This is a genomic window from Sphingobium sp. DC-2 (assembly GCF_000722555.1).
GTDB classification, from domain to species: Bacteria; Pseudomonadota; Alphaproteobacteria; order Sphingomonadales; family Sphingomonadaceae; genus Sphingobium; species Sphingobium quisquiliarum.
Window position 1 is genome coordinate 1 of sequence record NZ_JNAC01000008.1, and the last position, 86,435, is coordinate 86,435.

Annotated in this window: 80 protein-coding genes, 1 pseudogene and 1 riboswitch; of the genes and pseudogenes, 45 read left to right on the forward strand and 36 right to left on the reverse strand. The window is 64.2% G+C overall.

Annotated elements, in window-relative coordinates; translation table 11 throughout:
- The 6 genes from ET21_RS27490 to nhaA form a co-directional block, all read left to right on the forward strand.
- A partial coding sequence (locus ET21_RS27490) for a hypothetical protein (RefSeq protein WP_237751462.1) occupies window positions 1-443 on the forward strand: 443 nt, incomplete at its 5' end.
- Between the two features lie 358 nt (window positions 444-801).
- Window positions 802-1,548, forward strand: coding sequence for an SDR family NAD(P)-dependent oxidoreductase (locus ET21_RS0101265; protein ID WP_030538261.1), 747 nt, complete (start codon window positions 802-804; stop codon window positions 1,546-1,548).
- A gap of 56 nt (window positions 1,549-1,604) precedes the next feature.
- On the forward strand, window positions 1,605-2,621 hold the full coding sequence (locus ET21_RS0101270) for a zinc-binding alcohol dehydrogenase family protein (RefSeq protein WP_030538262.1): 1,017 nt from the start codon (window positions 1,605-1,607) through the stop codon (window positions 2,619-2,621).
- Window positions 2,622-2,831: 210 nt separating this feature from the next.
- Window positions 2,832-6,221 carry a PAS domain-containing protein gene (locus ET21_RS27495; RefSeq protein WP_051767867.1) on the forward strand — a complete coding sequence of 1,130 codons (3,390 nt, stop codon included), beginning with the start codon at window positions 2,832-2,834 and terminating at the stop codon, window positions 6,219-6,221.
- Window positions 6,222-6,295: 74 nt separating this feature from the next.
- Window positions 6,296-6,928 (forward strand): glutathione S-transferase family protein, encoded by a 633-nt coding sequence (locus tag ET21_RS0101280; RefSeq protein WP_021238134.1) that lies wholly within the window; start codon window positions 6,296-6,298, stop codon window positions 6,926-6,928.
- A 51-nt stretch (window positions 6,929-6,979) separates the two neighbouring features.
- Window positions 6,980-8,170 (forward strand): Na+/H+ antiporter NhaA, encoded by a 1,191-nt coding sequence (nhaA, locus tag ET21_RS0101285; RefSeq protein WP_030538264.1) that lies wholly within the window; start codon window positions 6,980-6,982, stop codon window positions 8,168-8,170.
- A gap of 16 nt (window positions 8,171-8,186) precedes the next feature.
- Here the strand turns inward: nhaA and ET21_RS0101290 are convergent, their stop codons facing one another.
- Window positions 8,187-8,972 carry an SIMPL domain-containing protein gene (locus ET21_RS0101290; protein ID WP_030538265.1) on the reverse strand — a complete coding sequence of 262 codons (786 nt, stop codon included), beginning with the start codon at window positions 8,970-8,972 and terminating at the stop codon, window positions 8,187-8,189.
- Window positions 8,973-9,191: 219 nt separating this feature from the next.
- Entirely contained in the window at window positions 9,192-10,064 is an 873-nt protein-coding gene (locus ET21_RS26340) for a helix-turn-helix transcriptional regulator (RefSeq protein ID WP_030538266.1), read from the reverse strand.
- 118 nt (window positions 10,065-10,182) lie between these two features.
- Here ET21_RS26340 and ET21_RS0101300 point away from each other — a divergent pair, with 118 nt between their 5' ends.
- The 6 genes from ET21_RS0101300 to ET21_RS0101325 all read left to right on the forward strand — a co-directional run bounded on the left by ET21_RS0101300 (window position 10,183) and on the right by ET21_RS0101325 (window position 17,180).
- On the forward strand, window positions 10,183-11,139 hold the full coding sequence (locus ET21_RS0101300; protein ID WP_030538267.1) for an SDR family NAD(P)-dependent oxidoreductase: 957 nt from the start codon (window positions 10,183-10,185) through the stop codon (window positions 11,137-11,139).
- Window positions 11,136-12,857: a methylmalonyl-CoA mutase family protein gene (locus ET21_RS0101305; protein WP_051767870.1), complete on the forward strand. Its 1,722-nt coding sequence runs from the start codon at window positions 11,136-11,138 to the stop codon at window positions 12,855-12,857. The genes ET21_RS0101300 and ET21_RS0101305 overlap by 4 nt, the downstream gene beginning before the upstream one ends.
- 5 nt (window positions 12,858-12,862) lie before the next feature.
- On the forward strand, window positions 12,863-13,291 hold the full coding sequence (locus ET21_RS0101310) for a cobalamin B12-binding domain-containing protein (protein ID WP_030538269.1): 429 nt from the start codon (window positions 12,863-12,865) through the stop codon (window positions 13,289-13,291).
- Window positions 13,292-13,295: 4 nt separating this feature from the next.
- On the forward strand, window positions 13,296-14,252 hold the full coding sequence (meaB, locus tag ET21_RS0101315; RefSeq protein ID WP_030538270.1) for a methylmalonyl Co-A mutase-associated GTPase MeaB: 957 nt from the start codon (window positions 13,296-13,298) through the stop codon (window positions 14,250-14,252).
- The gene (locus ET21_RS25455) at window positions 14,249-14,857 is read left to right on the forward strand and encodes an EthD domain-containing protein (protein ID WP_021238332.1); all 609 of its coding nucleotides are present in this window, start codon (window positions 14,249-14,251) and stop codon (window positions 14,855-14,857) included. The genes meaB and ET21_RS25455 overlap by 4 nt, the downstream gene beginning before the upstream one ends.
- A 103-nt stretch (window positions 14,858-14,960) precedes the next feature.
- Window positions 14,961-17,180 carry a beta-glucosidase gene (locus ET21_RS0101325; RefSeq protein WP_030538271.1) on the forward strand — a complete coding sequence of 740 codons (2,220 nt, stop codon included), beginning with the start codon at window positions 14,961-14,963 and terminating at the stop codon, window positions 17,178-17,180.
- Window positions 17,181-17,237: 57 nt separating this feature from the next.
- On the opposite strand, the gene ET21_RS0101330 is transcribed toward ET21_RS0101325, so the two are convergent.
- A complete protein-coding gene (locus ET21_RS0101330) occupies window positions 17,238-17,999 on the reverse strand; it encodes an SDR family NAD(P)-dependent oxidoreductase (protein ID WP_030538272.1) in 762 nt (253 codons plus the stop codon).
- A 255-nt stretch (window positions 18,000-18,254) separates the two neighbouring features.
- Between ET21_RS0101330 and ET21_RS0101335 the strand changes: the two genes are divergently transcribed.
- The 5 genes from ET21_RS0101335 to ET21_RS0101355 all read left to right on the forward strand — a co-directional run bounded on the left by ET21_RS0101335 (window position 18,255) and on the right by ET21_RS0101355 (window position 23,155).
- Window positions 18,255-18,659 (forward strand): hypothetical protein, encoded by a 405-nt coding sequence (locus ET21_RS0101335; protein WP_030538273.1) that lies wholly within the window; start codon window positions 18,255-18,257, stop codon window positions 18,657-18,659.
- Between the two features lie 179 nt (window positions 18,660-18,838).
- Window positions 18,839-20,959, forward strand: a complete 2,121-nt coding sequence (locus ET21_RS0101340) for a TonB-dependent siderophore receptor (protein WP_030538274.1) — start codon at window positions 18,839-18,841, stop codon at window positions 20,957-20,959.
- Window positions 20,960-20,985: 26 nt separating this feature from the next.
- Window positions 20,986-21,291 (forward strand): hypothetical protein, encoded by a 306-nt coding sequence (locus ET21_RS0101345; RefSeq protein ID WP_037470042.1) that lies wholly within the window; start codon window positions 20,986-20,988, stop codon window positions 21,289-21,291.
- Window positions 21,288-22,874 (forward strand): PepSY-associated TM helix domain-containing protein, encoded by a 1,587-nt coding sequence (locus ET21_RS0101350; RefSeq protein WP_051585466.1) that lies wholly within the window; start codon window positions 21,288-21,290, stop codon window positions 22,872-22,874. Before ET21_RS0101345 ends, ET21_RS0101350 begins: the two co-directional genes overlap by 4 nt.
- Window positions 22,871-23,155: a hypothetical protein gene (locus ET21_RS0101355; protein ID WP_030538277.1), complete on the forward strand. Its 285-nt coding sequence runs from the start codon at window positions 22,871-22,873 to the stop codon at window positions 23,153-23,155. Before ET21_RS0101350 ends, ET21_RS0101355 begins: the two co-directional genes overlap by 4 nt.
- A 19-nt stretch (window positions 23,156-23,174) precedes the next feature.
- Here the strand turns inward: ET21_RS0101355 and ET21_RS0101360 are convergent, their stop codons facing one another.
- Both ET21_RS0101360 and ET21_RS26345 read right to left on the reverse strand, forming a co-directional pair.
- The gene (locus tag ET21_RS0101360) at window positions 23,175-24,782 is read right to left on the reverse strand and encodes a ShlB/FhaC/HecB family hemolysin secretion/activation protein (RefSeq protein WP_030538278.1); all 1,608 of its coding nucleotides are present in this window, start codon (window positions 24,780-24,782) and stop codon (window positions 23,175-23,177) included.
- A 69-nt stretch (window positions 24,783-24,851) separates the two neighbouring features.
- Window positions 24,852-26,051 carry a hypothetical protein gene (locus tag ET21_RS26345; protein ID WP_030538279.1) on the reverse strand — a complete coding sequence of 400 codons (1,200 nt, stop codon included), beginning with the start codon at window positions 26,049-26,051 and terminating at the stop codon, window positions 24,852-24,854.
- A 157-nt stretch (window positions 26,052-26,208) separates the two neighbouring features.
- A riboswitch (cyclic di-GMP riboswitch) is annotated at window positions 26,209-26,286 on the reverse strand.
- 221 nt (window positions 26,287-26,507) lie between these two features.
- On the opposite strand from ET21_RS26345, the gene katG reads away from it, so the two are divergent.
- Window positions 26,508-28,757: a catalase/peroxidase HPI gene (katG, locus tag ET21_RS0101370; protein ID WP_030538280.1), complete on the forward strand. Its 2,250-nt coding sequence runs from the start codon at window positions 26,508-26,510 to the stop codon at window positions 28,755-28,757.
- 75 nt (window positions 28,758-28,832) lie between these two features.
- On the opposite strand, the gene ET21_RS0101375 is transcribed toward katG, so the two are convergent.
- Window positions 28,833-29,447: a hypothetical protein gene (locus tag ET21_RS0101375; RefSeq protein WP_193378955.1), complete on the reverse strand. Its 615-nt coding sequence runs from the start codon at window positions 29,445-29,447 to the stop codon at window positions 28,833-28,835.
- A gap of 188 nt (window positions 29,448-29,635) precedes the next feature.
- Between ET21_RS0101375 and ET21_RS0101380 the strand changes: the two genes are divergently transcribed.
- From ET21_RS0101380 to ET21_RS0101390, 3 genes are all read left to right on the forward strand, one after another.
- Window positions 29,636-30,454: an alpha/beta fold hydrolase gene (locus ET21_RS0101380; RefSeq protein WP_030538282.1), complete on the forward strand. Its 819-nt coding sequence runs from the start codon at window positions 29,636-29,638 to the stop codon at window positions 30,452-30,454.
- A gap of 97 nt (window positions 30,455-30,551) precedes the next feature.
- Window positions 30,552-30,785, forward strand: coding sequence for a hypothetical protein (locus ET21_RS0101385; protein ID WP_237751463.1), 234 nt, complete (start codon window positions 30,552-30,554; stop codon window positions 30,783-30,785).
- A 5-nt stretch (window positions 30,786-30,790) separates the two neighbouring features.
- Window positions 30,791-31,387, forward strand: coding sequence for an alpha-ketoglutarate-dependent dioxygenase AlkB (locus tag ET21_RS0101390; RefSeq protein WP_030538284.1), 597 nt, complete (start codon window positions 30,791-30,793; stop codon window positions 31,385-31,387).
- 233 nt (window positions 31,388-31,620) lie between these two features.
- Here ET21_RS0101390 and ET21_RS0101395 read toward each other — a convergent pair whose 3' ends face one another.
- On the reverse strand, window positions 31,621-31,809 hold the full coding sequence (locus ET21_RS0101395; protein ID WP_030538285.1) for a hypothetical protein: 189 nt from the start codon (window positions 31,807-31,809) through the stop codon (window positions 31,621-31,623).
- A gap of 141 nt (window positions 31,810-31,950) precedes the next feature.
- Between ET21_RS0101395 and ET21_RS0101400 the strand changes: the two genes are divergently transcribed.
- Both ET21_RS0101400 and ET21_RS0101405 read left to right on the forward strand, forming a co-directional pair.
- Window positions 31,951-32,733 carry an exodeoxyribonuclease III gene (locus ET21_RS0101400; RefSeq protein ID WP_030538286.1) on the forward strand — a complete coding sequence of 261 codons (783 nt, stop codon included), beginning with the start codon at window positions 31,951-31,953 and terminating at the stop codon, window positions 32,731-32,733.
- The gene (locus ET21_RS0101405) at window positions 32,733-33,779 is read left to right on the forward strand and encodes an ATP-dependent DNA ligase (RefSeq protein WP_202807104.1); all 1,047 of its coding nucleotides are present in this window, start codon (window positions 32,733-32,735) and stop codon (window positions 33,777-33,779) included. Before ET21_RS0101400 ends, ET21_RS0101405 begins: the two co-directional genes overlap by 1 nt.
- Here the strand turns inward: ET21_RS0101405 and ET21_RS0101410 are convergent.
- The gene (locus ET21_RS0101410; RefSeq protein ID WP_237751464.1) at window positions 33,774-34,691 is read right to left on the reverse strand and encodes an oxygenase MpaB family protein; all 918 of its coding nucleotides are present in this window, start codon (window positions 34,689-34,691) and stop codon (window positions 33,774-33,776) included. The two genes, ET21_RS0101405 and ET21_RS0101410, sit on opposite strands and share 6 nt — an antisense overlap.
- Window positions 34,692-34,856: 165 nt before the next feature.
- Here ET21_RS0101410 and ET21_RS0101415 point away from each other — a divergent pair, with 165 nt between their 5' ends.
- From ET21_RS0101415 to ET21_RS0101425, 3 genes are all read left to right on the forward strand, one after another.
- Window positions 34,857-35,750 carry an iron-containing redox enzyme family protein gene (locus ET21_RS0101415; protein ID WP_030538289.1) on the forward strand — a complete coding sequence of 298 codons (894 nt, stop codon included), beginning with the start codon at window positions 34,857-34,859 and terminating at the stop codon, window positions 35,748-35,750.
- Between the two features lie 2 nt (window positions 35,751-35,752).
- The gene (locus ET21_RS0101420) at window positions 35,753-36,094 is read left to right on the forward strand and encodes a response regulator (protein WP_021236737.1); all 342 of its coding nucleotides are present in this window, start codon (window positions 35,753-35,755) and stop codon (window positions 36,092-36,094) included.
- A gap of 101 nt (window positions 36,095-36,195) precedes the next feature.
- The gene (locus tag ET21_RS0101425; RefSeq protein ID WP_030538290.1) at window positions 36,196-37,416 is read left to right on the forward strand and encodes an MBL fold metallo-hydrolase; all 1,221 of its coding nucleotides are present in this window, start codon (window positions 36,196-36,198) and stop codon (window positions 37,414-37,416) included.
- A 2-nt stretch (window positions 37,417-37,418) separates the two neighbouring features.
- On the opposite strand, the gene ET21_RS0101430 is transcribed toward ET21_RS0101425, so the two are convergent.
- The 4 genes from ET21_RS0101430 to ET21_RS0101445 form a co-directional block, all read right to left on the reverse strand.
- Window positions 37,419-37,889 (reverse strand): hypothetical protein, encoded by a 471-nt coding sequence (locus ET21_RS0101430; protein ID WP_051767873.1) that lies wholly within the window; start codon window positions 37,887-37,889, stop codon window positions 37,419-37,421.
- 80 nt (window positions 37,890-37,969) lie between these two features.
- Entirely contained in the window at window positions 37,970-38,473 is a 504-nt protein-coding gene (locus ET21_RS0101435) for a DUF3617 domain-containing protein (RefSeq protein WP_021236740.1), read from the reverse strand.
- Between the two features lie 85 nt (window positions 38,474-38,558).
- Window positions 38,559-38,870 (reverse strand): HNH endonuclease, encoded by a 312-nt coding sequence (locus ET21_RS0101440; protein ID WP_051767874.1) that lies wholly within the window; start codon window positions 38,868-38,870, stop codon window positions 38,559-38,561.
- Window positions 38,840-39,376 carry a DUF3617 domain-containing protein gene (locus ET21_RS0101445; RefSeq protein ID WP_021236742.1) on the reverse strand — a complete coding sequence of 179 codons (537 nt, stop codon included), beginning with the start codon at window positions 39,374-39,376 and terminating at the stop codon, window positions 38,840-38,842. The genes ET21_RS0101440 and ET21_RS0101445 overlap by 31 nt, the downstream gene beginning before the upstream one ends.
- 52 nt (window positions 39,377-39,428) lie before the next feature.
- Here ET21_RS0101445 and uvrB point away from each other — a divergent pair, with 52 nt between their 5' ends.
- From uvrB to ET21_RS0101460, 3 genes are all read left to right on the forward strand, one after another.
- Window positions 39,429-41,612: an excinuclease ABC subunit UvrB gene (gene uvrB, locus ET21_RS0101450; protein WP_021236743.1), complete on the forward strand. Its 2,184-nt coding sequence runs from the start codon at window positions 39,429-39,431 to the stop codon at window positions 41,610-41,612.
- 130 nt (window positions 41,613-41,742) lie between these two features.
- Window positions 41,743-44,283 carry a TonB-dependent receptor gene (locus ET21_RS0101455; RefSeq protein ID WP_030538293.1) on the forward strand — a complete coding sequence of 847 codons (2,541 nt, stop codon included), beginning with the start codon at window positions 41,743-41,745 and terminating at the stop codon, window positions 44,281-44,283.
- A 65-nt stretch (window positions 44,284-44,348) separates the two neighbouring features.
- Window positions 44,349-44,768 (forward strand): response regulator, encoded by a 420-nt coding sequence (locus tag ET21_RS0101460; RefSeq protein ID WP_030538294.1) that lies wholly within the window; start codon window positions 44,349-44,351, stop codon window positions 44,766-44,768.
- Window positions 44,769-44,921: 153 nt separating this feature from the next.
- Here the strand turns inward: ET21_RS0101460 and ET21_RS0101465 are convergent, their stop codons facing one another.
- Together ET21_RS0101465 and dnaN are read right to left on the reverse strand one after the other, a co-directional pair.
- A complete protein-coding gene (locus tag ET21_RS0101465; RefSeq protein ID WP_237751466.1) occupies window positions 44,922-47,534 on the reverse strand; it encodes an EAL domain-containing protein in 2,613 nt (870 codons plus the stop codon).
- A gap of 66 nt (window positions 47,535-47,600) precedes the next feature.
- Window positions 47,601-48,713, reverse strand: coding sequence for a DNA polymerase III subunit beta (gene dnaN / locus ET21_RS0101470; protein ID WP_021236747.1), 1,113 nt, complete (start codon window positions 48,711-48,713; stop codon window positions 47,601-47,603).
- A gap of 169 nt (window positions 48,714-48,882) precedes the next feature.
- Between dnaN and ET21_RS0101475 the strand changes: the two genes are divergently transcribed.
- Both ET21_RS0101475 and rlmN read left to right on the forward strand, forming a co-directional pair.
- A complete protein-coding gene (locus ET21_RS0101475) occupies window positions 48,883-49,362 on the forward strand; it encodes a hypothetical protein (protein ID WP_021236748.1) in 480 nt (159 codons plus the stop codon).
- Window positions 49,363-49,431: 69 nt separating this feature from the next.
- Window positions 49,432-50,691 (forward strand): 23S rRNA (adenine(2503)-C(2))-methyltransferase RlmN, encoded by a 1,260-nt coding sequence (rlmN, locus tag ET21_RS0101480; protein WP_030538296.1) that lies wholly within the window; start codon window positions 49,432-49,434, stop codon window positions 50,689-50,691.
- A gap of 131 nt (window positions 50,692-50,822) precedes the next feature.
- Here rlmN and ET21_RS0101485 read toward each other — a convergent pair whose 3' ends face one another.
- On the reverse strand, window positions 50,823-51,335 hold the full coding sequence (locus tag ET21_RS0101485; protein ID WP_030538297.1) for an outer membrane protein: 513 nt from the start codon (window positions 51,333-51,335) through the stop codon (window positions 50,823-50,825).
- Window positions 51,336-51,721: 386 nt separating this feature from the next.
- On the opposite strand from ET21_RS0101485, the gene ET21_RS0101495 reads away from it, so the two are divergent.
- The 7 genes from ET21_RS0101495 (at window position 51,722) to ET21_RS0101525 (ending at window position 56,606) form a co-directional block, all read left to right on the forward strand.
- Window positions 51,722-52,456: a cytochrome b/b6 domain-containing protein gene (locus ET21_RS0101495; protein WP_051767877.1), complete on the forward strand. Its 735-nt coding sequence runs from the start codon at window positions 51,722-51,724 to the stop codon at window positions 52,454-52,456.
- The gene (locus ET21_RS0101500; protein WP_030538299.1) at window positions 52,453-53,205 is read left to right on the forward strand and encodes a molybdopterin-binding protein; all 753 of its coding nucleotides are present in this window, start codon (window positions 52,453-52,455) and stop codon (window positions 53,203-53,205) included. The genes ET21_RS0101495 and ET21_RS0101500 overlap by 4 nt, the downstream gene beginning before the upstream one ends.
- Before the next feature lie 32 nt (window positions 53,206-53,237).
- Window positions 53,238-54,479 carry a cyclopropane-fatty-acyl-phospholipid synthase family protein gene (locus tag ET21_RS0101505; RefSeq protein WP_030538300.1) on the forward strand — a complete coding sequence of 414 codons (1,242 nt, stop codon included), beginning with the start codon at window positions 53,238-53,240 and terminating at the stop codon, window positions 54,477-54,479.
- A 112-nt stretch (window positions 54,480-54,591) separates the two neighbouring features.
- Window positions 54,592-54,903 carry a hypothetical protein gene (locus tag ET21_RS0101510; RefSeq protein ID WP_021236755.1) on the forward strand — a complete coding sequence of 104 codons (312 nt, stop codon included), beginning with the start codon at window positions 54,592-54,594 and terminating at the stop codon, window positions 54,901-54,903.
- A 118-nt stretch (window positions 54,904-55,021) separates the two neighbouring features.
- Window positions 55,022-55,444, forward strand: coding sequence for a DUF350 domain-containing protein (locus tag ET21_RS0101515; protein WP_030538301.1), 423 nt, complete (start codon window positions 55,022-55,024; stop codon window positions 55,442-55,444).
- A 2-nt stretch (window positions 55,445-55,446) separates the two neighbouring features.
- Window positions 55,447-56,304 carry a serine protease gene (locus ET21_RS0101520; RefSeq protein WP_021236757.1) on the forward strand — a complete coding sequence of 286 codons (858 nt, stop codon included), beginning with the start codon at window positions 55,447-55,449 and terminating at the stop codon, window positions 56,302-56,304.
- Window positions 56,305-56,336: 32 nt separating this feature from the next.
- Complete coding sequence (locus tag ET21_RS0101525) at window positions 56,337-56,606, forward strand: DUF3297 family protein (protein ID WP_021236758.1); 270 nt, start codon at window positions 56,337-56,339, stop codon at window positions 56,604-56,606.
- A gap of 120 nt (window positions 56,607-56,726) precedes the next feature.
- Here the strand turns inward: ET21_RS0101525 and ET21_RS0101530 are convergent, their stop codons facing one another.
- From ET21_RS0101530 to ET21_RS0101545, 4 genes are all read right to left on the reverse strand, one after another.
- Complete coding sequence (locus tag ET21_RS0101530) at window positions 56,727-57,422, reverse strand: CHAP domain-containing protein (protein ID WP_152522022.1); 696 nt, start codon at window positions 57,420-57,422, stop codon at window positions 56,727-56,729.
- An 89-nt stretch (window positions 57,423-57,511) separates the two neighbouring features.
- Complete coding sequence (locus ET21_RS0101535) at window positions 57,512-58,048, reverse strand: CHAP domain-containing protein (RefSeq protein ID WP_030538304.1); 537 nt, start codon at window positions 58,046-58,048, stop codon at window positions 57,512-57,514.
- Between the two features lie 106 nt (window positions 58,049-58,154).
- Window positions 58,155-59,225: a DNA replication/repair protein RecF gene (recF, locus tag ET21_RS0101540; protein WP_021236761.1), complete on the reverse strand. Its 1,071-nt coding sequence runs from the start codon at window positions 59,223-59,225 to the stop codon at window positions 58,155-58,157.
- A 40-nt stretch (window positions 59,226-59,265) separates the two neighbouring features.
- Window positions 59,266-59,865, reverse strand: coding sequence for a hypothetical protein (locus ET21_RS0101545; protein WP_051767879.1), 600 nt, complete (start codon window positions 59,863-59,865; stop codon window positions 59,266-59,268).
- Window positions 59,866-59,935: 70 nt separating this feature from the next.
- Between ET21_RS0101545 and ET21_RS0101550 the strand changes: the two genes are divergently transcribed.
- On the forward strand, window positions 59,936-60,472 hold the full coding sequence (locus ET21_RS0101550; RefSeq protein WP_030538306.1) for a peroxiredoxin: 537 nt from the start codon (window positions 59,936-59,938) through the stop codon (window positions 60,470-60,472).
- Window positions 60,473-60,483: 11 nt separating this feature from the next.
- On the opposite strand, the gene ET21_RS0101555 is transcribed toward ET21_RS0101550, so the two are convergent.
- The 8 genes from ET21_RS0101555 to ET21_RS0101600 all read right to left on the reverse strand — a co-directional run bounded on the left by ET21_RS0101555 (window position 60,484) and on the right by ET21_RS0101600 (window position 68,384).
- Window positions 60,484-61,404, reverse strand: coding sequence for a dienelactone hydrolase family protein (locus ET21_RS0101555; RefSeq protein WP_021236764.1), 921 nt, complete (start codon window positions 61,402-61,404; stop codon window positions 60,484-60,486).
- Window positions 61,405-61,469: 65 nt separating this feature from the next.
- Window positions 61,470-61,856: a gamma-glutamylcyclotransferase gene (locus tag ET21_RS0101560; RefSeq protein WP_030538307.1), complete on the reverse strand. Its 387-nt coding sequence runs from the start codon at window positions 61,854-61,856 to the stop codon at window positions 61,470-61,472.
- 332 nt (window positions 61,857-62,188) lie between these two features.
- Window positions 62,189-62,929, reverse strand: a complete 741-nt coding sequence (locus ET21_RS0101575) for a DUF72 domain-containing protein (RefSeq protein ID WP_030538308.1) — start codon at window positions 62,927-62,929, stop codon at window positions 62,189-62,191.
- A gap of 78 nt (window positions 62,930-63,007) precedes the next feature.
- Window positions 63,008-63,628, reverse strand: coding sequence for a peptidylprolyl isomerase (locus ET21_RS0101580; RefSeq protein ID WP_051767894.1), 621 nt, complete (start codon window positions 63,626-63,628; stop codon window positions 63,008-63,010).
- A gap of 389 nt (window positions 63,629-64,017) precedes the next feature.
- On the reverse strand, window positions 64,018-64,692 hold the full coding sequence (locus ET21_RS0101585; protein ID WP_030538310.1) for a 4-carboxy-4-hydroxy-2-oxoadipate aldolase/oxaloacetate decarboxylase: 675 nt from the start codon (window positions 64,690-64,692) through the stop codon (window positions 64,018-64,020).
- Between the two features lie 87 nt (window positions 64,693-64,779).
- Window positions 64,780-65,826: a dihydrodipicolinate synthase family protein gene (locus tag ET21_RS0101590; RefSeq protein ID WP_051767880.1), complete on the reverse strand. Its 1,047-nt coding sequence runs from the start codon at window positions 65,824-65,826 to the stop codon at window positions 64,780-64,782.
- A gap of 19 nt (window positions 65,827-65,845) precedes the next feature.
- A complete protein-coding gene (locus ET21_RS0101595) occupies window positions 65,846-67,342 on the reverse strand; it encodes an aldehyde dehydrogenase family protein (RefSeq protein WP_337587937.1) in 1,497 nt (498 codons plus the stop codon).
- Window positions 67,343-67,382: 40 nt separating this feature from the next.
- The gene (locus tag ET21_RS0101600) at window positions 67,383-68,384 is read right to left on the reverse strand and encodes a LacI family DNA-binding transcriptional regulator (RefSeq protein ID WP_051767882.1); all 1,002 of its coding nucleotides are present in this window, start codon (window positions 68,382-68,384) and stop codon (window positions 67,383-67,385) included.
- Between the two features lie 351 nt (window positions 68,385-68,735).
- On the opposite strand from ET21_RS0101600, the gene ET21_RS0101610 reads away from it, so the two are divergent.
- The 3 genes from ET21_RS0101610 to ET21_RS0101620 are packed head-to-tail and all read left to right on the forward strand — an operon-like array spanning window position 68,736 to window position 71,961.
- Complete coding sequence (locus ET21_RS0101610; RefSeq protein WP_030538314.1) at window positions 68,736-69,698, forward strand: C-terminal binding protein; 963 nt, start codon at window positions 68,736-68,738, stop codon at window positions 69,696-69,698.
- Entirely contained in the window at window positions 69,695-70,981 is a 1,287-nt protein-coding gene (gene eno / locus ET21_RS0101615; protein ID WP_030538315.1) for a phosphopyruvate hydratase, read from the forward strand. Before ET21_RS0101610 ends, eno begins: the two co-directional genes overlap by 4 nt.
- Window positions 70,982-70,992: 11 nt before the next feature.
- Window positions 70,993-71,961 (forward strand): phosphotransferase family protein, encoded by a 969-nt coding sequence (locus tag ET21_RS0101620; RefSeq protein ID WP_202807106.1) that lies wholly within the window; start codon window positions 70,993-70,995, stop codon window positions 71,959-71,961.
- A gap of 52 nt (window positions 71,962-72,013) precedes the next feature.
- On the opposite strand, the gene ET21_RS0101625 is transcribed toward ET21_RS0101620, so the two are convergent.
- The 3 genes from ET21_RS0101625 to ET21_RS0101635 all read right to left on the reverse strand — a co-directional run bounded on the left by ET21_RS0101625 (window position 72,014) and on the right by ET21_RS0101635 (window position 75,460).
- Window positions 72,014-73,090 carry an aromatic ring-hydroxylating dioxygenase subunit alpha gene (locus ET21_RS0101625; protein ID WP_051767884.1) on the reverse strand — a complete coding sequence of 359 codons (1,077 nt, stop codon included), beginning with the start codon at window positions 73,088-73,090 and terminating at the stop codon, window positions 72,014-72,016.
- Between the two features lie 115 nt (window positions 73,091-73,205).
- Entirely contained in the window at window positions 73,206-74,225 is a 1,020-nt protein-coding gene (locus tag ET21_RS0101630; RefSeq protein WP_030538318.1) for a dihydrodipicolinate synthase family protein, read from the reverse strand.
- Between the two features lie 140 nt (window positions 74,226-74,365).
- On the reverse strand, window positions 74,366-75,460 hold the full coding sequence (locus tag ET21_RS0101635; protein ID WP_030538319.1) for an aromatic ring-hydroxylating dioxygenase subunit alpha: 1,095 nt from the start codon (window positions 75,458-75,460) through the stop codon (window positions 74,366-74,368).
- Between the two features lie 115 nt (window positions 75,461-75,575).
- On the opposite strand from ET21_RS0101635, the gene ET21_RS0101640 reads away from it, so the two are divergent.
- Window positions 75,576-76,493 carry a LysR family transcriptional regulator gene (locus ET21_RS0101640; protein WP_030538320.1) on the forward strand — a complete coding sequence of 306 codons (918 nt, stop codon included), beginning with the start codon at window positions 75,576-75,578 and terminating at the stop codon, window positions 76,491-76,493.
- Between the two features lie 4 nt (window positions 76,494-76,497).
- Here ET21_RS0101640 and ET21_RS0101645 read toward each other — a convergent pair whose 3' ends face one another.
- A complete protein-coding gene (locus tag ET21_RS0101645) occupies window positions 76,498-77,388 on the reverse strand; it encodes an alpha/beta hydrolase (protein ID WP_030538321.1) in 891 nt (296 codons plus the stop codon).
- 508 nt (window positions 77,389-77,896) lie between these two features.
- Between ET21_RS0101645 and ET21_RS0101650 the strand changes: the two genes are divergently transcribed.
- Complete coding sequence (locus ET21_RS0101650) at window positions 77,897-78,844, forward strand: hypothetical protein (RefSeq protein WP_156028978.1); 948 nt, start codon at window positions 77,897-77,899, stop codon at window positions 78,842-78,844.
- A 160-nt stretch (window positions 78,845-79,004) separates the two neighbouring features.
- Here the strand turns inward: ET21_RS0101650 and ET21_RS0101655 are convergent, their stop codons facing one another.
- The 5 genes and pseudogenes from ET21_RS0101655 to ET21_RS27995 all read right to left on the reverse strand — a co-directional run bounded on the left by ET21_RS0101655 (window position 79,005) and on the right by ET21_RS27995 (window position 85,164).
- Window positions 79,005-80,357, reverse strand: coding sequence for a glycosyltransferase (locus tag ET21_RS0101655; RefSeq protein ID WP_030538323.1), 1,353 nt, complete (start codon window positions 80,355-80,357; stop codon window positions 79,005-79,007).
- Window positions 80,358-80,437: 80 nt separating this feature from the next.
- Window positions 80,438-82,702 carry a tetratricopeptide repeat protein gene (locus ET21_RS0101660; RefSeq protein WP_051767888.1) on the reverse strand — a complete coding sequence of 755 codons (2,265 nt, stop codon included), beginning with the start codon at window positions 82,700-82,702 and terminating at the stop codon, window positions 80,438-80,440.
- A gap of 124 nt (window positions 82,703-82,826) precedes the next feature.
- A pseudogene (locus ET21_RS26350) lies at window positions 82,827-84,079 on the reverse strand (DUF3500 domain-containing protein).
- 45 nt (window positions 84,080-84,124) lie between these two features.
- The gene (locus ET21_RS0101670; RefSeq protein WP_030538325.1) at window positions 84,125-85,024 is read right to left on the reverse strand and encodes an aromatic ring-hydroxylating dioxygenase subunit alpha; all 900 of its coding nucleotides are present in this window, start codon (window positions 85,022-85,024) and stop codon (window positions 84,125-84,127) included.
- Window positions 84,937-85,164: a hypothetical protein gene (locus tag ET21_RS27995; protein ID WP_162180677.1), complete on the reverse strand. Its 228-nt coding sequence runs from the start codon at window positions 85,162-85,164 to the stop codon at window positions 84,937-84,939. Before ET21_RS27995 ends, ET21_RS0101670 begins: the two co-directional genes overlap by 88 nt.
- A 183-nt stretch (window positions 85,165-85,347) precedes the next feature.
- Between ET21_RS27995 and ET21_RS0101675 the strand changes: the two genes are divergently transcribed.
- A complete protein-coding gene (locus ET21_RS0101675; RefSeq protein ID WP_037470054.1) occupies window positions 85,348-86,373 on the forward strand; it encodes an aromatic ring-hydroxylating dioxygenase subunit alpha in 1,026 nt (341 codons plus the stop codon).
- Window positions 86,374-86,435: the final 62 nt, after the last annotated feature.

An 86,435-nucleotide genomic window follows, 5' to 3' on the forward strand; every position in this document is an offset into this window, starting at 1 on the left:
GCTCCACCTTCTCAGGAGTTGGAGCCTCCGACAAACCCGGCGCGGTTCACACCGTTCTATGGGCGGTCTTGAATGTCGATACCTTAGACGAGGCAAAACAGGTGTTAGCCTCTCGAGAAGGGATCTCGCAGACCAACATCAAATACAGCATAGGTTGGTGGACTCCTGCTGGCGCATCTCTTCACCCCGGAGCTGCCGCAGTTGGGGAGTGGGCCGGAGCACGCCAGATAAAGGGTGTGGTGTGGACAGGTCTCAAACCGAAAATCGGTAATGACTATCGCATTCCTACGCGCGATGAGGTCCTTCAACACCTAGTTGGCTTGGAAGGGGTCGAACAGACCGCAGCCGAAGATTACGTCCGTCGTGCCCCACGCCAGATCATGACGCCGTATCGAACGGCAATTGAAAAGGCTCTTGGCTGGACCGCGACTGGGCAATTGTAGATTGCCCAAGCTACCGACCAAATGAGCACCTTTGATGCGACTAAGGCATATTTTGCTCCACCATCCAATCACGGGATGATCCGCCTTCGGAGAAGCGAACTTTTATTTTTGTCACTTACCGCTAGCCCTCAGGCGCCATTTTGGAGGGCTATAGCGTAGGTGTAGTTCTCCGTTTCATCGGCTTCGGCCCGCCATTTACCTGGAAAATCAAGTGCCGGAAACAGTCGGCGGTCCGTGCGCTTGCGAGCAGCGCCGACGCGTTTTCTGGGCTGTTCCTCCCTTGCGAGAGGGCATGGCAGTGACAGAGACGGCTTGGGTGCTTAATGGCTTCAGGCGCAACGGCATAAGGAGATGACGCATGCAAAGGTTCAGCGGCAAGTCCGTCGTTATCACCGGCGGTTCCAGCGGGATTGGCCTCGCGGCGGCCAGGCGGATCGTGGAGGAAGGCGGGTCGGTGCTTGTCACCGGGTCGAACAGCGCCCGGCTGGAAAGCGTCCGCGATCAGATTCCGGGCGTCCACCTTCTGGTAAACGATGCGGCGAAGCCCGAAGCAGCCGAAGCGCTGGCGGAGGAAGCAGCGCGGCTGTTCGGAAAGATTGACGGGCTGTTCCTGAATGCAGGGGTGGGAGCAGGAGCGCCGCTGGGCATGATAAGCGCCGATCTTTACCGCAACCTGATGGACGTCAATGTCGGCGGCCCGCTGTTCGCCACGCAGGCGCTGGCTCCGGTGCTGCGGGATGGCGGGTCCATCCTGGTCACCGCCTCGATCGCGAAGGACAAGGGCATGGAGGCAAGCGCTCTCTATTCAGCGACCAAGGGAGCGGTGCGGTCGATGGTGCGCGGCTTCGCCCGCGAACTCGCGCCACGGCAGATCCGCGTCAACACGCTGAGCCCCGGCCCGATCCGCACCGACTTCTTCAACCGGCTGGGCTTGCCGGAAGAACATGCGGCGACGATCGAGGAGCATATGGCCGCGAGCACGCCGCTGGGACGCATGGGCACGGCCGAGGAAGCCGCCGCCGTCGCCCTGTTCCTGCTGTCGGACGAGGCGAGCTATGTCACGGGGTCGGACTATTTCGTGGATGGTGGCGCGGCGCAACTGTAAGGCGGCAGCGGATGGTGATGGCATAGCCCCGCTGCCGGGCTGACAGGAGAAGTGGCATGAGGGCGATCGGTTTCCGGCAGGGCGGCAGCCTGGACCGTGAGGATGCGCTGCTGGACCTGGAGGTTCCCAAGCCGGTCCCCGGACCGCGCGACCTGTTGGTGCGTGTGCGGGCGGTATCGGTGAATCCGGTGGATACGAAGGTCCGGGCAGGCGCGAAGCCGTCAGGAGAGCCGATGATCCTGGGCTATGACGCGGCTGGCGTGGTGGAGGCGGCCGGGTCCGATGTCACGCTGTTCGCGCCAGGCGACGAGGTGTTCTATGCCGGAACGATCAAGCGGCCGGGGACCAATGCGGAACTGCATGCGGTGGACGAACGCATCGTCGGCCGCAAGCCGCGATCGCTGGATTTTGCCGAGGCGGCCGCGCTGCCGCTGACTGGCCTGACCGCATGGGAACTGCTGTTCGACCGGCTGCGCGTGCCGCGCGGCGGGGGTGAGGGGCAGGCGATCCTGATCGTCAACGGCGCCGGGGGCGTCGGATCGATGCTGGTTCAACTCGCCCGGCAACTCACTGGCCTGCGGGTGATCGCCACCGCATCGCGAAGCGAGACGGTCGCCTGGGCCACGCAGATGGGCGCGCATGATGTCATCGACCATCGCAAGCCGTTGCACGAGGAACTGGCGAGGATCGGCGTCAAGGCGGTCAACTTCGTCGCCAGCCTTGCCGCCAGCGACAAGCATCTGGCGATCTACCCCCGCATCATCGCGCCGCAAGGGAGCCTGGCGGTCATCGACGATGTGAAGGCGTTCGACATTGCTGGCCTGCGGCAGAAGGCGATCACGGTGGCGTGGGAAGGCGTGTTCGTCCGGTCCATCTATGAAACGCCGGACATGATCGAGCAGCATCATATCCTTGGCGAGATCGCTCGCCTGATCGATGAGGGCATGCTGCACGGCACCATGACCCGCGACCTGGGGGAGATGAATGCCGCCACGCTCAAGGAAGCGCATGGGCTGGTCGAAAGCGGCGCGATGGTGGGCAAGCTGGTGTTGCGCGGCATTTCCGCCGGGTAAGGCGGGCAGGTTTCCGCCTGCCCTGAGCTGTTATTCTAATGAGAGAAGTAGAAGGCTTCGAGCAACTGGTTCCGGGGGGCCAGAGGGCCGCAGCGACATCCTTCTTAACCTATGTTCTGCGGGCAAGAAGCGGTTGGCAAAGAGGCGCAAATCGCGTGTATGATGGGACATTCTTCTATATAGTCCTTCTGTAAGAGAGCCCTTCGATCGATGATCCCGCAACAGGAAGAAGGTGACGGAGACGATCTCGACTTTCTGACCGGCGGGGGTGAGATGGGCGCGCGCATCCGGGCCCATGACTGGGCCAGCACGCCGCTCGGCCCGCCCCGGCTATGGCCCCAATCGCTGCGTTCCGCCCTGTCTATCTGCCTGCATTCCAGCTTTCCGACGGCGATCTATTGGGGTCCTGACCTGCGCATCCTCTATAATGATGCGTGGGCGCCGATTCCGGGCGAGCGCCACCCGGCCGCGCTGGGACAGCCCGCACAGCAGGTCTGGTCCGACATATGGGATGTCGTTAGCAGCGAGTTCGAGCTGGTGCGCCGGACGGGCGAGGGCTATTCGACCTACGACCAGATGCTGCCGATGGTGCGGGGCGGCGCGGTCCAGGAAAGCTATTGGGACTATAGCTTCACCCCCATACGCGGCGAGGACGGGTCGGTCGCGGGGGTCTTCAACCAGGGTCATGAAACCACCGGACGGGTGATGAGCGAGCGCCGGGCGGTGGCGGAGCGCGAGCGGCTGCGCCAGATGTTCGACCAGGCGCCGGACTTCATGGCCATGCTGCACGGCCCAGAGCATATAATGGAGCTTGCCAATCCTGCTTATCTCAAGCTGGTCGGCCGCACCGATATCATCGGCAAGCCAGCGCGCGAGGCGCTGCCCGAAGTCGAAGGGCAAGGCTATTTCGAACTGCTGGACAAGGTGTACGAGACCGGCGAATCCTATGTCGGCACGGCGGTTCCCGTCGAACTCAACCGCGCAGGCGGCGAGCCGGTGGAACGGCGCTTCGTGGACGTGGTCTACCAGCCGATCACCGATGCGCAGGGCCAGGTCACCGGCATTTTCGTCGAGGGATCGGACGTCACCGAACGCGTCCATGCCGAAGCGGAACTGCGCAGGAGCGAAAGCCGCCTTCGCTTCCTGAGCGAACTGGACGACAAACTGCGCACGTCGCATGACGCATCGGACGTGATGCGCCGGGCGGCGGAACATCTGGCGCAGCATCTCCACGCATCGCGGACGGCCTATGCGGACGTCGATGCGGACAATGACCGCTTCATCATTCGCGGCGACTATACCGCGCCGGGCGTCGCGAGTTCGGCCGGGACATACAGCCTTGACCTGTTCGGCCCCCGCGCCGCCGAGGGCATGCGCCTTGGCCGCACGCTCGTCATCAACGACATAGCGCGGGAACTGGCGCCGGGCGAAGGGCGCGAAATGTTCCTGTCGACCGGCATCGGCGCGATCATCTGCTGCCCGCTGCTCAAGGATGGGCAGCTCGCCGCAATGATGGCGGTCCATCAGTCGGACGCGCGCGAGTGGCAGCCCGAAGAGGTGTCGCTGGTGGAAGCCGCCGTGGAGCGGTGCTGGGCCTATATCGAGCGGGCCGGGGCGGAAGCGCGGCTGCGCGAACTCAACGAAACGCTGGAGCAGCGGGTCGCCGCGGCGCTCGCCGAACGCAAGGTCTTCGCCGACCTGTTCGAAACCACCAGCGCCCTTGTCCAGATACTGGACCGCGACTTCACATTCCTGGCCATCAATGCCGCTTCGGCGGAGGAATATCAGCGGGTTTTCGGTTTCCGCCCCGCGACGGGCGATAATCTGCTGACGCTGCTGGAAAGCACGCCGCGCCATTATGAGGGCGTCAAGCAGATGTGGAGCCGCGTGCTGGCGGGCGAGGCGTTCGGCCAGATATCGGAATTTACCGACGCGCAGGGCGCGCGCCACTGGTATGACATGAAGTTCGCGCCGGTGCGGTCGGCCGATGGCGAAATCGTGGGCGCGAGCCTGTTCGGATATGACGTCACCGCCCGCGTTCACGAGCAGCAGCAGCTCGCCAGGGCGGAAGCGGCCCGGCGGGAAGCGGACGCGCTGTACCGCGCCTATTTCGAGAATACGGCCGAGGCGCTGTTCGTCATCGGCGTGGCGGAAGATGGCGGCTTTTCCATTCAGGAACTCAATCCCGCGCACGAAGCGCTGACGGGCCTCAATTCGGCGGAACTGCGCGGCAGGCCGCTGGAGGAGCAGATCGGGCGGGAAGCGGCGGCGCAGGTTTCCGCCAATTACCGCCGGGCGGCCGCCGCGCGGGAGCCGGTCAGCTATCGCGAGGTGATCGACCTGCCCGCCGGGCGCAAGCATTGGGATACGGTGCTGGTGCCGGTCAGGGACGCGAGCGGCCGCGTCAGCCGGATCATCGGCAGCTCACGCGATGTCACCGCGCGGGTGCAGGCGGAAGAACAGCTGCGGCAGAGCCAGAAGCTGGAGGCCATGGGCAGCCTGACGGGCGGGGTCAGCCATGATTTCAACAATCTGCTGTCGCCCATCATCGGCGCATTGGACCTGCTCCAGCGCCGGGGCGTCGGAACCGGGAGGGAGCAGCGGCTGATCGACGGCGCGTTGCAATCGGCGGAGCGGGCGCGGGTGCTGGTGCAGCGCCTTCTGGCCTTTGCGCGGCGGCAGCCCTTGCAGGCGATCTCCGTCGATATCCGCGAACTGGTGCAGGGGATGGCGGACCTTATCGCATCGACCACCGGCCCGCAGATCAAGGTCGTGGTCGATGTCGCGCAGGACCTTCCCAGCGCGGTCGCCGATCCCAACCAGTTGGAAATGGCGCTGCTCAACCTGTCGGTGAACGCGCGCGACGCCATGCCCGATGGCGGCGTGCTGCGCATTTCGGCAGTGAAGGAAGAGATTGGATCAGGGCACGCCACCGGCCTGCCGCCCGGCCCCTATGTCCGGCTGTCCGTCGCGGACACGGGCACCGGCATGGACGCCGAAACGCTCAAGCGCGCGATCGAGCCCTTTTATTCGACCAAGGGCGTGGGCAAGGGCACGGGGCTGGGGCTGAGCATGGTCCATGGGCTGGCGGCGCAGCTTGGCGGCGCGCTGACGATCGCCAGCGAACCGGGGATCGGCAGCAACATCGAACTGTGGCTGCCCGCGGGCGGCGAGCCTGTTCCCGCGCAGGCGGAGACTGCCGAACCGGCCGTCCGTCCGGGCCGCAAGGGCACCACCCTGCTGGTGGACGACGAAGCATTCGTCCGGGCGAGCACGGCGGACATGCTGGCCGAACTGGGGTTCGACGTGGTGGAGGCAAGCTCGGCCGAAGAGGCCCTGCACAGGCTGTCGGACGGATTGACCCCGGACCTGATCGTGACCGATCACCTTATGCCGGGCCGTTCAGGGAGCGACCTCGCCATGGAGGTGCGAAGCCGCTGGCCCAGCCTGCCCGTTCTGCTGGTGTCGGGCTATGCCGAAACGGACGGGGTCGCGCCGGACCTGACGCGGCTGGTCAAGCCATTCCGGCAGGCCGACCTTGCCGCCTGCATCGCCGAACTGACGGGAAATGAGGCGGGGTCGGGAACCGGGGAGACATAAGCACCGAATTTCGCTGGGCCTGTGCGGCAAGCACGTATAGGCCATGTCCATCCAACGCCAGAGGGCCCCTATCGATGATCACGCTCCATCATCTCGTCTATTCCCGATCGACCCGCATCATCTGGGCGCTCGAAGAATTCGGGCTGCCCTATGAACTGGTGGTGCATCAAAGATTGCCCAGCTTCCGCGCGCCGCCGGAACTCGCCGCCGTCCACCCGTTGGGCAAGGCCCCGGTCATCGTCGACAACGGGCTGACCATCGCTGAATCGGCGGCCATATTGTCCTACCTCAACGATCGTTATGGCGATGGCCGCCTGGCTCCGCCCGCCGGAAGCGATGCGCGGGTGATCCACGACGAATGGCTCCATTATGTCGAAGGCTCCGCCGCGCTGCCGGTCATGCTGAACCTGATCGGGGGCGTCACTGGCGGCTTGCAGGGAGCGATGGCGGCCTTTGCCGAGTCCGAACTCGCCAAGACCATCGGCTATATCGCGCAGGGCGTGGGGGATGGCCCCTGGCTGATGGGCGATCAGTTCACGATCGCGGACATTCACCTCGCCTATCTGCTCGAACTGGCGGAGAGCGCGGGCCTGCTGGCCGATCATGCGAACCTGCGCGCCTATGTCGAACGGTTCCGGGCCCGCCCTGCCTATCAGAAGGCGATTTCCGCCGGGGGGCCAGTGGTCTATCCGCGTCAGGCGTCATGAACGGCCAGCCGGGCTAGCCCTGCCGGTGCGCGACCGTTACGCCTGCCCCGCATGAGCACCGTCAGACCTCTCGCCCGCCCCTTTTCCATGATGCGCGCCTTCCTGAAGACGGAGGCGTCGGGCGGCATCATCCTGATCATGGCCGCGATCGCGGCCATGGCCGTCGCCAATTCGCCCCTGTCCGAAAGCTATTTTTCGGCGCTCCACCATCATGTCGCGGGGATGAGCCTGCTGCACTGGATCAATGACGGGCTGATGGCGCTGTTCTTTCTGGTGGTGGGGCTGGAGATCAAGCGGGAACTGCTGGACGGCCAGCTTTCGCGATGGCCCGATCGCATCCTGCCCGGCGTCGCGGCGGCGGCGGGCGTCACCGTCCCGGCGATCATCTACATCCTCTTCAACAGCGGCCAGCCCGGCGGCCTGCGCGGCTGGGCGATACCGGCGGCGACGGACATCGCCTTCGCGCTGGGCGTGCTGGCGCTGCTGGGCAGCCGCATTCCTTCCTCGCTCAAGATTTTCCTGACGGCGGTCGCGATCATCGACGACCTGATCGCCGTGATCATCATCGCCCTTTTCTACACGGCCGAATTGAAGCTGCTGCCGCTGGCAGGCGCGGCGCTGGGGCTGGCGGTGCTGGCTTATTGCAACCGGCGGGGCGTCAACAGCCTGATCCCCTATGCAGCCGTGGGAATAGCGGTATGGGCCTGCGTACTGCAATCGGGCGTGCATGCGACGCTGGCGGGGGTGGCCGTCGCCATGACGGTGCCGCTGGCGCGGACGCCGGGGCGTCCCGACGACCAGCTTTCCCCCCTTTCCCGCATGGAACATAAGCTGCACCCGTGGGTCGCCTATGCCATCGTGCCGCTGTTCGGCTTTGCCAATGCGGGCGTGGCCCTTGACGCATTCGCGCTGTCCGACCTGCTGACGCCGGTGCCGGCCGGCGTGGCGCTGGGCCTGTTCCTGGGCAAGCAGTCCGGCATCTTCGCGGTCATCTGGCTGCTGGTCCGGCTGGGCTGGGCGGAACGGCCGCGCGACGCCCGCTGGGCGCAGGTCTATGGCGTGGCCGTGCTGTGCGGCATCGGCTTCACAATGAGCCTCTTCATCGGCGGCCTCGCCTTTGGCGAAGGATCGCACCAGAATGACGCGGCGAAACTGGGCGTGCTGTCCGGCTCCGTCGCGTCCGCCGTCATCGGCTATATCATCCTGCGGATCGTGCCCGCGGTGAAGCCCGCGCCGGGATGAGAGCCAAGGCGGCGCGCTACGGCCGCAGCGCGAACTGCACGGAGACGGTGGTGCCGAGCGTCACTTCGCCGGGAGCGACAGGGCTGGGCGGCGGAGGCGGCGCGGCCGGTCCGGCGAAACGGCCGGTGACCATGACCGGCTGCGGCGGATAATAGCCTCCGCCCTCGCTGATCGACAGGATGCGGCTGATCCTGAGGCCCGCCGCGCGCGCGTAGAGTTCGGCGCGGGAGCGGGCTTCCTTCACGGCTTCGACCCGCGCCTCATCCAGAGCGGCCTTGGAATCATCCAGGGTGAAGGACGGGCCGTCGACCTGATTGGCGCCCGCCGAGACAAGCGTGTCGATGATCGATCCCATGGCGCCCAGCTTGCGCACGCGCACCTGCACATTGTTGCGCGCTTCATAGCCGATGATGCGCGGCGCCTGCGGCTGGGCTGGCGGGACATAGGGCTGGCGGGTGAGACGCGCCTGCATCTGCGCCTCCTGTTCGGGGTTGGAATATTGCGGTTGCAGGGACAGAGCGGACGTCTGGATATCGCGATCCGCTATGCCCGCGCGCTTGAGCGCCTTCACCACCTCATCCATGCGCGCGGCGTTGGCGCTCAGCGCTTCTCCGCCGGTCTTGCCCTGCGTCACCACGCCCGCCGAGAAGAGGGCGACGTCCGGTACGCGGCGGCTCTGCCCTTCCCCGCTGACCACCAGCAATGTCTCCTCCGGCGAAAGCACGGGACTGGCGGCGGGCAACTGGGCCTGGGCGGCCGATGCCGCACCGGCTGCGATCGCCATGAAAGCCAACAATCTCATCGGTAATTCCTCCCTCGTCATCCCGGCCTCATTATGCTGGCGAAACGTTGCGCGGGCCATCGGGTTTCATGGCACGCGCAGGTTGAGGGGCGCTATGGGGACGCCGACTTACCCTTAAGGATTATGTCGGAACCGCAACGAGGCGGACGCGTTCATGCCGCGCAGGTTTTTGCCTGTAGTGCGACCCAAACTTGACCCCGCTTCATGTCTGGAGCGGGGTTATTTGAAAAGCAGGCTGCGATAGGCGGCGGGCGAGTGCCCGACCTGCTGCCGGAAGGCCGCGCAGAAGGCGGGCGCGCCGGAATAGCCGAGTTCGCGCGCAATGTCCGCAAGCGGCCTGCGCTCGTCTCCCGCGAGCAGGGCCTTGGCGCGGCGCATGCGCACCTGTTGCGTGAAAGCGCCGGGACTGATCCCCATGGTGGCGCGGAAGCTGCGCATGAAGTGAAACCGGCTAAGCCCGCAGGATGCCGCGAGGCTGTCGATATCGGGCGGCGGTCCGCTTTCGTCGATGCGCTCCAGCACCCGGCGCAGCATGCGCGGCGTCAGCCCGCCCCGGTGACGATGGATGCGCGCCATAGCCCCGGCCAGATAGCGTTTCAGGTCGATCAGCAGGATCGTTACCAGCGCCTGCGCGACGGCAGCGCTGTCCGTCTGCGGCTGGTCCACCTCGACCGCGAGGCGCAGCATGGCGTCTTCCATCGCCTGCGAGCGAATGTCGAAACAGGCCGCCAGCGCGGCTTCGTCCAGCGGGCCGGGGCCAAGCGCCTGGCGGATGCGCGCCTCTTCGAAACGGCAGCGCAGCGTGTGGAAGGCCCCGCCGGACACATGCATTTCCATCGGCACGCCTGCGGGGCGGAAGCCCAGGGCGCCGAAGCGGACGAAGGGCGCGCGCCCGCTTCCCGCCACCCGCCCGAAGGAGCCCGCCATCAGGCGCGACAGCCCAAGCGACAAGATCGCCTGCTGCTCCTTCACCACCACCGTTTCCGGCTCCACCTCAGGAAAGGCGCACAGTTCCACCACCACGCCCGGCAGGGCGATATGCCCCTGCACCAGATCGTCGCTGCGCTGCGCATCGGCGATGCGAATGGCCATGGCCGCTCCATGTCGAAAAGATGCGCTATGTTGCTGGATCATGCGCCAAACGGCAAGGGCCGGATTGGCCCGCCATGCGCCGCGCGGTAAACTGCCCCGGACAAAAGAAGGAGAGGCAATGCCCACTGACGACAGCGCGGACTTACCCACGGCAGACGATGTGCTGCGCGGCATGGACCTGAGCGGCCGGACCGCCATCGTCACCGGCGCATCGTCGGGCGTGGGAATCGCCATCGCGTCGGCACTCGCCGGGGCGGGAGCGAAGGTCACGCTGGCGGTGCGCGACATGGCGGCCGGAGAGCGCGCCGCCGCCGGAATCGCCGCCGAACGCGGCCTTGCCCAGGCGCCCGGCGTGGAAGCCATCGACCTGCTTTCCATGGCGTCCGTGCGCGATTTCGCGGCCCGCTGGGGCGATCGGCCGCTCGACCTGCTGATCAACAATGCGGGCCTGATGGCGCCGCCCCTCACCCGCACGGCGGACGGGTTCGAAAGCCAGATGGCGGTCAACTATTTCGCGCCTTTCCTGCTGTCCGAACTGCTGCTGCCCCATCTGGCGGCGCGCAAGGGGCGCGTCGTGATCCTGTCTTCCGGCTCGCACCACCTTGCCGAACTTCGGATCGACGACCTGAATTATGAGCGGCGTGCCTATGACAGGTTCGAGGGCTATGGCCATGCCAAGCTCTGCGCCAATCTGCTGGCGGTCGAATATAGCCGCCGCCATGCGGCCGATGGCGTGACCATGAACGCCTGCACGCCCGGCGGCGTCGCCACCAACCTAGGCCGCCACGCGACGTTCGAGGACGCGGTGCGGCTGGGCTGGGTGAATGAGGACGGAACGCTGCCGCAAGGCCGGATGAAGACGGCGGAAGAAGGCGCGGCGACGCCCGTCTGGGCCGGGACAGCGCCGGAGCTGGAGGGCAAGGGCGGGCTCTATCTGGAGGATTGCGCGATCGCGCCGCTCTGGTCCCCGCCCATGCCGCCGGGCTGGGGCGTCAGCGCCGCCTCCCTCGACCCGGATGCCGCGCGGCGGCTCTGGGATGTTGCCGAACCCCTGATCCTGGAGAGATGCGCATGAACCGGCCTGTCAGCGGGTTCGCCCCCGCCAATGACAATATCATCGCGGAAACCGAGCGATGGCAGGCGGAAACGCGCGGCCCGTTTGTCGCCGCCAACCCCGAACGGCGCGACCCCTTCGTCACGCAGGCGCTGAAATGGCCGGTCAAGCCGCTCTACACGCCTGCCGATCTGGACGCGATGGGCTTTGACTATCTGCGCGACCTGGGGTTTCCCGGCGAATATCCCTATACCCGTTCGACCCGGCCCAATGGCCACCGATCCAGCTTCTGGACGATGACGCAGGTCACCGGCTTCGGCAAGGGCGAGGATTGGGCGAAGCGCGCCCGTTTCATGCTGGATCAGGGCCTGTCCGGCCTGATCCTGGAATATGACCTTGCCACCACCAACGGCTATGACAGCGACGATCCGATGGTGGAAGGCGAGGTCGGGCGCGCGGGCATGGCGCTCGACAGTCTGGAGGACCTGGAGAAGGCGTTCGACCTGCCGTTCGACAAGCTCAAATATCTGATGAGCGTGTGCAACGCGCCGCAGCCGGTGAACCTCGCCATGATCATCGCCGCGCTGGAGAAGAAAGGCATCGATCCGCAGGATTTCGTCCTGCACATCGTCAACGGCATATTGATCGAATATATCTGCGTCGGCCGCTACATCTATCCGCCCGAACATGGCCTGCGCATCGCGACCGACGCGATCGAATATATCATCCGCAACCATCCGAACTGGGCGCCGCTGTCGATCATTTCCGCCCAGCTTCAGCCCGCCAAGGCGAACCCGGTGCAGGAAATCGCGTTCAGCCTGGCGATCGCCTGCGCCTATATCGACGCGACGCTGGAGCGCGGGCTGGATATCGACACGGTCGCGCCCTACCTCAACCATTTCGTCGTCAACGTCGACATGGATTTCTTCGAAGGCATCTGCAAGCTGCGCGCCTTCCGCAAATGCTGGGCGCGGCTGATGAAGGAACGTTATGGCGCGACGCGAGCGGAAGCGATGAAAATCCGCCTGATGACGTCGCCCACGACGATTGCGCTGACGCTCCAGCAGCCGCTCAACAATATCGGGCGGCTCGCCATCATGGCGACGGCCTGCGCTCTGGGCGGCGCGGGCGAGAATATGACGACGCCGCTGCATGACGAGGCCCATTCGCTGCCCGCCGAGGAGGCGATCCGCGTCGGCGCGGCGCTCCAGCATATCGTCGCGCATGAAACGGGGGTGGCGGAGACGATCGATCCGCTCGCCGGGTCCTATTATGTCGAAACGCTGACCAAGCAGATGGAGGATGCGGCCTTTGCCGAGATGGAGCGCATCTTCGCCATGGGCGGCGCGGTGAAGGCGATCGAGACCGGCTATTTCCAGCGCGCGCTGGGGCGCGAGCAATATGAGCGGAACAAGGATCTGGAGGAAGGCCGCCGCAAATGGATCGGCGTCAATCACCTTGTCCTGCCGGAGGAAAAGCGGGAAATCGAAATCTTCCGCCTGGACGATGACATGGAGGAGCAGCAGGTGGAGAAGGTCCGCGCCCTGCGCGCCCGGCGGGATCAGGCAGCGGTTGATGCCGCGCTGGAGAAGGTGCGGGAAGCGGCGCGCAACGGCGATAATCTGGTCCCCGCCTGCCTGGAAGCGGTGAAGCTCTACGCCACGCACGGGGAATTATGCAACGCGATGCGGGACGTGTTCGGCGTCCACACGCCCGACAGCCAGCTTGCAGGAGTGTGACCGCCATGCAGGAACAGCCAAACCGCCGCCTGCGCGTGCTGCTCGCGAAGCTGGGCATGGATACGCATACGGTCGGCATCACCATCATCGGCCATGCGCTGCGCGAGGCGGGGATGGAGGTGATCTTCACCGGCCTCAAGCAAACCCCCGAAATGGTAGCCGCCGCCGCCATCCAGGAGGATGTGGACGTGGTCGGCATTTCCACTTTGTCGGCCGGGCACACGCGCAGCCTGCCCAAGCTGGCGCGGCTGCTGCGCGAGCAGGGCGCGGGGGACAAGCTGTTGCTGGCGGGCGGCGTCATCCCCCAGGAGGACCAGCCGCTGCTTGAGGAAGCCGGGGTGCACAAGATCTTCACCATGGGCGCCGACACTCGCGACATCGTCCGCTATCTGGAGGAGTGGTGGGCGCAGAAACAGGCGGCGGAGGCGGCCTGAGGCGATGGAGGATGTCGCCCAAGGGGTGCTGAGCGGCGCGGTCGCGGCGGGGGCGCGCGCCATCCGCTGGCTGGACGACCGCGACCCGCGCGGCGCGGACCTGGTGCGGCGCATCTTTCCAGCCACCGGCCGCGCACAGATCGTCGGCGTCACCGGCCCGCCGGGCGCAGGCAAGTCGACGCTGACCGACATGCTGGTGGCGGAGCTTCGCAGCAGGGACAAGCGCGTCGGGGTGATCGCCATCGACCCGTCCAGCCCCTTCACCGGCGGCGCGATCCTGGGCGACCGGGTGCGCATGGCGCGCCACGCGCTCGATCCCGGCGTGTTCATCCGCTCGCTGGGCACGCGCGGGCAGGCGGGCGGCCTGTCGCGCTCCACCCATGACGCCTGCCTGGTGCTGGACGCGATGGGATTTGATATCGTGATCGTGGAAACCGTGGGCGTCGGCCAGGATGAAATCGATGTCGTCAACCTTGCCCACACCACCATCATCGTCGGCGTTCCGGGGCTGGGCGACGAGGTTCAGGCGGTCAAGGCAGGCCTGATGGAAGCAGGCGAGATCTTCGTCATCAACAAGGCGGATCGCGACGGCTATGAAGCGGCGCATCGGCAATATGAGCTGATGCTGCACCTGCGCGAACAGGCCGCCGGAGCGCGGGACGGCGGCTGGTCCGCCCCGCTGCTGCGCGCCGTCGCCACGGCCGGAGAAGGCGGCAAGGAGATTGCCGACGCCATTTTCGCGCACCGTTCGGCGCTGGAGGCGCGGGACGGCTTCGCCAGACGATCCGGCCTGCGCGAACGCGAGCAGGCGCTCACCATTTTGCGGGAGCGCCTTGCCGCGCGGGCACTCGCCGCGCGCGGGCAAGCCGTGCTGGCGGACGTCGAGGCGCGGCGCATCGACCCCTATACGGCGGCGGACAGGCTGCTGGCCCAGATCGACGGAGAGGACCGCCGGGCATGACGAAAAGCATCTGCGCCCTTGTGCACCGCCCCGATTCCGATCGCGCCGCATTCCAGGCCTATTATGAAGAACATCACGCGCCTTTGGGCGTGCGGCACTTTCCCTTCACGCGCTATGTCCGCAACCATGTCATCGGCGGGGCGCCTGTGGACTTCGACACGATCAGCGAATTCTGGGCCAACGACATCGCCGCCACGGCCGCGCTGATGGACGGGCCGGTGGGCGGCATCATGCGGGCGGACGAGGCGAAGTTCATGGACCGCAGCCGCATCGCGCCAGCAGGAGCGGAGGAGCATGTGCTTTCCCCCGGACCTCCGGCGGATGAGGACGGGCTGAGGACCGCGTTCCTTGTCGACCCCAGCGGCATGGCGGATTGGCGCGACGATTTTCTCGCCTGGGCCGGTGGGGTGGCGTCGAGCGTTCCGGGCATGTCGATCGACTTCGCCCAGTCCTGGGGCGACCCGCCCTTTCCGGCGGCGGCGGTGCTGTGGATGCCGGGCGATGGTGATCCCGGCGCGATCCCGCAGAATCTTGGTGTACGGCGGCTGATCGTCCGCCGCGCCGAAACTCCGGCGGATCAGTTGAAGGGCAATGCTCGCGAATAATCGAACGATACCGATCGAATATTGACCTGCGGAAGCTGGCGGGATAAGCAACGCCATTGCGTCCGTCAGCAAGAAGGCCGCGTTCAGTAGAGGAAATCGTCCGATGAAAAGGCTCCGCGCCATACTGTTGACGGTGGTGATCTCCACCGCCCTTAGCCCTGTCGCAGCCGCAGCGCGCGAGTCCGGGGATGCGGCGGAGCGCCGCGCGGAACAAACGCTGTCGAAGATGACGCTGGAGGAAAAGGTCCGGCTGCTGCACGGGCCGATGCCCATGATGCTGCCCCCATCCAAGCGCCCCGAAGGCGTGGCGATGGGCGCTGGCTTCATCGAGGGCGTTCCGCGCCTGGGCGTGCCGATGCTGGTGGAAACGGACGCGAGCCTGGGCGTGTCCAACCTGATGGAAATCCGCAAGGGCGACGTCGCGACGGCGCTGCCGTCCGGGCTGTCGCTCGCGTCGACTTGGGACCCGGAGATCGCGCGCGCTGGCGGAAAGATGATCGGGTCGGAAGCGCGCGCCAAGGGCTTCAACGTGATGCTGGTGGGCGGCGTCAACCTGGTACGCGATCCGCGCGCTGGGCGAAACTTCGAATATCTGGGCGAAGATCCGCTGCTGGGCGGTGAACTGGTGGGCGCGCAGATTGCAGGCGTCCAGTCCAACAACATCATCGGCACGATCAAACATTATGCGCTCAACGCGCTGGAGACCGGCCGCAACATCCACTCCGTCATCATGGACGAGGGTGCGATGCGCGAAAGCGACCTGCTGGCCTTCCAGATCGGCATCGAAAAGGGCAATCCCGGCTCGGTGATGTGCGCCTATAATCGCGTCGGCGGCGTCTTCGCGTGCGAAAACAGCTTCCTGCTGAACGACGTGCTGCGCCGCGACTGGGGTTATAAGGGCTATGTCATGTCGGATTGGGGCGCGGTCCATTCGACCGAGGCGCTGCTCAAGGGGCTGGACCAGCAGTCAGGCGAACAGGTCGACGCCAAGCGCTATTTTTCGACAGAACTGACCAAGGCTCTGGAGGAAAAGCGCATTCCCGAGTCCGCTGTGGACACGGCCGCGCGGCGCATCCTGCGGTCGATCTACGCCCATGGCGTGGCCGACAACCCGCTGCAACCGGGCCAGCCGATCGACTATGACGCCAATGCCGCCGTTGCGCAAAAGGCCGCCGAGGCGGGCATCGTGCTGCTGCGGAACGAGGGCGGGATATTGCCGCTGGCCGCTGGCGTCAGGAGCATCCTTGTCGTGGGCGGAAATGCGGATGCGGGCGTGCCCGGCGGCGGCGGATCGAGCCAGGTCGTTCCGGTCGGCGGGCTGAAACGCGTGGTTCCCGGCGCCAGCACCGGCACGGCCGCCGCTTTCGCCAAGCGTGGCTATGGCGGCACCGCGCCGCTCGATGCATTGCGGGCCGAGTTCCCCAACGCCCGGATCAGCTTCCTGGACGGCAAGGATGCCGCCGCCGCAGCAGCAGCGGCAAAGGCCGCCGACATGGCGATCGTCTTCACGGAAAAATATGCGACCGAGGCGATCGACCATCCCGACCTGTCGCTGGGCGAAGGGCAGGACGCGCTGATCGACGCGGTGGCGAGCGCCAATGCGAAGACCGTGGTCGTCCTGCAAACCGGTAATCCGGTGCTGATGCCCTGGCAGGCGAAGGTGCCCGCGATCCTTTCTGCCTGGTTCGGCGGCCAGCGGGGCGGCGACGCCATCGCGCGCATCCTGTCGGGCAAGGTCAATCCGTCGGGCCATTTGCCCGTCACCTTCCCCGCGTCCGCCGACCAGCTTCCCAACCCGGTGCTGCCGGGATCGAACATCCCCCCCGCCAACAAGGAAACCCGCGCCGTTTACGGACTCCAGGCAGGGCTGCAACCCTATGACATCAGTTTCCCCGAAGGGTCGGACGCGGGCTATCGCTGGTTCGACAAGAAGGGGCTGAAGCCGCTCTATCCGTTCGGCTATGGGCTGAGCTACACGAGCTTCCGCTATGATGGGTTGAAGATGACCGGCGGCAAGACGCTGACGGTGCGCTTCACGGTCACGAACACGGGCGATCGGGAAGGCGCGGACGTGCCCCAGGTCTATGTCACGCGGCTGGGCAAGGCCAAGCGGCTGATCGGCTGGGGCAAGCCGGACCTCAAGCCGGGCGAAAGCCGCGAGGTGACGGTGACGGCCGATCCGCGCGTTCTGGCGGACTTCGACGCCAAGGCGCAGCGCTGGGTGGTGCCCGCCGGACCGGTGAAGGTGGAGGTCGCAACCTCCGCCACCGATCCGGTGCTGACCGGGACGGCCCGCCTGTCGCGCGTGACCCGCAAGCCCTGATCCCTGACCCGCCAGCGCATCATGCCTGTTCCGGCGTGATGCGCTGGCCCGCAGGGCTCAGCCCGCGACCTGCCCTCCGTCCACCGACAGGGCGATGCCGGTCACGTTGCAGGCGTCGGCCGAGGCAAGATAGGCGACAGCCGCCGCTATTTCCTCCGGCGCGCTGGTCTTCCCCGTCTTGGGCGACAGGCGAGCGATCTTGGCGAAGTCCAGCCATTCCGGCATGGGCGTGACCGTGACGGTAAGCGGCGTATCGACGCCGCCGGGGCAGATGGCGTTCACGCGCAGGCCCTTGTCGGCATATTCCACCGCCATGGACCGGGTAAGCCCGTTCACCCCCGCCTTGGCCGCGCAATATGCCGCGGCGAAAGGCACGCCCGCCAGCGACGCCGCCGACGACATATTGACTATATTGCCCCTGGTCTCCAGCAGATGCGGCACCGCATATTTGCTGACGAAGAAGACCGCATTCAGGTTGATGCTGATGACGCGTTGCCAGCGCTCGACCGGATATTCGTCGGCGCGGGACCAATCCATCACCCCCGCATTGTTCACCACTATGTGCAGCTTGCCGAGTTTTTCGACGGCCTCAGCCACCAGCCGTTCGCAATCACCGGCATCGGCGGCATCGAAGCGGATGGGGAAGGCCCTTACACCGTACGCGCTGGCGATCGCCTGGGCGGCGGCGGCCGCTCCTTCAAGGTTGATGTCGGCGACCACGACATCGGCCCCTTCCGAAGCCAGCCGCTCCGCCGTCGCCTTTCCTATGCCCGAAGCCGCGCCCGTCACCAGGGCGCTCTTGTCAGTGAAACGCTTCATATCACCTCTCCCATCAGTCCGGCCGGGGAACATTGGCCGCATCATCAATGCGTAGCCACTGCTCCAGCCATTTACGCACATTCTAACCAAAGGCCATGTTGCACGGCGATCTGCCGAAAGCCAGACCCGGTTGCACGGCTTGCTCAACAGCTTGCCCTGCCGGACCGGGCAGTTCCTGGATTGGGCCTTTGAAAGCCGGGCGTATGCTCCTAAAACAATGTGCAAAATCAATATGCCGCCACAACGGATCATCCGGTGAATAATAGCCCGTCACAACGTCTGCATGACCGGGAGCGGCGGCTGCTCAAGGGACAGATGCGCCATCCGCGCCTTGGGCTGATCGACATCCTCATCCGGGACGTGTCGGAACGGGGCATCGGCGGAAAATGCACGTCGGACATCGCAGCAGGCGACCGGGTGACGATCCACCTGACCGGATATCCGCCCGTGGATGGAACGATCGCATGGCGCAATGGACAGGGCTTTGGCGTCCAGTTGGACGCGCCGGTCGATCCCGCAGCCGTCAAAAGCCCGCCGCAGCCGGAAACGCCCGTCACAAGCCACGAAGTCCCTCGGCCGTTCAGACCAACGGTCAGCACCCGAAGACCCGGCTTCGACCGCAGGCGCACGGGGCCGAAAACGGGTTCCGACTGGACCTGACGCCGCGAGGGCACGATTGATCTTGTAGAGCCGGAAAGGCTTACGCAGCATGCTGATAAGCTAAGCGCAGAGAGGGCGGTCCACATGCCACCATGATAGGCTGACACAGCTAATGATAATGACTTGCAATCAATTCCTGAGCAGCTATGTGTCGGCCAAACTGCCTGGGAATTTTTTGAATGTCCGCGATTCTAACGCTTATTGCCGCTGCCGCGACTGCTTCCACCAATGCACCCGCTGCTTCCGAATCTCGTGACAAGGGCGACGAGATTATCGTCACCGGCCAGCGGACCGAAGGCAATGACGATTATACGACGACCGCGCAGACAACCACCTACCGATTCCCGATCTCCCGGAAAGAAACGCCGCAGTCAGTCAGCGTCGTCACCCGCGCCCAGATCGAGGATTTCCAGCTCAACGACATCAATTCGCTGCTGACCACAGTCCCGGGCATCAATGTGCAGGCCGCGGAGACCGACCGCGTTTATTATTCGGCACGCGGCTTCGATATCCAGACCTTCCAGATTGACGGCATCGGCATGCCGTTCGCGTTTGAAATTCAGACCGGGTCCATCGATACCGCAATCTATGACCATATAGATGTCGTACGCGGAGCGCCGGGCCTGCTGTCTTCGACCGGCAATCCTTCCGCCGTGGTCAAATTCATCCGCAAGCGGCCGCTGAAAACCTTTCAGGCATCAGCAAGCGCCCAATATGGTTCGTATGACAATCTGCGGCTTCAGGGCGATGTCAGCGTGCCCTTGACAAGCGATGGAAGCGTCCGTGCGAGGGCCGTCGGCGTCTATAATGACTCTGACAGCTATCTTGACCGCTACCGCCTCCGCCGCTGGACCGGATATGGCATAATTGAGGCGGATTTGGGTGCCGATACGACCTTGACCGCTGGCTATGGCCATCAAGATCATCAGAGCCATGGGGCGATGTGGGGCGCCCTGCCCATCTACTATACGGACGGCACGCGCATCGACCTTCCGCGATCGGCGAATACCGGCCCGGATTGGGCGGGCTGGAATGTCATAGACCGGCAGATTTTCGCGGATGTCACCCATCGGTTAGATGGGGACTGGATCATCAAGGTCACGGCGAACCGACGCGCCATCAGCGAATATGACAAGCTGTTCTACGTCTACAAAAATCCTGACCGGGTGACTGGCCTGGGCGTGCTAACTTATCCGGGCGCGTTTCGGGGCCAGACCCGCAATTTGACGCTCGACGCCTATGCAGCAGGCCCTTTCACACTTTTCGGCCGCCAGCATGATTTGATGTTCGGCGTCAACCGCAGCGCTCAGATGTACCGGCAATATTCAAGCTATGACGTTAGCGCAATCGATGTAGCGCTGCCCTTGCCGGAGGTGTTCGACGGCAGCTTCCCGCTGCCCAACTTCCCTGCGAACTACAATCTCAGCCTGGAAACGCATACCCGGCGCGAGACAGCCTATGGCCTCGTTCGCCTGCATGTCGCCGATCCGCTGAAAATCATGGCGGGGGCAAACATCACGCATGCAACCAGCGATGGCTACTCTTATGGAGCGCCGACCAATTACAGCCGGACCCGCTTCCTCCCCTTCATTGGCGCAACCCTTGACCTGACGCCCAGCATCAACGCCTATGCAAGCTTTGCCACCATCTTCAATCCGCAGACGCAGGTGGATGCGACCCGCACATTGCTGAAACCGATCGAGGGCGACAACATAGAAGCGGGTTTCAAGGGCGAATGGTATGGCGGGCGCCTGAACGCCAGCATCGCTATCTTTCAGGCGCGGCAGAAGAACACCGCTGAATCGGCGGGGTTCGATGACACCATTGGGCAAACCATTTACAAAGCTGTGGACGCCAAGTCCCAGGGGATCGAGTTCGAATTTGGCGGCCAGATCGTCGAAGGACTCCAGGCGACCGGCGGCTATACGATCATGCGCATTCGCGGCGAAAATGACGAACCGGCGCGCACCTTCGTGCCACGCAATACCGCGCGTCTTAATCTCACATGGTCTCCGTCCGCCTTGCCTGCGCTCAAGCTCGGCGCTTCCGCGCAATATCAGAGCCGCATCTATCTGGAACCGGGCGCGCTCATTCCCGATACGACGGAAAAGATCAGGCTGACACAGAAAGCATATGCCTTGCTGAACCTTCTCGCCCGCTACGATCTTACGGAAAACCTGGCGATTAGCGCCAATGTGAAGAATGTGACCAACACCAAATATCTGGCTGCGCTCAATTTCGATCAGGGCTATTACGGCGCTCCACGAACGGTGCTGGGCACGATCAGCCTGAAATACTGACCGGCAGGCCAAGAGCAGAGACGATCATGTCCCAACCAACGCAACGATGGCTACGCTTCCTGCTCGCCGGGCCGGGCGCGATCGTCGTTGCGCTGGTGGTCATGGCGGGGATGGCGCTGTGGCTGCCCGGTGGCGCGGCGGGGATCGACAACCTCGTGCTGCCGCTGGTGCTGGTGCCGCTGATCTGGGCGGCGCTGTTCTTTCATGCCTGTCTCGACCGCAAGCTGGCGCGGGTGGCGATCGTGGCGGGGGGGCTGCTGCTGGTGCATGGCGCGCTGATCGCCCACAAATTCCTGGACCATGAGACGGCCGGACAGGAGATTCGCCGATGATCCATTTGCCCAAGGAAGAGACCAAGCTGATGGTCGCCGTCCATGGCTGGTCGGGGATCGTGCTGGGCCTGTTGCTCTACGCCGTCGTGATCACCGGCATGGCGGCCGTTTTCGCCGAGGAGATCGGCCTATGGTCGGCCGGGCATGTCCAGACGCAGTCCGCCTTCGAACGGCCCTTTGCCGATACGGTGCGCAAGCTGGGCGCGCAGACCCCGGCCAAATATCATGAGGGCGTCGACCTGTTCGAGATTGGCGACCATGATCTGGGCGCCTTTTTCCACCGGCATGAAACCGAACCGGATGGCGAGTTCGTCAGCCGCGGCTTCTATTATCAGCTCGACCGGGACGGCAAGGTCGCCAGCAAGCAGTTCGGAACGGGCGAGGAGGTGTTCGGCCCGCGCAACGACGACGCGCTCAGCCATTTCCTGGTCGATACCCATGTCCGGCTGCATGTGCCCAACCCGTGGGGGCTGCTGCTGACCGGCATCCTTGGCCTTGCGATGCTGGTCGCCGCCGTGTCGGGCCTGCTGATCCACCGGCATTTGTTCAAGGACATCTTCACGTTGCGGCGGAAGGCCAGTCCGGTCCTGTTCAACCGCGACAGGCATAGCGTGGCGGGCACGTGGAGCCTGCCCTTCGCCTTCGTGCTGGCCTTTACCGGCAGCTTCTTCTCCTTCTTCGGGACCATCGGCGTGCCGGTGGTCGCCATGGCGGCCTTTGGCGGGGACGTTGCGGCGCTCAACGAAGCGGTGTTCGGCAATCCCGGAAAGCCCGATCCGCGCCCGGCCGCCATGGGAAATCTCGACCGGATCGCCAGCGACGCCATCCGCCGGACGGGGGAGGTGCCGACCTTCGTCAGCATAGAGAATTTCGGCCGCGCCGATGCGAAGGTGACCACATTCCACCCGCCCAGCAGCGGGGACCTTGCGCCCGTCAGCCTGCTCTATGACGGGGCGCAAGGACGTTTCCTCCATACCAAGCCGCTGATCGGCACGACTCCGTCCGCAGGGGGCACGCTCGCGGCGATCATGTCGCCGCTGCACTTCGGCAACTTCGCGGGCATTGTGTCGAAGGCGGTCTGGTTCGCGCTGGGCTTCGCCATGTGCTATGTCACCCTGACCGGCCTGCGGCTATGGCTGGTGCGGCGGGAGGCTGGCGCGCGATCGCTCGACTGGCTGGACCGCATGGTGACGATCGTCGGGCTTGGCCTGCCCTTCGCGCTGGTTTCCACCGCCGCCGCCTTCCTGATAGCAAAGCCGATGGGCAGCGCAGTCTACTGGACGACCGCGGGATTCCTGATCAGTTCGGCCCTCGTCATCGTAGCGGGAGCGCTGTGGCGGTCCAGCGCCAGCTTCGGGCGCTGGCTGCAAATCGGCACCGGCCTCATCATGGTCATGCTGCCGCCGCTGCGCCTGCTGACCGGAGGCCCCGGCTGGATGAGCGCCTTCGCCGCGAACCAGCCGATGATCGCCGCCGTAGACGTCGCCCTGCTTGCGGGCGGGGCATGGATGCTCTGGCTGATGCTGCGCCCTGCGCCGGGGACGGTGCGGCAGCCCCTCCCCTCCTTGCAGGCGGCCGAATGATGCTGCTTCCGCTCGCGGCCACGGCCTTTTCCACCGCCATCATCCTGCTGCTCTGCCTGGGCGATCCCAAGCGCAGGCGTTCGGCGCGGATGACAGGGGAAGGCCAGGGCACGGCGATCCGCCGGGTGCTGGCCGGAGCCGCGCTGCTGCCCGGCCTGTTCTACGCGGTCAGCGGCAGCGGGGCGGCCTTCCTCATATGGCTGGGGGGGTGTGGCGTGGCCGGTTGGCTGGTCACGCTCTTATTGTCTCCCGCGCAGAGCGGCGAGACGCAACAGCGATGAAGCGGGAACGCGGCCCCGCTCACCGCCGCAGCTTCACGTGCCAGCCAATGTTGAACCGCCATCCGTCCCCGGCGGCGGGATAGGCGCTGTCGATCACCCGCGCGCCCTCCAGCGTCAGCGACGCATGGGGATTATAGACCAGCCGCACTCCTCCCCCCGCCGAGGCGAGGTCATAGTCGGTCCGCGGGATGCCCAGCCGTTCGAGCACCCGGATGCGCGCGCCATCGATGAAGCCATAGATTTCGCTATCTTTGAATCCCTTGCCCGTCACCGGCCGCCAGGCGAGTTCAAGGGAACCCGCCACGCCCCGGTCGCCGCTGAGGATCGCGGTTTCGAAGGCGCGGCCATATTCCGGCCCGCCGATGGCGAGGCGCTCATTCCCCGACAGCCGGTCGCGGCTATATTGGCCCGTCGCGCGCATGCGGCCGACGAAGCGCTTGCCGATCATCCGGTCATATCCGATCCGGCCGGTCAGCTTGGTGAAGGTGGGATCGGTAAAGCCCGGCGTTCCGCGCGCGTCCAATATGTCGAGGCCATGGCTGGCGCTGAACGCCGCCGACAGCACGCTCTTGTCGCCGATGGAGGAATAGCCGATCGCCGCGCGGAGAGTGCGGATATGATCGGACGACAATACCGATCCCAGCAGCGCCGCATCGCTGTTGAGGCCGTCCAGCCCCGCGCTGACGGTCAGGTTGCGGCGATAGCTCCGGATTAGCGGATAGCTGACGGTCAGTCCCAGGGTCCATGCCTTCCCGGTGATGGGAAAGTCCTTGAGCCGCGTATCGAGATGCGACCCCGACAGGCCCAGCATCAGTCCGTCCGACCCGATCGGCGTCTGGTGGCCGAGGCCAACATAGCGATATCGCTTGAGGTCGATTGCGCTGAGCAGCGTCAGGTCGGTGCGGTCGCCATCGCGCAACAGGCTGTTGAACTGGGCGGTCGCGCGCAACTGGCCGGTGCCGAGTCCGCTTTGCGTGCGATTGTCGATGCCGAAGCTGAAATCGCTATATTCCCGCTTCGGCGTGATGGAGAGGCGGACGCCGCCCGCCTTCGCGCCGCGCAGCAGCGACACGTCCACCTTCACCCCCGCCATGTCGCGCATCAGCGAAAGATAGCGCTCCAGCGCGCGGCGCGTCAGCGGCCGTTCCGCGCGCAGCCGTTCCGCATAGGCGCGGATGAGGGGGCTGGCGCCCTTGGGATAGACGACATCCTCGACAAAGCCTTCGGCCAGGACCACCTTGACCTGACCGGTCGACAGGTCCTGTTCGGGAATGGCGACGGTATAAAGGGCGATGCCGCTTTTCGCATAAGCGGCGGAAATGGCCTGGGCCAGGGAGGACAGCGTTTCCTTCGACGCGGGCCGCCCCAGATAGGGGCGGGCGGCGGCGGCCACGCCTTCGGGCGCTTCGACGCCGGTGAAGCTGATGCCGCTGATCGCCACGCCCGCATCCCCGCCCTCCACGGCGACCAGATCCCTGGGCGTGGATCGGGGCAGCTTTTCCTGACGATCGGGCGAAGCGCCGGGGACGGGCTGTTCGCCCTGGCCGATCAGCGGGGGCGCAAGGGTCGAAGGAGATGATTGCACCGCCAGCAACAGGGTTGCGGCAGCGAAGCTGAGCGCGGCCATAGAAGGCTTTCTAAAGAGTGAAGAAGAAGCCGGAAACGCGGGGTGCCTGCCGCGCTTCCGGCCCAAGGATCACGGACGGGTGAGGTTCAAGCCGCCCGTCAGCGCGTTGAGCGTACCGGATATGACGCCGGTGACGGGCGCGAGCACGCCGCCGGGAGAGGCGGTGGCGCCTGCCTGCACCGTGGTGCCGCCGCCGGTCGCGCCAGCGGCTGCCGTGACCGGGGCCAGCACGGCGCCCGCCGCCTGCTGCACCGTGGAGGTGAGGCCGCTGGCGGCTTCGGTCACGCTGCCCAGCACCGATCCGGCGGGCGCCAGAGCACCGCCGACCGCGCCCGGCCCCGTGCCAGCCACAGGCAGGCCGCCGGGCAGGACGTTCGCCTCTATCAGCGCCGGGCTGCCGCTGGTGCCGAGCAACTGATTTCCTCCCAGGGCAACGTTGAGCAGATTTTCCGAGATCCCGCCGGTTGCCGAAGTGATGTTGGTAACCCGCACATCGGCGATGCCGTTGACCTGTGCGAGCGCCGTGTTGCCCGCATTCAGCACCCCGACCGTGGCGAGCGTGCCGCTTGGCTGGGTGGAGCCCAGCACCCCGACGCCGATCGCGCCAGCCGTGCCATCCAGCCCGGTGGTGACGGTGCGGCCGCCGACATCGATCGACACCAGATCCCCGACGACGCCCTGCGCCCCTTGCAGCAGCAGCGTGCGGCCTTCGCCCGCATCGACCAGGACGGTGCCCGTGTCGTTCAGCACGCGGGTGATGGTGCCGGTCACCGGCTGGAGCACCGGCAGGGCCGTCGCGACCGGGGTCGTCACCCCGCCCTGCCCGTCCGATACGCCCAGCACGGCATTGCCAGCGGTCACCAGTGCGGGAGAGAGTTGCTCCAGCGCGGAGGTCAGGACGTTGCCGCCGCCGCTCGCGCCCGTTCCCCCTCCGGTGCCGCCGCCGGTGCCGCCACCGCCGCCAGTGCCGCCATTGCCGCCGCCGGTTCCACCACCTGTCCCAGTGCCGCCGCCCGAACCCGTGCCGGAACCGGAACCGGAACCGCCGCCTGTTCCACCCGTGCCGCCACCGCCAGAGCCGCTTCCGTCATCGCTGCCTCCCCCGCCGGAGCCGCCGCCCGATCCGCCACCGGGCGAACCGATGCTCGCGAAGCGCGTGCCTCCGGTACTTTCACAAGCGCTCAGGCACAGCATGAGCGCCGAACAGGCTGTCAGGGTCGTGAATGCGCCGCGCCGCCACGGCCGGCCAGATGATCGTCCAACTACCATTTGCTCTCTCCTGTCCAGACCGGCACAGGGAAGCAACGGCAGCCACAGGCCACGCGAGCAGTGTCGAGCAGTCAGAAAACGCGCAGCGCCAGCAGCCGGAAGTCAGCGGCTAAAAGAATGAAGATGAAACTGCGATACGCACCTGAACCTCGGCTCCTTCGGTAGCCCCGCTACCTTGCAACCAAGGCCGGAGACTTTGCGTCCCGGCGTCACCACCGGTTTGCCTTTTCGGGATCGGGCTGATCCAAATGCGACAACCAAGATGTCGCACTTTAGTTCTACACAAAATTCATGACGCCGCATTTTTATCGTTAATTCTCATCATGCTGCACCGGTCCTATTCGCGCGGCAGAAGGATTGATCGCTTTTATCGATCAATCTGACGCAATCTTGTCGCTTCCTTCGTTACACTGCCGGTTCTAGCCTGACCGCATTGTGCAAGAGGAGACATATGCCATGGACGCGAAAACAGGTGACAGCCCCCTGTCCTGCCCGATGAAGGAGCCAGCGGCGCTGCGGTCGTTGCTTGGCCGCACCAATCGCGACTGGTGGCCCAACCAGCTATCGCTGGACATACTTCATCAAAATGGCGCGCATGCCAGCCCGATGGGCGAGTCGTTCGACTATGCCAGGGAATTCCAGTCGCTCGACCTTGAGGCGGTGAAGCGCGACCTGCATGCGCTGATGACGGACAGCCAGCCCTGGTGGCCCGCCGACTATGGTCATTATGGCCCCTTCTTCATCCGCATGGCGTGGCACAGCGCGGGCACGTACCGGACGGGCGACGGCCGGGGCGGCTCCTCTTCGGGCGGGCAGCGGTTCGCCCCGCTCAACAGCTGGCCGGACAATGCCAATCTCGACAAGGCGCGGCGGCTGTTGTGGCCGATCAAGCAGAAATATGGCCGCAAGCTGTCCTGGGCCGACCTGATGATCCTGACCGGCAATGTCGCCATCGAATCGATGGGCGGCCCCATCTTCGGCTTCGGCGGCGGGCGAGAGGATGTCTGGGAACCGGAAAAGGACATCTACTGGGGCACGGAGGAGCAGTGGGTCGGCCACCCCGAAAACCAGACCCGCATCCAGCCGGACAAGGAAATGGTGCTGGAAGACCCGCTGGCCGCGATCCAGATGGGCCTCATCTACGTCAATCCCGAAGGTCCCGGCGGCAATCCCGACCCGCTCCAGTCAGCGCGCGACATTCGCGAGACCTTCGCGCGCATGGGCATGAACGATGAAGAAACGCTGGCGCTGACGGCTGGCGGCCATACGTTCGGCAAGGCCCATGGCGCGGGCGACGCGTCCAAGGTGGGCGCGGAGCCGGAGGGCGCGGACATCGCACAGCAGGGGCTTGGCTGGCAGAGCGGCTATGAGACGGGCGTGGGCGACCACACCATCACCAGCGGGATCGAAGGCGCATGGACGCCGACGCCGACCCAGTGGGACATGAGCTTCTTCCACATGCTGCTCGACTATGAATATGAGCTGGTGAAGAGTCCCGCGGGCGCGCATCAGTGGCAGCCCGTGAACCAGAAGCCGGAGGATATGGCTCCGGGCGCGCACAGCCCGGACAAGCGGCTGCCGACGATGATGACGACCGCCGACCTGGCGTTCAAGATGGACCCGGACTATCGCAGGATCACGGAGAGGTTCCGCAATGATCCCGACGCGTTCGCCGACGCCTTCGCCCGCGCCTGGTTCAAGCTGACCCACCGCGACATGGGACCCAAGGCGCGCTACCTTGGCCCGGACGTCCCGGCCGAGGACCTGATCTGGCAGGACCCGATCCCGCCGGTGGACCATGTGCTGGTGGAAGAGGCCGACATCCGCTCGCTCAAGCAGAAGATACTGGCTTCGGGCCTCAGCGTGGCTGAACTCGTGCAGACCGCCTGGGCTTCGGCATCGACCTTCCGGGGATCGGACAAGCGCGGCGGCGCCAATGGCGGGCGCATCCGCCTTGCCCCGCAGAAGGACTGGGACGTGAACCAGCCGGAGCAGCTTGCCCGCGTGCTGGGCGTGCTGGAGGGTATCAAGGCCGATTTCGACGGCAGTGCATCGGGCGGAAAGAAGGTCAGCATCGCCGACCTCATCGTGCTGGGCGGCGCGGCGGCGATCGAAAAGGCGGCGAAGGATGCGGGTCATGACGTGACCGTGCCCTTCACCCCCGGCCGCACGGACGCTTCGCAGGAGCAGACCGATGTCGAAGGCTTCGCCGTGCTCGAACCCAGGGTCGACGGCTTCCGCAACTATCTGCCGGTCAGCTTCCGCGTGCCGGTGGAGGAATTGCTGATCGACCGGGCCAGCCTGCTGCGGCTGAGCGCGCCGCAGATGACGGTGCTGGTGGGCGGCCTGCGGGTTCTGGGAGCCAATCATGGCGGGTCCAGCCATGGCGTCTTCACCGGCCGTCCGGGGCAGCTCACCAACGACTTCTTCGTCAACCTGCTCGACATGGGCACGGCCTGGAAGGCGGACAGCGACAAGGGCGACCTGTTCACCGGCACCTGCCGCAAGACGAACGAACGGAAGTGGACGGCGACGCGGGTCGATCTGGTGTTCGGCTCCAACTCGCAACTGCGCGCCCTGTCGGAAGTCTATGCCGCCGCCGACGCGGAGCGGAAGTTCGTGAACGACTTCATCCACGCCTGGGTCAAGGTGATGGACGCGGACCGCTTCGACCTCCGCCATTCGGGCCTGACCGCCAGCGCCTGACCGGAAAAGCCGCCGCATCGCCATTCGGCAGCGCGGCGGCTTTTCCATCATGTTCCTGCGCAGGAGCAGCCCGCGTCAGTGCAGATCGCGGCGGCGATATCCGGCTTCGCTGGCGTGACCAGGCCGGGGCATATGCGCCGCGCCGTCCGGTTCGCCCGGCTCATGCACCAGTTCCTCGAACAGCGCACGGTAATGGATCATCGCCTGGCGGAGGTCTTCGGTATCCGCTTCGCCGCGCGCATGGCGGATGGCGATGTCATGGGCGGAACGGTAATTCTGCACCACTTCGGGATGATCGACCGACAGATCCGCCGAGCGGCGTTCGAAATCGACGATCGGATAGCCGCGCTCCTCCATGACTTCGGTCAGCAGCACGTCGGCCCGGGACACAGCACCCTGCGGATCGTCGACAAACTGGGTCTGGACCCTCAGCCAGCGGTCGGTGAACATATCCACCTGCTGGGGCGAGAGCGGGCGGATGGAAAAGGTCGCCACCCTCTTTTCCCGTTCCTGTAGTTCCGCCTCCGCCTTGCGCGAACTGCCAACGGCTTCCACCGTCCGCGAATATTCAGGGCCGAATTTGGAGCGGAGCTTGGCGCGGCGGCGGTTCTGCATCACCATCACGGCGATACCCGCCAGCAACAGCAGCACGAGCAGGCCAAGGCCGATTTCAAGCGGAGTCAGCGTCACGATGACATTCTCCCAAGGGCCAGAAGGCCGCTAATGACACCCGCCGCTGCTGCGATGCTCAACCGGATCGGCGCGTCTTTGTTCCGGCGGGCATTCGCGCCTGCTCCGGGCGGTGCGGGGGGCCGGGCCGAAGGAACGAAGGACGGACCGGATGGTTGGCGTCACTCCCCTGAAAGGAGCCCCGGTCCATGCATCTCCAGACACCCAACGGCCACGCCATCCATGTCAAGGACATGGGGTCCGGCCCTGCCGTCATCCTGATCCACGGCTGGCCGCTGAGCGGCGATATGTGGGAATATCAGACTCTTGCACTGCTGGAGGCGGGCTATCGCGTCATCACCTATGACCGCCGCGGCTTCGGCCAGTCGGGCCATCCGGCGGACGGCTATGATTATGACGTCTTCGCCGACGACCTCGCCGCCGTAATCGGCCATGTGGACGCGCCCAGGGTTTCGCTGATCGGCTTTTCCATGGGCGGCGGAGAGATCGCCCGCTATCTTGGCCGCCATGGATCGGCCAAGGTCGATAAGGTGGCGCTGGTTTCATCGGTCGTGCCCTATCTGTTGCAGGACGGCAGCAATCCCGATGGCGTGGAGCAGTCCGTCTTCGACCAGATGAAGATGCAGATCCGCGAGGATCGCTTCGCCTTTCTCCAGACATTCGCGAAGCAGTTTTACGGCGTCGGGCTGGTGTCGAAGCCGGTCAGCGGCGCGCTGCTCGACTGGACCTTCGCGCTGGCGATCATGGCCAGCCCCAAGGCGACGATCGATTGCGTCGATGCGTTCGGCCGGACCGATTTCCGTCCCGACCTGGCGGCGTTCGATATCCCGACGCTGATCATCCACGGGACGAGCGACAAGACCGTGCCGATCGACCCCAGCGGCCGCGCAGCCGCAGCGGCCATCCCCGGCGCGCGGCTGATCGAATATGATGGCGAGCCGCACGGCCTGTTCGCCACCGCGCCGGACCGGCTGAACGGAGACCTGCTCGCCTTTCTCAACGGATGATATTTTGCGCGGGAACAAGCGCGGCTGCCTAGTTCTTTTTAGTCCCATGCGGCGAAACGACTCCTTTCAACTCGCGATGGACAGCTGGCGGCTGGGGATGGAGGCATGGACCGTGATCGGCCTGCGCATGCCCCGGCTGCTGGCGGGCAACCCGGCCGCGCTTGCCGAAGCGCAGTTGATGGTCGGGGAAAAGATCGAGGCGGCGGCCGCGCTGCAATGGATGGCGATGACCGGCGCGCTCGGCTTCACGCCGGGCGAGGCGATGCGCGCCTCCGTCGCCCATTATCGCAAGGGCGTGGGCAAGAACCGGCGGCGGCTCACGCGCCGCTGACCGCGATGCAGCCGGACCTGTTCGCGCCGTCCCTGATCCCTGGCCTATCCTATGCGCCGGACATCATAAGCCGTGAAGAAGAGGCGGAGCTTGCCACGCGGATCGGCGCGCTTGCGCTGACGCCGTTCCGGTTTCAGGGCTGGACCGGCAAGCGGCTGACGCTGTCGTTCGGGTGGAATTATGATTTCGACAATGGCCGCTTCGCCGCCGCCGATCCGATACCCGAATGGCTGGAGACGTTGAGGGCGAAGGCGGCGGCATTCGCGGGACTGGACGGCGCTGATCTGGTGCAGGTGCTTTTGACCCGGTACGATCCCGGCGCGGGGATTGGCTGGCACCGCGACCGGCCGGTGTTCGATCATGTGGTGGGTGTGTCCCTAGGCAGCGAAGCGCGATTGCGGTTCCGCAGGCGCACGCAGAGGGGCTTCGACCGCTTCGCCATCCCGCTCGCGCCCCGGTCCGTCTATCATCTAAGCGGAGAAGCCCGGCACGATTGGGAACATGGCATCGCCGCGATGGAAACGCGCCGCTGGTCCGTCACCTTCCGCACGCTTTCCGCCAAGGGCCGCGCCAGCCAGTCCGGGCACGGGCAAGGGCTCTGATCCCCCTCCCCCTTGTCGCGCGCCCGCCAGCCACCCATATCCCCTTCATCGTCAACAACGGAAAGGAGGTGGTCTGATGTCTCATTGTCACATGCCGGTTGCGGCAGATGAAAAGAGCATGACCTCCGCCGCGGGGGTCCGGCTCGTCTGAGTCCGTCCAATCGGCTGACAATGGAAAGGCCGTCCGGCATCGCCGGGCGGCCTTTTGCATGGGAGGCAAACGTCAGGGCGCGTCAGAAGCCTTCCGTCCCCTTGTGATCGCCAAAGCCCTTGGCGCGCAGTTCGTCCTCATCGTCCTTGGCGCGCTTCTGCGCCTGCGCGATCCGGTCGCGGTCCTCCGGCGTGGGCGGCGCTGGGCGAGGCGCGGCCTGTTCCGCGAGGCTGGGTTCGTGCGCGCCGGGTGCGCTGTTCTTTCCGGTCATGATGAAAACTCCTGCCGCTGCTGGCCAAGCCTGACGAACGGGCGAGCGGACGGGGCGTTCCGGTGATGCTTGCAGGATCATCGAACCAATTGGCGGCTGGATCGTCTCTCCCTTCTGGACCAAGCGAGAGCCGCGTGAAGGATGAGGATCGCCACCTATAATGTGAACGGCATCAACGGGCGGCTGCCCGTTCTGCTGCGATGGCTAGAGCGCGCGGAGCCGGACATCGTCTGCCTTCAGGAACTCAAGGCCCCGCAGGACAAGTTCCCGGAAAAGGCGATCCGCGACGCGGGCTATGACGCCGCATGGCACGGCCAGAGCCGCTGGAACGGCGTCGCGCTGTTGAGCAGGGTGGGCGAAATCCACGAAACGCGAAGGACGCTGCCCGGCGACCCTGACGATGTGCAGAGCCGCTATATCGAAGCCGCCGTCAACGGCATGCTGATCGCGGGGCTCTACCTTCCCAACGGCAATCCCCGGCCCGGTCCCAAATATGATTTCAAGCTGCGCTGGTTCGACCGGTTGCATGACCATATGGCGAGCCTGATCGGACTGGATGCGCCGGTGATCGTGGCGGGCGACTATAATGTCATGCCGACCGACCGCGACGTCTATGTGCCCGAACGCTGGCGCGACGACGCGCTGTTCGCGCCTGAGGTGCGCGCCGCCTACCAGCGCCTGCTGGACCAGGGGTGGAGCGACGCGATCCGCCAGCTTCACCCGGACGAGACCATCTACACCTTCTGGAAATATTGGCGCGGTTCGTTCGAGCGCAATGCAGGGCTGCGGATCGACCATGTCCTGTTGAACCCGGCCGCCGCGCGGCGGCTGCAAGCGGCGGAGGTGGACACCACGCCCAGAGGATGGGAGCGGACGAGCGACCATGCGCCGGTCGTCGTCACGCTGCGCGGCGAGGCGGAATGATGACGGAAGCATCCAGCCCCGGACTGACCCTGCCGCTGCCGATGGAAGCCCGCCTGGTCACCGAACTGCCGCCGCCGCCCGGCTGGCAATATGAGCCCAAATGGGACGGCTTCCGCGCCATCGCCGGACGGGACGGCGGCACCGCCGATATCCGTTCCAAGTCCGGCAAGTCGCTCGCCCGCTTCTTTCCCGAAATCGTCGCGACGCTGCTGGCAACATCCTGCCAGCGCTTCATCGTGGATGGCGAGTTGATCCTGCCGACAGGCGGCGTGCTGTCCTTCGACGCGCTTCAGCAAAGGCTGCATCCCGCCGAAAGCCGGATCGAGCGCCTGTCGCGCGAAACGCCCGCGCAACTCATGCTGTTCGACTGCCTCGCGCTGGACGGCGAGGATCTGGGCGGCGCGCCGTTGCACGCACGCCGGGCGGCGCTGGAGCGATTCCACCGCGCGGAGGGGAATGACATGCTGCTGCTGTCCCCCGCGAGCGAGCGGCTGGACGACGCGATGGCCTGGCTGGAACGCAGCGGCGGCGCGCTGGACGGGATCATTGCCAAGCCGGTCGACGCGCCCTATCGCTCCGGCGAGCGCGCGATGCTGAAACAGAAGAACCACCGGAGCGCGGATTGCGTGGTCGGCGGCTTCCGGCGCACGGCGGACGGCAAGGGCGCGGCGTCGCTGCTGCTCGGCCTCTATGACGATGACGGCCTGCTGCACCATGTCGGCTTCACATCCAGCTTCAAGGCGGGCGAGCGCCCTGCCCTGCTCGACAGGCTGCTGCCGCTGGCGGGCGGCCCCGGCTTCACCGGCAAGGCGCCCGGCGGCCCCAGCCGCTGGAGCCGGGGAGAGGAAAGCGCGTGGGAGCCGCTGCATGCCCGGCTTGTGGCGGAGGTCGTCTACGATCAGGTGACGGCGGGGCGCTTCCGGCACGGCACCCGTTTCCTGCGCTGGCGGCCAGACAAGGCCCCCGGACAATGCCTGTGCGAGCAGCTTCAGGCGGAACTGCGGCCTGCGGAACTGGAGGCGCTGATTGGCGGCGCCTCATCATGAGTGCGGCGCGACCCGCCTGCGCGCGCGGCTGGCCGATCCGTCCTTGAGCGCCCAGCGCAGCACCATGCCCATGCCCGCGAGACGGGCGCGGGCGAGATGGCGGGCCGGTGCGCGTGAAAAGCCATGCATCCGCGCCGCCCAGCCGGGCAGCAGATCGATCGCCGCGTCGATCGCCGCCCGGCCGAAATGCGCCGTCAGCATGCCGGGCGACGGCTGTAGCAGCAGCGAAGCGACTTCCCGCGTCCGATCGTCGCACCGCAGCACGGGGCGGGCGGCAAGCAGATAGTCCGCCACCTCCCGCCCGCCGCGGGGAACGTTCCGCGCGCCCAGCCGCACTGCCAGATCGGCCATTTCCGCATAATAGAGATCTTCGTCCCGCGCGGGCAGAAGCGGCGCGCGGTAGCGGCGATAGGCGGACAGGAAGGAATAAACCTCCGCCACATGGACCCAGCACAGCAGGTCAGGATCGCTGGCGCGGTAGACGCCGCCGTCCGGCAGGGTGCCCTCTATCCGGTCATGGACCGCGCGTACCCGCTCGATCAGCCGCTCCGCCTCCGCCGTGCCGCCATAGGTGGTGCCTGCGATGAACTGGGCGGTGCGGCGAAGGCGGCCGCTGCGGTCTTCGCGAAAATTGCTGTGGTCCCAAATGCCCGCCAGCGCTGCCGGGTGCAGCATCTGGAGCAGAAGCGCCGCGATGCCGCCCGCCATCATCGACGTGAAATCGGCATGGACGCGCCACGCCATGGATTGGGGGCCGAACAGCCCTTCGTCCCCCAATGGCCTGTCGAGTTCGACCCGCTCCCCGCCCGATCCGAAGATCTGCGTCACGTTGCGCTGGATCATCCGCTGCACCGCCTCATGCGGCATGAGGGGACGCCATCGGGGTGGTTGGGGCTTGTCCTCTTCGGCCATGTCCTTCCTTTCCCCGCGTCAACGCGCCAGCAGCGGCAAAGTGACGGCGGTGCGCCTGCGGCTTTATCGCAAACAGGCGGATGCTTGATCGCGGTTAAAAAGTTTTTCGGGAACGTCTGGGGGTCTCTCTGAATTGAACGACAGTATATTTAGGAGACGAATTCCGTGGCCACGCGCTTCATCGCCCGAACGAGCGACTCACAATTTCTACAGCAGGACTTTCAGGAAAGGCTCAGTCACTGGAACCGGGACAGGCTGTCGCCGGGCTTTCCTGATGATTGGGAGAGCCAGTTCCGCGACGGTCAGGCGATGGCCCGGCTGGAACATGCCTTCATGGAAGAACTGCGCGCGCAGGTGCGCGATCGGGCGGCCAGCGCGCCCACCGATCCCGATGGCTTCATTGCCTGGTTCGAAGCGCTCAAGGAAAATGGGCCGGGCCAGAATGATCCGCTTTTCCCCTGGCTCGCCGAACAGGCGTCGCGAGACGAGGTTCGATGGTTCCTGACGCAGGAAGCCGCCGGGGAAGCCGGGTTCGACGATCTCGTCGCCTTAACGCAGGTGAAGCTGCCAACATCCGCCAAGCTGGAACTGGCGCGCAACTATTGGGATGAAATGGGGCGCGGCAATGAAAAGGGCATGCATGGCCCGATGCTGTCCCAGCTTGTCAGCATCCTGGACCTGTCGCCCACGATCGAAACGACGGTATGGGAAAGCCTGGCGCTGGCCAACGCGATGACCGCCATGGCGACCCAGCGCGTCTATGCGTGGCACAGCGTCGGCGCGCTCGGCGTCATCGAACTGACCGCGCCCTGGCGTTCGGCGCATACCGCCGCTGCGCTCAAGCGGATCGGCCTCAGCCAGTCGGAACGCCGCTATTTCGATCTGCATGCGGTGCTGGACGTCAAGCACAGCCGGGACTGGAACGAACTGGCGATCAAGCCGCTGGTCGCCGAAGACCCGCGCCGCGCCACCGCCATCGCCGAAGGCGCGCTGATCCGCCTGAGCTGCGGCGAGCGGTGCTTTGACCGCTATCGCGCGCATCTGGGGCTGGAGCGTTAAGCATGGCGGGACATCAGCCCCGCATCCTTGTCGTCGAGGATGATCCGGCCATTGCCCGCATGATGGTGGAGATGCTGCGCGCGGCGGATTATGAGGTGGACGGTCCCTATGCCGACGCCAGCGACGGGGTGGCGGCGCTGGCCGCCCATTTCCCTGACGGAGCGGTGCTCGACCTGCACCGGCCTGCGGAGGACGCCAGCCTGCTAAAGGATGATCTGGAGGCGTATGACATTCCCTTCCTCGACTGCGAGGAAAGCGTCCGCCAAGGGAAAGCCGCGCCACTGAAGGGCCGGTCGCAACTGGAAAGGCGGCTCCTCCCCTGGCTCCGGCACATGCGGCACTGAGTGTTCGCGGCGGGCGACAGCCGTCACGGTTCAGCGCCCCGCTCTTGCCCCTTGCGTGACGGACGCTATGTCCATCCCCTCGGATCAGCGCGGGAGACGGAATGGGCCGCATCGTCGGAAAAATCATCAGCGGCGCAGGCGTCGCGCTGCTGTTTCTGGTCATTGCGCTCTGCCTCGCGATCACCATCGTCCCGCCCTTTCTGGACCGCATCTATTATCAGGGGCCGGTGAGCCGCCATTTTGACGGCGCGCACTTCTTCAACCCCGATGGCGAAATCGAATTTTCCCCGCCGCCGGGCAGCAACCGGCAAAGCTTCGCCGTGCGCTGGCTGCTGGGCACGGACGAGCGGCCGCCCTGGCCCGACGCGGTGGCGGTAAAGCCCAGCCGTCCCGCGCCGTTCGCCGCGCCGCGCGGCATGACCGCGACCTGGGTCGGCCATGCGACGGTGCTGGTGCAGGCGGCGGGCCTCAATATCCTGACCGATCCGGTCTGGTCCGATTATGCCAGCCCCTTGCCCCCATTCGGGCCAAGGCGCGTGGCGCAGCCGGGCATCCGGTTCGAAGACCTGCCCAAGATCGACCTGGTGGTCGTCAGCCACAATCATTACGACCATCTGGACATTCCGACGCTCAAAAGGCTCTGGGAGCGCGACCGGCCCAAGATCATCACCAGCCTTGGCAACGACACCATCCTGAAACGCGAGGGCATCCCCGCCGTCGCGCTGGATTGGGGCCAGTCGATCAGCGGAGCGGCGCTGAACGGCCTTGGCTCCGACACGGTGATCCAGTGCGAAAATTACGAACATTGCCCCGATTACCGCGTCCATGTGATCCGCAACCATCATTGGAGCAGCCGGTGGGGCACGGATCGCAACCGCGCGCTATGGTCCAGCTTCGTGATCGCCACGCGGGCGGGCAACATCTTCTTCGCGGGGGATACGGGCGCGGGCGACATGGCATGGCCGGAGGAAGCGGCGCGGCTGGGGCCGATCCGCCTGGCGATGATCCCCATCGGCGCTTTCCGCTTCTGGCCGGGGCAGATGGAATCGGACAGTCATATCGGGCCGCAGCGGGCCGTCTCCGTATTCGAAAAGCTGGGGGCGTCCACCGCGATCCCGATCCATTGGGGCACGTTCCGCCTGTCCTTCGAACGGTGGAGCACGCCGCCGCGCATGCTGGAACTGTATCTGCGGTGCGCGGGCATAGACCGGGCGCGCTTCGCGCCGTTGCGCGTCGGGCAGTCGATCGCCGTGCCGCGCTATTCCGCGGTCGAGCGAAGCCGGGGGCGCTGCGACCAGCGCGCCATCGCCGCGCTGGAATAGGGTCAGGCGGGAGGGGCTGCTGCCGGTGCCGGATGACCGCCGCCGGTCATCGCGGCCAGATATTCGGCCTGCATCTCCTGCGTGAGCAGTTCCATCATCTGCCGCCCCTCGATCCAGAGTTCGATGACGCCGAAGGCTCCGCCGCGCTTGCGATATTTGGCTGGCCAGCCTTCGCGCGCGGCGATCGCCATCACCTCATCCTGACTGAGCGGCGTGGCAAGCGCGGCGTGAGTCGCAGTGAAGCCGCCATCCTCCGAGGCTTGGCCGGAGGCATCGGCGTCCCCTTCGGTTTCGCGCAGCACCGTGCCGATGGGATAGACTTCCACCGCCGTGCCGCGATCGTCGCCCGCCAGCGCGATCCAGCTTCCCTGCGCCACCGACGGAAAGGGATGAGCGTGACCGCGCCATAATTCGGCGATGACCTGCGCCACGTTCCTGGGGTCATGGGCCGAGATCGAAAGATGAAACAGCATGACACGCCTCCGCTGCCTGCACTCCGCCAGTGCAGCATAGCATGAATTCGGTCCCGCTGCGCCGGGGCTTGTGCTGACGATCAGGTCTTGGCGCATTCCCCCGTGCGCTTGCCGGTTACGTCATGGGTGGTGCGCAGTGTGGGATTGCCCGCCACCGTCTTTGTCATGGTGCTGCCCAGCGTCAGCGTATCATCAGTGAAATTCCCCTCCAGCACGATTTCCGACGTGCCTTCACCGGCCTTGCAGGACAGGGTGGCGATCAGCCGTCCCTTGCGGATAAGCTTGTCCTTATAGGTGCAATCCTTACCCTCGCCCCCTGCCAGCGCATCGGCATCCGGCACCCCGGCGGCGTCTACCGTCAGGCACAGCTTGTCTTCGCTCATCTGCTTGAGCGCCGCCTGATATTCAGCGGGCGTCACGGTGGGCGTGTTGTAGCCGGTCGTCTTGCGCGTGAAGGCCCATTCCCCCGCCTTGATCGCGATGGGCGCTTCCACCGCTTCGGGCGCGGGCGCTTCCTTTTCGCCGCAGCCCCCGATGGCAAGCGCGACCGCCAGCGGCATCACCGCCGATTGCATGATCTTCATATCCTCATCCCCTGTTCTCTTGACGGAACGGGGAGAGGCTCGCCCGGCCCCGGCCAAAGCGCAAGAGGAAAAATCCAGCCGCGCCTCAACGCTTGCCGTGGGTCGGCGCGTGGAAGTCAGGCGGCTTGCCAGCGATCCAGGCCAGAAAGCGGGCAAGCCCCGGATGCGCGCGCAGGGCCGCCGCGTCGCGATAGGCGCGGGCAAGTTCCGCATTGCCGATCTGCGCATGGATGGCGCGGTGGCAAATGGGGTGGAGCGGCACCGTGCCGCGCCCGCCCCTGCTGCGGGGCAGCGGATGATGCCATTCGATCCGCCGCCCCAGCGGCCGTTCGCACAGCCAGCAGCAGGGCGCGCCGCCGCTCACGCCTATGTCGTGGCGCAGTCGGCCGCGATCCATTTGCCGGACGTCTTCGCCTTCATGCGCATTTCAGCGCCTTGCGCGGCCGCGCTGCTTTTCATGTCCATGTGCATTTCATAGCTTTCGGGCGAATAGCTGCCCGACATCACGGCGGTCATCGCGCCGCCTTCCGACTTGCAGGAAACCTCGCCCTTCACCGATCCGCCGCCGACATTGAAGCCCTTATAGGTGCAGTCCTTGTTCTCCTGACCGGAAAACATCTTGCCGCTGGGATTTTCGGCCTCTTGGGGCGTGACGCAGTAGCGGATGGAGGTGCGGCTCATCATCTTCTTCATCTGCTCTTTCATCCGGGCGCCGCCGCCCGGCAGATTGGGCATGTCGATATCTTCCAGCGTGAAGCTGCTTTCCCACTGGCCGGGTTTCAGCTTCACCCTTTCGACCTGCGCCTCGACCTCGCTCTTGCTCATCGGTTCGCCGGACGGCTTGTCGCCGCATCCCGCCAGCAGCGCCGTCGCGCCCGCCAGCGCCAAAACCGTTTTGCGCATCGCACATCCTCCCTGTTGCACCCCTTGGGCAGGCGAACCATATCAAGGCGCGATGACGATTCAAATCCGCACCACCCTGGACGAACCGGAGACCGGCGAAGGCTTCGTTCCCCACCGCCCCGCGCGCCCTGAAAAGAGCGAGGGCGGCAAGCGGTTCAAGCTGGTGTCCGACTATGAGCCCTCCGGCGACCAGCCCACCGCCATCGCGGAACTGGTGGAACAGGCGCGTGCGGGCGAGCGCGATCAGGTGCTGCTGGGCGTCACCGGCTCCGGCAAGACATTCACCATGGCCAAGGTGATCGAGGCGATGCAGCGCCCCGCTCTGGTGCTCGCGCCCAACAAGATCCTGGCGGCGCAGCTATACGGCGAGTTCAAGAGCTTCTTCCCGGAAAATGCCGTCGAATATTTCGTCAGCTATTACGACTATTATCAGCCCGAAGCCTATGTGCCGCGGTCCGACACCTATATCGAGAAGGAGTCGAGCGTTAACGAGGCGATCGACCGGATGCGGCATTCGGCGACGCGCGCGCTGCTGGAGCGGGACGATGTGCTGATCGTGGCGTCCGTGTCCTGCCTTTACGGCATCGGGTCGGTGGAAACCTATTCGGCGATGACCTTCTCGATGAAGAAGGGCGGCATCGAGGACCAGCGCGAGATCATCCGCAAGCTGGTCGCACTCCAGTACAAGCGCAATGACGCTGGCTTTGCGCGCGGCAATTTCCGGGTGAAGGGGGATAATCTGGAGGTCTTTCCGTCCCACTATGAGGATACGGCGTGGCGGGTCAGCTTCTTCGGCAATGAGATTGAGGATATCGTCGAATTCGACCCGCTGACCGGCAAGAAGATCGCCAGCCTGGAATATGTGAAGGTCTTCCCCAACAGCCACCATGTGACGCCGGGCCCGACGCTGAAGCAGGCGATGGAGGCGATCCGCTTCGAACTGGCCGAGCGGTTGAAGGAACTGGTGGCGGAAGGCAAGCTGCTGGAGGCGCAGCGGCTGGAGCAGCGGACCAATTTCGACCTGGAGATGATCGCCGCGACTGGATCATGCGCGGGTATCGAAAATTACAGCCGCTTCCTGACCGGCCGCCTGCCCGGCGAGCCGCCGCCGACACTGTTCGAATATCTGCCTGAGAACGCGCTGCTGTTCGTGGACGAAAGCCACCAGACCATCCCGCAGATCGGGGCGATGGCGCGCGGGGACCATCGGCGCAAGATCACGCTGGCCGAATATGGCTTTCGCCTGCCGAGCTGCATCGACAACCGCCCGCTGCGCTTCAACGAATGGGACGCGATGCGCCCGCAGACGGTCAGCGTGTCGGCGACGCCCGGCCCGTGGGAAATGGAGCAGACCGGCGGCGTGTTCAGCGAACAGGTCATCCGTCCCACCGGACTGATCGATCCGCCGGTGGAGATCAAGCCGGTGGAGGATCAGGTGGACGACCTGATCCACGAGGCGAAGGAGACGGCGAAGAAGGGTTATCGCACGCTCGTCACCACCCTCACCAAGCGCATGGCCGAGGATTTGACCGAGTTCATGCATGAGGCGGGGATCAAGGTCCGCTACATGCACAGCGATGTCGAGACGCTGGAGCGCATCGAGCTGATCCGCGACCTGCGGCTGGGCGTTTATGACGTGCTGGTCGGCATCAACCTGCTGCGCGAGGGGCTGGACATTCCCGAATGCGGTCTGGTCGCGATATTGGATGCCGACAAGGAAGGGTTCCTGCGATCGGAAACCTCGCTGATCCAGACCATCGGCCGCGCGGCGCGCAACGTCGAAGGGCGCGTGATCCTCTATGCCGACCGGATCACCGGCAGCATGGAACGCGCGCTCAACGAAACCAGCCGCCGCCGGGAAAAGCAGCAGGCCTATAATCTGGAACATGGCATCACGCCGACCACGATCAAGCGCAACATCGGCGACATCATCGCCCATGTGGCGTCCAAGGATCAGGTGACGGTCGACACCGGGCTCGACGATCGCCCCCACCTGGTCGGTCACAATCTGCGCGCCTATATCGAGGATCTGGAAAAGAAGATGCGCGCCGCCGCCGCCGACCTGGAGTTCGAGGAGGCCGGGCGTATCCGCGACGAAATCCGCAAGCTGGAAGCCGAAGAACTTGGCCTGCCCGCCGACGAGCAGGTGGCCGCGCCGCGCGGCCGCGCGACCGAGGGCAAGCCAGGCACGCGCAAGCTGCGCTACGGCAAGACCCAGCGCAAGTTCGGGCGGTAAGGAGCGGCGCGGACGGCTTTCCGCCGCCGCCCTTACAATTTGCGACAAATCTTCCTTGGACTTGCCAGAATTTTGCGACAACTCGCGCCTAACAGCCGGTCATCAGGTGATTGGTGAAAAGGGGTAATGTGTGAGCCGTCCGACGTCGCTTCTGCTGTTTTCGTTGATGATAAGCTGCGCGCCCACGGCGCTGCTCGCCCAGACGGACGAGGCCAAGGGGCCGCCGGTACAGATGGACGATGTGGACGAGATCGTCGTCACCGGCCAGCCCGAACGCGGCGCGGTGATCGGCAACATCAAGCCCGAACAGCAATTATCCCCCGCAGACGTGCGCGCCCTGGGCGTAACGTCGATCGCGGAGATGATTACCGAATTGTCGCCCCAGACCAATGGCGATCCCGTGATCCTGCTGAACGGGAAACGCATTTCCAGCTTCTCCGAAATCCAGGACATCCCGTCCGAAGCGGTGGCACGGGTCGACATCCTGCCCGAACAGGTCGCGCTGTCCTACGGCTATGCGTCCACGCAGAAGGTGGTGAACATCGTGCTGCGCCAGCGTTTCCGCGCGGAAACGGCAGACCTGCGCGCGGGGACGACGACCGATGGCGGGCGCGAGAACGGCACGATCGAAGGCGGGCTGCTGCGTATCCGGGGCGATAACCGGCTGACGCTCAATGTGAAATATGCGGCCGCAGCGTCGCTGCTGGAAAGCCGCCGCTCGATCGATCCGGGTCCGAACAGTCCGGCCCTTGCCAACCTCACCCGCTTCCGCACGCTCAGTCCCGCGACGGAAAATCTGTCGGCGAACGCCACCTGGGCGCGGGCGCTGGGCAAGGTTTCCATGACGGTCAACGGACGGGTCGAACTGTCGGACAATGACTCGCTCCAGGGGCTTTCCTCCGCAGCGCTGGCGCAACTGGCGGGCCTGCCGCAATGGCCGTTCGCCGATGACGGGCGCTATCGCGACATTATCGAAGCGGGCAGGCTGGATCAGCAGATACGCGGCACCACCGGGCATCTGGGCCTGACGCTGAACGGCCTGCTGGGCGGCGGGTGGCAATGGTCGCTGACCGGCAATGGCGACATTTCCGACACGCGGACGCGCACGGAAAGATCGTCCGGCACCGACCGGGCGAGCAGCAAGTCGCAGGCGGTCACGGGCGACCTGCTGCTGTCGGGTCCGATCGTCGACCTGCCTGCCGGAACGGTGACCAGTTCTATCCGGCTCGGCGCTTCGGCCAATGGCTTCGACGGCTGGTCCATCCGCAACGGAAAGGAAAGCGAGAGAAGCTATGACCGGCAGATCGGCAGCGGGCAGGTCAGCCTGGACGTGCCGCTGACCAGCAAGGCGCGCGGCGTGCTGGGCGCGGTGGGCGATATCGGCGTCAATGTGAATGCGGGCATGCAGCAGCTTTCCGATTTCGGCACGCTGTCTACCTTGGGCTATGGCCTGAGGTGGCGGCCCGTTCCGGCGGTCCAACTGCTGGTGTCCGCCAATCAGGATCGCGCCGCGCCGACCGGCAACCAGATCAACGATCCCGAAATATCGACGCCCAACGTGTCCGTATTCGATTATCGCACCGGCGAAACCGTGTTCGTGACGCGCATCACCGGCGGCAACGCGGCGCTCAAGGAAAGCGTGCGCGACCAGTTCCGCCTGAGCGCCACCGTCAAGCCCTTCGAAAAGCCGAACCTCACGCTGACGGCGACCTATCTCAACAGCCGCACGGCGAACCCCATCGCCGCCTTCCCGGAGCCCACGCCCGCGATCGAAGACGCCTTTCCCGACCGCTTCGTGCGCGACGCTGACGGCCGATTGTTGCAGATCAACGCGCGGCCGATCAATTTCCTGCGGTCGCAGAGCGAGCAGTTGCGCTGGGGCTTCGACCTGTCCCTGCCGCTCAAATCGCGCATCCAGAAGCTGGTCGAAGCCTGGCGCGCGGCGGGGGCCAAACCGGAAGACCGCCCCAAGGAATTGCAGGACATGCGGGCGCTGTTCGGCAACCGGGGCCGGGAAAGAGGGGAGCAGGCGGGCGGGCAGGATAACGCGCCTCCTCCCACGGAAGGCGGCGAACGGCCCCGTGGCGAAGGCGGCCTTGACGGTCCGCCAAGGCAGGGCGCGGGCGGCAGGCCCGGCGGCGGTTTCGGCGGTCCCGGAGGATTCGGCGGCGGACGCGGCGGCGGTGGCGGACGCCTCAGCTTCAGCCTTTATCATACATGGCATTTCACCGAGAGCATCCTGATCGCGCCGGGCGTGCCTGAGCTTGACCTGCTCAACGGCGATGCCACCGGCTCATCGGGCGGCCAGCCCCGGCATGAGATCGAAGCGCGGGTGGGCTATGTCAACAATGGCCTGGGCGCGCGGCTGGGCGTGGATTGGGAAAGCGGCACCCATGTCGATGGCGCGCTGAACGGATCGTCGCGGCTGAACTTCGGCAGCCTGGCAACGGCGAACCTGCGGCTTTTCGCCAATCTGGGGCAGATGCCGTCATTGGTGCGCAACCATCCCTTCCTGCGCGGCGCGCGGGTGTCGATCGGCATCGATAATATCTTCAACGCGCGGCGTGACGTGACCGACGCCAGCGGCGGCACGCCGCTGCGCTACCAGCCGGGCTATCTCGATCCGCTCGGCCGCCGCATCAGCATTTCATTCCGCAAACTCTTCTTCTGAGATGCGGCTAAATGACTCCCCTCCCGGTCCGTTATGAACCGTATGAAGAGGCCGGGAGACGAAGCATGAGGAAACCCGTCAGGATCGTGGTGGTCGATGATTCGCTGACTATCCGCGCGATGATCGAAACGCTGCTGGAGCGCGATTGCCGCTTCGAGGTTGTCGGCATCGCCCGCAACGGCGAAGAAGCGATTGACCTCATCTGCTCCGCAAAGCCCGATGTCGTCACGCTGGACGTGGCCATGCCCGGCAAGGACGGCATGACCATCCTGGACGAGATCATGGCGCTGGAACCATGCCCGGTCATCATGCTGTCCAGCCTGATGCGCGAAGGCGCGCCGATCATGGCCGATGCGCTGGACCGTGGCGCTGCTGCCTGCTTCAACAAGGCGATGATCGCCCGCGACGCGGCGCGCTTCATCAGCCTGGTGAAAGAGGTGGCGCGCAGCGCCGCTCCGGCGGTGCGGCTGGCGGTCGCGGCCTGAAATCACCAGCATCGGTTGGGAATGGGGAGCGCCGGAGACGGCCGCTCCCTTTTTCTTTGCTGATGGCGAACAATCCGGTCCCAGGCACCGGCCGCTGACCGGGCGCGCTATGCCGGATCGGGACGTGCCAGCCCCAGCCTGATCGGGCGGCCCCTAGCAGGCGAGCGAGCGCGAATGCGCGCCCAGTGCGGCAAGGTCGATCGGGGCGGCGAATTCCACGCCCATCCGGTCGTCCAGCGACCAGCGGGAGGTCGCGTTCACGGAAAGGCTCTCGCTGAATTCGATCGCGAAGATCGTGCCTTCGGGCACGTTCCACAATCCTTCGATCATCGCGCCGGTGGCGGAGATGTTGCGGATGCGGGCGGTATAGCTATGCCCGTCATGCAGCACATTGACCGTCCGCAACATCGTCTTGCGTTCCGGGCGGCTGGACTGGAACCCTTCGGCCAAAGCCAGCGTGCCATGGCTCCGCTGCCGTTCCAGCACGTCTTCCGCCGTCAGCGGGCGGCCATAGACATATCCCTGAATATGGCTGCACCCGAGTTGACGGATCAGGGCGAGTTCGTCCTGCGTTTCCGCGCCTTCGGCCGTCGTGTCCATGCCCAGCGCTTCGGCAAGGCTGACGATCGCCTTGATGATGGCGCTGTTGCGGTTGCCCTTGACCGCCGCCCCGCGCACGAAGCTCTGGTCGATCTTGATCTTGTCGAAGGGCGCTTTCTTCAAATAGCCGAGCGAGGAATAGCCGGTGCCGAAATCGTCGAGCGCCAGACGGACGCCGATCGCCTTCAACCGGGCAAAGGTCGCGTCCGTGCCGTCATCATCGTTCAGGAACACGCTTTCGGTGATTTCAAGCTCAAGCCGTTCGGGCGCAAGCTGCGAATTGGCAAGGGCGCTCATCACCAAAGCGGGCAGGCCCGGATTGGCGAACTGGATCGGCGACACGTTCACCGCCACCCTGATGTCATCGACCCACTGAGTCGCGTCACGGCAGGCGGTGCGCAGCACCCATTCCCCCAGAGGCGCGATGAGGCCGCTTTCCTCCGCGATGGGCACGAACACGGCCGGGGAAATCGCGCCGCGCACCGGATGATTCCAGCGCAGCAGCGCCTCATAGCCGGTGATCCTTTCCGTCTGCGAGGACACGACCGGCTGATAGACGAGATGCAGGGCGTCCGACGCGAGCGCGTGGCGCAGATCTTCCTCCATCTGCCTGCGATCTTCGGCGTCGGCATGCATCTCGCTGGAATAGAAGCGATGGACGCCCCGGCCATCCCCCTTTGCGGCGTAGAGCGCAAGATCGGCGTTGCGGATCAGCGCGTCGGCAGTGACGCCATCCTGCGGACAGACCGAAATGCCGATGGACGCGCCGATCACGACCACCGTGCCTTCGATGGAATAAGGGCGCGACAGGGATGCGATGATGGCGCGGGCAAGCTGCTCCATGGAACGGCGGTCATGATGGCCCGGCAGCAGAATCTTGAACTCATCGCCGCCCTGTCGGCCGACCAGACCGCGATTGCCGGCCACTTCCAGCAACCTCTGGCTGACCTGCCGCAACAGGGCGTCGCCCGCCGGATGGCCCAGCGTATCGTTCACCGATTTGAACCGGTCGAGGTCCAGCATCATCAGCGTGCATTCGCTCGCCCCCATGCCCTGCGGCCCGGCCACCGCCTCTTCCAGCGAACGCAGCACCTGCACGCGGTTGGGAAGACCCGTCAGCGAATCGAATTGCGCAAGCCGCTGCACCTCCGCCTGGCTGCGGCGCATGGCGGTAAGGTCCGCGCCGCTGCCGCGAAAGCCGTGGAACTGGCCATATTCGTTGAAGACCGGCTGGCCGGAGATGGACCACCAGCGCTCATCCTGCGTCATGGCCGCGCGCACCGCGATCTCCGAAAAGCCGGTGCGCGCCGACAGATGGAAGCCGACGGTCCGCTCGCCAGTGCCATGCTGGTGATCGCCATTGCCGATAAGGTCGGTAAGCCGCCGCCCGATCATGCCGCCCTGGGGCATACCGTCCAGGGTGCTGACCAGCGTATCGGAAATATAGGTGAGGCAGCCGTGGCGATCGGTTTCCCAGAACCAGCCATGCCCCGACTGCTCATATTCCTGGAGCAGCCGGTCCGATCGCTGCGCGCGCAAGTCCTGCTGATGCAGGGCGATCGCGCGGTCGCGGTCCGCCCGCGCCTGACGAAGCGTCGCGATCATCATCCCTGCAAGGCAGATGAACAGCAGGCCGGTCTGGGCGAATGGCGCCTGCTGAAGCATGGAAGCGCATAGCGTGCCAAGGAAATAGCAGGCGCCCAGCAGCCGCCGATCGCCGAAGATGCAGACGACGAGAATCGCGACCAGGATTTCGGCAAGGAGGCCATTGGGCACTCCGCCGGGATTGGCGGCGGGTTCCAGCAGCAGGCCGAAGGTGAAGCTGGACAGGAACATCAGCCCCAGCATCAGCCATTTCTGCACATGCGGCCGCTGCTGCTGGAATCGTTCGCCCTTGGGCGCGATCATCACGATGCCATCGATCAGCAGCATCGCCGTCAGGATGAGCGTATAGGCCACGCTTCCCTGAAAAAGAGACGCGTGCAGCAAGGCGAAGGTGCACAGCTTGGCGAGCAGGATCAGCGGCCACAACCGGGCGATCTGGCCCAGGCTGCTCGATATCCAGAAGGGCGAAACTTCCGTCCCCCCTTCCGCAAGCCCAAGCGCGGCTGCCAGATCGACAGGCCATGACTGAACGTCTGTCAGCTTTGTACGCGATGGGACCATAGCCATCGCGTAACAGCCAGAGGTTGAAAGAGAATTACCTTCCCGTCTTCAATCTACCGATTGAAATCAAACCCTCATCGGCATGAGGACGTAGAGCGCGGGGCTGCGGTCGTTTTCACGGATCAGCGTGGGCGCGGCCGCGTCGGCCAGGTGCAGTTCGACGAGGTCGCTGTCGATCTGGCCCAATATGTCGAGCAGATAGCGCGCATTGAAGCCGATATCGAAGCCTTCGCCCTGGAATGCGCCGGGCACTTCTTCGGCGGCGGTGCCGTTTTCCGGGCTGGTGACGGACAGGGTGATCTTGTCCCGGTCCAGCGTCATCTTGACGGCGCGGGTCTTTTCCGTGGCGATGGTCGCGACGCGGTCCACGCCTTCTTCAAAGCTGCGCGGATCGATCTTGAGCAGCTTGTCGTTGGCGGTGGGGATGACGCGGCTGTAATCGGGGAAAGTGCCGTCGATCAGCTTGCTGGTCAGGATCGCGCTGCCAAGGCCGAAGCGGATCTTGCTGGCGGACAGCGAAATCTGGACCGAGCCTTCCACCTCGTCGAGCAGCTTGCGCAGTTCGCCGATGCATTTGCGGGGCACGATGATGCCGGGCATCCCGTCCGCGCCATCGGGACGCGGCACGGTGACGCGGGCGAGGCGATGGCCGTCCGTCGCCGCCGCCTTCAGCACCGGCTGGCCATCATCCGACACATGGAAATAAATGCCGTTCAGATAATAGCGCGTCTCTTCGGTCGAGATGGCGAAGCGCGTCTTGTCGATGATCTGCTTCAACGTTTCGGCGGGCAGTTCGAAGCTGGTGGGCAGGTCGCCTTCCGCGATCACCGGGAAATCGTCGCGCGGCAGGGTCGAGAGGTTGAACCGGGCGCGGCCCGCCTGGATCAGCATCTTGCCCTCCGCCGCGTGGAGCGACACCTGCGATCCTTCGGGCAGCTTGCGGGCGATGTCGAACAGCGTGTGCGCCGAAATGGTCGTGGCCCCCGCCTGCTCCACCTGGGCCGACACGCTTTCGACGATCTGGAGGTCGAGGTCGGTCGCCATCAGCTTGATCGCGCCGTCCGACGAAGCTTCGATCAGCACGTTGGACAGGATCGGTATCGTATTGCGCCGCTCCACCACCGACTGGACGTGGCTGAGGCTCTTGAGGAGCGTTGCGCGTTCGATGGTGGCCTTCATGTCCCTGTTTGTCCGTTTCTTTTTCTGCGCAAAGCCCGAAGACGGTCGAATCCGGGCGACAATGATGGATGGTCCTTCATAGCCGCTATGACGGCGGCGGCAAGCGCTCGCTGGTCATTTCGCCTGGGCAAGGGTTGCAAAAAGGCACAGCATGCGCTTTGCCCGTCCTATGGCGCGCTTGTCCCTCTTCCTCCTGCCGCTGCTCGCCATCGCCGCGCCAGCCTTTGCCAAGGATTCGCTTGGCATCTTCGAATATTGGGGCGCTTTCCGCGATCCGGCGGCACCGCGCTGCTACGCCATTTCCCTGCCAGTGGGCACGCGGGGGAACGGCTTTGCCGCTGTCGGCACCTGGCCCCGGCGGCATATACGCGGCCAGGTCCATTTCCGCCTGAGCCGCACGCGCGCCGAGGGAGCGCCCGTGATCCTGAGCGTGGGAGAGCGCCGGTTCCCGCTGGTGGCAGGCAAGGGGGATGCCTGGGCCCCCGGCCCGCGCGCCGACGCCGCGATCATCGCCGCCATGCGATCGGCCAGCAGCATGAGCGTGCAGACGCAGGGCGCGAACGGGCGGGCCTTTGCCGACGCCTACAGGTTGCGCGGGGCGGCGACGGCAATCGATGCGGCGGCTTTGGGATGCGCCAGGTTGCGGTGAATGGCCGAGGCGCTCCGGTCCCGGACGCTCCCCTTTATAAATCCGCCGGAATCGACTATGTGCGCGGCTATGCATACAGCCGCCAACCCCTTGATGCCGATTCCCGGCGCTATCGACCCTGTGCCCGTGCCGCGCGCGGTGACGCCGCGCGAGGATGGCCGTGCCGACCTGATGGGCCTGTCGCGCCCGCAGATCAAGGCGATGCTGGAGGAAGCGGGCCTGGATGCCAAGCAGGCCAAGCTGCGATCCAAGCAGTTGTTCCACTGGCTCTATCATCGTGGCGAAACCGATTTCGACGCGATGACCGACCTTGCCAAGCCGATGCGCGGCTGGATGGCGGAGCGGTTCGTGGTCGGCCGTCCGCAGGTGGTGGAGGCCCAGGTTTCGAGCGACGGCACCCGCAAATGGCTGCTGCGTTCGGATGACGGCCAGGATTATGAGATGGTGTTCATCCCCGATGCCGACCGGGGAACGCTGTGCGTGTCGAGCCAGGTGGGTTGCACGCTCAACTGCCGTTTCTGCCATACAGGCACGATGCGGCTGGTCCGCAACCTGACGCCGGGCGAGATTGTCGGACAGGTCATGCTGGCGCGCGACGCGCTGGGCGAATGGCCCAAGGGCAGCATGGCGTCGGCCAATGACGACGAGACCGACGAGGCGCCGCAATATACGACCGACGGGCGCATGCTGACCAACATCGTGATGATGGGCATGGGCGAGCCGCTCTATAATTTCGATCATGTGCGCGACGCGTTGAAGGTGGTGATGGACGGGGACGGCCTGGCGCTGTCGAAGCGGCGGATCACCCTTTCCACGTCCGGCGTGGTGCCGATGATGGCGCGCGCGGGCGAGGAGATCGGCGTCAACCTGGCCGTATCGCTGCATGGCGTGACCAAGGATGTGCGCGACGAACTGGTCCCGCTCAACAGGAAATATGGGATCGAGCAGCTGTTGCAGGCCTGCGCCGATTATCCGGGCGCCAACAATGCGCGGCGGATCACCTTTGAATATGTGATGATCAGGGACAAGAATGACAGCGACGAGGATGCGCGCGAACTGGTCCGCCTGATCCGCCAGTTCAAGCTGCCCGCCAAGGTCAACCTGATCCCCTTCAACCCCTGGCCCGGCACGGATTATGAATGTTCCACGCCGGAGCGGATCAAGCGCTTTTCCGACATCGTGTTCGAAGGGGGGATATCCGCCCCGGTGCGCACGCCGCGCGGCCGCGACATCATGGCGGCATGCGGGCAGCTCAAGTCGGCGTCGGAAAAGAAAAGCCGCGCGGAACTGGACCGGCTGGCGGCGGAGAAGCAAGCGGCGCTGGGGTAAGGGCGCGGCCTTCGCTGCCGGAGCATGGAGCCGCTATTCTGCGGCAGCTTATTGCTTTTCGCCCGTACGCCTCATGCAAAAAGGGCGGCCCCGATGGGACCGCCCTTCCTGTTGATTCCGATCGAGAGGGATCAGAAACGGAAACCGATGCCGACGACACCGGCGTCACGGCCGCCGAGTTCGGCTTCATATTCAGTGCGCTGATATTCAGCCGAAATGTAGGCGTTGGGGGTCAGGGCGAATTCAACGCCGCCGCCGAAACGAACGCCTTCGAAATTGGTGTCGCCCACCGGCGCTTCAAAGCGGGTGGTGGCGTAGCCGACCTTGCCGAACGCCAGGAACTGCGGGTTGACGACATAGCCGAGGCGAACCGAAGCGGCGAGATCGCGGCTGGCGTCGACGCCGAAGTCATTGTCGAGGCTGGAATCGCCGAAGGAGACTTCCGGGCCGAAGGTCAGGTTCGGGGTGACGGCCAGGTCGTAACCGGCGGTGACGCCGTAGCTCACGCCTTCTTCGTCGCCGAGGCTGTCATAGCCGACGGTCACGCCAGCGCGCGGGCCGGTGAAGGGAGCGGCATCCTGCGCGAAGGCAGGAGCAGAGACGGCGGCGGCAGCAACAGCGGCTGCGAAAATCACAGACTTCATATTATCCTCATCGAATTAAAGAACGAGCATCAAGAAAAAGACGCACGCCTTGTCATATTGCAGGAACAGTGTTCGAGTATTTTCATGATCACCTAAAGAATGCCGTGTGTAACGGCTTCCTCCTTTTCATCCTGCATGCCGCGATCATCATCGCTGGCAGGGCGCATATGATGGCTCCTGGATGACGTTGCAACATCGACATAAACATAATTGGCGCATGATGCGATTTTGCAACAGTTTGACTAGGCATACCGATCAGACAAAAGGCGGCCAGGGCAGCTAGCCAGCGGCGGATGGACGGCAGATGAACAATGCGGCTTCCCGCCAGACCAACGGAGCAGGGCGGCATTTTTGACCATAGCGATGCAAAGAGGTAACGGTGCCCCATGGTGAGCGCAGCGTCCCCGGCCCCAGCCCCCGTGGTCCCGTCCGTGGTGGTTCGCCACAGCCGGGTCACGCGCCTGTGGCATTGGGCGAACGCCGTGCTGCTCTACATCCTGCTTGCCAGCGGGCTGGGCATATTCAATGCGCATCCCCGGCTCTATTGGGGCCAATATGGCGCGAATTTCGATCATGCCTGGCTTGAGCTTGACCGTTTCGGGCCATGGTGGACCCTGCCCGCTCATTATGATCTCGCCATGTCGCGCCATTGGCATCTGGCGGCCGCGCCGCTGTTCGCCTTCGCGCTGCTCGGCTATATGCTGTGGAGCCTTGGCAGCGGTCATATCCGCCGGGACCTTGCCTTCCGGCGCGGCGAGCTTGCGCCACGTCATGTCTGGCGGGACATATGCGATCATGCCCGGCTCCGCTTCCCGGCCGGAGCGGCGGCGCTGCGTTATAATGTGCTGCAAAAGACCAGCTATATCGGGATCATCTTCATCGTCCTGCCGCTCATCATCCTGACCGGGCTGACCATGTCGCCGGGCATGAACGCGGCCTGGCCCTGGCTGCTCGACCTGTTCGGGGGCCGCCAGTCCGCGCGGTCCATCCACTTCATCGCCGCCTTCCTTCTGGTCGCCTTCTTCCTGGTCCACATCGTCATGGTCCTGCTGGCGGGGCCGCTGAACGAATTGCGATCCATCGTGACGGGCCGCTATCGCGTGCCGGAGGAGCGGCCATGAGCCTGATCTTTACCCGGCGGGCGATCATGCTGGGGGCTGGCGCAACGCTGGCCGGTTGCGACCGCATCGCACGCCATGAAACGGTGCGCGAGGCGCTGTTCAGCGCAGAGAATTTCCACAAATGGGCGCAACGCCGCCTGATGGCGCGCGATGCCTTGGCGCGCGAATTCCGCCCCGACCAGATTTCACCCTTCTTCCGCCCCAATGGCACGAGCAATCCGAACACGCCCGAATATAAGGCGCTGTGGCGGTCGGGCTTTGCTGACTGGCGGCTTGAAATTTCGGGCCTTGTGAACCGGCCCCTGTCTCTCTCCCTGCCGCAGCTTCACCAATTGCCGCAGCGGGAGCAGATCACGCGCCACGACTGCGTGGAGGGGTGGAGCGCCATCGGCAAATGGCGCGGAGTGCCGCTCGCCCTGCTGCTCGACGCGGCGGGCATGAAGGAACACGCGCGATACATCGTCTTCCGCTGCGCCGACAGGATGGGCGACGGCCATGCCTATTATGAGAGCATCGACATGATCGATGCCTTCCACCCGCAGACGATCCTGGCCTTCGCGCTCAATGACCAGCCGCTGCGCGTGGCAAACGGAGCACCGCTGCGCCTGCGGGTCGAACGGCAACTGGGCTACAAGCATGCCAAATATCTGATGGGGATCGAGGCGGTCGAGCACCTGTCCGGCACCGGGCGCGGCAAGGGCGGCTATTGGGAAGACCATGCGGGCTATGATTGGTACGCAGGCATTTGACGCGACCGAAATGACCTGACAGTTTAGCCGCCATGAAACTTTTCGATCGTGTCATCAAACGGTTGGTCACCCGTGGGCAACTGACCATCATCTATCACGGGGGAAGACGGGTGACGGCGGGGGCGCCCGACCCGGCCTTCCCTTCGCTGGCGTTGAAATTTCATGACGCCAGGGTTCCCTTCGACATCATCCGCGATCCCCGCCTGGGCATGGCGGAGGCGTTCATCGACGGGCGCGTCACGATCGAGGGCGGCGGCATCATGGAGCTTATCTCGCTGATCCGCTCCAACAATGCGTGGGAAAGCGGCAAGTCGATCAGCGACAAGGGGCCGTTGAAGCGCGGCTTCAAGTCGCTCCGCCAGTCGCTCTGGCGCGCCAATCACCGCTCCCGGTCCAAGGCTAACGTCGCCCATCATTACGACCTGTCGGGCGCGCTCTACGCTCTCTTCCTGGATCGCGACCGCCAATATAGCTGCGCCTACTGGCCCGATGCGGATAATGAGACGGGCATCAGCCTGGAGCAGGCGCAGGAAGACAAGAAGGCGCATATCGCGGCCAAGCTGCTGCTGAAACCGGGCATGAAGGTGCTGGACATCGGATGCGGATGGGGCGGCATGGCGCTGTACCTGCACCGCACCTGCGGCGTCGACGTGACCGGCATCACCTTGTCCGAGGAGCAGTTGAAGGTCGCCCGCCAGCGCGCGCAGGATGCGGGCGTGGCCGATCATGTGCGTTTCGAGCTGATCGACTATCGCGACATCAGCGGGCCGTTCGACCGGATCGTGTCCGTGGGCATGTTCGAGCATGTGGGCACCGCCCATTACCGCGCCTTCTTCAACAAGTGCCGCGACCTGCTGACCCCTGAGGGCGTGATGCTGATCCATACCATCGGGCGGATCGACGGGCCGGGCATCACCGACGCCTTCACCCAGAAATATATCTTCCCCGGCGGCTACATCCCCGCCTTGTCGGAAATGATCCGGGGCAGCGAGGGCACGCGCCTGATGGTCACCGATGTGGAGGTGCTGCGCCTGCATTACGGCCTGACCATCCGCCAATGGTATGCGCGCACGCTGGCGCACAAGGACGAAATCATCGCGCTCTATGATGAGCGTTTCTATCGCCTGTGGACCTTCTATCTCGCCGGAGCGGCGACCGTGTTCGAACATGGCGGCATGGTGAATTATCAGGTCCAATATGCCCGCAACCGCCGCACCCTGCCCATCACGCGCGATTATATGAACGAAGCCGAAGCGGCGCTGCGGGCGCGATGAGGCCCCTTAACGGCCGCTGACAGCATCGTTCCCGCACGGTTCAGCCGGGCGCGCGCATCTTCCCTCCCCATGATCCCCGCCGGTGCGCGGCGGAAGCATGAGGAGAGTCGAGATGAAACTGATCTGGAAGGGCGCGGCCGCGCTGGGCCTGGCCGTTGCCGGACTAAGCGCCGCAGCCCCGGCGCAAGCGCAGGATTATCGCTACGATCGCGGCTATCGCGAGTGGCGCGGCGGCCGGGACTGGGACCGCCGGTGGGACGGCCGCCGCGACTGGCGCGATGACCGGGGATATTGGCGCGGCGACCGGCGTCACTGGCGTCAGGACAGGCGCGCTTATTACCGGCATCACCGCCAGCGCTGCTGGACCGAATGGCGCTACAACCCCTATCGCGACCGCAACGTCCGCGTGCGCATCTGCCGCTAGAAAGGTCGATCGGAAATGGAGCATGATGCGACCGGATCATGCTCCACCGCCGCCTCATTATGGCACGATGGTTCGCCGGTAATTGAACCTGCTGGCAGGTTCCGGCATTTGGCTGTGCATGACCGATCCCATGCCCGTTGTTCAAAGCCTGTTGTCCGGGCTCCCCATCTTCCTCCTGCACCTGGCCTGCGCCACGGTCGCATGGCTGGCGGCGCTGGGGCTGTATATGTGGATCACGCCGCATGACGAATTCGCCCTGATCCGCGCGGGCAACCAGGCGGCGGCGATCTCGCTGGGCGGCGCGGCGATCGGCCTTGCCATCCCGCTGGCGCTGTGCCTTGCGGGATCGGTCAATGTCTGGGACATCCTGATCTGGGGCAGCGTGACGCTGATCCTTCAACTGATCGCCTTCCGCTTCGTCGATTTCCTGCTGGGGTCCCTTTCCACCCGGATCGAGGCGGATGAACGGTCGGCCGCCATCTTCCTGGCGATGATGAAGGCCGCCATCGCCTGCCTGACCGCCGCAGCCGTCGCAGGCTGAACGTGGCGCGGCGGAGCATCGGCTGCCTGCCATGGATGCTGGGGGGTATATTGGCGCTCGCCTGGATGGGCGAGTTCACGCGTCCGCCGCCGTTGCAGGTGGAGACATTCGACCCCCGCTCGCCCCGCCGCCCCCTGCCCCAATGGAGCGACGAGGCGTTCGTCATCGAAGATCCCCGCGACGCGCCCGGCGACAGCATGGGCACGGCCTTCGCCGTCGACCGGGACGGGGCATGGCTCACCGCCGAGCATGTCACCCGCGACTGTTCGCGCATCGGCCTGCAACAAGGCAATATCGCCCGCGCCGTGTCGCGCGTGATCGAGAGCCGGGAAGCGGACGCCGCGCTGGTAAGGGACGGCCTGCCAAGCGAAGACGTGCTGCCCCTGTCCGGCCGCATGCCCGCGCCGGGATCGATCGGCTTCCACATGGGCTTTCCCGCCGGGCGGCCGACGCTGGTCGTGTCGGAACTGATCGGGCCTGCGAGCGCGCGGCGCGGGCAGACGGACCAGACCGAGCCGGTGCTGGCCTGGGCGGAGGTCGGCCGCATTCCCGCTGGCGATCACACGCTGTCCGGCATCAGCGGCGGCCCCGTCCTCGCGGAGGACGGCCATGTCGTCGGCGTGAACAGCGCCGCCACCGATCGGCGCGGCCGCATCCTGACGACCGCGCCCGACGCGATGATCCGGCTGGTCGTAGCCAGCCGCGCGGTCAATGACCAGCCGGTCGCCTATCCCTTCGCTGGCCTTGCCGATGCAGAGGCGCGCTTCGCCTCCTGGCTGGAGCAGGGAGCGATCCGCCGCATCTACTGCGACGTGGATGAAGGGGCTCCACGGTTGACGGCAACCGTGCCGAACGGCTAGGCCGCGCGAAACACAGGACCTTTGATATAGCCATGAGCGACACGCCTCCCGACCGTCTTTCCACCAACCCGCGCAGCCCCTTTTTCGACATGGAGCAGTTGCAGCGCGGGATCGGCATCCGCTTCAAGGACCGGGTGCGCACGGATGTCGAGGAATATTGCATTTCCGAAGGCTGGATTCGCGTCGCCGCCGGAAAGACGCGCGACCGTCATGGCCAGCCCTTGACGATCAAGCTGTCTGGCCCCGTGGAAGCATGGTTCGAACAGCCTGCGGGCGAAGGCGAAGACAAGCCCGCCGAATAAGGCAGGCGGCGGGCAAGTGATCCTGCCCGCCTTTGCACTCGGACGAATGCGGGCGCGCCAGTTTCAGCGTTGGAACCGGGGCTCCTGCATGCGCAGGAACACCGTTCAGCCTGGACAGACCTAGCGCAGCCGGGCGTCGCGCTTTACATCGGCGATGATGTCCTTGAGCGACCGGCCCGATGGCGCGGCGTCGGCAAAGGCGATCGCGCGCATATCCATTTTTAGCCGTGGCATGGCAGGGGGCCGCGCGGTTGCTGGCGCAGCGGCAGGCGCCGCCGCCCTCGCCTCATGCGAAATTCTGGCGGCAATCGCGGGGTCCATCCCGGCCAGGCGTATGCTGCTCCCCAGTGCCGGGTCCGGGTCGAAGGACCGCAGGCCGGGCTTGTCGGGATAGATGAAGCCGAAGGTTGGGTTCGTCCGCGCGCCCATGGTCTGGGTCGGGCTGTGCCAGACGCGCACTTCGCTCCAGTCGCCCTCTTCGGATACGTCGATCGCCAGCACATCCTCCTCGATCGCGCCGGGCACCGACCAGTTGGCATGCCGGATGAGCATGCGGCGCTCACCCAATATCTTGCTGACCACCGCGACATGGCCCAGCGTCATCGGGCCTGCCGGGCGGAAAGCCAGCACAGCCCCGCGCCGGGGTTCGTGACCGCGCTTGTAGCGATCAGCAGCCTGGTCCCACCAGGTCAATGCGTCCCCCCAGATATTCACGCCGGACACGATGCGGGCATAGGGAACACATTGCAGCGCCGTAGCGCCGAAAGCGGGCATGGATATCCACGCAGCCGCCAGCAGCATCGCAGCGCGAGCCATTCGAAACATAATTAGCGACCCCGATAAATCGAAGAATCGCCCCACCGCGATCGAAACTAGGCGGTGGTCCTTATGAAAAGGCTAACGGATCAGAAAGCATCACGGCCAGCGTCCGCACCGGCGATGGTGGCCGCCATGGCGATCTGCACCTTGGCCGGTGCGGGGGCGGGCGCCTGATTCGGGTAGATGAACCCCTTGGCCGGGTTGGAGCGCAGGCCCAGTCCGCCGGTCGGACCGTACCAGACCCGCACATCGGTCCAGTCATTGTTCGGCGACACGTCGATGGCGCGGACATCGCGTTCGATGCCGCCGCGATAGGACCAGTTGGCATGGGTCAGCAGCACTTCGCGGTCGCTGACGACGCGGCTGACCATGGCGACATGGCCGACCGGCATCGAACGGCTCGCCGCGAAGGCCAGCACCGCGCCCGCGCGCGGCTGGCTGCCGCGTTCATAGCGTCCCTCCGCCTGGCTCCACCAGGTGTTCGCATTGCCGTAAAGCGAGATGCCGGAAATCTGACGGGCGTAGGGCGCGCATTGCAGCACGCCTGCGGTAGCGGGGGTCGCGATCAGCGCGCCAAGAACGAGCGTCCACGCAGCAACAAGCGCCCGAAAACCGCTGACCATGAAAGAAGTGCCCCCGAATTCTTGATCTTATCGACCCTGTGCGCCCCCTTGTGCAGATGGGCGGCGGGAGGAAAAGGCCGGGGCGACGAACTGTTACGGAAGCGCGTTAATCTGCGGAACCATGTACATGGCCCGCCGAAACAGTGAGGCGCGTGGAGGAGGCGAGATCGCTGAACAGGCTGGCTTCCGTTCCGGTCATCCACACCTGTCCGCCCGTTGCCCTCAGCCGGTCGAACAAGGCGGCGCGGCGCATGGGATCAAGATGCGCCGCCACCTCATCCAGCAGGAGAACGGGCGGCTGGCCGCGTTGCGCCGCCACCAAAGCGGCATGGGCGAGCAGGATGGACAGCAGCAACGCCTTCTGCTCCCCGGTCGAACAGAGCGCCGCCGCCTGCCCCTTTGCCGCATGGGTGACGGCCAGGTCATGCCGGTGCGGGCCCGACAATGTGCGGCCAGCCGCCGCATCGCGCCGCCGTTCTCGGGCAAGCCGGGGCGCAAGCGGCTCATCGGCCCCCTCCTCCCGCATCATGTCCAGCAGCGGGCGGGCAAAGGGCTGGCCGGGCTGAACCGCCAGCTCCGCGTTCAGCCGCGCGACCATGTCCGCCCGCGCGCTGGCAAGCACCGCCCCATGCTCCCCCATCTGCGCTTCCAGCGCCGCCAGCCAGGCGGGGTCCGCCGCCCTGGGATCGGTCAGCAGCCGGTTGCGCGCGCGCATGGCGGCTTCGTAGCGGGCGCTGTGCACCGCGTGGCCGGGATGCAGCGCCAGCGTCAGACGATCAAGGAAGCGCCGCCGCCCGCCCGGACTGTCCATGAACAGGCGATCCATCGCGGGGGTCAGCCACGCAATCGCCAGATGATCGGCCAGTGCATTGGCGGACGAGGCCACTCCGCCGATCCGCACCTGCCGCCGGTCCGGCGCGCCCGCCGCGACACCCGTGCCCAGCATCACGCCATCGACTTCCGCGGCGATGCCGAAGCCGCCCGCGCCGTCCTGCCGCGCCATGTCCCGCAAGGCAGCGCCGCGCAGGCCCCGGCCGGGGGCCAGCATGGAAACGGCTTCCAATATATTGGTCTTGCCCGCGCCATTTTCGCCGGTCAGGACGATGAAGGCATGATCGGGAACGATCAGCGCGTCCGCATGGTTGCGGAAATCGCTTAATGTCAGGCGGCCGATCATCGGCCCGCTCTAGCCGCCGCCGTGGAAAACGGAAAGCCGTTCAGCAACGCTTGCGCGTCACCGCCGCCCCGTCATTGATCATGGTGAGTTCCCGGCCGTTCGCGGAGGGGCGCAGTTCGACCTTCCGCGTCCAGCTATCGCCTTCGCCCGTGAAAGACGCGGTGACGCGAACCCGCCCGTCCGGCCCCGGCGCGACATCGGTCACGGTGCCGACGCTTTCGTGGAAGATCAGGCTCTTGGGAGTGACGGTCAGTTCAAGGTCCGATGAGCGGTCGCCGCATGCGTCGTTCACCCCGGTCCAGTGCCCGCGCAATGCGGCCGGGATCGTTCCGGGCGCGGATGCTTCCTGCTGCTCGCGCGGCCGGGCGGGCGCGGTTTCGTTTCCGGGGGGTGCGGTGGCGTTGCCGGGCCTCAGGCTCTCATCCTGCGCGGGCGTCAGGTTGCTGACGTCATAGGAGGATTGCTCCTCCACAATGTTGGTCGACATGCCGGGCTTGCCACTGTCCCCCTGGTCACAGGCGGCCAGCAGCAGCAGGGGCAAGGCGTGAAGCAGGCGCATCCGTAATGAACCGGCGATGCGGCGGAGGGTTCCGGCATATGGGCGGCGGCCGCGCGCGGCATCTCCGTTGCGCACTTGCATGCGGCTTGGCTTAGGCTCATCAAGGGCGTGAGATGGTTGCACGGCCCCTTACCCTAACTGGAGAATGCCGATGAGGAAATGGATGATGGCGCCGCTGGCCCTCGCGGTGGCGGCTCTGGGATCGAATGGAGCCATGGCCGCGCTCGCCGTCGGCGTCAAGGCGCCCGACTTCACCACGCGCGGGGCGATGGCGGGCAAGACCTTCACCCTGACGCTGTCGCACCAGCTCAAGCGCGGGCCGGTCGTGCTCTATTTCTTCCCCAAGGCGTTCACCCCCGGCTGTTCCGCCGAAGCACGGGAATTCGCCCAGCATATCGACGATTTCAAAAAGGCCGGGGCGACCGTGATCGGCATGTCGACCGATACCGTCGATGACCTGGTGGCCTTTTCCACCAAGGAATGCGCGGGCAAGTTCGCCGTCGCCTCCGCCGGTCCGGCCATCGTGTCAGGCTATGACGTTGCGCTGAAGATGCGGCCCAATGTCACGGACCGCACCTCCTACGTCATCGCGCCGAGCGGCCGAATCGCCTTCGTTCACAGCGAGATGAACTATAGCGGGCACGTGAAAAGCACCCTGGCCGCGGTGCAGGCGATGACGGGCAAATAGGCGGGGCGGCGTCAGCCCGGCTTGCCGCCCTTCACATATCGCCCGAACCAGTCCAGCGTGGCGCTCCATGCCGCCTTGGCCGCCACTTCATCATAGCTAGGGCGATAGTCTGCCATGAAGCCATGGTCCGCCTGCGGATAGACAGTGATGTCGCTGGGCGGCGACTTGCCCGCCTTCTTGAGCGCAGCCTTCATGGCCTCCACATCGGCGAGCGGAATGCCCTTGTCCAGTGCGCCATATTGGCCGAGCACAGGGGCCTTTAACGCGGCCGCCTCATCGATCACGCGATGCGGCTGCAACGCCGTCCTGTCGCTGACCAGCCGCCCGTAAAAGGCGACGCCAGCATCGAGCGCGGCGCTATGCGCGGCATAAAGCCACACGATCCGCCCGCCCCAGCAGAAGCCGGTAATGCCCCGCCGCCTGCCGTCGCCGCCATGAGCGGCGGCCCAGCCATAAGTGGCGTCGATGTCGGACAGCACCTGATCGTCGGGCGTTTTCGACACGATCCCGCTCATCAGTTGCTTGAAGTCCGAAATCTTGCTCGCGTCGCCATGGCGGGCGAACAGGTCGGGCGCGATGGCATAATAGCCCTGCCGGGCGAAGCGGCGGCATATGTCGCGAATCCATTCGTGGACGCCGAAAATCTCATGCACGACGCAGATCACCGGCGCATCCTTCGCCGCCTGGGGACGCGCCACGAAAGCAGGCATGGCAAAGCCGCCGCTCGCGGGGATGGTCACCCGCTCCTCCTTCAATCCTTCCCCCGTGGTCTGCACCGCGCTGCTCGCCACGGGGCGGCAGGCGGCGGCGAAACCAGCGGCGAAAGCGCCCGAGGCGAGCAGCTTGCGGCGGTCAAGGCCCGTGGAGCCGATCCAGTTGCGGTCGTCGGGCAAGCGTTCGGGGCCGGGCTGATCCTGCGTGTCGATCGTCATCGCGCTCTCTCCAGAAGATCCCCCGCTTCGCACCCTACGCGCTCAGTATAGGAGCGCAAGCCGGGTCAGCGCAGGAAGTCGCCGCTCTCGATCCATTGGAGCGCACTCACGTCACGCGCATAGACATAGGCCCACGCCTGCACAGGCCCGTCGCCCGCATGGACGGTCAGCCGCTCGCGCCGATATTCCCAGGGCTGGGGGAAATGGGCGGCGCATTCCTCATATTCATCGATCCGGTTCAGCACGGCCGGATCGTCCGGCAGCAGGAAAAGATCGCCCGCGACGACGCCGTCCGGGCCGGGCACGAAGCCGGGATAATCGCCGGCGCGGTAGAGCCTGCCCCGCGCGGCCGCTGGACCGGCATGATGCGCGACCGACATCAGCCACTGCGCCTCCGGGCCATCACATCCGGGGCGCAAAGTGCCGTAGACGAAGAGAAAAGGGTAATGCATCAGACCGGCCCCAACTTGGCCGAACCAAACATCGCAGGCATTAAAAAAGCCGCCCTGATCTGAAGCCGGGCGGCCTTTTTGATTTCCCCCATGATGAGGGAGCATGGTGAAACGAATATTCGCTTAGGCAAAGAGCACCGAGTAGAAGGTCAGCATCTGAGCGCCGACTGCAACCATCAGCGCAACGCCCTGAACAGTGTGTCGCATGTTGTTTATCCTGCAAAGATCATCTTGTTTTTTCGCCCTTCGGCAAGGGGGCATATGCGCATGTCTTCGATTCGTAACAATCGCAAAGGCCGCCTTCGCAGTTGCAGCAAATGCAACAGCTACTGTTACCCCAAAGCCACGATCATGGCCTGGGCTGCCGCAGGGGCGCGCACCTTCGCGCCGCTGATGAAAAAGGCGAAGACGTCTCCATGCGCCGACTGCTCCCGCGCCATAGCGGCCCAGCCTGCAATTTCCTTGGGAGAATAGCCCGTGGGTTCCTCTTCCCGCGTGCGCATCAACCGGGCGTAGGAAAAGCCGACATCATGCCCGTGCAGCGCGGGATAGCTGCCATGGTCGGCAAAGACGACCGCCGCGCCTGCATCCCTTGCGAGCGTCAGGAAGGCGGGATCATCGAAGCTTTCGTGCCGCACTTCCAGAGCGTGGCGAAGCGGAACGCCAGCGGCCTTGGCCGGAAGCAGCTTCAGGAAAGCGCCGAAATCCTCCGCATCGAAGGTCTTGGTCGGCATGAATTGCCAGAGGATCGGCCCCAGCCGGTCGCCCAGTTCGACAATGCCCTGGTTGACGAACTTGGCGATCGACTCGCCCGCCTCTCCCAGCACGCGGCGATTGGTGCAGAAGCGCGAGGCCTTGACGGCGAACTGGAATCCGTCCGGCACTGCCTTGGCCCAATTGGCGAATGTCGCGGGCTTTTGCGTACCGTAATAGGTGGCGTTGATCTCCGTCGCGGTGAGATGCTGCCCCACATAGGCGAGTTCGTCCTTTTGCCGCAGTCCATCGGGATAGAAGATCCCGCGCCATGGCTCATATGTCCATCCGCCGATGCCGACCCTGATCCTTCCAGCCATCTCCGCGCCTCCTGCGGCCCATCCTGACCGGCAACCGCCATCAGGAACAGAGGAAATCGTCGGCGCCGCGCGGGAAAATCAGGACGCTGGCTTGCGCCGCGCCCCGATCAGCCACGGCTTCACGCCCCGGCTGGGGCGCGGCGTGCCGTCGATCCGGCGTGCGCGGATGATCGTGACCGGCTTCACTATCATCTGCCCGCGCATCGGCCCGGAGCCGCAGCAGGTCGGCTGCGACAATATCCTGCGCGCGACATCCATGCCAGCGACGACATGGCCGAAGGCGGCATAGCCGATATAGTCGCCGCGCGCATCCATATTGGGCGTCGCGCCCAGCGTGATGAAGAAATTGCCCATCGCCGAATCGGGACGGTTCGGCCGCGCCATGGAGATCGTCCCGTCCAGATGGCGGATGCCCGTCTTCGTGGTCGGCTCGTGCGGGATGGGCGGCAGCGACCGGCGGGCATCCGTGTCGATCCCGCCCTGGATCAGCCCCAGTTTGGGATCGCTCTTACGCCGCGCCGCGCGGTAGAAGGTCACCCCGTCAAAGCGGCCATCATCGACATAGGTCAGGAAGTTGACCGAAGTGCGCGGCGCGCGAACCATATCGACTGCCACCACGATCGTACCGGCCGACGTCTCGATCGCCACACGCGTATAGCCAGGCGCCGACCGGTTGGCGGGGAGCGCCAGCGCAGGCATGGCGGAACAGGCGAGCAGAAGGGAAAAGAAGGCAAGTACAGCGCGGCGCAGCGGAAGGTAACAGGCTGCGAGAGGGGAATATGATCGCTGAACCAAAGATGCTTTCCGTATCGGTGAACAGGATAAGTGGCGGACAAACTCACGCGCCAGGCCGCTGAGCTGCGACTGATCCTTGAGCAGTTCCGGCTGCGGAAGTCCACCCTGTCATCGATAGATACAGCCAAGCGGACCCGCGATCGGAACATGCTCGATCCGGGAGGGGTGGCGATGAAAAGCACGGATGCGGGAAGGCCCCCTGATTTGCTGCCGTGCCATTCAGGGCCAGCATAGTTCATTGGGAGCATGCTTCCGCCATGATTCCTGGCCCAGAGCAGATGCTCTCCCGGCAATCAGGGCAGGTTCAAACCCTTGCTCGCGAGCAAGGGTCTCAATCCATGCAGGTCCAGGCCCGGCTGTCCGCCGAGCAAGGCTGTGCGTTTTTTATGTTCGTCCTCTTGGCGGGCCCGCGCCTGGGCTAGGACGTGGGACGCGTCGTCCCGCCGGATCACGCAGACGCCGTCATCGTCAGCGGCCAGAATGTCGCCCGGCCGTATATAGGCGTCCCCGCAAGCCACCGGGACATTGACGTCACCCAAATCGAGGGTGGATGGACCGTGCGGCGAGATGCATCGCGACCAGACCGGCAACCCCAGTTCGCGCAGGTCGCGGACATCACGGACCGCGGCGTCAACGATCAGGCCGCGGCAACCGCGAGCCAGCGCCGCCGCCGCGAACAGGTCCCCGGCATAGGCAATGTCGCTGGGGCTGTCGGGCACGATCAATATTATGTCGCCAGCACGCGCATAAGCGAGGGCGACATGGTTCATCAGATTGCTCGTCGGCGAGCATGAGATGGTGATCGCGCTGCCGGCAATCCGCGTCCCGGCGACAAGCGGGCGTAACGTGCTGGCCAGCAGGCCTGTCCGTCCCTGCGCCTCGTAGATCGTCGATACGCCGCACGCCGCAAGGCCGTCGATCACGTCAGGATCAGCGCGTTCTATGTCGGAAATCACTGTTCCGGCCATGACGACAGGTGCCTCCCCTTGCTGTAGCGCCGATCAGCGAAAAAATCCCGGATGCTTAAGCCGCACCCGGGAAATGGCCAGTGGCCGTCAGGCGGCCGTGGAGACCTCTCGCATGGCGCTTTCCGCCTGCCGCATGGTCTTGTGAGGATATTTCTTGTGCATCTCGCGATCCCGCATTCCCGCTGCCCGCCCGGCTTCGAAGCGTTCTTCGGGAGCGACATGATAGGGTGGCAGCGCAGGGCCACATTTGATGTAGCCGCTGGTATGAATACGCGTCTTCATCGCCGGGATCTTGGACACATGCCAGTCGTCGATGCCCGTCTTGGGGAACAAGCCTTCCGATGCCCACTGCATGTCGGCGCGAATGACCTCTGCCTTGGCATAATCCTTGGCCAGGATCGCATCCTGCATGGCCATGATCGGGCCTGGGGCCATGGAAATGCTGCTGGACCAGATCGCGTCCATGTCGAACAGCTTGTTTGAAATCCACCAGTCATATTCATGGGTGAGCAGCTTGATACGTCCGTCGACTGCCCGCATGTCGTTCGCATAATTGTTGGCGATGGGCTGCCCCAGAACCAGCATCGTGCGGTACTTGCATGCGACAATCTGGGGGATCTTCGCGAGTTCGGCATAGACTTCAGTCGTGATGGGGCGCTTGAAGGCCTGCATGTCATCGTAAAGGAAGATCGCCATGTCGGGAAACTCCTCGGCGATATCCCTATAATATTGGACGATCGCTATGTCTGACATGGCCGACATCATCGGCCGCCCCATGTTCAGGCCATGCGCGCCCACCTCACGGAACGCCCGCACCCGCTTGATGGTGTCGCGCGTGTTAAGCGTCGTCGCCCCCGCAAAGACCGGCACCCGGTCGTTCACGGATTCGACGACGGCGCGGGTAAGGTCCACTATCTCCTCGAAGGTCAGCGAAGGCAGTTCGCCGAAGGTGCCGTTGAGGCAGATCCCCGTCGCGCCATCCTTGATGAGGACGTCCGCCGCGCGGGCCGCTTCGTCCAGGTTCAGAACGTCCTTGGCGTGCCGATCGATGACGATATCCGTCCTCACCGGGGTCGGCATATAGGCGATTACGCCCTTGATATCCTTTGAAGACAGTTGTGTAGTCTTAACCATGACAGTTACCTCCTGATGTTCATGAGTTGGAAGAAGAAGTAGAGCCAGCCCAATGCGGCATTTCCCCGATCCCGCTGGGGAGGCGGTAGCTCTTGGTGAAGCCGTACTCGCTCAGCGTCTCGGGCGCATGTTCCCGGCCAAAGCCGCTATGCTTCGTGCCGCCGAAGGGCGTGCCGAAGAAGGTCCGGTGATAATTGTTGATAAAGACGGAACTGACCGACAAACGCCGGGCGATGGCGAGCGCTTGCGCCGTGTCGCCGCTGAACACCCCCGCGACAAGGCCATAAGGCGTGTCGTTGGCGATCTCGACCGCTTCCTCCATGCTGCCGAACCGCATCACCGCGACCACGGGGCCGAAAATCTCCTCCCGCGCGACGCGCATGTCACGGGTGACGCCGGTGATGACCGTGGGCCGGACCCATGCGCCTGCGGCAAGGGCGGGATCGGACGGCAGTTCGCCCTGAAAGGCGATCGTCGCCCCCTCCTTTTGCGCCACGTCGATGAAGTCGAGCACCTTGCGTTGCTGCCCATGGTTGGCGACCGGCCCGACCGTTGTCAGCGCATCGTCGAGCGGCCCCAGCCTGAGCCTGCTCACACCCGCGACAAGCCGTTCGACAAATTCGTCATGAATATCGGCATGGACCAGAAGCCGGGAGGATGCGGTGCATGCCTGGCCGCAATTGTAGAAGCCGCCCTCGATCGCATAGGGAACCGCCTGGTCGAGATCGGCATCCGCCATGACGATCAGCGCGTTCTTGCCGCCAAGTTCCATCATCGCGGGCGTCAGATTGTCGGCCAGCGTTTTCAGCACATGCACGCCGGTCGGACTGGCGCCGGTGAAGGAAAGCTTGGCAATCATCGGATGCGCGGCGAGCGCCTTGCCCACGTCCGGGCCGCCCGGCACGACCTGAAGCAGATCCCGTGGCAGGACGGTGTTCAGGATTTCAACGATGCGCATGATGGTGCGCGGCGCCTGCTCCGGCGGCTTGAGGACCACGGCATTTCCCACCGCCAGCGCAGGCGCGGATTTCGCCCCGGTGTGGATCGGCGGCCAGTTGAACGGAAGTATCCCGCCGATAATCCCGAAGGGTTCGAGCATCGTCATCGAATAGCTATGCCCCACATCCTGGGCGCGGCTGGGCAGGACGGCGGTGAGTCCGCCAAAATATTCGAAGGACGCGATCAACACCTGCACATCCATGTGCGCCTGGATGACCGGCTTGCCCATTTCCTGGCTTTCAATCTCCGCAATCTCGTTCGCGAAGGGCTTTATGGCCTCGGCACATTCGCGAAGAATCCGCCCGCGCTCCAATGCGGGCACCCAGCGCCATTTTTCGAACGCGCTGCGCGCGGCGCGGATTGCCGCATCCACCCCATGCTCATCTGAGCACACGATATCCCAGAGGGGCTGCCCCGTAGCAGGGGCAATGACCCTCAGATATTCAGTGTTCTTTGAACCGGCCCAGCGATTCTCTATGACAGGCACGCTCTTGCTCATGTGCACACGTGTGCACATGCTCTTGAAACCTGTCAAGCATATTGCGCGGGAAAATTGTTTACGGCTTTACCGCTCGCGTGGAGCCGCGCACCACAAGTTGATAGTTGAGTTTGACGAAGGGCTGTACGCTACGCGGCCCCTCATGACGCCGTTTAAGGATCATCGCTGAGGCAGCATGGGCGAACTCCTCCAGCGGCAAGCTGATGGAAGTCAGGCCGCCCGGCCAGGTTTCGTACCAGGGCGAGGAGCCTGTCACCACCAGCGACAGATCATCGGGAATGCGCACGCCCGCTTCGTTGAGCGCCAGGATGCCTCCGGGCGCGAAAGACGCAGCGGACAAATAAATGGCAGTGGGAGGCCGGGGCAGCCGAAGGAAGGCCGCGACCTGGCTATAGCCTGCATCGGCACCGGCCGCTTCAATGCATATAAGGTCCGCATCATGCTCCACGCCCGCCTGCCGGAAGGCCTCGTGAAATCCGGCCAGACGCTCCGCGCCCGCCATGGTCGCCGAAGGCAGTCCTACAAATCCGATTTTTCGATGGCCGAGGGAGAGGAGATGTTCCGTCGCCATCCGCGATCCCTCAGCCGCATCGACCGTCACCACGGGCTGAGACAGCGCGCGATGATGGCGCAGGAACTGGACGCAATAAACCTGATTGAGGAGGGACAGGGTTTCCCTATGCGGCTTGGCCGACAGGGCGATGACGATACCTTCGACCTGGCTTTCGAGGAGCGAGCGCACCACCTCCGCTTCGACGCCGGGGTCGTCGGATGAAAGAGCCAGCACCATTTGCCGTTTCTGATGGATGCAGTCATCGGCCAGCCCCTGGGCTACGGCCGCGAAGAATTCGTTCCTGATGTCCGGCAGGACAAGGCCGATGATGCCGCTGCGCCCGCTGCGCAAGGTACGGGCGCCCGCATTGGCAACGTAGCCGAGTTCGGCGGCCGCCCTTTTCACCCGCTCGCGCGTTTCCGGGCTGATACGTGAATTTCCCGCAAGCGCGCGAGAGACGGTGGAATGAGCGAGACCCAGATGGGCCGCCAGATCCGTCACCGTCATTCGCGGGCGCTTAGCGCTTCTTGCCTCGTCCTTTTCGTTCAATCGTTCCTCCAAAGGGGCGCGCGGCTGCTCGTTCATTTCGCCGGTCTTTTGCGATGTCACGGATCAGGAATGCAATTGCAAAAGCGCCACAGCCATATTGCAAGGTTCCACATGCATGAACGTTGGATGATAGGCCTTATGGCGCCGCGACATGCCCAACTGCCTGGGCGATAGGAACTATTGCGCAAAGCGATTTGCCCGATGCAGCATAAACCCTAAGCTTCGCGCCGCACTTCAGGGCCACTTACCAAAAATAGCATCGCGGCGAACATGCTTCGCCTTTGGCCTGAATCATGGCGGGAGGGGATCATGGCGACAGTTTTTCAGACAGACTATGCCTGGCCTGACGACAGTATCGAGCGAAGCGTGATCGAAGCAGCCGGTCATCGCCTGATCAGCGGTCCGTCCGTCCCTCAACCAGCGGAGGCGATCGCGGAGCTTGTCGCCCGGAACGACCCGGAGGCGATCATGACCTGCTGGGCAAACGTGTCCGCCCAGGCGATCGGATCGCCATCCCGGTTGCGCATCGTCCAGAGGGTGGGCGTCGGCCTGGACAATATCGATGTGGCGGCGGCGACCGGACGTGGCGCGTGGGTGGCGAACGTCCCGGACTATTGCGTGGGCGAAGTGGCGGATCACGCGGTCGCGCTCCTTCTCGACTGGGCTCGTGGTACGGTGGCTTTCGATCGTGAGGTCAAGGCTGGCCACTGGAATCCGGCCGCCGCCCGGCTGCGGCGGGTGTCGGATTTGACGGTGGGCATCATCGGCTTTGGCCGGATCGGGCGTGCGACTGCCCGCCGGATCAAGGCGTTCGGATGCAGGATGCTTGTCAACAGCCGGAGCGCCGTTGCGGATGCCAATGTCGAACCTTGCACATTGCCATCTCTCCTCGCCAGCAGCGACGTGGTCATACTGCATGTGCCGCTCGGCAAGGATACGCATCATTTGATCGGATGGGCGCAACTCAGGCAGATGAAGCCGGGAGCCTTTCTCATCAATGTCAGCCGCGGCGGGCTGGTCGACAGCGAAGCGCTTCTCGCAGCGCTGGAGGAGGGGCGGCTTTCCGGCGCCGGGCTGGACGTCGTCGAGGGTGAGCCGCACCCGCCGCCTGCATTGGTCGAGCGCCCGGACGTCATCGTGACCCCGCACATCGCCTTTTCGTCGGAGGCATCTCTTTCCGAACTGCGCCGCCGTTCGGCGGAAGAAGTCGTGCGGGTGCTCGCCGGTGCCGATCCCCTGTTTCCATGCAATTCCCCAAAGGCATATCAATGACATCGACCATCATCAGCGCAATCCACGCGCGCCAGCTGCTGGACAGCCGGGGCCGCCCGACCCTGGAAGCGGAAGTATCGCTCGCATCGGGCGACAGCGGCCGGGCATCGGTCCCCTCCGGCGCGTCCACCGGCAAGGCGGAGGCTGTCGAACTGCGCGATGGCGGCCATGCATGGGGCGGGCTTGGCGTTGCGCAGGCGGTCGACAATGTGCGCAAGCTGATCGCGCCTTCGCTCATCGGCATGGACGCCAGCGACCAATCGAAGCTCGACAGCATGATGCGGGAAATGGACGGGACCCCCAACCTTGGCCGCCTGGGCGGCAATGCCATTCTGGCCGTGAGCCTCGCAGCGGTGCGTGCGAGCGCGGCCGCCGGACGCCAGCCCCTGTACCGGCGTTTTGCCGAACTCGCCGGAGCCGAGCCCGCCATGCCGCTGCCCATGGTGAATATCCTGTCGGGCGGATTGCATGCCGGGCGGGGCATGGATGTGCAGGATTTCCTTGTCATGCCGGTGGGAGCGGGCAGTTATGGCGAAGCGCTCCAATGGGTTTGCCGGGTCAGGGATGCCGCAGGGCGCATCTGTGCCGAACGGGGCCTGCCGACGCTTCTGGCGGACGAAGGCGGCTTATCCCCCGGTTTCGCAACCTCCTTCGAAGCACTCGATCTGATGCTGCGCAGTTTCGAGGCAGCGGGGCTGCGGGCGGGCGAGGATGTCGCGATCGCGATCGATGTCGCCTCATCCTCCCTGATCGATGAAGATGGCGCTTATGTCTTCGGGCGCGAAGGACGGTGCTATAGCAGCGCCGGAATGATCGGCCTTCAGAAGGAGTGGATCAGCCGCTATCCTGTCATATCCATCGAAGATGGGTTGGGTGAGGACGATTGGGACAATTGGCCGGAAATGACCCGGCAACTGGGCCGCATCCAGCTGGTCGGCGATGACCTGTTCGCAACCCGGCCCGATCGCATTCGCCGCGGAATCGAGAGCGGGGCCGCCAATGCCGCACTGATCAAGGTGAACCAGAATGGCACCGTCAGCGGCACTCTCGACGCGATCCGCATGGCGCGGGAAGCGGGTTATGCGACAGTGATCTCGGCGCGATCCGGCGAGACGGAAGATGATTATCTCGCCGATCTAGCGGTGGGGACCGCGGGCGGGCAGATCAAGGTCGGGTCGGTCCGCACGTCCGAGCGCATGGCGAAATATAATCAACTGCTGCGTATCGAGGAAGCGGGGCTGCCTTGGGCAGGGACTTCAGCCATTGGGCCGTTCGGAAGATGACAGAGAGCAGCTTGACAGCCTTCCTGGAGGAGAATGGCCTGGCCGCGTCCGGCGAGAGCGGAGATTGGACGCCGTTGGCCGGGGGCGTATCCTCCGATATATGGCGCGTGACGACGAGCCGGGGGACATTCTGCGTCAAGCGCGCGCTGGCGAAACTTCGTGTCGCTGCGGACTGGGAAGCCGATGTGGGCCGCAATGCCTATGAATGGGCCTATATGCAGACGGTCTCGGCCCTTCGTCCGGGTTCGGTGCCCCTGCCGCTGGCGCATGATCCCGCGCGGGGCCTGTTTGCCATGGAATGGCTTCCGCCCGGCACGCATCCCCTCTGGAAATCTCAGCTCCTGGGAGGCGTGGCCGACCCGGGTTTCGCCGGAATGGTCGGCGATCTGATCGGCTCGATCCATGCCGCAAGCGCGGTCGACCCCAGCCTGCCGGATCGCTTCGCCACCGATGCCAATTTCCATGCGTTGAGGCTGGACGCCTATTTTCTGGCAACGGCTCGCGTCCACGATGACCTTTCGGACATTCTGACCGGGCTTGTGCGGCAGACGGCTGGAACCAAGCTCGCACTGGTTCATGGCGATGTGTCTCCGAAGAATATTCTGGCGGGGCCGGATGGTCCTGTGCTGCTCGACGCGGAAGTCGCGTGGTTCGGCGACCCGGCATTCGACCTCGCATTTTGCCTCACTCATCTCATCATCAAGGCGAAGGTTCTGGACGGCCCCGGCCATGAAATCGCCACGGCCGCCCGGCTGCTGGTGGAGCGCTATTTTCGCCATGTGAATTGGGAATCGCCCGAACGTTTGTCCGCGCGGGCCGCCATGCTGCTGCCAGCGCTTGTCCTGGCTCGCACCGATGGGAAATCGCCGGTCGAATATCTGGATAATGGCCAGCAAGGCACTCTTCGCCATTGCGCGCGCGGGGTGCTGCTGGCCAGTCCCAAGACTATCCAGGAGTCGATCGCATTGCTTCTGTTATAGTTTTTCCCCGATCATGACCGCAATGCATGGCGGCCTGAAAGAGCAAGCCGCCTCATAGTATAGCGGCGACCTTCGTGACATCGGCCTTCCGGCCGGCTTGTCGCTGGTGTGAAGTCTTCATCATCAGCCGTTCGAACAAGGTGATCGCCTTGTCAGCCGCATTGGGGATCATCGGGATATCGCCCGGTGTTTCATCGATGACGCGCTGCTGCGCCTCGATCATGATGCGATCCTCCTCGAAAGCGCGCGACGCCATCGCCAGGCGATCCGCTATGACGCCCTGGGCATCGGGAAGGCTGCTCGCCACTCCCCAGACATAGAAGTAGCGGGACGTGCGATCGCCGGTCGCGCAGACCGATTGGCCGCTATATTCCGTTACCAAGGGCTGAATATCGGGAGCGCCGAAATCCAGTCTTTGCGCAGTCCCGGCAGGGTATGACCGCGCCCACATCGAAAGGTGGCCGGGCACGGTATAGTCATATGTCAGATAATTATCGACATATGCATCCATTTGAACGCCGGGAGTGTCGTAGGACAATGATTGGGGAACCCACCAATGAATGCTCAGCCCGTTTTCCACGGACTTGATGCTGCATCGGGCCTGTCCCCAGGATTCTTCACTTGATCCGAAACTGGAGGGATGCACATAGGCCGCGTGCGTGAAATCGAGAAGGTTGGCGTTAACCTGCTCGGCAGCGGCCTCATAGTCGATCTTGCCTGATCCGAAAACGAAGTCCTTGTCATCGAGCGAAAGGAAATCCGGCAAGGAACTGTGATCGGCCGCAACATCATCCGCGCCCCAGGCGAACACCCAGCCACCCTGCTCGGCTATGGGATAGGTTCGAAGCCTCGCACGGGGCGGAATGCTCCCCTGCCCAGGTATTTCAATGCACTGGCCATCGCGGTCGAACAGCAGGCCATGATACATGCAGCAGATCGAGGACCCTTCGCACCGGCCACGTGACAAAGGCGCGAAGCGGTGGCTGCATCGATCCTCGATCCCGGCCAGTTCCCCCTCCCCCGTCCGGTAGACAACGATCGACCGGCCCAACAGCCTGACCGAAACCGGCTGGCCAACACCGAACTCCTTCGAATAGCCGATGCTATGCCATGCGTTAGGGGGAATCATGCTGCTCTCCTTCAGCTCCGCCGATCGTTAAATACCCCGCGGCGGCCAGACTGCCTTGCGCAACACATGCTTATTCCTTGCCCGTCCGCGACAGCCCGGCCAACCGAACAACCGCTCAGATCGGATTACGCCCGATGAAAAATTCCTTGAGCGGGTCCATGCTGGGGTTGAGGCCCGCATCGATCGCGCCTTTGCGGAGCGCGTTCATCTGCGCATCGTGGATCCGCATTGTGGGCGCGCGTAGCGGTCCGCCATTATAGCCCTGCAACCATGACTGGAATTTCCAGGCCTGACGATTGATGAAGAAACCGCCATGCAGCATAGGCATCAACGCCTGGCGCGCCTTGCGTGCCGGATGTATCCGCCAGTAGATTTCAGCCGCCTCTTCGAATTTGCGCTCACGCAGCAGGTTGAAGACCTGGGGGATCAGCGGGCCCCAGAATTCATGGTCGGCCGTGGCGGACAACTGGATCGGCATGATCTGGGAGAGCGGAAGCAACTCCGCCTCCAGCGGCATGGAAATCACCACTTCCTCGCCGAACAGGCGGTCGCATTCGATCAGCGACTGGACGGAGGGACCACCGCCCTCCGCCTTGATCGCCGCGATGTTGGGGCAGTCGTCGATCAGGCGGCGAATGAGGCCGACGGGAAGGTCGGATGGATGAATCCGGTTAGCAAAGCCCCACAGGAAAACGGGGAAAAGCATTACGGCCAGATTGGTCGCGTCACAAAAGGCCTTTGTATAATCGTAAATGTCCTGCTCGCTTTCCGGGTAGAAGTTCGGCGGGTAGGACAGCAGGACAAGTTCGGCCCCGGCAGCTTCCGCGCCCTGCACGGCGCGGATATTCTCCTCCAGATTGCTCCAGCTCGCATGATGGACGATGATCAGCCGGTCGCCTGCTTCATCCTTCATGATCCTCAGGAAATCCAGATATTCCGGGAGGGTGATGGTTATTTCCGACACGCCCAGCGTACCGATGAACCCATGTTCGATCGCCAGCCGCGTGTCGTGCCGGATGGCGGGTTCGTTGATGCGCGTCAGATCGCCCGAAAAGGACGGGATGGTGCAGCTCATCGTTCCGACAAGCGTTTCGCGCGCCCATTTGCGCGCTTCGTTCTTGGTATAACGGGCCATTCGGCTTGATCCTTCCAGAAGGGTATATGTGCGTTCAGCAATTCATGAATGCCGCGAAATTCACCGGCTCCAGCCACATGCAGTCACCGCGCATGATCGCCCGTGCGCAGCCTCTTTTCTGCTCGATGCGAGAGCCAGCTTCATTCCTGCTGCATTTTCTCCGCATCCGTCATCGCAGCGACCAGGCGGCGGCCAGTGACTCCGGCACGATCGGCCGAAACGCTGAATTCCAGCGCCTCGTCCTGGTCGGCCGCCCGGCGAGCCATATCCTGCGTCGCCTCCAGCATCGTCACATCCTCGGCAAAAACCTTGCCGATGAAGGCGCGCGTCTGTTCGACATCATAGGGGCCGCCATGATCGCGTGCCATGACCCAGTAATAATGGGTCTTGCCGACGGACACCGGCGTGGTCAGATGCACGACCCTGGCGAAACATTCGCTTAGCCCGTTGGGTTCGGTGTCCAGATCATAGATGTTGACGGCGGAATGATGGGCGCCGGGCGATAATTGCGTTCCCCATGTTTCGCGGTTGACGATCTTGCCGGGCGTCTTGTTGGCGGCAGCGGCATAGATTGCCGCGAGCGGCGAGTTTTCGAAAAACTGGCTATAGGTGACGCGGCCATTGGCGCTTTCCACCTTGGGCGGGCGGTTCCAGTCAGTCACGCCGAGCGAGTTTTTGTGAAGGAAACTGAAATGGGTGAGATCGAGGACATTTTCCTTGATCTGCATGAAATTCGCATTGACCGCCTTGTAGCCCCAGACATTATACCAGGCCGGATCTTCCAGATAGGCGAGGTCCGCGGGGATAAGCTCAGGATCGGCAAGGCTCGCCTCTCCCATCCAGATCCAGATGAAGCCATATCGTTCCTCCACCGGAAAGGCGCGTATGCGGATCGCGGAGGGCGTATTGTCCTGCGTCGGCACTTTCATGCACTGGCCGGATGGTTCGAATTCCATGCCATGATAGGGGCATATCAGCCTGTCGCCAGCGACCTCGCCCATATGCAGCGGCGCCCAGCGATGCGGGCAGCGGTTGTGCAGCGCCACCGCCTCTTGGGACTCCGTGCGATAGAGCGCGATCGGAAGCTCCATGATCCAGCGCATGATCGGCTTCTCGCTCACTTCGCTGCCGTGGGCCGCGACCCACCAGCTGTTGAGCGGCCAGTTCCGCGCAGTCCCGCTGGTGCCGATTCCCGGCCGGATGGGATCGGGACTGAGGGCAGAGGCGTCGTCCATAACTCTCTCCTGAAATATATGATTGATGATTGCTGACGAGCATTATGCCAGCCGCTGGATCATCCACATAATTCAAAGTATGAACGGATTAGCATTCACCGGATGGATGATAAGCATGCGCTTCAAAGGCCTTGATCTCAATTTGCTGGTAGCGCTCGACGCCCTTCTGGAAACGCGCAGCGTCGCGCGGACAGCCGAGCGCGTCGGCCTCAGCCAGCCAGCGACCAGCGCGGCGCTCGCCCGCCTGCGTCAATTTTTCGGCGACGACCTGCTCATCGCTGAGGGACGCCGCTATCACCTGACGGCAGCGGCGCGGGCGTTGCGCCCGCTGGTGCGCCAATGCCTCAGCGACGCCGAGCAGATCGTGACGGTCAGCGGCGGATTCGATCCTTCGACAAGCGTGCGGGACTTTCGCGTCGTCGCGTCCGATTATTCCGCCGTTGCCGTCCTGACGCGGCTGGCGGCGAATATGGCATCGCGCGCGCCCGACATCGCGCTCGACATCATCCCGCCCGAATATGGCAGCCCGCGCCAGTTCGAGGACGGCACCATCGACATATTCATCGGTCCCCAAGTTTATCTGCGGCGGGACCAGCCCACCGAATTCCTCTATGAGGAAAGATATGTCATCACCGGGTGGGCGGAAAATCCGGTCTTCCAGCGGCCTCTGACGCTGGAGGACATAGAAGGGGCCGACTTTGTTTCAGCACGGTTCGGGCCGGACCGGTTCGGCGGATGGGGAGAGCAGCATCTGGAGGCGCTGGGGATAACGCGCCGTATCGAGATCGGCATCAGTTCGTTCGCCACGGTGCCATGGTTCCTGCCGGGCACAATGCGGCTCGCCCTCATGCACGAGCGGCTCGCCCGTTTCTTTGGCGAGGTCGCGCCGCTGCGCTGGAGCTATCCGCCTTTCGAAGTTCCGACGCTCAAGGTACTGGCGCAGCATCACCGGTCCCGCAGCGACGATCCGGGCGTTCTTTGGCTGCGCGAGCAGATCAGGATGGCCGTTCAGGACGGCGGCATCCCGGACTGATCCGTCAGGCCTTGAGTCTTTCGGCGATGAAATGATGGATGCGGCTTCGCGCCGCCCGCGCCATTTTGGTGGGCTGGGCAAGCAGGAGATGGCGCCCTTCAGGATATATGGCGAGTTCCGCGCTATTCCCTGCCGCGCGCCACCGCGCCGCCATGAACATGCTGTCGTCAAGGACCACGTCCTGCGTGCCCACGGTGAACAAGGCGGGCGGCATGTCCGCAAGGTCGGCATAGAGGGTGGAAATGGCCGGATCGCGCAGCGCCTCCCCAGTGCGTCCGGGAAAGGCGCATTCGCGCGTTTGGCCGAGGCGCCTGGGCGAGAGAAACTTGTCAGGCGTCGTCCGCCGCTGACTGGGCGTGCCGGAAAGGTCGTAATTGCCCGCGACGAGGCTGGCCCCGGCGACGCGCTTCGCCGCACCGGACGCATCCCGCAGTTGCAGCAGCACCATGACGGCCAGCGTCGCTCCCACAGAATCGCCGCCGATGACGATGCGGTCGGTGCCGAACTCCGCCGCGCCATGATCGAGCAGCCAGCGCGCGACCGTGAAACAATCGTCCCGCGCCGCCGGAAAGGGATGTGCTGGCGCCAGGCGATAATCGACGCTGACGGTGATGGCGCCGATGGTTTTGGCAATGTGGCGGTTGGGATAATCCGCCATCGCGGCACTGCCTTCGACAAAGCCCCCGCCATGAAAATGGAGATAGATCCCCGCCGCCGCATCGGCGGGACGAATGATCCTGACCGGAACGCCGCTGATGTCGCGCGCCTCCGCAGGCAGTTCGGTGGCAGGAGGCGCAGGCGGAATATTCGCCGGGATGTCATCAGGAACACTGGCGTTAAATGCCTGCTGCTCCGCGATCAGGGCTTCCAGCGCCGGATCAAACAAATTCGTCATCTCTCCACCCTGCTTCGCGCGACCGGATGCCGAGCAATGAGGCAGGTCCGCGACGCCAGGCCTTACAGGTCAGCAGACATGCAGGCGGACGATCGCGCCAGCCCGATTGCGACGGGGCACGCTTTGTTCATCGCCGGAACGAATAGCCCGATCACCAAGGGGGACAACATGCAATATGCGATATTGTATAATGCGAGAGGAGATAAAGGCGGGCGCGGGCGAAGCGGACTAACGGCTCATGGAAGGAATAGCGCGATAAGTGGCTATTCATGGTGACGGGAAACCCCATTCAAAGGGTTGTCGGACACTTTCACGATCCGACAGTGTTTTTCGGGCATAAAAACAGACGCGCGGCGGCGTTCCGTCAGGCTGCCGAACTGTGCGCGCAAATCATGTGTTTGGCGACAGAGAGAGAAAAAGCGCATCGACCGCATGGCGTGCAGGCAATATTAGGAAGTATCTCGTAGGGGTGGCACCTTACTGCCCGCAAGCTAATCGAGAAATTACAATGCGCCCGTCTGAATGGCTCAAATTCTGGAGCAAGCGACGCCCCGACGACGTTTCGCCTCGTATCATGCTCGCCAATCTACCGGGCGATGACAACAAGCGCCTTGTTGCTCTGCGATCTGCCATGCGCGCGTTCCCCGGCGTTGCGCGCATTGGCGATGGGCCGTGGGGATTAGGCCGCGAAACAGAACTTCCTATTCGTTTGCACGCAATCCGGGCCATCTTCGTGACGTGGAGCGATTTTGTGTTTGACGGCGTGCGAAACGATGCGCGGCGCAAAGCCTCCGAGACGCTTGCCGCGCTGTTGGCGAAGTTGGATGAGGGACTTCCCGACTTTTACAATCGGAATATCATGGGAAGCGACTATGCGGTTGCGTCTTGGCAAGATGCGGTGGAGGCTGCCCGGAGGGGAGTTTCGCTGGTTGAGGCTATAGAGACGCTCGCATTTCAAGACCTCCCGTTCGATCATGGCCGGTCCTACCGGGACTTTCTCGACACGCTGAGCATATATGGTCCAACCGGGCGCAGTGATATGGCTAGGTGGCGAGCAGCGCAACGCGCCGCAATCGGTGCAGATTGTGCTGTATTGCAAGACAAAGAGATGACACCGGCAGAGTTGGCGCTAGCGCCGCTATGGCCTGATCCCCACAGCGCCGCGCTGGAAACCAATCTCACGAGGGGTTTAAGCGCGAAGAACGCGGGCGAATTGGGCGGGCATATCGAAACATGGTTGCGGGAGCGCAAAGATGGCTCCCTTGTCCTCAACATGGACCCAGAACAGGCGCGGGAGCGGGTTGTGAAGATCGCAAATCTTCCCCTTTCGTTCTGGCAATGCCGCCCTGCTACCGACACACTTTACGCTTTCGACTATTGCTTGGACGGAGATTTGAAGAACCCGAACTGGGGTAGCGAGACCCTACTTCGTCCTGACTGGCAGAAAATGCGATAAGCGTCGGCGTTCCATGACCGAGAATCAGGTGTTTTCCGTCATTGTCCACCTGAGGGGCGGCATAGGGCTCGATAGATGACGGCTTTAATTGTGGGCGGGCATTTCGCCGTCCATTACCTTATGTTTTTCCGAAGGAGTCCAGCTCAGACCCGGTCCCAGATCACGCTGCCAGCCGCATTTCCGATTTGGATACCAGCGCCAGTAAGGAGATGTGATTGAAGAACCACATTTTTTCCACCGTCAGGCTGCTATATTTGCGGATCGTGTTGGCGAAGGTGTAGGGAGTGTACCAGACATTATGATCTGGATGGACGACTTCCACGAATGTCTGGCTTCCCTGGACATAGTCGAAATGTCTCGCACGGCACTGAAAGGCGTCAGGTACGGAGATGAAGTAGCAGGCCGCATCAAGACTTTGGAGTTGCACCAGGAATTCTTCCACATTCGCCACATGCTCCATGACTTCGGGCACGAGGACGACATCATAGGACCCTTTGATATCCTCAAAACGCGTGTAGAGCTGCCCCTTCGTCAGCGGCCTGAGCTGTTCCAAGGCTTCAGCATGGACATCGAAGCCATCCAGTTGGGCGCAATAAGGTTCCAGCGCGAGGTGCAGGGATGTGGCGGGATCGGTGATCGGCCAATCGGCGCACCCGACATGCAGCACCTTTTTACCTTCGCACATCTTCGCGAAGACATCGAAACGGTTCAGGCTCGCAATCTCATCGGAGACTTCCACGTGCTGGACGAAATAGGGATCGTGCAAGTCTTCAAGCACTGATCCAGCCTTTGCCGCCCCGGCTTCTTCAGCCAGCGGTGCAGGCTGGGCCACATCGCCGGATGACGGTGCGGGCGCGGGCTGCTGGTTGGCGGGGGTGAAGTCCTGCTGGTAAATCTCATCATAGGCCTGACGGGTCGAACCCCAGAGCTGATGAGCATAGACCGGATCGGATCCTTCATAGCTGATGCCGCTGAAATGGCGGGGGATGAAATAATGGCTGGGGTAGATGCGCAGCCGCGAATAGGCATATTTGCGATAGCTGTCGGTAAGGCGCTGCGGCCCCACCGTTTTCCAGGCCATGTCTTGGATGACCGTGGGCTCCGCGGCGATATCGTCGATGATCTGCTTGAGAAACGGATTGCCTGCCACGCTTCCAAAATAGCCCGCGGCGATGAGGCCGGGGCGCACAATCTCATTTTCCCAGCAGGCGAAGGCTTCGCAGTCGAGCAGTTTCTCGTCGAGGGGACTCAGGGCGATGCTGTCGGCGTCCAGAACGACGCCGCCATGGGCATGCAGGATCTCCCACCGCATGAGGTCCGCGACTCCGTTCAGTTCGCGCCCGGCCATGTCCCGCATGTGCCGGTGGTTGATCCATTCCATCCCGTCCAGTTCGGCATTGCCCCACAAGATGAAATCCCAGTCCGGGTTCATGGTGCGCCATGTTTCGATGCAATTGTCTGGACGCTTGCTTTCGTCACCAACCCAGATGAAGTGGATGAGCTTGGGGATCATGGGCTTTGGGTCCTGCGTCTGTGAACTGGCCGCCGATTTCTTCGACACAGACGAGGTAAACCACTATGCTTAATCAAAGGTTATTCGAACGCCATCCCGTCGTGGCCGATCGTGATCGGGGCGGGCGCGAGTCCCTGTAGCCGCCGTTCATGCGCAGCTTCATAGGCGGCCTCCAGGCTGCGCGTATGCGCCGTGGTGTCGAACAGGGGCGATGACGTCCTGTTCACGGCCAGGCGCGCCTTCAACGCAGCGAGCTTTTCGGGAGAATGCGCCAGTTCCAGCGCCATCGCCTCATAATGATCGGGCGATGAGGCAATAAGATCCGGCATGTCGAGAGCAGACAGGAGGCTGGCGCCGACGCGGGATGCGAACTGTTCACCGGCAACCGTCAGCATCGGCAATCCGCCCCAGAGCGCGTCGCTTGCGGTGGTATGGGCATTGACCACAAAGGTATCGAGGAAAAGATCGGCATGGATGTGGCGCGCAAGATGATCTGCGTGGGGTATCTTTTCAGCGAAGACCAGCCGCGCCGGGTCCACGCCGCGCAGCCTTGCCTGTTCCTGCAAATTGACCTGTGCCCAGGGGTTGGAGCGGATGAGCCACAAGACGCTGCCTTCAACCTGCTTTAGCAACCTCATCCAGATGTCGAATTCGCGCGGCCCGATCTTCCAGTTCTGGTTGAAACAGCAGAAGACGAAACCATCCCTGGGAAGTCCAAGTTCGGTGCGGTCGGCCGGGCAGTACCCGATTGCGCGCTGGTCGTCATTGGTCTGATAGCTGCCGGGAAGCCGGATGACCTGTTCGGCGTAATGAACCTCCGCCCCGGCCGGGATGACTACTTGGTCGGCGACGATATAGTCGAGGAAGTTCGCGCCGATCGTGCCGGGATAGCCCAGATAACCGATCTGCACAGGGGCCATGCGTCCGGCAAAGAGCGACAGCCGCGCGTCGCGCGTATGCCCCTTCAAATCCACGGCGATGTCGAGCGCGTCTGCACGAACGCGTTCGAGCACCTCGGCATCGCTCATTTCGCGGATGTCGGTAAAGGCGTCGAGACAGGTCAGCAGCGCCTGGCGGCGGCCTGATCCGTCATCCGCGCCAAAGCTGTAGGCCCGGATCTCGAACCGCTCACGATCATGTTCGCGAAGCAACCCCGACATCAGATGAAGCGTGGCGTGGTCGTGAAAGTCCGCCGAAAAATAACCGATCCGAATTTTGCCTCCCGGCTGGCGGTCGGGCGGCGCGAAGGCTGGACTGCGATTCGGCATGGCTGCCTGCGCAACGATCCGCGCGCGGGCGAAAAGCCGGGCAGGATCGTCTTCGAACGGCAGCGCTATGAAGGGCGGTATGGGATCATTGCCCTTTGCCGCCTGAATCGGAAGCGCGGAAAATTGGTCGCGCCGTGTCCAGTCGCACAGATGCGCTTCAAGGTAGAGAAGCTGAGCGCTGACATGGTGATCGGAAGGCAGGATGTCGTGCGCGCGCGAAAATGCCTCGTGCGCTTCGTTCAAAGCCCCCGCGAGCGTCAAGCCATTGGCGAGATTGATGAAGGCCCGGCCATTTGCCGGATCGATGGATGCGGCCTGGCGGAACGAAGCTATCGCGCTTTCCGTCCTTCCTTCCGCCAATTGCGCCGACGCCAGATTGGTCCAGCCATCGAAATGATCGGGACGAAGGCGGGTAAGGCGCTCATAGCAATCCATGGCCTGCGCATATCGCCGGTTTTCGCGATGCAGATTGCCCAGATTATAATGGACATCCACATAGTCCGGCTGGATCGCCAGCGCCGCCCCATATGCGTCTGCGGCGGAGTCCGGCCGGTCCTGTGCCGCGTACAAATTGGCCAGATTATACCATGCTTGCGCATAGTCCGGGTTCAGCCGCGTCGCCTCCAGATAGCAGGCTTCGGCCTCCTGCAACTGACCCATCTGCCGCAGCGCGATTCCAAGATTGTTGTGATGGACCGGATCTGATGGGTGACTCTCGATCGCCTTGCGCAGAGCCGTTGAAGCGAGCGCCGGATTGTCGAGCCCAAGATAGGCGACCCCCAGCACCCCCTGAAGGGCGGACAATTGGGGGAAAGTGCGGGCGAGCTTTTCCGAACGGATCGCCATTTGCTCATAATCCGCATCGGCATGGAGCTTGCCGATCTCCGCCAGTTCGGCCTGGAGGAATGTTTGGGGATCTTGCTCTGGCTGGCGGAGCCGCGATAGCTCGTTGTGCGCCTTGCGATTGTTGGGGTGTCTGGCCAGCACCTCCTCCAGCAGGCGCCGCGCTTCGCCGCCGTCGCCCCGCTTTTCAGCACGCTTCGCTTTCAGGAATATCGCTTCTAAGCCGCCAGACATGGGCCCATCCATCATTCGATAATGTTGAGCCGGCCTAATATATGCCTCGATAAAATATGGTTAATATAAAGCCTGCGCCTCCATGAAGCGCCTGATGCATGAACCGGCAGACTGGCCCGCGTCCTTAGGGCGCCGGACGGTGCACATCTTCCAGGTGCTGCCGCAACAGATCCTTGCCATAGTCGTTCCCATTAGGAGTGCGTACGACCGTGTGGACGTGACATTTCGCAGGGGTCGCATTATTGAGCCAGACACCGGCATGATGATCGAATTCCAGCATAATCACCGGGCTTTGAATCCGATAATAGAAGGGCGTGTCATCGCCATAAGCGCCAACCCAGCTCCAATGCGTGCGGTCAAGGTGACGCTCGATCTGGGCAAGCTTCGCGCAGAGCGGTCCATCGGGCAGGTAAACCAGAAAGGTCCTTGCCAGGTCCATCAGCATGCTGCGCTGCGCGTGGTTGAAGGCCACAGCCGAAACGCCTTCGAACGGAACGACGCGGTTATCGCGAAAGGCCCCGCCAAGATGGAGTCCATCGCCGGGATGCCAGCGTCCTTCGGGCAGGTCGGTGCCCAGCATCGACGGAAAAATCTGCGCCTGATCGCGCAATTCCGGGCGTAGCGACTGCATCAGCGCCAGACCAATCTCTTCCTCTTCCCTGAACATGCGAAGCCCGGCATGCGGCCCGGTGTCGATGCGCGTCGGTTCGGCGCCCATGAAGGTCGGCGAAATCACCATCTGCCGGTCAATGATCATACAATTGAGCGCGAGGTGGTGACCGTAGAAATTCCACCCCCAAGGTGCGCTGAGCGATGGTTCGCCGAACAGCACGAAATTATAGCTATGCTCATTCATCAGCGCTGGCAGTTGGGTCAATTCGCCCAGAAAGGCATTGGCGATCATGCAACCGCGCGCCTTGGCGAATCCTGATGTGCTAAGGGAGGCACGGATCACGTCCAGCACCGCGTTCCGCACGGCCGTCCTGCATTCATCAGACGCAATCCATTGTCGTTCCAGAGGAACTCTGGGTTGCTCCAGCGGCGCCAGGCATCCGAGTCGATCGGATGACGCAACTTCGCTGCCTCATGGCCATTGACGGTTTGCAGCAACCGGCAGGCGGCCTCGAACATCTGTTCCGCCGGGGCGTCCTCATCGCCGAGTGCGAACAAATCCTGCTCGCACATTCCGTCACACGTCAACCCGTGAAACGGCTCAGCGGCCAAGGACTCCCAAGGATCGAGAAACAGGGCCTTCGCGCGCGGCTGCGCTTTCATCCTGAGCCCGAATTCAGCCGCCGTCAGGCCGCGCGCGCCTTCCAGCTTCGGGTGATCGAGAGCATAAAGGAGGCCGCGAAAGTCGTTAGACATTGTCATCATTCAGCCTGTTGCAACCCTGCCGCGAAGATCAAGCGCTACGCCCGCTCAAGCTTTTTCAAGCGCTTCGGCCTGGGCGAGCTTGTTCAGATGCCGCCGCAGCATCACGCTCGCCTTGTCGCTGGCGAAGCTCATCTCGCGAAAATCGTCCCGCCGGTCGGCCTGGACCAGTGAGGAGATGTGCTCAAGCGCTTCCTTGTCCTCAAGGAACGCAGCACCGATGCCGGAACGGAACATCTCGCCCAGTTCGTCATCGTCCGTCGCGAAATCGCGCGCGAAGAACCACCAGTAATGGGTCGTGTCCTGATGCTCGGGCGTGATGAAGTGAAGGATGCGGATGTGATAATCACGTGGCTCGACATCATCGCCGCCTACCGCCCGGATCGTGGTCGCACCATCGGCCGAGGCCGGCGAGCGATACCCCTCTTCGATCGTCCGGGTGATCAGCGGTTCGCGCAGACGCAGGGCGCGATTCCACAGCGGTGGCGCCGGAACGTCGCGATATAGCATATGCGAGAAGATACCGTCATCGCGCGTCTCTATTTCGATTGCCGCGCTGCTTTGATCCGGCACGCCGATACTGCTGCTATGAAGATGTTCGAAGTGCGACAGGTCGAGCAGATTCTCCTGCAACCCGACATAGTTCGCATCAATATGATAGTAACCGGAAACCACGGCCCAGCCCGGCTCCGTGAAGGAATGATGCTTGGGGATAAGGGCGGGATCAGCCGTATCGGGTTCCCCCATCCACACCCACACCAGCGGCGCGCGTTCGACAACCGGATAAACGCGCGTACGCAAATTGCCCGGAGTCTTGGCGATCGGAGGGAACAGGGTGCAACGGCCATCGGGCGCGAACGTCATGCCGTGATAGCCGCAAGCGACCTGATCACCGACGCGCTTCCCCTTCGAAAGCGGGAAGGAGCGATGCGGACAGCGATTGTCCATCGCCACCGGCGCACCGGCTGGCCGAGGATCCAGCGGTCCATCAGCCCGCCATCCAGCTCGTCGCTCAGCCCGGCGACATACCAGGCATTGCGAATGAGCGGTGTCGCGTGGTCGGCGAGATCTGATCTGATCGTGCTCAATGTTCCTTCTCCTGCAAGCTTGGTATCGCGACCACCGTCCCTATCTGCACCGTGATAGTTTTTCTAGAAAAATATTATTTTTATTGCGGCCGGAGCATGGTAGGCCGCACCTGTTCAGGCAATGTCCGCGCGGCCGCCTCGTGCCTTATTGGATATGGCCTGATTGGATATGGGAGGTGAACCGTGGGCTTTGTACGGAACAACTGGTATGCCGTGGCGCGAGTAGACGAAGTCGAGCCGGAACGTCTGCTGGCGCGGCGCGTGCTGGATGAGCCGCTTGTCCTGTTTCGCGAGAACGATGGCACGATCGCCATTCTTGAGGACACCTGCCCGCACCGCTTCGCTCCGCTGAGCCTTGGCAGGCTTCGCGACGGCGCGGTCGAATGCGGCTACCACGGTTTGCGTTTTTCCGGCACGGGCAGCTGCGTCTTCAATCCGCGCGCCGACGGTTCGATCCAGCCGGGATTGGCGGTCCGCGCTTATCCCAGCGTGGAATTGCACGGACTGATCTTCGTGTGGATGGGTGATCCCGCAAACGCGGACCCTTCGAAGTTGCCCGATCTCAGCTTTCTGGACGGCGCGAGCTCAAACGACGTGCTGACAGGTTATCTGCGGACCGAGGCGAATTACGAACTCATCATCGACAATTTGCTCGACGCCAGTCATGCGGATTTTCTCCACCCCGGGCTGCTTTCGACCGGTGGCGCCTATGGACGGCATGTGCCGAAAGTCGATTATGCAGGCGATGAGGTGTGCGAGACGTTCATGCTCGAAAATCTGCCCACCCAGCCAGCCGTCACGCCCTATCTGAGCGAGCCTGGCAAACCGGCGCATCAGAAGATGGTGTTCCGCTGGGTCGGCCCGTCCTTCGTCTATATTTCCGGTGACATCTGGCAGGATAGCGATCCCAGCCGCGTGCTGATTTCAAGATCGCTCCATGCGCTGACCCCGGAAAGCAACGGAGCGACGCACTACTGGTTCAAAATACGCCGCAATTACGACCTGGAGCGGCCCGTGCCCGATCGCGAAGCGGGGGTGCTCTATGCATTCGGCCAGGAGGACAAGCCGATGCTGGAGGCAGTGGCGAAACGGATGGGCGGCAAGAACTTTTGGGATCTGCGCCCCGCCGTCCTTCAAGGCGACAATGCGCAAGTCATCGCGCGGCGGCATCTGCGCAAGATGGTCAATGCCGAGCAGCCCCAAAGTTGACGATGGGCATGAGTGTGGACCGGCGTGCAAAAGGGACCCCGTTAGCGGGGTGATCGGCGTCT

Coding starts and splice junctions, on each gene's coding strand:
- ET21_RS0101590 (WP_051767880.1), bottom strand. CDS start 65,826: ATGGTTAAGACTACACAACTGTCTTCAAAGGATATCAAGGGCGTAATC.
- ET21_RS0101280 (WP_021238134.1), top strand. CDS start 6,296: ATGATCACGCTCCATCATCTCGTCTATTCCCGATCGACCCGCATCATC.
- ET21_RS0101425 (WP_030538290.1), top strand. CDS start 36,196: ATGGGCCGCATCGTCGGAAAAATCATCAGCGGCGCAGGCGTCGCGCTG.
- ET21_RS0101660 (WP_051767888.1), bottom strand. CDS start 82,702: ATGTCTGGCGGCTTAGAAGCGATATTCCTGAAAGCGAAGCGTGCTGAA.
- meaB (WP_030538270.1), top strand. CDS start 13,296: ATGGAGGATGTCGCCCAAGGGGTGCTGAGCGGCGCGGTCGCGGCGGGG.
- ET21_RS25455 (WP_021238332.1), top strand. CDS start 14,249: ATGACGAAAAGCATCTGCGCCCTTGTGCACCGCCCCGATTCCGATCGC.
- ET21_RS0101325 (WP_030538271.1), top strand. CDS start 14,961: ATGAAAAGGCTCCGCGCCATACTGTTGACGGTGGTGATCTCCACCGCC.
- ET21_RS0101305 (WP_051767870.1), top strand. CDS start 11,136: ATGAACCGGCCTGTCAGCGGGTTCGCCCCCGCCAATGACAATATCATC.
- ET21_RS0101505 (WP_030538300.1), top strand. CDS start 53,238: ATGAAACTTTTCGATCGTGTCATCAAACGGTTGGTCACCCGTGGGCAA.
- katG (WP_030538280.1), top strand. CDS start 26,508: ATGGACGCGAAAACAGGTGACAGCCCCCTGTCCTGCCCGATGAAGGAG.
- ET21_RS0101355 (WP_030538277.1), top strand. CDS start 22,871: ATGATGCTGCTTCCGCTCGCGGCCACGGCCTTTTCCACCGCCATCATC.
- ET21_RS0101405 (WP_202807104.1), top strand. CDS start 32,733: ATGACGGAAGCATCCAGCCCCGGACTGACCCTGCCGCTGCCGATGGAA.
- ET21_RS0101655 (WP_030538323.1), bottom strand. CDS start 80,357: ATGATCCCCAAGCTCATCCACTTCATCTGGGTTGGTGACGAAAGCAAG.
- ET21_RS0101300 (WP_030538267.1), top strand. CDS start 10,183: ATGCCCACTGACGACAGCGCGGACTTACCCACGGCAGACGATGTGCTG.
- nhaA (WP_030538264.1), top strand. CDS start 6,980: ATGAGCACCGTCAGACCTCTCGCCCGCCCCTTTTCCATGATGCGCGCC.
- ET21_RS0101385 (WP_237751463.1), top strand. CDS start 30,552: ATGGAGGCATGGACCGTGATCGGCCTGCGCATGCCCCGGCTGCTGGCG.
- ET21_RS0101440 (WP_051767874.1), bottom strand. CDS start 38,870: ATGGATCGCGGCCGACTGCGCCACGACATAGGCGTGAGCGGCGGCGCG.
- uvrB (WP_021236743.1), top strand. CDS start 39,429: ATGACGATTCAAATCCGCACCACCCTGGACGAACCGGAGACCGGCGAA.
- ET21_RS0101545 (WP_051767879.1), bottom strand. CDS start 59,865: ATGCAAGTGCGCAACGGAGATGCCGCGCGCGGCCGCCGCCCATATGCC.
- ET21_RS0101640 (WP_030538320.1), top strand. CDS start 75,576: ATGCGCTTCAAAGGCCTTGATCTCAATTTGCTGGTAGCGCTCGACGCC.
- ET21_RS0101420 (WP_021236737.1), top strand. CDS start 35,753: ATGGCGGGACATCAGCCCCGCATCCTTGTCGTCGAGGATGATCCGGCC.
- ET21_RS0101495 (WP_051767877.1), top strand. CDS start 51,722: ATGGTGAGCGCAGCGTCCCCGGCCCCAGCCCCCGTGGTCCCGTCCGTG.
- ET21_RS0101500 (WP_030538299.1), top strand. CDS start 52,453: ATGAGCCTGATCTTTACCCGGCGGGCGATCATGCTGGGGGCTGGCGCA.
- ET21_RS0101330 (WP_030538272.1), bottom strand. CDS start 17,999: ATGAAGCGTTTCACTGACAAGAGCGCCCTGGTGACGGGCGCGGCTTCG.
- ET21_RS0101610 (WP_030538314.1), top strand. CDS start 68,736: ATGGCGACAGTTTTTCAGACAGACTATGCCTGGCCTGACGACAGTATC.
- ET21_RS0101400 (WP_030538286.1), top strand. CDS start 31,951: ATGAGGATCGCCACCTATAATGTGAACGGCATCAACGGGCGGCTGCCC.
- ET21_RS0101585 (WP_030538310.1), bottom strand. CDS start 64,692: ATGGCCGGAACAGTGATTTCCGACATAGAACGCGCTGATCCTGACGTG.
- ET21_RS0101575 (WP_030538308.1), bottom strand. CDS start 62,929: ATGGCTGGAAGGATCAGGGTCGGCATCGGCGGATGGACATATGAGCCA.
- ET21_RS0101435 (WP_021236740.1), bottom strand. CDS start 38,473: ATGAAGATCATGCAATCGGCGGTGATGCCGCTGGCGGTCGCGCTTGCC.
- ET21_RS0101360 (WP_030538278.1), bottom strand. CDS start 24,782: ATGGCCGCGCTCAGCTTCGCTGCCGCAACCCTGTTGCTGGCGGTGCAA.
- ET21_RS0101445 (WP_021236742.1), bottom strand. CDS start 39,376: ATGCGCAAAACGGTTTTGGCGCTGGCGGGCGCGACGGCGCTGCTGGCG.
- ET21_RS0101465 (WP_237751466.1), bottom strand. CDS start 47,534: ATGGTCCCATCGCGTACAAAGCTGACAGACGTTCAGTCATGGCCTGTC.
- ET21_RS0101535 (WP_030538304.1), bottom strand. CDS start 58,048: ATGGTCAGCGGTTTTCGGGCGCTTGTTGCTGCGTGGACGCTCGTTCTT.
- ET21_RS0101600 (WP_051767882.1), bottom strand. CDS start 68,384: ATGACGGTGACGGATCTGGCGGCCCATCTGGGTCTCGCTCATTCCACC.
- ET21_RS0101290 (WP_030538265.1), bottom strand. CDS start 8,972: ATGAGATTGTTGGCTTTCATGGCGATCGCAGCCGGTGCGGCATCGGCC.
- ET21_RS0101340 (WP_030538274.1), top strand. CDS start 18,839: ATGTCCGCGATTCTAACGCTTATTGCCGCTGCCGCGACTGCTTCCACC.
- ET21_RS0101580 (WP_051767894.1), bottom strand. CDS start 63,628: ATGCCTGCGCTGGCGCTCCCCGCCAACCGGTCGGCGCCTGGCTATACG.
- ET21_RS0101510 (WP_021236755.1), top strand. CDS start 54,592: ATGAAACTGATCTGGAAGGGCGCGGCCGCGCTGGGCCTGGCCGTTGCC.
- ET21_RS26345 (WP_030538279.1), bottom strand. CDS start 26,051: ATGGTAGTTGGACGATCATCTGGCCGGCCGTGGCGGCGCGGCGCATTC.
- ET21_RS26340 (WP_030538266.1), bottom strand. CDS start 10,064: ATGGCCATTCGCATCGCCGATGCGCAGCGCAGCGACGATCTGGTGCAG.
- ET21_RS0101625 (WP_051767884.1), bottom strand. CDS start 73,090: ATGATTCCCCCTAACGCATGGCATAGCATCGGCTATTCGAAGGAGTTC.
- ET21_RS0101265 (WP_030538261.1), top strand. CDS start 802: ATGCAAAGGTTCAGCGGCAAGTCCGTCGTTATCACCGGCGGTTCCAGC.
- ET21_RS0101270 (WP_030538262.1), top strand. CDS start 1,605: ATGAGGGCGATCGGTTTCCGGCAGGGCGGCAGCCTGGACCGTGAGGAT.
- ET21_RS0101635 (WP_030538319.1), bottom strand. CDS start 75,460: ATGGACGACGCCTCTGCCCTCAGTCCCGATCCCATCCGGCCGGGAATC.
- ET21_RS0101550 (WP_030538306.1), top strand. CDS start 59,936: ATGAGGAAATGGATGATGGCGCCGCTGGCCCTCGCGGTGGCGGCTCTG.
- ET21_RS0101670 (WP_030538325.1), bottom strand. CDS start 85,024: ATGGACAATCGCTGTCCGCATCGCTCCTTCCCGCTTTCGAAGGGGAAG.
- ET21_RS0101475 (WP_021236748.1), top strand. CDS start 48,883: ATGGCGCGCTTGTCCCTCTTCCTCCTGCCGCTGCTCGCCATCGCCGCG.
- ET21_RS0101430 (WP_051767873.1), bottom strand. CDS start 37,889: ATGCTGTTTCATCTTTCGATCTCGGCCCATGACCCCAGGAACGTGGCG.
- eno (WP_030538315.1), top strand. CDS start 69,695: ATGACATCGACCATCATCAGCGCAATCCACGCGCGCCAGCTGCTGGAC.
- ET21_RS0101650 (WP_156028978.1), top strand. CDS start 77,897: ATGCGCCCGTCTGAATGGCTCAAATTCTGGAGCAAGCGACGCCCCGAC.
- ET21_RS0101390 (WP_030538284.1), top strand. CDS start 30,791: ATGCAGCCGGACCTGTTCGCGCCGTCCCTGATCCCTGGCCTATCCTAT.
- ET21_RS0101310 (WP_030538269.1), top strand. CDS start 12,863: ATGCAGGAACAGCCAAACCGCCGCCTGCGCGTGCTGCTCGCGAAGCTG.
- ET21_RS0101555 (WP_021236764.1), bottom strand. CDS start 61,404: ATGACGATCGACACGCAGGATCAGCCCGGCCCCGAACGCTTGCCCGAC.
- ET21_RS0101645 (WP_030538321.1), bottom strand. CDS start 77,388: ATGACGAATTTGTTTGATCCGGCGCTGGAAGCCCTGATCGCGGAGCAG.
- ET21_RS0101460 (WP_030538294.1), top strand. CDS start 44,349: ATGAGGAAACCCGTCAGGATCGTGGTGGTCGATGATTCGCTGACTATC.
- rlmN (WP_030538296.1), top strand. CDS start 49,432: ATGCATACAGCCGCCAACCCCTTGATGCCGATTCCCGGCGCTATCGAC.
- ET21_RS0101630 (WP_030538318.1), bottom strand. CDS start 74,225: ATGGCCCGTTATACCAAGAACGAAGCGCGCAAATGGGCGCGCGAAACG.
- ET21_RS0101350 (WP_051585466.1), top strand. CDS start 21,288: ATGATCCATTTGCCCAAGGAAGAGACCAAGCTGATGGTCGCCGTCCAT.
- ET21_RS0101515 (WP_030538301.1), top strand. CDS start 55,022: ATGACCGATCCCATGCCCGTTGTTCAAAGCCTGTTGTCCGGGCTCCCC.
- ET21_RS0101595 (WP_337587937.1), bottom strand. CDS start 67,342: ATGTGCACACGTGTGCACATGAGCAAGAGCGTGCCTGTCATAGAGAAT.
- recF (WP_021236761.1), bottom strand. CDS start 59,225: ATGATCGGCCGCCTGACATTAAGCGATTTCCGCAACCATGCGGACGCG.
- ET21_RS0101410 (WP_237751464.1), bottom strand. CDS start 34,691: ATGGCCGAAGAGGACAAGCCCCAACCACCCCGATGGCGTCCCCTCATG.
- ET21_RS0101530 (WP_152522022.1), bottom strand. CDS start 57,422: ATGGCTCGCGCTGCGATGCTGCTGGCGGCTGCGTGGATATCCATGCCC.
- ET21_RS0101485 (WP_030538297.1), bottom strand. CDS start 51,335: ATGAAGTCTGTGATTTTCGCAGCCGCTGTTGCTGCCGCCGCCGTCTCT.
- ET21_RS27495 (WP_051767867.1), top strand. CDS start 2,832: ATGATCCCGCAACAGGAAGAAGGTGACGGAGACGATCTCGACTTTCTG.
- dnaN (WP_021236747.1), bottom strand. CDS start 48,713: ATGAAGGCCACCATCGAACGCGCAACGCTCCTCAAGAGCCTCAGCCAC.
- ET21_RS0101380 (WP_030538282.1), top strand. CDS start 29,636: ATGCATCTCCAGACACCCAACGGCCACGCCATCCATGTCAAGGACATG.
- ET21_RS0101395 (WP_030538285.1), bottom strand. CDS start 31,809: ATGACCGGAAAGAACAGCGCACCCGGCGCGCACGAACCCAGCCTCGCG.
- ET21_RS0101345 (WP_037470042.1), top strand. CDS start 20,986: ATGTCCCAACCAACGCAACGATGGCTACGCTTCCTGCTCGCCGGGCCG.
- ET21_RS0101525 (WP_021236758.1), top strand. CDS start 56,337: ATGAGCGACACGCCTCCCGACCGTCTTTCCACCAACCCGCGCAGCCCC.
- ET21_RS0101560 (WP_030538307.1), bottom strand. CDS start 61,856: ATGCATTACCCTTTTCTCTTCGTCTACGGCACTTTGCGCCCCGGATGT.